The following is a 101,124-nucleotide window of genomic DNA, read 5'->3' on the forward strand; positions in this document are numbered from 1 at the left end:
TCCAGTCAATAGCTTACCTCAGATTTGGCTTACCATTGCAGGATTAGCCTTTTTCTTGGCAGCGATGGCTAAATCTGCACAATTTCCATTACATGTATGGCTTCCTGACGCCATGGAAGGTCCTACATCCGTATCCTCATTGATTCACGCCGCGACCATGGTTGCTGCAGGTGTATTCCTTTTGGCTACTGTATTTCCATTATTTAATGAATCTGCCTTATTATTTATTGCCATCATCGGTACAATAACCGCTGCTTTGGCCGCATACTTCGCGCTTGGCCAATACGACATCAAACGTATTCTTGCTTTTTCGACCATATCGCAGCTTGGTTTTATGATGGTTGGCATTGGCATTGGAACATGGGATGCTGCTTTATTTCATCTGACTACGCATGCCTTCTTTAAGTGTCTATTATTTCTTTCTGCCGGAGCTGTCATTCATGAAATGGCCCATCTCAAATCAAATAGCCAATTGGACTTTGATCCGCAGGATTTACGGAATATGGGTGGACTACGTCATTATATGCCAAAGACTTTCGTGCTGATGTGTATAGCTTCGCTAGCACTTGCAGGCTTCCCTTTGACTTCAGGTTATCTATCCAAAGACAGTATCGTCATCTCTTCCTTTGAATGGGCTCTTTCAAAAGGTAACTTATACCTTATCATCCCCGCGATTTTAATTCTAGTAAGTATTTTAACGGCTTTCTACATCGGTCGTCTGCTCTTTAAAGCCTTTTTTGGAGAGTTCAGACTGTTGAAACAGCTTCAGGGCAAACTACTGGATCATCCACTACATGAAGCCCCAAAGACCATGTTGATCCCCATGTTTGTTTTGGGACTATTCTGTCTATTCCCGGTATTCTCATTCAATCCGTTTTCTTATCATGATTCCTGGTTGATGGACGGCCTTTTATTGGATGAATATGCTTTTGCACCAAGCCATAGTGCACACCTTATTATCCCTGCAATACTGCTCCTTGGTTCGGTTATTGGCTGGATCATCGGCTGGAAATGGTATGTACAAAATAAATACCCGTTAAACCCCGCTAGCCAGGCATTAAAAGCCGCTTTCAACCAGGGTTATATCAACGAATTTTACCAAGCAGTCTTTGTGAATGGCATATTAAAATTAGCGCAGTTCTGTTATTGGTTTGATCGTCACATCGTTGACGCTTTCGTTTCTTTGATTCAGTTTATCGTCTTATCCCTTTCTCAGCTAAGTGTTTGGATAGACAAATATATTGTAGATGGTTTTGTTAATACGGTTGCTACTGTAGCCTATTGGACAGGCAATCAGGTTCGCCTGGTCCAAAATGGAAAGCTACAGACAACATTGTATTCCGTCTTTTTATTAGTTTTACTTGGTTTAATTTATCTTATATTCTTTTAGGAAATGCCTATTTTATCCTTATTGATATTTTTACCGCTATTGGCTACGGCGTTCATTCTCGCCCTACCAACACGCTATAAATCGAGTTACAAATATATTGCTTTAGCATTCACAGCAATACAATTTGTACTGGCCGGAATATGTTATGCACAATTTGATGCAAGCAAAACAGGAGTCCAAGATCTGGCGGGCTATCAATTTGTTGAGCAACTTTCCTGGATCCGATTAGATTTAGGATCAATAGGAAAACTAGAGATCGATTATCTTATTGGTATTGATGGGATCTCCATGCCCTTGTTATTGCTGAGTGCATTCGTTATGCTGATGGCTATAGGTGCCTCCTGGAATATTCAGAAAAGTCCTAAGGGATACTTTGCCTTGCTCATGGTACTTAATATGGCCGTTATGGGGATTTTCTGCGCATTGGATTTCTTCCTATTTTATTTGTTTTATGAAGTCATGTTACTGCCACTCTACTTCTTGATCGGTATCTGGGGTGGTGCAAGACGCGAATATGCAGCTATAAAATTCTTTTTATATACCCTATTCGGGTCTGTATTTATGTTGTTGATTATCGTCGGATTGTATTTTTCAGTAATCAACCCCTTGACTGGAGCACATACCTTCAACATGATCTATATGATGAATCCACAGAATTATCTTGAGGGTTCTATTTTCGGCTGGGAAGGTTATCAGGAGATTTTGGGCATTTCCGCTCGTCTGGTCGGTTTCATTGTGCTCTTTTTTGCCTTTGCTATTAAAGTACCCATTGTTCCGTTACATACTTGGCTACCGGATGCGCACGTTGAAGCGCCAACACCAGTATCTATTATTCTTGCCGGTATTCTCCTGAAAATTGGTGGTTACGGTATCATCCGTATCTGTTACAGCATCTTTCCCGATATGGCTGCCTTATCCAATTGGTGGTTGGGCTTAATTGGTGTTGTTTCCATTATTTATGGTGCTTTGAATGCCTTATCACAAAAAGACCTGAAACGAATGATTGCCTATTCATCGGTTTCACATATGGGCTTTGTGCTGCTTGGTGTTGCATCGCTGACTGCAGAAGGTATTTCTGGCGCCATGTTTCAGATGATTTCGCATGGATTCTTATCTGCGGCACTCTTTTTCCTAGTTGGTGTGGTCTATGACCGTGTACATGATAGAAATATCTATAGTTTCCGTGGCTTAGCTCAAATTATGCCCAAATACACAGGTTATGTCGCTGTGGCATTTTTTGCGTCCCTAGGCCTACCCGGCTTTTCAGCTTTTATTGGCGAAGCCTTTGTCATTATCGGTTCCTTCAATGCCGCGAGTATAGGAACTGGATTACCGCGCTGGATGGCACTAGCGGGATCCATAGGTATCCTATTAAGTGCAGCCTATTTACTTTGGACACTGCAACGCATGTTCTTTGGACAAATTCGCTTAAAAGGCGGAGACTCCTGGAGTAATGCTCTGACAGACTTAAATATACGCGAACAAGTGATCTTATTTCCTACCCTAGCGCTCGCGCTATTACTTGGAATTATGCCGGCATTGGTATTTAACAACCTAAACGCCAGTGTTCTGAATCTCGTGAGTTTTATCCAACAATTTATCTAATTCAGCATGCTCGCATTCAGTCCATATATCAGTTCTTTCATCGATCAGATTATCGTAAGCGTTCCTTATTTTAAGCCCGAACTGACATTGATCGTCACTTTTATTGGTACTATCCTCGCTAGTCTTTTTATTGACAGACACTGGAAGAATACCTCTTTTGTCATCACCCTCGTTGGCTTATTGCTAAGTGGTTGTTACCTTGTGGGCCAGGGACTCAGTAAGGTCGAGGCAACAGGCTTCTTTGATATGATCCATATTGATGCATTTGCTGTAGCTGCACGTTTGATTATGCTGTTGTCGACAATGCTCATCTGTATCTTCATCCAACAACGGCAGCAAGACCGTCCCTTAGGCGACCTATACGCCGTGCTATTGGCCGCAACCCTTGGCCTGAACCTGCTGACGATGACGAGTAACTGGCTGATGATCTTTATCGCTGTGGAGACTGTTTCGATCAGCTCCTATATTATGGTTGGCTATTTTTCTTCCACAAAGGTTCAATCGGAAGCTGCTTTAAAATATGTCCTGTTTGGATCCATTTGTGCCGCCGTTATGCTCTATGGCTTGTCTTTACTATACGGTTTCACGGGAAACCTGAATTTTGATGCACCAAGCCACATTGCCGGCTTGATGGAAGCACCTCAGATTATGATCAGCATTGCTTTATTATTTTTGCTGACAGGTATTGGATTCAAACTCAGTTTTTTTCCCTTTCATGTCTGGAGCCCGGATGTTTATCAAGGTGCCCCAACAGTGATTACCACCTATCTTGCTACTGTACCCAAAATTGCGGTCGTTGTTCTTTTGTCCAAGATATTCTCCGCATGGCTCAATGTCTCCTTTTATTTCAGCGATTTTCTGACTTATGTGATTATTGCGATCGCCATCGCAACCATGCTGATTGGTAATTTAGCCGCTTTGCGTCAACAGGATGCCAAAAGGATGATGGCCTACTCTTCCATTGGGCATACGGGTATACTCCTTATGGCTGTATTGGTTTATCAAAATAATGAATCAAATGTGCTGTTATTTTATCTATCCATATACGCTTTGATGAATATTGCGGTATTCATCTTTATTGATGCTTTGGAAGCTAGTTTAGAAAATACTTCAATTGAATCGTATCGCGGCTTAGGAAAGCAGTACCCACTGCTGTTCACCTCCTTTTCAATTGTTTTAATCGCTTTGGTCGGCCTACCTCCTACTGCGGGTTTTGTTGGGAAACTTTTGGTCTTTTCCAAAGTATTCGAGCAATACCAAAACTTCCAATCCTTTAGTTTGCTGGCATTACTCCTAGTGGGTGCATTGACATCTGTCATCTCCCTATTTTATTATTTTAAGATACCACTGAATGCGTTTCTAAGGGAAAATACGGGATCTCCAGCGGTTAAATTCAATGTGCTACTCTTGTGTATTGGAATCTTATGTACCGTGGCCGTGTTGATCTTAGGTATCTTTCCCGATTTATTACTTTCGGCATTCTAGAAAACAGGAAACTTCTTTCATTTTAATAAGTTTATCGTCCAATTCATTCCCTTAATGTCTGCGTTGAATAGTAAGAATAACTCCATAATATATTTTATATTTCCTCAATAAAAGTATTATCTACGGTTGAGGAGAGACCAATAAATTGTTTTTTATGTAAAGCGCAATTAAATTGCATATAAAAAGCAATTTATCTAAGTTTGTACCATGATTAGTGCAATAGCAAATCCAATTTTTCAGCGTGCTATCCAGGATTACCACGTATACGACCAGATTGATCATCCAATCCAAAATCCGTATGACAAACAATCCCTGGAACATCTCCTCTATTTAAAATGCTGGATTGACACGGTGCAATGGCATATGGAAGATGTGGTACGTAATCCCTCAATTGAACCCCAAGAAGGCTTATACTGGAAAAGACGTATTGATGAATCCAATCAGTACCGCACAGATACCGTAGAGTATATTGATAGTTATTTTCTACAAAAATTTCAAGATATAGAGGCGAGCCCTACAGCAACAATCAATACTGAAAGTCCGGCCTGGGCTATTGATAGACTTTCCATTCTGGCGTTAAAAATCTACCACATGGAGCAGGAAACATTGCGCACAGATGCTTCCGAAGCACATATCATTTCCTGCCAAGAAAAGCTGAACGTTTTATTGGAACAACGGAAAGATTTGTCCAAAAGTATTGATGAATTGATGACCGCAATCGCATCTGGCGACAAATACATGAAGGTTTATAAACAGATGAAAATGTATAACGACCCTTCATTGAACCCTGTCCTATATTCTTCAGGAAAATAAAACATGTCCTTACCGCAACGGATCATAGTAACGCGATTTTCAGCTATGGGTGATGTTGCCATGGTTGCCTCCGTATTGAAAGAATTCTGCATTCAGTACCCTGATGTAGAAATTATTATGGTCAGCAGGCAATTCTTTGCACCATTTTTTGATGGAATAAAAAACATACGGTTTCACGCCATTGAGCCCAAAACAATTCATAAAGGTTTTTTTGGTTTGGTCAGGCTAAAGAAAGAGCTAGCACAGTACGGCGCAGATGCTATTGTGGACTTACATTTCAATTTGCGTTCGCGTGTAATTGATCTATTATTTTCCTTATCGGGCGTAAAAGTAAAGCAGCTTGACAAAGGGCGGGAAGAAAAAAAAGCCTTAACCCGGGAAAACAACAAGATTAAAGTTCCACTGAAACTAACCGTAGAGCGCTATGCAGATGTATTTCGTGCATTAGGCTTCAAATTTGAGCTCAGTAACAACTTGGCGCCTAATTTGCAGGATGTACCCAAAGCTGCATTTAATATGTTCGCGAATTTCGATCGAAAGAAAATTGGCATTGCCCCATTTGCACAACATCATTATAAGATTTTCCCTCAAACCAAAATGGAAAATGTGATAGACGAACTCACGCACAATGGCTACGATGTTTTGTTGTTCGGCGGTGGCGAACAAGAGTTCCTAATTGCCCAAAACTGGACCGAGCGATTTCCCAACACCTATAATACCATAGGCAAATTCTCGCTGCGGGAGGAACTGGATTTGATTTCGAACCTAGATCTCATAATCAGTATGGACTCTTCCGGACTTCATATGGCATCGTTAATGGGCGTAAGGTGTCTTTCTTTGTGGGGAGCAACGCATCCTTGTGCTGGATTCACAGGTTATGGGCAGCAGCTAACAGATTGCATCCAAGTTGAGCACCCCAATAGACCGAGTTCGGTGTACGGCAATAAGCCGTGTAACTGTGATGGTATAGAGGCGATCGATTTAATTACATCAGAAATGGTGATTGAAAAAATAAGAGCAATAGAATGAAAATAGGATTCGATGCAAAACGCTATTTCTTAAACAAAACCGGTCTGGGAAATTATAGTCGCGACCTCATTCGTATACTCGAAAAGTATGCTCCCGAAAATGAGTATCTGAAATATACACCAAAAACTGGTGATCAATATATCAATCAACCAGCATCTCAAAAAAATATCCGGTTGCCACAGGGTTTTATCAACACTACTTGGCCTAATCTCTGGCGTAATCAACGTATTGTTCGGGATTTGAAAAAAGATAAAGTTGATATTTACCATGGACTGTCTGGTGAAATTCCATTAGGTTTAGCAAAGGCACATATTAAATCTATTGTTACCATTCATGATTTAATTTTTTTGAGACATCCTGAACTTTATCATCCAATTGATCGTTGGATTTATAAGAAGAAATTCAAGCATGCCTGCGAGGCATCTGATCGTATCGTTGCCATAAGCGAATGTACTAAAAACGATATTGTCGAACTCTTTCATATACCCGAAGAAAAAATTGATGTCGTTTATCAGGGATGTCATGAATCATTCAAAACTATCAAAACTGAAGAGCAGAAGACGGAACTTAGAAACAAGTTAAAATTACCAAAGGATTTTCTATTAAATGTTGGAACGATTGAACCGAGAAAGAATATCTTACCAACAGTGAAAGCGATTAAAGACATCGATATTCCCCTTGTTATTGTAGGAAAACCAACTCGCTATCACCGAGAGATCATGGATTATATCCGACATAACAACATGGAGAATAGGATCTTCTTTTTCCAAGGGTTAGCGATGGAAGAATTGGCCATTCTCTATGCATCGGCAACGATTTTCATTTATCCCTCAATTTATGAAGGCTTTGGCATTCCTATTATAGAGGCGCTTTACTCTGGTACACCTGTGATCACCAGTAAAATGGGCGTCTTCCCAGAAGCTGGGGGGCCGGCATCTTGCTATATTGACCCTACAAATATTGCAGAGATAAAGCATGCCATAGCGACGCTGCTTGTCGATTCATCCAAGCGCAATGAAATGATCGAAAAGGGACTGGACTTTGTGCAGAAGTTTAATGATGAACATGTTGCCAAACAAATGGCTAACATTTACGCCAGCTTATAAGTTGATCGATTGGCCCGTTGAAATAAAATACTTCTTCAATACATGAAGAGAAACAAACTTTTCTTGTGCCTGATTCAAAAATAATTTCACATAAGCGTTAGCCTGTCTTACTATTTTTTCGGCCGCCTCAGGATGATCGATGTAAAACTGTAGCTTTTCTTCCAAATCCGAATAATCACTTTTAATACAGATAAAATGATGGTCTGGCAGTAGAGTTCCCTCCATAAACCAGGTTTCATATGTCGGCATCGGCATGACAGCGATGGAATTTGACGACATGATCCATTTTAAGTTGGTTGCAACATCATTCCCTTCCAGGGCAAGAATAAATTTGTAAGACAAATGCCCTGTGATAGAAAGATAATCCGGATCAGATGACTTGAACGCTCTTTTTAAATCACATAATGGATGATTATGGTATTGTTGAAAAAATAGTTCCCGATGTGCCTGTGCAAACTCACTCCTCCCAACAAGTCTATTTTTCTTCTTCCGAAAAGCAATATGGTCGGTAATAAAGTTAAAGTGCCGGCTCTTATCCAGGTTCAACAATACCGAGTTGGCATTGTCACCTGCGATTGGCCTACTTTTCACTAAGGCAGGTTTATCCGGAATAGCAATAATATCACCTGGAAGGATCTGAAATTTCAGTTGCTGATTAAAATAATCAAGAAATTGTTTACTATCAAAATAATAAACACGAATATTCTCGGGCATCTTATAATCTTTGATCGGAATTGCATCGATTGACAAAGACCGCTGCGGAGCTAGTTTATTATAATAGTTTATCCGGAACCGAACCCATTCAGGCTGCTGGGTCAAATCTCTGTTCAGCAACACCGAGGCCTTTTTCCGTAGCAGAAACTTTGGTCTCAGCTGTCGTCCGAATACACTTAAATAATAAAAGAATTTAACATTCTTATTTTTTAAAAAGATCTTCTTGAAATTCAACTTCATAGCATATATAAGAAATAAGAGCTGTCGCTATCTAATCGTCCTTAGGTTTGACCACAGGTACACGAAGCTGCATTTTTTTCCAATGTAGTGAGCGATCGCCATAAATCAGAATCTTACTTAGTTTATACTTGAACTTCAAAAGTCCTTGATAATCGTCGGTAATACGACGATAGGCAACCTGAGGATCTTCTTCTAAAACCCGATTTATTGCTTCCGTATAGACCGTTGGTCCTGTCATCTGATGGACATCACGTGGATATCTATTTTCCTCGATATTTCGTACGATCAATTCAATCGTCTTTTTCAGGAATGGGTGTCCTTTATCGTAGATCAATGCCCATTGTGCATAAAGACTTCTATTCTTCTCATGCGTAATAACCGCCGTATCTTCTGGTTTAATCACTTCATCCAAAACGCCAATAATATCACTATCTAAATCTAAATAGATACCGCCATGAACATACAAAACCGCATATCTAAAAAAATCCGCTTTAGCGGCACCGATCTGCAACCGCGCGAAGGCCTCGTAAGTACGTTGATCAAAATTTTCTCTAATGAGCGTATCGATTTGTGCATCATCAAAAAACTGTCTAGTATAGCCTTTATTTCGTTTTAGAAATCGCCAAATATAAAACTTTGTCAACAAGGGTATCTTATTGGTCTTAAAAGTCTGATAGATAACTTTTGGAATCGCCACTTGGAATAAAAATTAAATTATGGTAATAAACAGCGTGTATAGTGATGTAAAAATAAATTCAAAACTATAAAACATGCAAAAATAACGATATATCCCTTACAAACACGTATTTTCTAATATTTAGTTAATCGTCTAGTGTTAATCAGAACAATACCTATTCACTTCACAAACATTTCATTTTTTTTATATTTTATTACAAAAAATATGTAATATATTTGTCACAAAGCAATAAAGCCCACCTCGGTGATCTACATTGTGAAAACATTAAATGTCATTTTTTCAACTAAATTGTAACGAATAAGTGAGCTTTCACGTTACAATAGCGTATGGTCCAATTTTTCAATTATATCGTATACCTTGAGTCAAAAAATAAGCGCTTTAATCATTACATACAATGAAGAGGATAATATAGTAGAAGTCCTCAAAAGCATGGAGTTTGCAGATGAGATCATCGTTTTGGATTCATTCAGTACTGATCGAACGGTTGAGCTATCCGGTCTGCACCCCAAAGTGAAAATTTATCAGAACAAATTTGAGGATTTCACCAAACAGCGCAATTTGGCCCTGACTTATGCGAATAACGATTGGGTGCTTTTTTTGGATGCCGATGAGCGTTTGACTTCAGCATGCCAAACGGAGATATTATCGACAATAAACGATCCGCAAGCAAAAGACGCGTATTACATGTATCGTTTATTTTTCTTTTGTGGCGAACGCATTAATTTTTCGGGAACACAAAATGATAAGAATTTCCGTCTGTTCAAAAAAAGTAAAGCAACATACGACACCAAAAAAAAGGTGCACGAGACATTACTGGTTAATGGCACGATTGGTAGCTTAAAAAACAAGATATGGCATTATTCCTTCGCAGACTACGCGAGTTACAAGGAAAAAATGGTCCATTATGGTCAGCTTAAAGGGAAAGAACTATACGCTAAAAATAAGCGGTACTCACTCTTAAGTCATCTGGCGAAAGTGTCCTTTAAATTTTTTAAGGCATACTTTTTGAAACTAGGAATATTAGATGGGCGACGAGGATACCAACTTTGCTACTTACAGAGTCTCAGTGTACATGAAACTTTTAAGTCATTGAAAAGAGAAGAAAAAAAATGAAGATTTGCATTATAAGCTTTGATTACTGGAATTACGACCACCACATTGTTAAGAAATTACAAGAGAAGGGTATTGATGCATCACATATCAATATGGGTGCCTATAAATACAAAAACTTCGGTGAGCGGGCTTCTAATGCAATCAGCAAAATTTTTCTGAATAAAAACATCAAACATGTAAAACGTCAGGAGTACGTAGTAAATACACTGAAAAAACTAGGTCCCCAAGATCAGATACTCGTTCTAAATCCCCATACATTAGATTATCAGACCATCAAAGAGATCAAATCATATACACCTTACTTAATTTCTTATCTCTATGACAACCTGGAGCGTTTTCCTGTAGAGGACCGTCTTAAGTTATTTGATAAGATCTACTCATTTGAGGACAAAGATGTAAAAAAATATGGCTTTGAAAAGATAACAAACTACAACTATCTTTCAGAACAACCCATTCAGGCCGAAGAAATCGAAAATGATTTATTCTACATTACTTCCTATGATAAACGACGTATTAAGCTCCTTCGCAAACTCACGGTTCGTCTATCTGCATTGGAAGTACGGAGTAAGATTATTGTAGTTGGAAAACAAGTATGGAAAGAGAAACTACGTAACTTTATATTAAGACCGGTTGGTTCAACGCTCATAGAATTCCGGAAAAAGCCAATAAATAATGAAAAAATACTAGAAGAGTATAAAAAATCCAAAGTTATCATCGATTTAATGCGCGAAGGACAGGCTGGATTAAGTTTTCGGATTTTTGAAGCGATGGCTCTCGGAAAAAAGATTATAACTGATAATCAATCTATTCAGACCTATGACTTTTATAAACCAGAAAACTTTTTGATTGTTAATGACGATCTTTCCAATATTGAAAATCAATTTTTCACCTTGTCATATCAGAGAATACCGACAAGCTTATATCAAAAATATTCCCTTAATCATTGGGTAGATCATATTTTTGGAATTTCTTCGACGTTTGAATCTAAAAATATGATCTCCAGCTATTAGGGAGTATACCAGATTAAAATACTGTTTTAATTCTCCAAAATCCGAAATATCCAATTATCAAAATTATATCTATCCACTATTTCTGGATGAATTTCAGCATAAGGAGCATTCAAAAATTCACCTAAAGTGCGCTCATCATTATCCAAAACATAGATATTATTCGGGTGATAAAAATCATAACTCTTAACTTCATTATTATTTGTTATCAGCTTTCTACTGTATCCAATTGCTTCGAATACACGAAAAGACAATCCACTATGAGCATCCACTAAAAAGTCGACAAGGATTTCATTCTGCAACGCTAAATGAATATTTTCTTCATAGGCCAAAGGAGAACTAATATATGTGATACCCGCTAACTGGTACTCGCCCGGCAAATCCCGCTCTCCAGTATATAAATAGAAATTAGGTGTACCATTGTTTTGCACAATAAGGTCAACAGCATCTTTAGTTTGCGACCACCTTACCTTCATAAAAGTTCCGACAAAAAAGAAAGAAGATTTTTTTGGTATTACTTCACGCCTATTGAAATGCCCAAAATAAAAATTGGTAGTTGGAATGAATCTATCATCCTCCCGATTGGCGTCTTTATGGTCAAATACAAAAAAGCGATCAAACTTTGAGACAAGTCGCTTTACTGCCGGATATCGATCAATGCCATCCCATTGATAAGCGATCAATTTATTTGTCTTCGACTTTATTTGATCAATAATTTCCTCGGGATAAATATCAGGTCGAATCAATAAGCAATAATCTGTCGGATGTTTCATCGTCTGCAAGCACCGCATCACATTTTCTCCCAATGCCTTAAACTTCAATCTATTTTTGTACCCTTTGTCTTTCAGGACTGTTTTCCGATACAGGTTAACAAGTCTATCCCAAAGATTTCGGTACTTGAAAACATCATCATCATAGCTAATATCAATCACCTCAAATCCGAGCTGGTCAAGCCTACTTATCAATACCTTATAAATACTGAACGTTCTTGGCATTCCAAGAATAATTCTTTTTTTTCGATCGCTCATCCTATTCTTTTTAGCTGATGGAATTCCAAAATTACCGTTTGAATCAAACAGAATAAAATAAAATCGTAACTTTGTCAACGTCTAGATATTTTATATAAGATGTTATCGTATTTTACCCATTCAAGTCCGTTTTCAAAGTTAAAAGAATGCAAGAACGAACAACATTAGTCTTTGGTGCTCCTGAGGATTTTGGTTTTTCAGATGCAATAAAGGATGAGCTTACCAAGATTGGATATCATGTGGTAGATCTCTCTAAAATAAATAATAATTTTAAATACCCTAATCTTTCAACTAGGATTGTGAACCTAGTACGTAAAACTTTTCTGAAGGATAAAAAATATAAATCGACAATTCGTTCCAAGGTAATATCAGAAAATTTAATCGAAGAACTCGATAAATATCCTAATTTAAATTATGCATTATTCATTCGTCCAGATCTGTTTCCGTTGGATTTCTTTAAAAAAGTCAAAAATAAATTCAATAAAATAGTCGGTTACCATTGGGATGGCATTGATCGTTATGCGGGTGTCACCGATTATATTCCTTATTTCACCGATTTTTATGTTTTCGACCCAATAGATCTAAAATCTAAACTTAATGTTTTTGGTTGTACAAATTTTTATCTTCCCCACACTGTTTCGTCTTTAAATTATATAGAAACAGTAAGCGCATACTCCATCAATTCTTATCAAAAAGATAAAATTATACCTCTAACTGAAATTAAAAACACATTGGAATCTGCTTTGTTTCCATTCAATTTTATTATTTATTCGAAAAACAAAAACGAAATAAAAGAGGCCTATAACTTAGGGTTTAAAACAACATCATCAATGACTAATTATCAAGAAAATCTGCGAAATGTTTTGGCCTCGTCATTATTAATCGATGTGCAAATACAAAGCCAATCTGGTTTATCGTTCCGTATCTTTGAATCCATTGGTTATGAAAAAAAGCTGATTACGACTAATAAAGATATAGAAAATTATGAATTTTATGACCCTAATAACATTCTCATTTGGAACAATCAATCTCCTCAAGAATTTTTAAAATTTTATCATACTCCCTACAAGAAATTACCAAAAAGGATTAAAGAAAAGTATGCATTAGATAATTGGATAAAATTTGTTTTAAAGTCCAAGGATTTCGATCCCATTTCATTGCCAAAAAAATAGTCTGGCATAACATACATATATCAATCAATAATTTTAATATACATATTAGCAAATGCTTTTTTTTTGACTATCCCGTACTATTGTTTCAACTTTTTAAAAAATTAAAGCAGCAGGTTAAAATACTAGATTCGTCTCAACAGGAAGGCTAGATTCAGTAGTAAAACGGGCTGCATAAGCTTAGAAAATCGATGTATAAAAGTTAAAAATTAACATATATACTAATCTACCTCTAAATGATTTTCATTATATATGTGGCAAAATCTGATTAAAAACGTTTACATTTATTACACAATGTCTTTTTATTTTTAGCATTTCTATATATTGATAGTTTTATCGTGTAGAAATACTACTTTTTTAGTTCTTAGCGAGCTTGTTAATTCATTTAAAAATTGTACAACATATAAATATTCATTAGTAAATACAAACTATGACATATTTATATGTTCATAAAACAAAAAAATCATACATGTCAGAGGCAAAAGGAATTAATATTCTTGGTTATATTCACAAACAATTTGGACTAGGTGAGGCCGTTCGGAGCAATATCCGTTCTATCAAAAGTGCCAATATCCCTTATGTTATCAATGATGTCAAATTTGAGATATCTCCTGATATCAAAGAAGAACGTAATAACTCTATTGAGATTATCGATGAAAATCCATATTCGGTCAATCTGATACAGATAAATTTTGACAATTTTTCAAAAGTAATTTCATCAAATAATAAATCCTATTTGAAGGGGAAATATAACATTGGTTTTTGGGCATGGGAGTTAGATTATTTCCCGACAGACTTTCAGGATTATATTGAAATCTTAGACGAAATCTGGGTACCAAGTAATTTCTGTCAAAATGCCATTGCCCAAGTTTCAAACAAGCCGGTACTTCGGTTTATGCACTCCATTAAAATCCCGACTACACAACTTTCTCGCGAAGAACTTAATCTTCCAAAAGAAAAATTCATTTTTCTTTCAATGTTCGATTATCACAGTATATTAGAGCGAAAAAATCCTTACTCCACTATTTCAGCCTTCGAAAAGGCCTTTGGTGAAAACAATACACAAGCTGTTTTAATCATAAAAACATCTGTTGGAGATAAGTTCAAGGAAATGAGAGAAAAATTAAAGAATCGGATAAGAACAAATCCGGCCATCATCTTAATCGAAGAAATTCTACCAAGAGAAAGCTTGGACGCGTTGATTAATAATTGTGATGTTTTCGTTTCTTTACATCGATCCGAAGGTTTTGGTTTGACTTTAGCCGAAGCAATGTCTCTAGGTAAGCCTGTTATTGCGACCGCCTATTCTGGTAATTTAGATTTTATGAATTTTGAAAATAGTTGTCTTGTCCCGTATCAACTAATATCAACTAAAAATAATTATGTCTATACTGAAAATGCCGAGACACATTGGGCAGATCCTGATGTTGAATATGCAAGTAAACTGATGTTAAAGTTGTTTAATGAAAAAGACTTTAGGACTTGCATAGGAGAAAGAGCCAAAAATGAAGTAAAAAACCGATTAGATCCGGAAAATATAGGACTAGCTATCAAAAACAGATTAGATTATATTTATCAATTTTGCGTACCCAAAATTAAGATGGATATAAACCAAACGGTTTTTAACCTTCAGCAAGAAAACACGATTCTTACAAGTAAATTAGATGCTTTAAAAAGAACAAAGGTTGTTAAATGGAAGTTAAGGCTTAAAAACTTTACAAATAAAGTCTTCGGTAAAAACAAGACCTATATCTGGGAGGAATAAAAATACCTGTTTCATAAAGCGGTTCAGTATTTTATGAAACAGATATTTAGCAATAAAATATTAAATTCTACTTGATATCTCTCAAATTAGACCCCTCTATATCTATATTTTCTTTTCCTAAAAAGCATTCATCGAGTATCCTGATTTCATTATTTGGGGCATAATAGCTTTCATAAAACTGCACCCCCCGGGTTTGTAATTGATTATAAAACTGAGAATCACTCAATAACTTGTTGATATAAAAAGCAAATTGATTAGGGTCATCCGCAATTAAACAACCATTTGAAACTTTGTTGACTAGGCCATCAACACCTCGTCTATTCGTCACAACGGGTAGACCGTAACCAAGCGATTCCAACACTTTTATTTTAATTCCTGTCCCAGATAGCATTGGACAAATAGTAATCTTGCTAGTATTATATATATCGGATAAATCATCTACCACACCCACTTTCTCGATTCGACTGTTATTCTCGATTTTATCACAAATCTTACCTACAACTGTCAATGAAAAACGTTCATTAACCAAAGGTAGAACTTCTTGAATAAACCACTCAATACTTCTTTGGTTATGGCCATTATCACTAGCAACATATAGAATTTCATGATCTATCCTATTTTCTACTTTCTCTTTTTTGCGAATACTTGATGAAACTGGAAGCAATCTCACTTTATTTGTGAGAAACTGCTCAAAGATATATTGTTCTTCAATTGAATAAGTCCATACCTCATCAGCACAATTAAGAATCTCAAGTTCTTCTTGGAAAACCTGCCCTATCGACTTTCTATCTCCACTCCGCGTTAAATATTGAGATGTAATTAAATCATGTGTATCTATTATGGTACGTTTAGATGGAACTGCCTCAACAAATCTCCCCCATTCAACGTAACTTATCAATGTAATATCAAAATTGCCGCTAAGGTGCTTTCTTATTTGTTTCAAATGGAAAGGCGTTACCTGATCTAATCCTTTTTTTAAGAATAATCTCGAAAGCTTATCCCGAAAGAAATATTTTAGATAATTTCCCTTATTTTCCCTATGCTGTATAAGTATTAAACGAATATTTGGAAATTTCTGCTCAAAAGACATTTTGTCCGCCTGCGCCCAATGATCAAATGAAACAAAAGCTGTTTCTACATAAGAGCTATTTCGTTCAAAATATTCTAGCAATTGTATACATCTCGTGATATTTCCTGCGCGATCATTCATCGGATTAACCGGCATAAAATATAGTACTCGTTTCCTTTTAGACATTGTCATATTTATTTATTACAGCATTAACCAACTCCAACCATCCCCTCGTCATTTTATCAAGATTAAAATCTTTTATAAAAATTTTCCCTTTTATCCCCATTTGTTCACGAAGAAGTGGATTATTTATTAATTGCTCAAGATGAAGCTCCATACCCTCTCGATCGTTCGCCAAAAACCCATTCTCACCGTGCTTTATTAATTCGTTCACACCAGAACATGTAGCAAAACCTATACTAGGTAAACCAACGGACATTGCTTCGGCCAAAGCAAGCCCAAACCCTTCATATTTGCTTGGAAAAATAAAGATATCTGCATCCTTCATCTTTGCGATGGGATCGTCAGTAAATCCGCGAAGGAAAATTCTTTTGGATAGGCCCAGTTCAATAATCTGTAATTTCAATCGCTCAAAGTCATTACCTATACCCCAAAATTCCAAATCCCATGTCGGGTATTTTTCTGCCAAATTAGAGAAAATATCTATAGCTATATGTTGCTGTTTACACGCAGTATCCAAGCGTCCAATATGAATTATCTTAAATCTCGATTTTTCATTACTATGTCGAACCAAATCGGTGTCGCTTACCTCGTCGATAGGATTCGTAATAACACGGCATTCGCCGGCAAAATTATCGGGCAAAAATTTTCTATAACTATCAAAAAGAATTTGGATGCCATCAAGCTTACTAAAACTTGACGTCAATAAATCAACCATATACGATTTCCTTCCGCCCAGAATATTGGAGTAATCATAATCTGGCCGACCGTTCACCGAATCTAAAATTGGTATTGTCAGCGTGTTTCCATAGGTAATTTCCAACAATGAACCAATAGACATTGTAATAATCAAATTTGGCTTAACTAGATCAATGTAACTTTTCCAAGCAGTCGCCCGGTTTCTCAAATTATACTGAAATAGTTTATCCTCCCCTTCCATACGCTTTATTAAACGGCGATTATACCATTTAGCATACTTCTTTTCTATCTTATATTTTATCCAAAGAAAAGCATTTCTGCCTTTATAATTATATAAGGGGATCTCCTCTTTTTGTTCCAGATTTACGTCATATATGTTTGTAACACGTACGCTTTTATCCAAAGTAAACACTGGCTTACCAACTACATTTTCATTAGTGGCTATTTCGACTTCATAACCATTGGCGGATAAAATGTTAGCCAATATCGAGCAGATTTTTTCTGTTCCTCCTATTCCATTTAAAAAATACAAATGTTGTATTAATAGAATCTTCATATATCAATATATTTATTTCTGATATTATTGCGAAGTTTCCTCCTTAATTTAGAAATTGGAATAAACTTAACCCAAAACAATGCATGTTTAAACTGCTGGGCTCTATTCGTTCGATAGCTTTTATAAAAATTATCAAAATTCACATGATTTTCCGTTGTCATGAAATACCTAAATGGAACCGATAATACTTCTATATCTGTTTTGGATAAATATGGCTCGACATATTGTCGCATAAAATTTTGCAATAATCTGAAAAGTACTTCTTTTTCATTCTCATCAAAAGGCATTTTTATGTAACGCAACTCAAACGGTTCATGTTCAATAAACAAAGCTAGTTTGAGTGCTCTCGAGGTAAAAATATCATGTTGATCGTAGAATATTTTTAAAAGTTCCAACCAATTAGGTATCTGGTTTAAGATGCGAGCTGTTTCTTTATTGATGCGTACATGATTTTGATTCTCGTGTTGTCTATAAAAATATTTTGCATTCGGATTGAATCCTATTTTATCAGTCATTAAAAAAAGGCAATGTGAAAACAAACCGTCCTCACAAGGTTGGATTCCCACGGGAAAGCGAATATCAGGATAGCTGTCCAATAATGACTTTTTTATAAACAATCCACAAGTAGGTACAGCAGTCAATCGTTTTGCTCTGTAACAATATATCTCTCCTACAACGACTAGATCAAGATCATCTTGTTTTGCTAATGTATAAGCTCCAGTCAAGAATTCGGAATCAATCGTATCATCAGAATCCAAAAAATAGACATACTCTCCTCGCGCATGACTCAGACCATTGTTTCTCGCAACGGAAACACCAGCATTGTCCTGATCAAAAAAGTAAATTCTCGGATCTAAGGATGCATATTTTTGGCATATTGCTGCAGAAGAATCTAGACTACCATCATTGACAAGAATAATTTCAAAATCCTGCAATTCTTGATTAAGCACACTTTGAATTGTCTCATCTAAATATTTTTCGACATTGTATACCGGAATCACTACCGACACAGCAACGCGAAAAGTCCCCTTCGTACTACCATTTTTTTCCATCATTGACATTCAATATACAAAAATAGCAAGACGAATTATATATCAAATACCGAAATCATTTTAAAGATTTTTCGATCCTATCTTTGTTTAACGTAAATTCCCGGTATCGGAATTCCCCTGATTTATTCCCGATCATTGCCCCCATTTTGATTAAAGATTCATTGCTGCCCATTGGAAAAATAGAACTTCGATAGGCATTATTTTTTAATAAGGGCTTCGGGAATACTTTGAAATTTAATCCATCTTTCGAATAAGCCACATATAATAACTCTGCCGTGTATCTTTTCACTTCACCAACAGCAATACATAAAAAGTAATAACCGTCAGCATATGTTGCCTGAATATGCCATGGGGAATTACCATTACCTTCCTTCAGCCAGGGTTTATTAAAGAAATTAACTATTTTGCTGTCGCGAAACCCTGTAAAATTAATCCCATCAGTCGACGTTCTACGAACAACATAAGAGGGGTCTTTACCTTTAAAATTCTTGGGATTAAGATTGAGTTCGATTTCATAACTCAAAAACTCACCCCCATCATGGATAAAAGAGGGAGACAATAAATGGTCATCCTTGGGGGTGAAAGGTGGATTGCTGGTAAAAGCGACGTTCAGATTCGACCACTTTATACCATCTGTAGATGTTTGTTGTACAATAGTGCGATGTGCATTTTGTTTCAGTCGATCAAAATTGGTATTACTTAACACACATTTGCCTTTCAAAGATTGAGCCGTGATAAAACTACCCCTATAATAAAGATAAAACTGATTATTTAAATAGATCCAATCGACATCAGACCAAAATCCCTGAATCGGGTCAACCTTGTTTTCTCCGAAACTTTCTGTCGGAAAGGGTGCATTGATAATTGGATTGTTCAAGCCCGGCGGATTTACCCAATCAAGGCCATCATTTGATACAACAACACTTGGATTTTCAAATTTCTTTGAATTCTGGTTAGTTCCAACTGCGCCAAAATAAGGTGTAAAAACCATCCAATATTTGTATCCGTTCAGTTTATTTGGAAAATAAAGAACATCTGGATGACAATAACTGGCATTTATTCCCGAAATATCTATAAAATCAGTGGCATTTTTTAGCCCCTTAAAATTAGCATCAGCAACAGTATGAATATTGACCAAACCTTCATCACTATCAAAAGTAACCGAATCAATGGGATCAACAGTCCAAATAGGAGACTCAACGTCCCCCGCAAAAAAATCCTCCGAACGACTGCAAGCCACTAGGAAAATACTTCCATAAAGAAGCATCAAAAAATTACGAATCATAAGTAAAAATCAAACGGTAGAAACAAAAAAACGCGACTTGGCTAACGATGTTTTTCAATAAATAAAATAAGCTTACGGCAAATAGCTATATAAAACAAGTTATTGTTTTTCGCTGCGAAATTAGCATAATTTTATCAAAGTAAAACAACGATTTTCGCTTTTTAATCAAGACTTTCGCTTTGCCATTCTAAGCATTAAAAAAACACAATGGTTTAGCTTTGACACGATAGTGAACGTATCACTTGAAGTAAAAAACTATTCATAGAGTATATACTTTTCAAAACTTCCTGTATTATTATTTGTATTCATACGCAAGCCTGCTCATTACCCAAACACAATGAACCGGTACAACAAACGTTATTATTTATATTGTATAAGAATCAAAAATTTTAATCATGGACAACAGTAAAAAACTTTATATCATCCGACATGCCAAAGCTGAAACTATTCCGGGCATAAACGATTTTGATCGCGCACTCACATCCGACGGTATACAACACGCCAAACAAGTAGCGGCTAAGCTATCGGCAAAATTGACTTTAGATGAAAACAGTATCGTGATCAGTTCGCCAGCCAATCGCGCACTCCAGACAACACGTATTTTTCTAGATGTCATGGGCTCTTCTTCTTTTGATATCCAAATTGAAGAAACAATTTATGAATGTACGTACAAGCATTTGCTATCCATTATAAATGCTATTCCGGATCATATCAATCATGTACTACTCTTTGGACACAATCCAACGCTGACTGATCTAGTGGAATACCTGACCCGAAAAGCGGCCTATTTACGCACCTCATCCTGCGCAGAGATCAAGCTCGATACCGGTTTCACCTTTCAGATGCTCAGCGGCAATTGTGCCGATCTTGTGCAAATAATTGATTAAAATCCGATCAAAGAACAAACTTATCTTCAGATAAGATCAGCTTATCACTTGCCCACATTTGATTTCAGTGCCCTATCAATCACCAAAGGCACTGAAATCAAATCCAAATCATGTGAATACACCACAAATTTCTCAACCCTGCAGGATCAAATTTTCCCTTAAATTCTTTCAGTCCCTTTGGTTCACGGAAGTAAGGATTACTTTCATAAAGAAAACTGATCAAACGTTCAATTAGCCCTTTCTTCTTGTCAAATCCTGAAAAAGGAGTCAGTCCCCTATTAAAAAAAGAATAACCTTCCTCTTTACAATACGCTAAAAAACGGATAATCAATACAACAGCTTCGTTAATAATTACTTTTTCACTACCTTCGTCCTATGGCGAATCAATTGCAATTTGAAAATTCACCCTACCTTAAACAGCACGCACACAATCCAGTAGATTGGATGCCCTGGGGGCCGGAAGCTTTAAAAAAAGCAAAAGACGAAAATAAACTGATCATCGTAAGCATTGGCTACTCGGCTTGCCATTGGTGCCATGTGATGGAGCGTGAAAGTTTTGAAAACTCAGCCATCGCCCAAACCATGAATACGTTTTTCGTATCGATCAAAATTGACCGCGAAGAACGCCCCGATATTGATCAAGTGTATATGCTTGCGGTGCAACTGATGACCAATGCCGGGGGCTGGCCATTGAATTGTATCTGCCTGCCCGATGGGAGACCTATTTACGGTGGTACCTATTTCAAACCGCACGACTGGCAGAATATCTTATTGCAAATTGCACAAATGTGGGCGGAGAAACCCGAAGTCGCGTTTGACTATGCCGAAAAGCTAAACAATGGCATTCAACGGGCCGAGAAACTCCCCATCCATCCCATCCCCGATCAATACACGATTGAAAATTTAAATGAAATTGTTGCCCCTTGGACCGAGATGTTCGATAAAAAAGAAGGTGGTTATCAAAGAGCGCCCAAATTTCCGCTACCAAACAATTGGTTATTCTTCCTAAAATATGGCGTACTTGCCGACGATCGGGAGATCTTAGATCATGTCCATTTTACATTAAAAAAGATAGCATCTGGTGGTATATATGACCAGATCGGAGGTGGCTTTGCCCGCTATTCGGTGGACCATTATTGGCATATTCCCCACTTCGAAAAAATGCTTTATGACAATGGCCAGCTACTGTCCCTGTATGCCGAAGCTTATCAACAAAGTCGGGATCCATTCTATAAACGGATTATCGAAGAAACGATTACTTGGGCCGAGCGTGAAATGCTTGCTCCAAACCATGGTTTCTATAGCGCTTTAGATGCCGATAGCGAGGGCATTGAAGGGAAATACTATTCCTTCTCCAAAGCTGAATTTGACGAGGTATTGGGCGATGATGCCCCCCTACTCGGGCAATATTTTAACATAACCGAAGTCGGCAACTGGGAGGAGCAGAAAACCAACATTCCTATTTGCGCCATTAATGCAGACCAGTTAGCAACAAAGGTCAATATGTCAGCTGACGAATGGGCAGATTTTCTAAAAATTTCAAAGAAAAAATTATACAACTATCGTGAACAACGGATCCGTCCGGGACTCGACCATAAGCAGCTGACCACCTGGAATGCTTTATTTCTAAAAGGACTAATAGATGCTTATCACAGTCTTGGGAACAGCCATTTTCTCGAACTCGCTTTAAACAATGCCCAGTTTATCTGTACACACCTTATTCAAGACGACCTCCAGTTATTGCACCAACCAAAAGATAACAACAGAGCGATCGCAGGCTTCCTGGATGACTATGCATTCACTATTGAAGCCTTTATAGCCTTATATGAAGCGACATTTGACCTCAATTGGCTCACAAAAGCAAGACAGCTTGCCGATGAGGCCATTGCATTGTTTTACGATGGATCACAAAAAACATTCTACTATACGTCGACAGCGGCGGAGGAACTTATCGCACGGAAAAGCGAAATTTTGGATAACGTAATCCCGTCCTCTTCCTCGACAATGGTTCGCCAATTGAAACGATTAGGTTTACTTTTTGACAATGAAAATTACATCGCCATTACAGACCAATTGCTAGCGAATGTATTCCCGCAAATCAAGACTTATGGTTCGGCCTATTCAAATTGGGCAATATTATTGCTAGAAGAAATATATGGAATCAATGAAATTGCATTGACGGGGGATAAAGCGATGGCTTTCAAAAATGAACTCGGCAAATATTATATTCCTAACAAAATTGTTCTTGGCGGTACGGAAGAAAATCTTCCATTGCTAGAACATAGAGTCGGAAAGGAGACAAAAGCATATCTTTGTAAAAACAAGACCTGCAGTCTACCACAGGATTCAATACAAGCGTTAATAAATTATATTTAATAAACGGTAGCCTCGGCTTCCAAAAATCAAAATCAGATGGCTATAAAAGCAAACGACGTCGTAGCATTGACGTACAGACTTCACACAGTAGAAAACGGTGAAAAAGTTTTCGTTGAAGAAACAACTGCAGAACAACCTTTAGATTTCTTATATGGTGTAGGTATGATGTTACCTAAATTTGAAGAAAACATCGCAGACTTAAACGTTGGTGATAAGATTTCATTTGAATTGGCACCGGATGATGCTTACGGTCAAAAAGACGACAGAGCATTCGCACAATTGCCAGTAGATATGTTCAAAGAAACAGGTTTACCTCCAGTAGGAGAAGTATTGCCTTTACAAGACAATCAAGGAAACCAATTCCGCGCTGTCGTAGCTGAGGTTACTCCAGAAGTAGTTGTTGCTGACTTAAACCACCCAATGGCTGGTAAAACATTAAATTTCGATATTGAAATCTTAACTGTACGTCCTGCTACTGAAGAAGAGTTGTCTCACGGACACTCGCATGGTGTAGACGGTACGCAAGGTCACTAATCCTGACTCAAGATACTAAAAAACAAAGCCGGATGTCAGATGACACCCGGCTTTGTTTTTTGCTTATTTAAAAACCGTATCTTGTTTTTAAACACACGAACGATGCTAACATTTGCGGAAAAAGTAGTTTTATTCAATAAACATCTTCATTATCAGGGAAGTCTTCCCCCAGCATTCAATGTAATTAACCCCTACCTTGACAACCCCGAAACATTGGTCGTGATGGAACAGTTCTACCATAAATATTATAATGATAATCTAACAAGAAAATTCATTATCGGTATCAATCCAAGCAGACACGGTGCAGGAGTAACGGGAGTTCCTTTTACGGATACCAAAAGATTAGCCAGTGCATGTGGCATAGAGATGCTTTCTGCGCATACGCATGAAATATCTTCAGTGTTTATGTACGATATGATTGAAGCCTATGGTGGCCCCGATATTTTCTATAAACAATTTTATATCAATTCACCCTTTCCCCTGGCGATTGTCCGAGAAACGAAACCCAACAATTGGATCAATGCAAACTACTATGATGATAAAACACTTTTCGACATGGTCAGCCCTTTTATGCTTGATTCATTGAAACAACACATCGCTATGGGCTTAGCGACGGAGGAGGTCTTTGTGCTCGGAAAGAAAAATGCAACCTTTCTCGCTAAGATCAACAAAGAAGAAAAGTTGTTTGGAAAAATGACCGTCCTAGACCACCCACGCTATATACAACAATATAAATCCAAAGACAAACTGCACTACATCGATAATTACATCAGCGTGCTGAGCACAGAATAGGTTATCGCACATGTAAACTCTAAACAAAAATTTAGAAAAGCATAAAATAATTTGTATCTATATTCCAAACAAATTGAATATTATAATATACATTTTGAAAATTAAAAGATATATATGCATATATTAACAGAACGAAGTCCGAGTTAATTAACCGATTTGACCATCCGTTTGAGTCACTTCGAATCAATTTCCGCCCTTATTCGTACCAGGAAGCAGATAGATGCATGCCCCGACCATACTGTTACCTCCTCATTTCCGGGTTTCACTCGGACTCACCACGGACTCATGGTGCTTGCAGTATGCTAGCAATCCGACGCTATGACGAATGTTTTCCAAAGAAGATTGGAATGAATTCCAAATCAAACATATCATTCCCTAGCGAATGAAATACGTTTTCATTATGAGTTTAATAATTGGCCTTTGACAACGATTGCCATAATTAAAATCAGAGGCAAAGCCCAATTTTAAATCTATTAAAAACAAACAACTATTTGTTTTTCAGTTATTTAAATACATATATTTACAATATGGCAACGATAGAAAATGGAACTCTGAAAGGCTTAGTTGGGAACGTGGTCTTTCGACAATCGAATGAAAAAACAATTGTCCAGACGAAAGTAGGACGGAAACCAAAACAAACCAAAGGGACAAAAGCCGCCTCCGTAAGCTTTGGAGTGAGCAGTGCGATTGGCGCTTACATACGACGGACGATGGCAGAAGTACACATGGGTTTTTATGATAGCAATATGCACAATCGCTTAGTAACTCAGTTGCAGCGAGTGAACGGCCCTAGCGGACATATATCCAAAGAAAAATCTATACGCAGCAATAAGATAAACCGTTTGGTCAATTTTCAATTCAATGAAAAATGCCATATGCAGGACTTTATGCATTTCGATCCACAGATCCAATTATTGGACAATAAGCAACTTACAATCCAGTTTCCAAAATTTGATAAACAAAAGGACATACGGCAGCCAAAAAATTGCGACCTGCTCATCTTTAACCTCTTTATTGTCATGCTCAACTTTGAGCAGCAACAATATATTCATATCCATAGCCCCCAGATCCCCATCAACCTGCATACGGGACCCAAAATGGTTGAATTAGAACAGCTATCATTTGATGTAAACTATAAAGATGCAAAAACCGTACTTGTTGGTATGAACATCGAATATTATGGATTTCATCGCCATAAACATCTGTTATTAAATAACAAAAGCTTTCATCCAGCTGCAATAGTCGGTGCGTTTATTAATTAAGATGTGCAACTCTCAAAAGCTGATGTTATCACAATGCCTAATAAAATCGATTGGATTTAACAGCATTACTCATGGACGAAAATAGATCGTTTTTTTTCGCAACAGGCCTTTTCTTACCACTAGGTAACAAAATTTCCCTTAGATTCGTACTCTTCCAATTCCCTAAATGTAAGCTTTTTAACCTGTGTAAGCTTTGTATCACTCTGCTTAGCAATGAATCTGTGGCATCGTCATGTAGTTATTTCTTTCGTCATGTATGTTGATCCGTATGATTAACTCTTTCCGATGCTATTATAAAAGAATCATCCGCTACAACTTTGTGGCACGAAGCATTTCTCGCTTCCCTGGTGCTCCGGGAGCCTTTTCTATCGAAAATCCCAATGCTTTCATACTGCGTTTGAGGTTCCCGGTAATCGCATAAGTCACAAAAACACCACCCGGTTTAAGAAACTGTGCAATATGCCCCAAGGCAGCATCATTCCACATCTCAGGCTGATGCACAGCAGCAAAGGCATCAAAATAAACGACGTCAAATAAGCGGTCCGATTGAAAATTCATCAACAAGGTATGATCAATATGAAGTTTTAATTGTTCGTTAATCTGCACGTTTCCCGTCAAAGCCAGCTCGTATGCATTCAAATAACTTGTCCAAACAGTTGGGTGTACCGTCGCATCATAGCCCGTTGCAGCAATAGTAGACAAAGGCAGGGGAAATCCTTCAATTCCGACGTATTCCACCTGAAAAGATTTATCCCTAAGAAAGTCGGCTGTTTGTAGAAAATTCAAACCGGTACCAAAGCCAACCTCCAAGATACCAACGTCGGCGGCTCCTGTCGTTTGTACATAGTGGTCAAGCCCCGTTTTTATAAAAACATGCCTACTTTCCTGTACCGCACCGTGTTTCGAATGATAACATTCTCCTATTTCAGCATTAAACAAAGTTTTCGAACCATCTCCTGTCGTTACAAATTCCATTTTTATACAAATACGTTAAGTTCTAATTTTTACACATGGAGTCCAAACAAAGAAACGACGCCAAAACGAATGGCCTACTCCCTGCCCATGATGCATATCATTGCTACTGTCCAAAGATAAAAAAGCCAATGCCCGTATCAAAATCCTCACGGTTTTAGCAAGCCCGACCATCTTTCAGCGTAGACTAAAGGTGATGTCAACCAATTGACCAGTACATCGACTTCCAAATGAAAAAGCATATCAATACCGAGCGTATAGTAGGCATGGGTACCGCTATAAAAAAAATGCTTTCAATAAAAAAAGTCCAGTCGACAAAAGCGGATTTTTTCAGCAAGGTAAAACAAAAATGAACAAACACGCATAAATTCAGCTCGTTTTAATAGACCTATTCGAGAAAAACAGTATTTTAGCAATCTAAATAAGAAACATTCACAAAACCTAATGAAATATCCAAACCTAACAAGCGCAAGCAATTCAACAGCATTGGATATTCTCCATGTGACCAAATACAAAGACAATATAAGCAGTTCTTCCATGTGAATGAACTCCTTTTGAAATAACTAATCATACACCTATGAAATACGCTACAAAAACTTTTGTGCAGAATTACGGCAGTATCTTACTTCTACTCCTTGGGATCAGTATTGGAAGTTTGATCGGCATCTTCTTTCCGCATATCGTCAACAATCTTAAACCGATCGGTGACATTTTCCTAAACCTCCTCTTTGTCAGCGTCATACCATTGGTGTTTTTTGCCATATCCTCATCTGTTGCGAATATCAATGGCGACAGTGTACTGGGAAGGATCATCGGCATGATGTCGTTCGTATTTGTACTGGGTATTGTCGTCGCCGGACTGTCAAGCATCTGCTTCCTTTACCTCTTTCCAGTAGATGCTCCACTGCCTATTGAACAAACAAACAAGATCATGGAAACAGTTGTTCATGATTCTTGGGGTGAAAAAATGGTCCGCTTTTTAACCGTTAGCGAATTTTCAAGTTTATTATCACGACAAAATATGCTGGCCTTTGTCATCTTTTCATTCCTCGTTGGCATTGCTACACGCAAGTCTGGAACATCTGCAGAGACTTTCCGCAAATTTATAAACGCAGGCAATGTAGTGATGGGAAATCTGCTCGTGATGGTCATGAACCTCGCTCCCATTGGTTTGGGAGCATATTTTGCCTATCAGGTTGGAACATTAGGCCCTCAGCTCTTCGGTTTTTATGCCAAACCTATCGGGCTATATTACTTTTTAGGAATCTTCTATTTTTTCACGGTTTTCAGTTTATTCGCTTTTTTAGCATTCGGGCTTAAGGGGGTCAAACGCTATTGGCAAAACAACATATTACCTTCCTTAACTGCATTGAGCAGCTGCAGCAGCCTTGCTACCATGCCGGCCAACTTACTTGCTGCCAAACAAATTGGAATCCCCGACAGCGTCGCTAGTGTCGTCATTCCCCTAGGCACGACATTGCACAAGCATGGTTCTGCAATCGCCTGTATCTTTAAAATTTATATTGCGCTTTTATTAAGTGGAAAGGAATTTTTTGATCCGTCGAACCTGATTATGGCGGTAGGAATTACCTTATTGGTCAGTATTGTGGCCGGTGGCATTCCTAATGGTGGCTATATCGGAGAAATGCTGATTATATCGGTTTATCAGATGCCAACCGAGGTGATCCCGTCCATTATGATTATCGCAACCCTGGTCGATCCCCTTGCAACAATGCTCAATGCTACTGGAGACACCGTAGCCGCTATGCTCACCAGCAGATTGATCGGGCAAAAACTGGCCGATCCTATTCCCGAAAATCCAGGCTAAAACAAGCTACAAGCGGCAAGCATTTCACAGGACAGGTGATCAACGGAGGCTCTACCAATGCGCAGCGGATCAATATAGATCACACCAATGACTCACGGATCAATATAGGCACACCTACGGCTGGCGGATCAATATGGATCACACCCATTGGCGCGCAGATCAAAAGCGGTACGCAAAAAACAGCTCGCCATATTGATGCCGGTGAAACACCGATTTGAGCTCTTTCGAATTGAAGATATAATTGATACCGTAATTGATCTTGTGGTTCGACCAATTGAAACCAATGCGATGACTAAGCATCCAAGGCTCAATAATGTATAGCTTACCCATGGGATCATTTTGATCTCTCCCGCCCTCTACGGTTGCGCTGTAAAAAATACGGGACATGCTTGGTTGATAGATAAAATACCATTCTTTATCATTGTCTGCTCTTCCTTGTGTCAAATGCCCATGTGTAAGGGTCGATGCCTGATAGGATTTCAGCTTCCCCAACCGAAACGGGGCCGCAATCCCCAGATTGGTATTATTTAGTCCAATAGTCCCTTCACCGATAATTCCCACATCAAATTGCTGGTTTTGACTGCGATATAGTCCTTTTTTATAGGTTGCACTTAAATCAATACCGAAGGAATTTCCAAGCTGCGTATCCCAACCTGTTGCCTCATACATACCAAATAGATGATGGATAAACTTCTGGGCTTCTTCACCGTAGGATTTAGGACCGATCTGCGCCAATTCGGTCTTGAACTCAATGACCTGATCCTGCGGTAAAAATCGCGTTACCCCAGCACTAAAATAAAGGTAACCTGCAAACGGTCTATCGTATTTTTTTTCCTGCCGTCTATAGTCAATAATACTGATACCGTTATAAATACGCTGGCCTATTTCAAAATCCAATAACGTATTTGAAGACTGTTTATCCAGTTTCCCCGGCAACGCAATCCTATAGTTTATATTGATACCGTTTGTATAATAGCGGTCTTGACCGGTCAGGAGATAGACGTCATTGTCATTTTGAACAGCAATTTCCTGATTACGGAATTTCACCTGTCCAAAAACAAAAAAACAGGGAACTATAACAGCCCAAAAGAGGCCTAAAAATCGCAAAGCAATACTCATATTAACAGGAAATTGTAAAATTCATGCGATATCATTAGAACCAAAACAGCAAATTTCACTTCAAATTATTCAAAAGCATTCGAATCTAGCTTATTTTTCCAATTAATTCAAACTATTTAGAATAGATATAAATAATATGGAAAAGTTGCATTATTCCTTTCTTAGCGAATCTATTTGTAATTTTGCATTCGATTAGGTGTCAAATGTAAACAATTTGGGATTTTAGCGCGCATAAAGTTGTCAGGTTTGGGTAATAATCTTTCGAAAAAAACAGAAAGATATCGGACAGATCGGAACAGCCATTAACTGGTAAAAAAACAAACCGAGTGAAACGAGCTCATTGATACGACGAGTTCAGACACTTATAAATAAGTAAATACAAATGAAAAAAAGTTCAATTATTCTAATCGCTATCATTGCTGTCGCAATTGCCATGATACTTGTTATCTATACTGATTCAAGTACGTATTCGACATTTACCGAAGCTAAAGAAAAGAAAACCGAACTATATGTGGTAGGTCAATTGAATAAAGACAAAGCACTTCACTATGATCCCAAAACTGACGCCAACAAATTTTCGTTTTTCATGCGTGACAACGATGGTACAGAATGTGAAGTGATTTTTAGAGGTGCCAAACCTCAAGATATTGAACGTTCAGAGCAGATTGTATTGACAGGAAAAATGGACGGGAATGTGTTTAGGGCAAGTAAGATATTGATGAAATGTCCGTCGAAATATAACGATAAATCGGTCGTCACCGAGATCAATGCTACTGCTTTCAATAATTAATTCGTAAAATCAATTTTCAATGGACGTTAATTACGTTGGTGAGCACCTGCTGCCAGGGCAGATCGGACAATTTTTCATTGTACTTTCTTTTGGTGCTGCACTTCTATCTTGTATCAGTTACTTTTTTGCAACAAAATACCCTGAAGAGCATTCATGGAAAAAAATTGCACGTATTGCCTTCTGGGTTAATTCAGCCTCCGTCGTAGCGATTGGTGCAACTTTATTTTATATTATATACAATCACCTTTTTGAATATAATTATGCCTGGGCGCACTCGTCAAAGACACTCCCTACCTACTACATCATTTCCAGTTTTTGGGAAGGTCAGGAGGGTAGTTTTTGGCTTTGGATGTTCTGGCAAACGGTATTAGGCGCTGTTTTGCTCTTTAAAGCAAAAAGCTGGGAATCGTCTGTTATGACTTTCGTCATGTTATGTCAAGCATTTTTAGCATCCATGATTATTGGTGTGGAAATCTTCGGTCTGCGGATCGGTAGCTCTCCGTTTATCCTATTGCGTGAAGCAATGGATATTCCAATCTTTAGAGAAGCAAATTATCTTTCACTAATCACCGACGGTAATGGTTTGAACCCTTTACTTCAAAATTACTGGATGGTGATTCACCCACCGACACTATTTCTTGGCTTTGCGTCGATGATTGTTCCTTTTGCGTATGCAACAGGTGCTCTTTGGACCAAACGTTACAAAGAATGGATCAATGCAGCACTTCCTTGGGCTTTATTTGCCGTGATGATTTTAGGCGCAGGTATTATCATGGGCTCATTCTGGGCTTACGAAGCACTTAACTTCGGTGGATTCTGGGCATGGGATCCGGTAGAAAATGCATCCATTATTCCTTGGTTTACCTTGATTGCTGCTGTTCACGTCATGATTGCTTACAAGAATTCAGGCCACTCCTACTTCACCGCTACTTTTTTGGCGATGATCAGCTTTGTGCTTGTGATCTACGCATCTTACCTGACACGTAGTGGCGTCCTCGGAGAGACTTCGGTACACTCCTTTACCGATCTGGGCATGAGCGGACAATTGATCTTATTCAATGTTGTCTTTTTGGTTATCATGGTGGTCTTTCTTACCGTCAAAAAGAAAGAGATGCCCATCACAGAAAAGGATGAGGATATCTATTCAAGAGAATTCTGGATGTTTATTGGCGCCTTGGTATTGACTGTTGCCTGTGCACAGATCATTGCTTCAACATCAATTCCAGTGTTCAACAAGATCTTTGGCACCAAGGTAGCTCCACCTTTGGATCCAATCCAACATTATAACAAATGGCAATCGGGTTTTGCCGTCATCGTGATGATCTTAACCGGATTTACGCAATTCTTAAAATACAAACGTACCGATAGCCGCAAGTTTTTGGCTTCCACTGTAGCATCCTTGGTTGTGTCTTTAATCCTAACGGCTGCTGTAGTCTATTTTACGAAGACGTATACCAACTTGATCTACATTTTGATCACCTTCGCAAGTATTTTCTGTATTCTGGCAAATATCCGCGTATTGGGTGACGCTGTCAAAGGTAAATGGAAACTGGCTGGTTCTTCGGTAGCCCATATCGGTTTTGGTTTATTACTTATCGGTGCCATGGTGGCCGCGGCAACCAACGAAGTCATCTCTGTCAACAACACGGGTTACATCGCTGTATCGGGATTCGACAAAGTAGAAAAGCCTGGCGACAACTTATTCCTGACCGAGGGTGAACCTGTACAAATGGGTGAATACAAAATTACCTATATCGGCGATAGCATTGTTGCTCCAAATACGTTCTATAAAATCAAATACGAGCGGATCGACGAAGAAACAGGCAAAGTGAAGGAGCATTTTGTGCTGCAACCTTTTGCACAAAACAACGCGAAAATGGGGGGGTTGATTGGTACTCCAGCCACCAAACATTATGTTACGCATGACGTATATACACTGATTACAGCGGCCGCAGCTGAAAGTCAAGCAACACACGCCAAAGTTCCTGCTGAAGATAAAACTGGTTTTGAGGACTACGAGGAGCCGGCAACATATCAGGTAAATATTGGCGATACCTTACGCTACCGCAATGGATATTACGTCATTGAAGGCTTAAACAAAGAGGCCCACCTAGAGAAAATTCCAAAGGGACCCAGTGATGTCATGGTTGGATTGAAAATAAAAGTATTTTCGGCCGACAACAAACAGTATGAGGTACAACCGATTTACTTAATTAAAGACGGTGGTGTTTACGACTTCAACAAGGATGTTACCGAGCAAGGACTTAAATTCAGATTTACGGGAATTAAACCTGACAAGGATAAACTGGAAATCATGGTTTATCAAAAGCCACTTCCAGAAAAGAAATGGGTGGTATTTAAAGCCATTAAATTCCCATACATCAACTTTTTCTGGTGTGGAACAATTGTCATGACCATCGGTTTTATCATGTCCATTGTGAGAAGAAATAAAGAGGAAAAACGAAAAGCACTTAAATAATGAACATTGTGATCTTAGGAAGCGGTAATGCCGCGACGCATTTTGGACAACAGTTTCAAAAAACAGGACAGCATATCGTTCAGATCTACAGTAAAACAAAAGCCAATGCAGACGCATTGGCTTTTGTGCTTCATTGCACAGCAACTGACCTACTGTCTGAACTCGACCTCCATGCCGATCTCTACCTTATTGCTGTTTCGGATCAAGCTATTTTACCGCTGGTAGAAGCGCTACCGAAGGATTTAACAGGTATTGTCGTCCACTGTTCAGGAGCAACCGATCTTGCTGCCCTGGCTGGATTTAAAAACACGGGCGTCATCTATCCACCACAATCGTTATCCAAAAATAAAGCAGTGGATTTCTCGACGGTTCCACTTTGCATTGAAGGTAACACAGATGAAAATAGTGCCGCGCTACTTCAGCTTGCACAGACATTTGCACCGCAGAGTATCTATTGTAACTCACCGCAACGCTTAGCCATTCACCTGGCCTCGGTCATGGTCAATAATTTCTCCAATATCCTCTATCAGATGGCTTATGAGTTACTGGAAGAAAACAACTTATCCTTTGATTTAATCAAACCAATTATCCTGGAGACGGCAGAAAAGGTGCAAAATCATATTCCAATAACAGTTCAGACAGGACCAGCGATCCGACAGGATGTATCGACAATGCAAAAACATTTGCAATTTATTAGCAATAAACCAGATTTACAGCAAATCTATCAACTTTTGTCGCAGGAGATTACTAAAAGAAAATAGTTTGTTAGAAACGGTTATAAACTTATCAAAACTTACTTCCAGGGGGTAAATATATCCATTTACTTCAGGAACTTTAGTACATTTGCTTCGTCCAAAAGCGCATTTTGGAATGCTAATTGAGTAATAAAATAGTCAGTTGGGCTAAACATTAAAATAGCGAATTAAAACTAAACAATCGTATTTTCTATGGAAGTTAGAAAACTCATTCTTTCAATAATGATTGTGATTAATTTAATCATTGTATCATTTGGATTTATATTTACATCAAGCTGGTTTTGGCTGCTTATTATCCCATTTCCGTTGCTATTGATCGCGTTATATCATAGTTTCCAGACCAAACATGCCATTCTGCGCAACTATCCTTTAGTTGGATATTTTCGTTATATCTTCGAATCTATTCGTCCCGAGTTGAGACAATATTTTTGGGAATCGGATATGGATGGACGTCCTTTCAACAGAAGACAACGTTCGATCGTATACCAACGTGCAAAAAATCAACGGGAAACTGTGGCATTTGGTATGCAGACAGATCCACAGGCTGTCGGGAATGAATGGGCTGCGCACTCTGTTTTCCCTTGCCATATCGAAAACCACGATCTGCGTACCACGGTAGGAAATGCAGCCTGTAAGAAACCTTATAGCTTAAGTGTGTTCAACATCTCGGCTATGAGTTATGGTGCGTTGAGTAAAACAGCGATAACGGCACTAAATAAAGGTGCTGCCCTTCAAAACTTTGCACACAATACCGGCGAAGGGGGGATCAGCGATTACCACAACAATGGAGGTGATTTAATCTGGCAGGTCGGTACAGGTTATTTTGGCTGCCGCAATAAGGAGGGAAAATTTGATCCCGAACTTTTCAGAGAAAAATCCAACCGTGAAAACGTGAAGATGGTCGAATTGAAGCTTTCGCAAGGCGCTAAACCTGGTCATGGCGGTATACTTCCGGCGGCAAAAAACACCCCTGAAGTCGCTGCTATCCGTCACGTCATTCCTGGAACAGATGTGATGTCGCCTCCAGCACATAGCGCTTTCTCCTCACCGACTGAAATGATGCACTTCATACAACAGCTGCGCGAGTTATCGGGTGGAAAGCCTATCGGCTTCAAAATTTGTATCGGCGATAAACATGAGTTTATCGACATCTGTCACGCCATGCAAAACACACAGATCTTCCCGGATTTTATCTCCGTAGATGGATCAGAAGGTGGTACGGGAGCTGCTCCACTGGAGTTTACAGATAACCTAGGGATGCCATTATACGATGCATTGGCATTTGTAACGAAAACTTTGATTGCTTTTGGTTTAAAAAAACATGTTAAAGTTATTGTATCAAGCCGTATTGTAACGGGTTTCGATATCTTGAAAGTCATTGCCTTAGGCGCAGATGCATGTTATAGTGCTCGTGGTATGATGTTCGCTTTAGGTTGTATTCAAGCACTTAAATGTAATGAAGACGTTTGTCCGGTTGGAGTTGCCACGCAACAGCCGCATTTATACAAAGGACTCGACGTAAATGATAAATATGTACGCGTAGCTCAGTTCCATCGTAATACATTACGTGCTACAGTCGAAATTATGGAAGCTTGTGGCTTCAAAACACTTGCGGATGTATCGGCAGATAAATTCTATCGTAAGGTAGATGCTATCCGGACATTAAGTTTTCAGGAAATCTATTTCGGAACTGAAGGTAAATTGGTCAATAGCCACACAGATTTCGAAAGCAAACTTTTCGAAGATTAACTGCTAGAAATTCATATAAAAAAGGTCCCCTATGTTGAATACATAGGGGACCTTTTTTATACGCTGATAGTTCCCTAATAAAATACCCCCTCACTAAGTATCTTTATTTCAGATTAAACAGTACGCGATGCAGAATGGTATTTGATAAGGCAATTTGATCGTCGGCCAAGCCCCCTAAGGCCTGTTCAATAGTATTTTTTGCCTGCTTCATTCCTTCATCCTTCATCTTTCGTCCTATTTTTGTTAAATAGATCAGATTGGACCGTCTGTCGTTTTTATCATTAACGCGGATAACCAAATTTACCCTTTCCAGGTTATTAATTAATCGAGTGACACTTGGTTTATCTCGAAATGTGCGAACAGCAAGCTCCTGCTGGGTGAGCCCCTCTTCTACCCACAGGTTATACATGATACTCCATTGTTCAGAAGTAATGTTTAACCCGGCCTCCTTGAGATTACGCTGTAATCTCCGCATAACTGCAATTGAGTATTTCCCTGTTAAGAAATTATAAAAATACTCTTGTGATACTAAATCTTGGTCTAACATATGAATAATGGTTATGGTTGTTTACGCAACTTATTTTAATAATAAAACGTCGTCTTTAATCCAATATGAGAAAAAGCTAAACGTATTTTGGCTAATAGTTAGCCTAAATTACGCTTTAATATAGCTGTCTCAAACAAAATTTTATCAACATGTCATAAGTAGATGTTGATAAATCATAACAATTTGATTTATACTAGACTGAATTTAATAAATAAAAAGGATACAAACAAAACCTTCACAACTTTGCAAACACCAACAGCAATTAAATCAAACTGAAGGTTCTTTCTGACCAATAAGATCAGGCACTCTCAGAAAAAATAAATGCTTGCAATTGTACCTAATTTAGAGGATGTTATCCGATTGAAAAAGAATCGGAATCTTTTAAGAAAGGAAATTTCTCGCGTGCTTCCAACAGGTCGTTCGGATTTAAGGTAAAGGTATACAAGTCCTCATCTTCCGGTTTATAATACACCACGTCACCAAGAGGGGATATACACATAGAGCCACCAGAATAGTAAATATCATTACCGTCGTGCCCAACACGGTTTACCCCAACAACATAAGCTTGGTTTTCTATTGCACGTGCCGGAATAAGAGCTCTCCAATGTGCTGAGCGCTTGTCTGGCCAGCTGGCGGTATACACTAAAATATCATATGCTCCGTTTTGATTTTTAGACCAGACTGGGAATCTCAGGTCATAACAGATCATCGGGCAGATTTTCCATCCTTTGATATCAACCAGGATACGTTCATTTCCTGGCTCAAAGTACTCGCTTTCTTTGGATAATCCGAAAAGATGACGTTTATCATATTTTACATATTTACCGTCTGGAAACATCCATACAAAGCGATTATAGTATTTCCCACCTTCTTCGATAATCAAAGAACCGGCAACAACACAGTTAAGTGAGCTTGCCATTTCAAATAGCCATCTTGTCGTAGGTCCATTTGCAGGTTCTGCACATTTCTCGACATTATTCGTGAAGCCTGTATTAAACATTTCGGGGAGAATAATAACATCCGTTTTCTCACGCAATGAGGAAAGTCTCAAGGCTAGATTATTTAGATTCTTCTCAATATTTTCCCAGAATAAATATGCTTGAAATACGGTGATTTTTAAAGGCTCCATGAACGTAATCTAAAAATTTATTTAATTATTTTCTTACAAAAAAAACATTTAATGGCAAGATACGAATTTTAATAGAATTTATACTTATTGCTGTCTTACCAAAAGGTTATTTGCTAACACTAATAACGCTTCTTTGCGATCATTTGGTACATTCAATGCTTCCATTTTTTCAAATGCCCGTTGCGTATAGCTATCTTTCAACTCGTCGGCCGCAGTTTTAATCGCATACTTGTCGTATAAGGCAAGCATATCCGCTACTTTTGATGGAGCAGTCTCTATAGTGGCATTTAATAGGGCTTGTAAAACCGTCTTATCATCATCCGAAATTACTGCCATCAACTTCACCAATAAAAAAGTTTTTTTATTGATCATGATATCACCACCAACAATCTTTCCAAAGGTATCTGGATCTCCATATGCATCCAAGATATCGTCCTGTAATTGAAATGCTAAGCCTACGTTCTCTCCAAAATCGTAGATCAGCTGCTGTTGCTGTTCATCTGCTCCCGACAGAATAGCCCCCAACTGTAATGCTCCGCCCAATAACACCGAAGTTTTAAGACGGATCATCTCAAGATACTCAGGCATTGTCAGCGAATCCCGGCTCTCATAATCCATATCTAATTGCTGGCCTTCACATACCTCCATAGCCACTTTACTCAAAATTTTCAAAGTTGCAGGCAAGTAAATAGGATTACACTTTGAAATTTCCTCATACGCTTTGACCAACAAGCCGTCTCCAGACAATATGGCAATATTAGCATCCCACTTTTCGTGAACTGTCGTTTTACCTCTTCTTAAAGGAGCCTTATCCATCAGATCATCGTGGATCAGTGAAAAGTTATGAAAAAACTCCACTGCTTTGGCAGCAGGGATAATTTCCTCCATCTCTTGCATGCCGAATAATTCGGCGGCCATCAATGTCAGCACAGGTCGAACCCTCTTTCCGCCCAAAGTCAATATATACCGTATCGGATCATATAAATTTGATGGTGTTTCAGGAAATTGACTTGTCTCTATCGCCTCTATCACGAGTTGTTGTAAATGTTGCATATATCTTTACGATCGAATCTTGCGAATATAGCAATAATCATATAGAAATGGCAATTTTGTCCCTTTAAAGGAAGTCACCTCAAAATTGTACATTTGTATAAGTCTTTTATTATGCGCATACTGATTATCCATACATTTTATCAAGATCCTGGTGGTGAAGACACTGTATTTCAGCAGGAATCTTCCCTCCTCGCGCAAGGACATGAGGTCCAAACGCTAACGTTTCAAAATAAAAAGGGGTTGCAGGGTGCACTACAGACAATAGGATCTTTTTGGAATATTTGCGCTGCTCAACGTGTCAAAAAAATAATTCGGGCGTTTAAACCAGACATCGTTCACGTTCACAACACGCATTATGCAGCAGGCCCGATTATCGTGCGTACCATTGCCAAACTCGGCGTCCCCCAGGTCATGACCCTGCACAATTTTCGTTTACTATGCCCTTCGGCGACACTGTACCATCACAACCGTCTCTTTCTGGACTCACTCCAAGAGGAGTTTCCGTGGACAGCCGTCCGACAAAAAGCATTTAACAACTCGATAGTAAAAACATTTCTTCTCGCACTGAATTACTGGTTTCACCGCAAAATTGGAACTTGGGCAAAAGTAAATCGCTACATCAATTTAAGCTCCTTTGCAAAGAACATATTCGTTGAATCGACCTTGCATCTTCCGCCTACTAAATTCGCGATCAAACCGAATTTTGTCTTTCCTACGACAATAGCACCAGAGGGTCCGCAGGCCCACTTTGTATATGTCGGTCGTCTTTCAGATGAAAAGGGGATATTACAGCTGATCGATGCTTTCATCGGCACAGATTTTCAACTAGCAATTATCGGCGGCGGTCCGCTCGAAAATGAGGTTTTGAGAAGCATTAAACACCAGGCGAATATTTCCTACCTCGGTTTTAAAAAGAGATCAGAAATACTTCCCTTGATAGCCAAAGCACAGGCTTTACTTGTACCATCGATTTGTTTTGAAGGGATGCCGATTACGATTCTTGAGGCTTATTCAGTCGGAACAGCTGTGCTTTGCTCCAATTTAGGCCCGCTCCCCGAACTGATTATCCCCGGCAAAACAGGACAAACGTTCGATCCCCACAACAAAAACGATATTATCCAATGCTTAACGGAGTGGAGCACAAAAACAACAAATGAAAAAGATGAGATAAGAAAGACCTGTATTGCTTACTATTTTAGTAATTTTACTCCTGAAATAAATGAAGCGAAATTATTAGCGATCTATCAGGACGCTATTCACGATAAAAAACGGAATAAATGAGTATCATTATATTAGATAAACTGGGTCTAGCGCCACAAATCCAAGCTGTACTGGAAACAATTTATGATCCTGAACTGAAACCCGCAAATATTGTGGATTTGGGGCTTGTATATGAAATCATTACGAAGGAAGAGGGTATTGCAAAGATTGTAATGACGCTGACTGCTCCTGGCTGCCCCGTGGCAGGCGAAATCATGAATGAAGTTCAGGAAAAAGTTGCTGCTGTAGCAGGTGTCAAAGAAGCATTGGTCGAATTGACATTTGATCCACCCTGGACAAAAGACATGATGTCTGAAGAAGCAAAACTGGAGCTGGGTTTTTTGTAAAATTCACCGACTAATCAAACAAAACAGGGCTATCCAAGAATATTGGAAAGCCCCGTTTTGTTTGTATATGCTATATGCCTCTCCTAAAACATCGTTTGAGCTGTACCCTATCCGCAGGTCTATCTGCCCTGATTGTTTTCCAAATCGCTCAACTTTTTCAAAGGCTTGGCACTATTGGCATCCGCACCGAAAAGTAATTTCCAAAGCTTACGTGACTCTTTGGTCAATAGTGGGGATACAATGGAAAGAATGAGCACATATACGACCACAAAGGATTGAATAACGGGTAATAAAGCCCCTGCTTTACCAATATTTGCCATGATAATGGAAAACTCCCCCCGTGCAGACAAGGTAAAACCAATATCAAAGGACGTTTTAGGTTTCATACCCGAAAATTTAGCTGCAAAATAGCCCGAAGCAAGATTCCCCATCACCGTCACCAGCGCTGCAATCGAAGCCCAAAAGACAGCTCCTCCAAGGGACATAATGTCAATAGACAATCCGAAACTAAAGAAAAACATGGCCCCAAAAAAGTCCTTATAGGGCAGCACCATCGATTCAATCTTTTTGATGTATTGCGAATCCGCCAACACTAAGCCGGCCATCAATGCCCCGATAGCCTCCGCAACATGGATGGTTTCGGAGAAACCTGCCACAATAAAAAGTAAGGCAAAGATGATCAATATAAATAATTCAGAAGTTTTTTCCTTCAATAAGCGATCGATCGCAGGCACCAGTTTTCTGCCCAAAATCAAAAAGGTCAATATAAATCCCAAGGCCAGTAAGGACGTTCCTGCTACCGTCCAAAACGAACTGCTTCCTGTCAGTATCAAGCCTGAAAGGAAAGAGATATGCATCGCTATAAACAGATCATCGAACATAATCATCCCCATAATGACCTCAGTCTCCGGGTTGGCCGTACGTTTGAGATCTGTAAGAACCTTTGCGACAATGGCCGTGGAAGAACTTGTCATGATACCGCATAAGACCATCATCTCCTTAAATGGCATATCCATTAGCCATCCGATCAACAAGCCTGAAGTAAAGTTCAATAAGACGTAAATTGTCCCGCCTGTCACAATTGCTTTACCGGATTTAATAAGGCGATTGACCGAAAACTCAAGTCCCAAGTAGAACAGCAGGAATAATACACCCAACCGTCCCATGAAATCTATAAAGGGTTTACTTTCTGTAAATGTTAAATCCACCAGACCAACCTGCGGAGCGTGCTGTCCCAAAACCATTCCTATAATAATGAAAAATGGAATAACAGAAAACTTAAGCTTATTGGCTATTAGGCCAACAATGGCAACAAGTCCTACAGCGATTCCAATTTCCAGTATTAAGGTATGTGATAGCATATATTACAATAAAATTTCCTTCAAAAGTTTAATATTATTCTTCTTTCCAGCAATGACAAGTGTGGTGCCTGGGCTAATCAAATAAGACGGTCCTGGATTGATAACCGTATCATCATCCCGTATCCCAGCAATAATCGATGCACCTGTACGTTGACGAACTTCCAGCTCTCCAATCGTCTTTCCGGCCCCCTCATTTTTGCCTTCTACTTTGTACCATTCAATGCGTAAATCGTCCAAAGCAACTTCAATTGTCTCCAAAGCTTTAGGCTTGTAGGACAAACCACCGATAATACCCGCAATCTGCCGAGATTCATCGTCATTGAGTGTCATGACGCAACGTGACTCATGTTCCTCGTCATCATAGCGATAAAGTTCCCGTCTGCCATCGTCATGGATAACAACAACCATATTGTCTCCCGCATCGGTTTCAATTTGAAATTTTTTTCCAATTCCAATCAGATCGGACTCTCTTACAATAGACATAATCTTCTATTTAAATAAATACTAATAATATAAGCTTCATAACGTTGTTTACAACAATTACGAAAACAAGCTAAAGGTTCTTTCTAACAAAAAAAAGACTTTTAGAAAAAACAGCATCAGCCCTTAGCTACTAAAACACAAATTTACCCAAAAAATCAATCTTAAACGAATCCGCTGGTATCTGACGGGATGGGCTACAAAGACCAAATTACCCCAAAATACTAAAAAAAGAGCAGAAAAACGACCCTTTTAACCGATATCATCCCTTTTTTCGACGTATGGCATCTTGATGACACAACTGAACAACACTAAAAACGCTCGACGTATACATGTTATTAACGATCGGAATTCCTAGCCGAACAAATCAGCTTCAATTAGCTCCAATTTTTCATTACAAAACCCCATTTCTATAACGTTTTCGTAGTTCGTGCAATCGTTTGTTCCAAGAAGCAATAGAATTGCCAACGCTTTATTTCTTTATAATTGCCGCATTAAACACTTACTGAATCTAAATTACACACCTATGGTCAAAAAGAGTCATCTCATCCTTCTGACACCATTATCAATCTTGTCATTAGCGGCACCTATTTACGGGGTAGCAAATCCACGTAATTTGGTTGCAATAACCAGTCGTTCACCCTTCCAGCAAGTCGTCTCCGGAAAGGTCGTTGATGAAACGGGGAAACCAATAAGCGGTGTTACTGTTTCTGAAAAAGGTAAAGCAGCAGCAACTACAACCAATCAAGACGGTATCTTCTCACTGAACGTCAGTTCAAAAAGTGCCATCCTAACATTTAACTCGATCGGATTTACGGCGAAAGAAGTTCCCGTATCACAAGCATCACAAATAACCTTGACAAAATCCGAGGATGTTTTGGATGAAGTTGTGGTCGTAGGTTATGGTAAACAGAAAAAGAGCGATTTGACAGGAAGTATCGCTACAGTGGAAGCAAAATCCCTGGAACGAATAAATTCACCGAATGTTGTCGATAAACTTCAAGGTAAGATTTCCGGTCTGGCGATCAATTCCGGTTCGGCAAAACCTGGCGAAACAGCTTCTATCAATATCCGCGGTGAGAACTCGATCTCGGCGTCCAATGCACCCCTAATTATCCTGGATGGAATTCCTTTTAGTGGTTCCCTGGGCGATATCTCTTCCAATACAATTGCCAGTATCTCGGTACTGAAAGATGCTTCATCCACCGCAATCTATGGTTCAAGAGCTGCAAATGGCGTTATCCTCATCACCTCAAAAAAGGGTGCCGCAGGGAAAGCACGCATCAATTATAACGGCTATTTTGGGGTTCAAAGTGTAGAACGCCGCCTTAAATTGATGAACGGTCCACAGTACATCCAATTTATGCGTGATTACCAGGCTTCGAAAGGAAAAACCGGCGATCAGCTCAACCCAGAAAATTATCTTTTTGCCAACGTATTGGAACAATACAAAAAAGGGGAAGAAGTCAATTGGCAGGACGAAGTATTCAATAGTGGCGCTCCCATTCAGGAACATCAACTCAGTTTTTCAGGTGGAACAGATAAATCCGATTATTATGCATCTGTAAGCTACCTAAATCAAGATGGTGTGGTAAAAAACACGCCCTACGAAAGATATAATGTCAATCTAAACCTCAACCAAAGTTTAAGCTCTTGGTTAAAGCTAGGAATGACCATGCAGGCTTCTCAAGGGAACCGTGACGGCGTACAGCCTAACCTTGAAAGTGTTGTAAAACTTTCCCCTTACAGTAAAAACCGTGATGCCGATGGCACTGCTGTAACGTACCCAATGTACGCACAAACCTTGTGGGCACACCCTTTCGCAGACGAAAAAGGCCAGTGGGATCAGACCAGAAGAACGGTCTATGCGAATACTTGGCTTGATGTGAAACTTCCTATTGAAGGATTAAGTTTCAAAACCACATTCGGAACCAACTACCGAAATATTAACGAAAACTCCTACTATGGCTCAAATACGGTCACAGGACGCGGCGTGAATGGTACCGGATCAATTTACAATGAGCATTTCTGGGACTGGACCTGGGAAAATCTCTTGACCTATGACCGTACCTTTGGTGACCATAAGATCAATGTCGTGGGCCTCTATTCTTCCCAGAAAACAAATTTGAAAACTTCAAGAATGAATGGAGACGATTTTGTATCAGATGCCGGATATAACAACATGGCTTCTGCCTCTAAAAATCTTAAGATCGAATCCAACCTTCAAAATACAGCGATGATTTCCTATATGGGAAGAATCAACTATGCCTTTAAGGATCGCTACCTATTAACTTTAACAGGTCGTTCGGACGGTTATAGCGCATTTTCTGTTAACAACCGATATGCATTTTTCCCATCCGTTGCAGGAGCCTGGGTAATTTCTAAAGAAGGGAATGTGCAGGAATATTTCGACTTGTTAAAACTTCGTGTTTCTTATGGTAAAAATGGAAATCAGGCCGTATCACCTTATCAAACTTATGACCGTCTGACCAACGTCGATTATATTTATGGTCTTGATCCAGTCAAAGGACTTGTGATGAATTTCAATGGACGTGGAAGCAATCTAACGTGGGAAACGACAGCTTCATTAAACCTTGGTTTGGATTTTGGGATTCTCAAAAATAGACTTTCAGGAACGATCGACTACTACTCCTCAAAAACATCGGATCTTTTATTAAGTGAACAGGTCCCTGTCATGAACGGCTATAACACCATTTTGACCAATATCGGTGAAACTTCCAACAAAGGGATAGAAGTTACCTTGAATGCCATACCTGTCAAAAATGACCATTTCCAATGGAATGTAAATACAACCTTTGCTTATAACAACAATAAAATCACCAAACTGCGCGCTGACGGAAAAGATGATTTGACCAATGCCTGGTTAATCGGAAAGCCTATCCGTATTTTCTACGATTATAAAGTCATTGGTGTATGGCAAGAGGGCGACGACATCGCAAACTCCTATCAACCTAAAGCGAAACCTGGCGATGCCAAGTTAGCAGACCTCAACAACGACGGTATAATCGATGCCAATGACCGTACCATGATGGGGAACAAAATATCACCTTATACACTTGGTATAGGCAATGATTTCACGTACAAAAATTTCTCCCTGTCGTTCTTTATGAATGGGGCATTTGGTGGAACGAAAATAGATGATTTCAAAAACATCGAACGTTTCTTACCTAACAACGGCGCCAATTATCTTGCTGACATGCCTTACTGGACACCGGAGCGTACAAACACAGACATCCCATCCCCTGGATACACGCCAGTAAACAACCATACGTATTATATCAATTCATCCTATTGGCGAATTAGGGACTTTAGCTTGGGCTATACCTTTGATGGCGATTTTCTAAAAAGATTGAATCTCTCTTCCATTAAAGCATTTATTAACGCCCGTAACCTCTATACATTCTCCAAAATCAAAGGTTACAACGTAGAGGCATTGAGCGTAAGTTCGACCACAGGTAATCCAACAACGACAAATATTGCCAGTCCTTATCCTGTTGCGAGAACATTCTCATTGGGAGTAAATGTCCAATTCTAAACACATCAAGATCATGAAGAAAAGAAATACAACTTTATATACAATGCTAGCTGGCCTAAGCTTACTTTTTACAGGCTGCAGCAAGAACTTCTTAAATGAAGACACCAGCAGCTTTCAGTCACCTGATAATACCTATATCAATACGAAAGGCTTCGAAACTGGACTAAATGGTTTATACTCTTATGCCCGCATGGAATTCCTGACCTGGAACGGTAGTATCTTTTCCCAAGGAGCAACTCCACAGGAGGCGTTACAGGTCGGAACAGATATCGTTGCTATCAAAACCACAGGTACAGACGCTACATTGGCTCCATTCAGCAATTATACGCTAAATCCTGCTTCGTCTTATGTCCGCAATTATTGGAAATATGCCTACGGATTTATTGGCAATACCAATACCATCCTTGAGGCTTTAAAAAAGGATGGTATTAGCTGGACAGACAAGGACAACGATCCAAAACGTGTGGAAGCAACGGCTCGTTTCTTCCGTGCCTACAGTTATCGCTACTTAGTCAACCTGTACGGCGATGTGCCTTGGGTGGACAAAGTATCCGAAACACCCCGTCGCGATTTCACACGTACACCGAAAGCTGAAATCTTGACGCACATGATTGAAGACCTTAAGTATGCAAGTGAAAACCTGCCCGACAATCCAGGAACAATTCAGGAAGGTAAATTGACGAAATGGGCTGCTTTACACTACCTGGCAGAAGCATATATCGAAGCTGGGCAGCCAGATTTAGCTGCAGAAGCTGCCAACAAAGTTATTCAAAGTGGTTACTTTAAATTGAACGATCAACGTTTTGGCGCCGAAAAAGATAAACCCGGGGATTATTTCCACGATATGTTTATCGAAAACAATCAAAATCGCGGTTCCGGCAATCAAGAAACGATCTGGGCCATCCAATTGGAATATAATACACAAGGGGGCGGCGACCGCTACACGGATTGGAGTAAACGTGCCTGGGTGCCTTTCTATTCACAACAAAAAGGATTTGCCTTGGCCGACTCACTTGGTGGAAGAGGTCTTGGGCACGTACGCCCTTATCAATGGTGGCTGGATAGTTATGAAAAACAAGATGTCAGAAATTCATCTTTCAATATCAAACGCGATTGGTATTACAACGATCCTTCCGTCCCTGAACTTTATGGCAAGAAGATCGAACTGACCGACGCCATCAAAGAATCAGGCAATGTATTCCCGACAACAACCAAATTTTTCTACGGAAAGACAGCTGTTGACCCTGCATTTGAAGGAAATATGAAGGACCGTGTGAAAGTACGTTTGGCAGAAACTTACCTGCTATTGGCTGAAGCATACTGGCGCGCCAATAAACCGGCACAAGCTAAAGACGCCATCAATGCTGTCCGCGCCCGTGCAAAGGCGTCATTAATCGATGCTACAGCAATCAATGCTGATTTGATTCTCGACGAACGCGCCCGGGAGCTTATTGGTGAGGAAATGCGCCGTATGACCCTTGCCCGTTTTGGTGACGACATCTTTTTACGTCGCGTGCAAACATTAAACACACAATCAAAAAATGTGGTGAAAAAAGAATTTATTCTTTGGCCTATTCCACAAGAAGTTATCGACAGTAACACTGGTGCAGCCTTCCCGCAAAATCCGGGATACTAAACCTTCCAAAAACCTCCATGTTCCCAAAAGGTCATGGAGGTTTTTCCTTTATGACTTTGCGTCAACTAGCTTATAGGTTCCATCTTCCCGGATCTGACTACGGCCAATGGTTATATTTTTAGAATGATAAAACAAAAAAATCCAGCCCGCTGGCGCGCCTTCTGCCCAATACTCCTGACGCAAGAATTTGGAGCGCCGACCATCGAAATCATATTTGGCGACATAATTATGGAAAATTTCTTCAGGCTCAGGTAATACATCTCCGCCAAAGAAATAGTGCTGATCATCCGTTTGAATATGAAATGCCTGATGATGTGCGGTATGTCCACCATTGAGCGCATAGCTGATTTCATCATTTATTTTTCCTTCACCTTCCACCAGTACCAAATTTCCACTGCGTTGAATCACATCAAAAATCTCGGTCCTGTATGAACTGGAGATGCCTGAATAGGCGTCTTCCCATTCGCCACGCTGAACAATATATTCGGCTTCAGGAAATGCGATACGTCCTGTTCCGTTTTCAAATGTCACCATCCCACCGGCATGATCCTTATGAAGATGGGACATCAGTACATATTTTACATCTTCGGGTCTAAAGCCAGCCTTACGGATATTATGATGCAGCTGTAGCACAGCACTGTCATCCGTATAGCCAAGGCCGGTATCACAGAGAACAAGCCCGGAATTAGTTTGGATCAAGAAGGGATGGACATGGATAAACATCGCCCCCGGTCGGTCCTTAGGGTCGTCTAGAAGTGGGTCAAAGGGAATAAATTTTCTACTCTTGTCTACAGAAAAAGAACCTTCATATAAAGAATAAGCCTGCACCATATTTAAAACATTGGGAATATGCACGTTAAGCAACAGCGGATCAATACCGGGTTTAGGAATTAGGTAAGTCCAGCCTTAAAACGTATATTTACACTTAAAATATTGTGCAAAGATATGCAAAAAAGGTGGGTACTAAAATCTAAAACTGATGTCAAAATAACCAACAAACTGCGCGAGGAATTAAACATCAACACTGTATTGGCAGAGTTGCTCGTGAGCAGGGGAATTGAGACTTTTGACGAATCAAAGCAGTTTTTTAGACCTCAATTATCGGATTTGCACGATCCATTTTTGATGCGGGACATGGAGAAAGCCATCACCCGTATTATCCAAGCCATCGGCAACAAAGAAAAAATTCTGATCTATGGAGACTATGACGTAGACGGTACCACAGCGGTAGCCGTTGTTTATAGTTTTTTCAGGGAATTTCATAGCCAGCTGGAGTTTTATATACCAGACCGCTATGCCGAAGGTTATGGCATCTCTACACAAGGCATCGACTATGCCGCAGCAAATGGTTTCAGCTTAATTATTGCATTGGACTGCGGCATCAAGGCAGTCGATAAAATAGATTACGCAAATAGCAAAGGAATTGATTTTATCATTGGCGATCACCACCTTCCCGGTGAAGAACTTCCCAAAGCTTATGCCGTATTAGACCCCAAGCGAGCAGACTGTGAATATCCCTACAAAGAACTTTCAGGTTGTGGAATCGGCTTTAAGATTATTCAGGCTTTTATATTGACCAATGGCATGGATATCAATGCCTGCTATCAGTTTCTAGATCTTGTGGCCGTGAGTATCGCTTCGGACATTGTTCCGATTACCGGTGAAAATAGAATACTCAGCCACTTTGGCCTTATTAAACTTAATACGAATCCCTGCGTCGGACTAAAGGCACTGATTGATTTATCAAATAATCGAACGAAGATCTTTACAGTTAACGACATCGTGTTCCAGATCGGCCCACGCATTAATGCTGCGGGCAGAATAGACCATGCCAAAGACGCCGTCAAGCTTTTGATTTCCAAATCGCTACAAGAAGCCAAAGACTTCAGTTCGAGCATAGACGATCAAAATAATGTCCGTAAAGATTTTGATCTCAAAATAACAGAAGAAGCGCTGGCACTCATTGAGGACAATGCCCTACTTAAAAGCCGCAAATCCACGGTATTGTATAAAGCCGACTGGCACAAAGGTGTCATTGGTATTGTAGCTTCCCGCCTGACCGAAAAATATTACCGTCCGACGATTATATTGACCGAAACAAATGGTCATATTGCAGGTTCCTGCCGTTCGGTACTGGGTTTTGACTTGTATGAAGCCTTAAGCGAATGCGCCGATCTATTGGAACAATTTGGCGGTCATAAATATGCTGCCGGATTAACGATGTCCTTAGATAATGTCACCCTATTCCAAGATCGTTTTGAGGAAGTGGTATCGCGACGTATCAGTCCTGAAATGCTGACCCAAGAAATTTTGATCGATGCTAAGCTAGCGTTGAAGGATATAGATGCTAAGTTCTTCCGTATTCTCCAGCAGTTTGAACCTTTCGGGCCCCAAAATGAATCTCCTATTTTCCTAAGTAAAAAGGTAAATGCAGTAGGACAAGCTTTTATTGTAGGCACCAATCACCTCAAGATGACCGTTGTTCAAGAAGACTCTCCTTCATTTGACTGTATCGGTTTTGGACTAGCAGAACATATCACACATATCAATTCCGGACAAAGTTTCGACATCTGTTACAGCATTGAAGAGAATGTGTGGCGCAACAAAAGAAACTTACAGCTAAACATCAAAGGGATTAAGTATTAGTATTGCAATAGTAAGAAGATATTAAATATATTTACACAAGATTTGGTCAGGCATAAAACCCTCATACTGGATTAGATACCAGGCATGAAAGAACGGTGAGGGTTCTTAAGTAGTCCTATTGAACAGATACATATAACACAAGACACTCCACGAAGATGATTTTAAAGGCAGAACATCTCATAAAAAAATATAAGCAGCGAACCGTTGTCAACAATGTTTCCTTCCATGTGGAACAAGGAGAGATTGTCGGGTTATTGGGCCCCAATGGGGCAGGAAAAACGACCTCATTCTATATGATTGTTGGTCTGATCAAGCCCAATGAAGGCAAAGTATTCCTCGACGATCAGGAGATTACGCAGGATGCGATGTACCAACGTGCCCAACGTGGGATAGGTTACCTCGCTCAGGAAGCATCCGTCTTTCGGAAGCTCTCCGTAGAAAACAACATCCTGGCTGTATTAGAAATCCACTATCCAAATAAAGAAGAACGCTTGGCAAAACTGGAAGAACTACTCACAGAATTCAGCCTACACCGTGTCCGCAAAAACAGGGGTGATTTGTTATCCGGTGGTGAGCGTCGACGTACCGAAATTGCGCGAGCATTAGCTGCAAATCCATCTTTTATACTTTTGGATGAACCTTTTGCAGGGGTTGACCCAATCGCCGTAGAAGAAATTCAGACGATCGTAGCCAAGCTCAAAACCCGTAATATCGGCATCTTAATTACCGACCACAACGTACAGGAAACCCTATCTATTACGGACAGGGCCTACCTCCTGACCGAAGGAAAGATTATGCTGACGGGTACACCTGAGGAAATTGCAGATAATGAGCTTGCCCGTAAATTTTATCTCGGTAGACATTTTGAATTAAGAAGGAAAAAATTTTAAAGATTAAAGAATCTCTCCCCCTATGGCCTTATTAAACTCCATTTTTACTTGGTTCATGAAAAAAAGAATTCACCAGATTGAACTTTTCATGAAATACCCACACGATGTACAAGAAGAATGGTTTCAGAGTTTAATTGCCACTGCTGAAGCTACGGAATGGGGAAAAAAATACGATTATACAAGTATATTAACGCCCGAAATCTTCAAAGAACGTGTCCCTATACAGGACTATGATGATATTAAGGGCTACGTTGATCGCATGATAAAAGGCGAACAGAATATCTTGTGGCCTTCTGATATCAAATGGTTTGCCAAGTCCTCAGGCACTACATCTGACCGTAGCAAATTTATTCCCGTTAGTGAGGAAGCACTCGAAGAGTGTCACTTCCAGGGCGGTAAAGATATGCTTACAATCTATTGTCATAATAGACCCGAAAACCGCGTATTTACGGGAAAATCTGTTGTTATTGGTGGTTCTTCACAAATCAACAATTTCAGTCCGGATTCCTACTACGGCGATCTTTCATCAATCCTCATCCGTAACCTTCCTTTCTGGGCAGAATTTAAGCGAACGCCCAATATGGAGGTTACTTTAAATCCAAACTTTGAAGAGAAAATTGAACAGATTGCTCAAATTACACTCAAAGAAAACGTAACGAGTCTAGCTGGCGTACCGACATGGAATATTGTTATGGCCAAACGTATTCTTGAGATTACAGGCAAAGACAACCTATTGGAGGTATGGCCAAATCTAGAGTTTTATGGGCATGGCGGAGTGAGCTTCAAACCTTATCGCGAGCAATTCCAAAAATTGATCCCTTCTGACAATATGTATTATCTAGAGAATTATAATGCCTCAGAAGGATATTTTGGTCTACAAGATCAATCGGATTCGGAAGATCTTCTGCTTATGCTAGATTATGGTATTTATTACGAATTCTTACCTACTGAGCGAATGCACGAAGAAAATCCGTCAACCTTACGTTTGGATCAGGTGGAGCTTGGCAAAAACTATGCATTGATCATTTCAACGAATGCTGGTTTGTGGCGTTATAAAATCGGAGATACCATCAAGTTTACATCATTATCCCCTTATCGTTTTCAGATCTCCGGACGTACCAAACAATACATTAACACCTTTGGCGAAGAGGTTATTGTTGACAACGCCGAACAGGCCCTGGCCGAAGCGAGCAAGTTGACACAGGCACGTATAAAAGATTATACCGCTGGACCTGTCTATTTTAAAGATGCCGAAGCCGGAGCACATGAATGGGTGATAGAATTTGAACAACAACCCAATGATTTTAGGCGTTTTTGTGAAATATTGGATGCTAAACTCCGTGAAATCAATTCGGATTATGACGCCAAACGTTTTAAGAATATGGCCCTACGACCACCTATTGTACACAATGCGCCCGAAGATACGTTCTATAAATGGATGAAATCAAGAGGTAAGCTAGGTGGACAAAATAAGGTTCCAAGATTGAGCAATAGTCGCGAATATCTCGACCCGCTGTTGAAAATACTAGCCGAATAATACGGCATACAGACTAAAATATTCCGCACATTGACCGAATAATAGGGGGTCTCCGGCTGGAGATTAGCCAAAATTTTTTGGATTCCCTTATTTTGGCTAATCTCGTATTGCTGAATTTTGTTGTTTTAAAGAACCGCTGTGCGTTCGTCTAATTGGTAAGCTCAAGAAAGCTTAGACTATAATGGAGGTTTGTTAAGGTTTAATTGCCGTTTTATATAAAAACACAAAAAAACCAAGGATAAAATTCATAGAAATACCTTTCTTCTGAACTTCAACTTCACCCTGTAACACTGAGCGATTGTCGCCTGATGTTACTTCACTACTTTTGTTAAGACTGTGAGTCAATTCCATACTAAGTTTATTTTTATGATAAGTGATTTTATAGCGTTACTGCGGACCAAAAAGCCCATCTATAGGACCGCATTCTTTATAGCCAAACTTTATGCCATAATATGAAATAACGGCGTTAATTAATAAATACTTAACACATTTAATTATTAATACAGTCTAGCCGAGAAATATGAAGTAAAATTCTTCCATTTCAAAAAAAGTGTAGTAAAATAGGGAACAACTGTCCGAAATAAAAGGCATATCGAAGCGGGTAAATTATCCGGGTACAGGTGCAACTTATATTTCATTTTTTTCCTAACTTAGCCTAAGTAATTAAAAAATAAGATGAACGCGACAGAGAACTATTCAATTCGCGTAGAGCCAACTCAAAATTCAAGACTCTCGCAAGTAGATTTCGACAATCTAAAATTCGGAAAGATTTTATCCGACCACATGCTGGTCGCAAACTATGATGACGGTGAATGGAAAGATGTCAGCATCGTCCCTTATGGAGATATCAGTATTAGTCCTTCGATGTCCGCTTTACATTATGGTCAAGCGATCTTTGAAGGAATCAAGGCTTATAAATTTGCAGATGGAACAGTGAGTATCTTCCGTCCGGACAGAAACTGGGAAAGATTCAACAAATCTGCCGCACGTCTTCAAATGCCGGAGGTACCTGAGGAGATTTTTATGGATGGCCTAAGCAAGCTATTGGACATCGACCGTAACTGGATCCCGGCAAAAGAAGGTTCATCATTGTACATCCGTCCTTTTATGTTCGCAACAGAAGCAGCATTAGGTGTACACCCTTCAAAGTCATACAAATTTATCATTATCACTGGCCCTGTAGGCGCATATTACAGCAAAGCAATCAGCTTAAAAGTTGAGACCTATTATACGCGTGCAGCAGAAGGTGGTGTTGGCTTTTCTAAAAATGCAGGTAACTATGCATTATCGCTTTACCCTACACAATTGGCCAATGATGAAGGTTATGACCAAATTATGTGGACAGATGCTTCTGAACATAAATATATTGAAGAAGCAGGTACGGCAAACCTTATTTTCCGCATTGGAGATACGATTATTACACCACATGGTGATACGATCTTACACGGTGTAACACGACGTACAATTATGGAATTGGCGGAGAAATGGGGTTATAAAGCCGAGCAGAGAAAGGTATCTATTCAAGAATTAATTGACGGTATTAAAGCCGGTACAGTAACTGAAGCTTTCGCAGCTGGTACTGCAGCCACAATTACGGATATCAGCCGTATCGGTTTTGAAGGACAAGATTACCACTTGCCACCAGTAGAGGGCCGCGAGTTTTCAAATCGTGTTTTGAATTACCTCAACGACTTGCGCTATGGCAAAGTAGAAGATCCATTCGGATGGAACTATTTAGTAAAGTAATTTCCAAAATGAAATAGAAAAGCCTTTGTTATTAATAACAAAGGCTTTTTTTATGGCATATATACGTTATCCATACCTTGAAACGCGGTCTATATACCTCGTCTGAACCTTCGAGGATAACATCTAGTTCACTGCTGCTAGATCCTTAGGAATGCTCTCCTGTCAGCTCCTTTTGAATAAAATCAATTATAGCAGCTGTCTCCTGGGACTGAAACCAATGCGTATTGCCATATTTTTTAAACCATGTAATCTGTCGCTTGGCATAACGTCTCGAATTTTGTTTGATTTTCTCGGTCGCTTCCGTCAAAGACTGCTTGCCATCGAGATAATCAAACAACTCAGCGTAGCCAACAGTGAGCAATGCAGGCTTCGTTCTGAAAGGAAGTAAAGCTTTCACTTCGTCCAGTAAGCCATTTTTCATCATCAAATCTACACGTAAATTGATCCTTTCATACAAGTTCGCCCGATCCATATTCAAGCCAATGGTAAGGATATCAAAAGGTCTTTTCTCGACATCTTTCTTATGGTAAAATGACATCGGTTTACCAGTCTCCTCAAAAACTTCAAGCGCCCGTACGACACGTTGCGGATTATCGATGTCTGCCGTTTCAAAATATGCAGGGTCAATACTTTTCAATCGATCTTTTAAGACCTCCAATCCCAATACTGCAAGTTCATGATTAAGTCGCTCGCGCACTTCATCCCCCGCCTTGGGCAGATCATCCAATCCTTCGCACAGGGCCCGTACAAACAGGCCCGATCCACCTACCATAATTACGACATCATGCAATTGAAATAGTTCTTCTAGTTTCAGTAAGGCCTCACGTTCAAAATCGCCTGCAGAATAATCCTGCGTGATGGAGTGTGAATCAATGAAATAATGAGGAGCAGCAGCAAGTTCCGCTGGATCTGGTTTAGCTGTACCAATAGACATTTCCCGATAGAACTGACGAGAATCAGCAGAAATTATCGCTGTTTTAAAATATTGCGCCAATGAAATAGCCATTGTAGTCTTACCAACAGCAGTTGGCCCCACAATGGCTATCAATGTTTTTTTATTTGCCATAATATAGCACTTCACAGGCTGAAAAAAACCTGTAAAGTCTTGTTAATTAATATTCGTCTTCGTAGCCGTTGGATTCTTCACGCTCTTCACCTTCTTCGCCCTCTTCCTCATCGTCACCATCACTGTCGAAGCCATCCAATTCGTCTTCATCATCGACGCCATATTGCGTATCATCTTCCTCCACATAATCGTCCTCTTCAACCGAATCTGACACGGGGAAATTAGCCGCAGTCATAGTTTTGGGAACCTGCCCCATAGACTTAAACAGCGCCGGATAGTCTTTTCCATCCTCTTCCTTCAAGATCTTGATCAATTCAACCTGGAAATCATAAGGACGATCAAAATTGTAAACGTAGTAAAATTTCTGATGTGGATCATCAATAAACTTACTTAAACGGATATTCTCCATCAACAATACCTCAGCATCTTTTTTACGTTGTGTAGGCTTGAATGCAATCTCCGTTCCCTTTTTCCACTGATCATTGCTCACATAGAACGAGGAAGATGCATCCGCAGCATAACCTGTTGATTTATGGATTTCCTCATGCAGGTCTATAAATGTACTTTTAGAAGGCATGTCGATCTCACGATATACATCTTCATAATCCTCAAAAGTAACTCTAAATCTATAAATTGCCATCTCTGCTATTTTCTTCTTTTAACCCTCTAAAATTAATACTATATTTTAAGAATTGGAAATTTCCAATGGTATTTCTTGTTTGATCGTCAGGTTCATTTCCCCTGCTTTTTTCACCAAGAATTGATAAGCTTCTACCCTGGAATTTGGAATATCGCCCTCTAGAATAGCCTCACGAATCAAATTTTTCAGCTGGCCTACAGTACGCCCTGGCGCTAAGCCAAATAGGACCATGATATCCTCTCCACTGATCGGCGGCTGCCAGTTTCGAACCTTGTCCCGCTCTTCGACGTCCTTCAATTTTTGTTTGACAAGTTCAAAATTCTGACGATATTTTTTCTTTTTAAACTCATTTTTTGTGGTCACATCCGCATGGCATAGCATCATAAGGGCTTCAATATCATCCCCCGCCTCAAACAAGAGACGACGGACAGCAGAATCCGTTACGATATCCTGCGCCAAGACAATAGGCCGAAGATGCAATTGTACCAGCTTTTGCACAAATTTCATTTTCTCATGGAGCGGCAGCTTCAATTCAGCAAAAAGCTTTGGTACCATACGTGCACCACGATCTTCGTGGCCATGAAACGTCCAGCCGAGCTTTTTATCGAAACGTTTTGTTGCCGGTTTGGCAATATCATGCATAATCGCTGCCCAACGTAACCAAAGGTCTTCAGACAATTCGCATACATTATCCAACACTTCCAACGTATGGTAGAAATTATCTTTATGGCCTTTGCCATCAATGACATCAACTCCGTGTAAATTATACATGGCCGGAAAGATCAATTCCAGGAGACCGGTATCAAAAAGATATTTAAAACCGACTGACGGCTTAGGTGAGAGAATAATCTTATTGATTTCATCGATAATACGTTCTTTCGAGATAATCTTTATTCGCTCTTTGGTATCGCTAATCGCTTTGATCGCATCAATCGTGATTTTAAAATTTAGCTGTGTCGCAAAACGGATAGCCCGCATCATACGCAGTGGATCATCGGAAAACGTTTCTATCGGATCCAGAGGCGTTCGAATAACGCGCTGTTCAAGATCTTGCACGCCGTCAAATGGATCCACTAAAGTACCATAATCCGCTTTATTCAATGAAAACGCCATCGCGTTGATCGTAAAATCACGTCGATTTTGATCATCGGATAAGGTACCGTCTTCCACAATAGGCTTACGTGAATTGGCACGATAAGATTCCCTTCGGGCACCGACAAACTCCACATTGAGTCCTTCATAAACCAGCATTGCTGTACCAAAATTCTTGTAGACAGCAACTTTAGTATGTAGCCTATCACCCAATAAAGTCGCAAATTCAATGCCGCTGCCGACGACAACAATATCCACATCATTCTTAAAAGGCCGCTTCATAATATAGTCGCGAACATACCCCCCAATGACATAACATTCTGTATTTGTTGTCTCGGCGAGTTCCTTAATGATTGAAAAGATTGGATGTTGTAAATTATCGTACATAGTCAAAACAGCAGGTAAAAAACCAAACAGTTTGCAAAAGTAACAATTTTTTTCCCTAATCCCTATCTTTGGACAACTTACGGAAAGCAAGTGGATTTTTAAGTAATTCGGCTTGTTCACGACGGCGTTTTACAATATGTAAAGCCGAGAAAATTGCCTCTACAAAAGAGCTTTCAGAAGCTAAGTTTTTTCCAGCAATATCATAGCCTGTACCATGATCTGGCGAAGTGCGTACGATAGGTAAACCGGCTGTAAAGTTTACACCGGCACCTTTGGCAATATGCTTAAAAGGGATTAACCCCTGGTCATGGTACATCGCGAGTACCGCATCGAATTTCTCATAAGCACCTTTTGCGAAGAATCCATCGGCAGGATATGGACCAAAGCAGAAGATCCCCTGTTCGTTTGCTTTTTCTACGGTAGGTCTAATGATCTGATCATCTTCGGTGCCAATAATCCCATGATCGCCAGCATGTGGATTTAGTCCCAAAACTGCGATCTTAGGCTTTTCAATCCAAAAATCTTTCTTCAACGAGTCATTCATCAGGGCTAGCTTTTTAAGAATAGCTTCTTCGGTAATATTAGCCGCAACCTCATGCAGTGGAATATGACCTGTTACCACACCAATACGCAATTCATCACAAACCATAAACATCAATACATCATCAGCCTCTACTTTGGCCTGCAGGTATTCGGTATGGCCCGGAAATTGAAATCCCTCCTGTTGAATATTATGCTTATTAATTGGGGCAGTCACTAAAGCATCAATTTTGCCAGCTTTCAGGTCCTCAACAGCTTTCTCCAACGAAAGGAAGGCATATTTACCGCCAATTTCGTTTTCTTCACCCAACGAAATCTTGACGTCTTCCTGCCAGCAATTGATCATATTTGCTCTTTTGGAATGCGCCTGCTCAGCATCATTGATTACGTTAAAACTAAAATCATTTACACCGATCGCTTTACGGTGAAAAGAAGCAACCTTTGTATTTCCGTAAACCACTGGCGTAAAGAAATCGCACATACGCTGATCTACCAAAGATTTAATGATGACTTCAAGTCCAATGCCGTTAATATCGCCTACGGTAATTCCGATTTTTAATTTATCGCTCATTCTATTTAAATGCTTTGATTCAAAAATAGGGATTTTTTTCTTAGAATGACTTTTCACTTATTTATTTTTTACTTTTGCAACATGAGCACAGTAAGAGCAAAAAAACATTTAGGACAGCATTTCTTGAACGATAAAAATACTGCACAAAAGATTGTGGAAGCATTGGATCCTAAATTGGGTTTTAGCCAAGTGCTTGAAGTAGGTCCAGGAATGGGTGTACTTTCTGATTTTCTCTTGCAAAAAGAGGAATATGAAACCTATTTGATCGATGTGGATGACGAATCCATTGCTTATTTGGACGATAAATATCCCCAATTGGGTAAGCGATTGATCCACGGTGATTTCCTAAACCTTGACTTTTCACAGTATTTTGGTGAGAAAATGGCTGTCATTGGCAATTTCCCTTACAACATCTCCTCCCAGATTCTCTTTAAAATTTTGGATGAACGCCAACGTGTCGTTCAAATGACGGGTATGTTCCAGAAAGAAGTAGCCGAACGTTGTACAGCTAAGGCGGGCAGCAAGGAATATGGTATCATGAGTGTCTTTTTACAAGCCTATTATAAAGTAGAATACCTTTTTACTGTAAAAGCAGGAGCTTTTAATCCACCGCCAAAAGTATTGTCGGGCGTTATCCGCATGACGCGCAATGACCGTGAACAATTGAATTGTGATGAAAAACTATTTTGGCGTGTTGTTAAAGCGGGCTTCAATCAACGTCGTAAAACCCTCCGTAACTCACTTTCGGGCGTTGTTCCCAAAGATAAAATGTCCGACAATCCACTGTACGAGCTACGCGCAGAACGATTGACGGTAGATGATTTTGTCGGTTTAACAAACGAAATAGCAAACAGTCTTTAATATGCATTCGACGGACAGCACATTTATTATCGTAGGCGGAGGTATCGCTGGATTATGTGCTGCAATAGGGCTTGCAAAAGTAGGTATTGAAGCACATGTCTATGAAAGCGCCATTGAACTCAAAGGCATAGGTGCTGGATTCGGGCTCGCAGCCAACGCCATGCAAGCTTTGGAACATCTCGGATTGAAGGATGAAATCGTTCCGATAGGGCATTACCTTGCATCTTATAATGTCTTGGATCAAAAGGGAAATATTCTTGTTGAACCAGACACCAGGTCAATCAGTCAAAAATATCAACAGGACAATTTCGCTATCCATCGGGCAGATCTGCATCAGTTTCTCTTATCCAAAATCCCCAATGGACAAGTTCATCTCGGCAAACGTGCCGTTTCCTTTGAACGGGAGGGAGAAGATATTCAAGTTTATTTCGCAGACGGAAGCCATGTACGCGGCCAAGCCCTTTTGATTGCCGATGGTGTACACTCAGCACTACGACAACAACTCATACCGGGTTCGGCACCTCGTTATTCAGGCTATACCTGTTGGCGGGCCACCATCGATAATAGCAGTATACAGCTCAGTAAGGGGACAGAAACCTGGGGCAGCAAAGGCCGCTTTGGGATGACCCCACTTGTCAATAACCGCATCTATTGGTACGCATGCATCAATACTGAGGCACAAAATCCGGTCTTAAAAAACTGGAAGACAAAGGAGCTCCTCGAAAATTTTAAAGATTATCATGCCCCTATTCCAACGATTCTTTCGGAAACAAAGGATAGCGAGCTAATTGCAAATGACATCATTGACATCGAACCACTTCAGCAACTCGCTTTTGACAATATCCTATTATTGGGTGACGCTGGACATGCAACGACTCCCAACTTGGGCCAGGGAGCCTGTCAGGCTATTGAAGATGTTGCTGTTCTCGTGGATGAACTCCAGACCGCAGCTTCCGTTAGTTTGGCTTTTCAAGGATTCGAAAAAAGAAGATTGGATCGGGTAAATTACATCTGTAATACTTCCTGGAGGATAGGAAAAATCGCACAATGGGAGAATCCATTCCTGATAAGAATGCGAAATTTTGGCATGAAAATAATGCCTAACCGCATGAAACAACAACAATTAAACAAATTATTATCTGTAGATTTTATGCAGATCAACCATAATCATGACGCTGGGATCTAAATCATCGTACTACACCACAACAGTATTCACTGATCAGTCCCACATAAAAAAATAACTGAATGAAAACTACCATTTTGATCGTCGACGACATTCATGAAATCATGCTTGAGAAATTTGAAGAAGCGGGTATTGCCTACCATTATCAACCGGATATCAGCCGAGAAGAAGCTGAAAAAATCATCTCCAATTACTCCGGTATGGTTATCCGTTCCAAATTTCAGGTAGATAAGGCTTTTTTTGACCTAGCACCAAACCTCCGCTTTATCGCCCGTGCTGGTGCAGGTATGGACAATATCGACGATACAGTTGCTGCGCAAAGAGATGTGCTGTTAATTCCGGCCAATGAAGGCAATCGGGATGCTGTAGGTGAACATATGATCGGTATGTTGCTCAGTCTAATGAACAATCTGAATCGGGGTGACCAACAAATACGATCTGGCCAGTGGTTGCGTGAAGCCAATCGTGGATACGAACTTAAGGGACGTACTGTAGGCTTGATCGGCTATGGGCACAATGGTATGGCCATGGCAAAAAAACTATCCGGTTTTGATGTACAGGTGCTTGCCTATGATAAATATCGAATCGACTACGCCGATCAATATGCATCAGCAGCAGACATGGAAAAGATCTGCAAAGAAGCCGATGTGATCAGTTTCCATATCCCCTTAACGGATGAAACAAAGGGGATGATTGATGTGGATTATCTGGCTAAATTTGAAAAACCTATTTTCTTTTTACTGGGGGCACGAGGCGGTATTGTACAAGTACCCGCAGTGCTTAGCGGCCTTGATTCAGGTTCCATTATCGGAGCAGCATTTGATGTGTTGCCCGTAGAAAAATTCCCAAAACTCGCTGAACAGAACTGGTATGCAGATCTTATCCGTAGAGACAATGTGATCTTATCTCCACATGTTGCCGGATGGACATTCGAAAGTTATTATAAATTATCGGAAGTGGCTGCCGATAAGATCATCGCCTTTCTGACATCTTAATTTTTACAAAGAGCTATTTGCCAAAATCTCCAATCAATCAATCAATCTAGCAATCTAGCAATCAATCTAGCAATCTCCTCCTATCCATACACGCTTAGGAGGTTAAAGTAACCTATTGCTCTTGAAACGTATAAAAAATCAGGTTCCGGCACTAAAGATACCGATAACAACAACAATCAGAAACTGAAGCACCAAGCTACCGTCAAGTAGATAAGCATAGTGATAATGATCTTTTGTTTTGAAAACAGCCAATTTTAGCAAAGCAAATATAAGCACGTTGGTCAGAATCAATCCAATTTTAATAGGTATCGAATAAGGTACCGTCAGGATCAAAACACAATGGAGGCCCAACAGCCCATAAGTTAGATTTTTAGCTTTTTGTTCGCCCAGCATATTGGGCAAAGTCCGCAGGTGATAATAGGAATCCTGTTGGATATCCCGAATATCAAAAGGCAGGGTACAGATAACCAAAAATATGAACTTCAATCCGCAGAGCGCAATAAAAACCCACTGATCTATTTTGACACCGACGTTGGCCAGTTCCACATAGGGAAGCACCACACTGCTGCAGACCCAGACCAGGGCAATATGAAAAATCTTGGCCCCGGGTATCTGTCGAAGGCCCACTTTGCGGTCACGGAAGGTAAACAGGGGCATTCCGTATAACAGACTCAGGATTCCAATAAATCCCAAAAACAAAAAAGAGTACACATGAATATACCACAAGCAATAACCGAGCACAAGCAAAGCGATACCATTGTTTAACCACATGACCCATTCATGATTAAAGATCCAGCGTGTCCGGGGGAATTTAGATTCTTTTGGGTTCTTCGGTTTGGACCACCACAGACTAAAATTATAAAGCAACAAAGTCGCTGTCCCTTCCACTAAGACGATATACCAATTGATAGACCGTTCAAATATGATATAAGTCAACGCGCATTGTGCCATGGCCGCCATGGCGATCAGCAGATGTGTATAGATTGTAATATAGAATAGCTTTCTTAGAAAAGACATCTTGGTAAATCTTGATGCAAGATAACAATCTTATAGATAAAAGTAGTTTAACATTATATTAAACATCAATTTTTTGATAAAATGGGCAAAAACCGCTAAATTGTACACCGAAATCGAAATATCAAAAACGATTTCGCAACGATAACAATATAAATTAAAATAATTCATAATAATCCTAATAACGATGAGCCTACAAATAAAATCATTTGAAGAATATCAAAGTGAATATAAGCGAAGTGTAGAACAACCTGAGGAGTTTTGGGCGAGCATTGCAGATCATTTTTTCTGGAAGAGAAAATGGAATAAAGTGCTGAGCTGGAACTTTGAGGAACCCAATGTCAAATGGTTTGAGGGTGCTAAATTAAATATTACAGAAAACTGTCTTGATCGCCATATTTATGCGAATGGTGATAAACCAGCCATCATCTGGGAACCTAACGATCCAAATGAAGCGCACCGCATTCTTTCCTATAAACAATTACTACAAAAGGTAGAGCAATTTGCCAACGTACTTAAAAATAATAACATCAAAAAAGGAGACCGGGTATGTATTTACTTACCGATGGTTCCTGAATTGGTTATCGCTGTATTAGCCTGTGCCCGCATTGGCGCTATCCACTCGGTGGTGTTTGGAGGCTTTTCAGCACGTTCTATCGCGGATCGTATCGTCGATGCAGAATGCAAACTGATCGTTACTTCAGATGGTAGTTACCGTGGCAATAAAACCATTGGTTTAAAAAACATTGTGGACGATGCTTTAATGCAATGTGACACTGTTGAAAAAGTAATTGTCTTAACACGTACACGTACACCGGTATCGATGATCAAAGGCCGTGATGTATGGTGGGAAGATGAGATCAAAAAAGTAGAAACACAAGGAAATCCGTCATGTCCAGCAGAAGAGATGGATGCGGAAGACAATTTATTCATTCTTTATACATCGGGATCCACAGGTAAGCCTAAAGGTGTAGTACACACCTGTGGTGGCTATATGGTGTATACAGGCTATACCTTTATGAATACGTTCCAGTATAAGCCAAACGATGTATTTTTCTGTACAGCAGATATTGGCTGGATTACAGGACACAGTTACATCGTCTATGGGCCGTTATCACAAGGAGCTACTTCTTTAATGTTTGAGGGTATTCCAACCTTCCCGGACGCGAGCCGTTATTGGGATATTGTAGATAAATTCAACGTCAATATTATCTATACTTCTCCCACAGCTATACGCTCATTAATGGCTTTTGGCGACGAATTTGTCGACAAAAACGATCTTTCCTCTTTGCGTGTTTTGGGGTCCGTAGGAGAACCAATCAACGAAGAAGCCTGGAACTGGTTTAACGAAAAAGTTGGTAAAAAGAACTGCCCTATTGTGGATACCTATTGGCAAACAGAGAATGGCGGTCACTTAATCACATCGCTTGCCGGCGTAACACCTGAAAAAGCAAGTTATGCGATGTTCCCGATGCCGGGCATTCAACCCGCTTTGATGGATGAGAATGGGAAAGAAATTGAAGGCAATGATGTCACAGGAAACCTATGTATCAAGTTCCCTTGGCCCGGTATGCTACGCACGACATGGGGGGATCATGACAGATGTCGTCAAACCTATTTCTCGACGTATAAGGATATGTATTTTACAGGCGACGGGTGTTTCCGTAGTCCGGAGGGTTATTATAAAATCACAGGCCGTGTAGATGATGTATTGAACGTTTCAGGTCACCGCATTGGTACAGCAGAAGTGGAAAATGCCATCAATATGCACGCTGACGTTGTTGAATCGGCCATTGTCGGATATCCGCACCCAGTAAAAGGCCAGGGTATCTATGCTTATGTCATTGCGAATCACCATACCGATGCAGAAGCCACCAGAAAGGATATCATGGAAACTGTTTCACGTATTATTGGTCCAATTGCTAAACCAGACATTATCCAATTTGTTGATGATTTACCAAAAACACGTTCAGGAAAGATCATGCGTCGTATCTTACGCAAGATTGCCGAAGACGATATCGCCAATGTAGGAGATACTTCAACACTTCAAGATCCTGCCGTTGTAGAAGGAATCATCAAAGGCGCTGCGGCCTTGAGAAAATAACGTATAAAGTATCTTAAAAAAATAACAGCCTTCCAATAGGAAGGCTGTTATTATATTCCCCTCAAGTTTAACCTTATCGGCAATGTATAGCCAACCCGCACAGGCTCACCACGCAGCATACCAGGTTTCCATTTTCTAAGCTTTTTGACGACTTGTATACCAGCAGCCCCTGTACCGAAACCCAAATCGTTCTTTATTTTCAAATCTTCTAATCGCCCTTGTTGATTTATAATGAACGCTATTTCTACAGTACCGCTTATACCATTCATCATGGCTTGTTTTGGATATTCGTAATTTCTTGCCACAAAATACATCATTTCTTTGATACCTCCAGGGTATTCTGGCTGTGTTCTATAGGTAGTAGAATCATATGAAATGACGACACCATTTTCTTTTGTTTTAGTTCCTGAGCGTAATTTATCCTCCTTATAATGCTCGACAAAAGAATCAGGTCCCCTCTTTCCTCGCCACTCCCCCTCGCGCAAATTATTGACCAGCTGACCTTCTTCAGTTTCGTCCTGTTCATCTATACTAAAACGAATAAAACCATTTCCATTTTCTAACTTTTTATTGTTTAAAGAATCATAATACACCACATAGATTGGCTTCTTTATCAGTAGTTTCTTTTTCTTCACTTCACTCGGATAGAATACAATCATCTTCAACTTATTATTCGGATAGAGATAAAAAGCAGAATCTATCAATTTACTCTCATCACTGAACCTCTCAAGACTCTTCAACGTACCATTTTCATAGAATTCATATTTTTTACCCAAAAATCTGAATGGCGGGTGTCCACTCTCACTGATCGCATTAAGCTTTAGCGAGTCATTCCGCAGATAATACTCCTCGATTTGATAAACTTTATCCTTTCCCAACGCATCAATATGAATTTCTCTTAAAAAATAAGCCGAGTCTTGCTTCTTAGTCTCCTCCCCATCTTTCCTATGGTAAGTGGTAAAAGTAACTTGAGCCGAAAGGCTCAATCCGCACAGGTTCAATAGAAAAAAACAAATAAGTTTCGTCGAAAAGTCTAAATAATACTTCATAATAATTGTTAATACAGGGGTAATAATAACAAATATCTAGGATAGTTAAAAAATTAATCGGTTAAATAATGTTTATTTCTATTATGGCCGGCACGGCTGCATACCATTAAGTTTTCCACAGGGTGTTAATAACACTGTTGATAACTTAGAAAACCTACTCACCTTCATCCTCTCGAAGTCTGACAATTTCTTCCAATGCCTGAACATCGATCTGATCCTTTGGTCTATTGATTGCCTTTTTATTAGCGATGAGCTGGTTTATATATAACCTTTCATATCCGTCAGAATGTCCAAGCGAAGCCCATTATTCAAGTGAAAATCTGTCCAGCCAGCTACGAAAGGAATAGTTTCCAGCTGTGGAATATCACCAAGGTCAGATAGCCTGAATGCTTCCCTTAACCGTTTTCTATTATCCAATGAGTCTTTTATCCAAATATCTAAATCACCAGTAAACCTTTGAAAACCGTGCAAATTAGTTGCATACCCCCCAATCATAATGTACGCTACATTTGATTGCTCTAAATTCTGCCAAAACTCTAAAATTTCCTGATCAAAAATATCCATACACTATTTCTGATAAAAGGGTTTATGAATAATTTTTGCCTTTTTAAGCGTTTGTTGAATTTTATAGAGACGGGTAGTCATTTCAAATCGCTCCTTATAAGTACGATTAAGTCCGGCCCTCAATAAAGCAATTTCAGATTCGCTAAGAGATTGTGAAGTATGTTCTTTGTGACCATCCATTTCGGTTATACTTAGTTAAACAGATCTACTAACAAAGATACAACAAAAAAAGCCACATCATCCCGACGTGGCTAAAATAAACATATGAATTTAATTAAACAGTTTCTATTTATACGAGTTTACGGAGCTTGCAACCTTCCAGGTTCCCGATTCATTGATCAATGTCACCAAATCTGTTTTCGTGAAATCCTCAAACTTCATGGTGACACGTGCTACCATATAGTTTTCAGACTCCTCGAGTACTTCGGTACTTGTACTGCAGTTCAATTTTTCACCTTTTTGCTTTTTTAGGAACGAAATGACTTCCGAACGGCTATTGGTGCGTGCAGCTTTTCCCTGAACTTTTTGATTGAATTCGGATGCGAACAATTTTTCTACGCCCTGAGATGCACCTTCTGTCATTACCGATACATAGCTATCGATGGCCAAATCGGCTGTGGAAAGGTTCAATGCTTTACCAGGGTCAGTTGCTGCCATTGCAAAAGTTGATAGTGTAATCAATGCTGCAGCTGCGAATGTCTTTACTAAAGTTTTCATAATACTTTATTTATATTGTTAGTTTTTTTATCTCTTTTCTTATTGTCGCAAGGAAGTTGATTTTGTTGCATCATTTCCTTTAAGATTCTGATTCAAAAGTAAGACAACGCAGCATCCCATTTTATTACATTTAGATCAACGGAATAAAAAAGTCGGTAAATGGAGGTAAAGGAGCGGTAAATGGATATCCGCTCCGGTAGGAAAAAATATACGTAAAGATTAAGATCACCTTTATAACTGGAAAGCAGCTAGAATAGTTGCTGGCGTACAATCAACTTCATTAAGCACATTGCACCGTCGGCCATTTTTATAAAGATATATGATCGTAAATCCAACCAGGATGGGTGTACCAACAAATTCGTTGCATGGAATGCTGATTGTCTTGGCCGGAATTGGATCCTGCCCATAGACGATATCGATTTCCCATTCTTCATCTTTTACCTCAGTGAACTCCCTTTCTTTGAAATTGAAAGAAAAGGCATGGAATTTAAAGGCGATAGCATTACAATCTTTGGGCAGCAGCAATGCTCGGTTAATGTCAAATATTGGAAATGATATTTCGATCTGATTCTCCTTGGTAAGGCTAACCGTTGGATCGATATTCAGCGCATCCTGCATATGGAAATTTTCGTTGAATTGGAAATTCACCAATCTGTCGAGCCTACAGTTGTTTAGGCAAAGTGTTCCCCTATCGTCATTGATATTTGTCTTCATTGCCCTATAAATCTGTCTATTCAAGCGATTGCCCATTTGTCCATCATGCAGTTCCTGATGCACTAACCCAAAAGCCTGCCTAATTGCGGCGCCCGCGCGACTTGCCTGTCCAAAATCTTTACCAGCTTTCTTCGTGTCGACGTTTTGTTTTACACGATGTGGTTTACCTTGAATGTAGTTCTTTGTTCCTACCTTCCTGCTTACCAGTGGGCCAACCAGTCCACGGATATAGCCATTATCATTTATTCCCATACAATAAATATACCACCAAAACGACCCTATGTCAAGTATCTTGTTCATTTTTAAGGATTTCGAAAGCTGCAGCAAACAGCAATTATAAATTTGAAAATTTAGTGATACCTTTTTGGGGATTAGTTATAACCAATTCCCAACCACCTTCTAATTGCAAGCAAGATGCAGACAGGATGTCTGTACAGTGAAAGCACCCTTAAAAGGTGGACTCAACGTGGACTCACTGTGCACACAAGGTGGTTACAGTACGGAGTTGATCGCAAGTTGGTATGGAGTTGCTGTCAGGAAAATATAATTATTTGCGCCGAGCGGCTGTATTGAACTTTGAGAATAGTGTAATCACAATAGAGCTTGATATAGCCCCTACGAACAAAGAATCGGGAATGGACGATTTCTCATCCAAGAAATAGTATACAGCAGCTGCTATTGAAAAGCAGACGATGAAGGACAATATTAAAACAAGTATAAATTTGGTTTTCATTAGTCAAGGGTTAATAGAGTACAATTTAATATACAAAAGAAATCTAATAAATAAATGTAAATTCATTTAATTTATACCATTAATCCATTTCAGCAACTAGGAACACTATTTAACTACTCTGGAGTGAGAACGTTTTCCACAATGTTATTAACAAACTATGGAAAACTTCGAACACATCAAATTTTACTCGGAAAATAGGACGATATGCTATGTTCTATCGAAAGTTTTTTACGATGTAAATAAGAGATACATATTATTGTTTATTCAGCAGCCGAATAAAGCTACCATTTGCATAATCGAGTTTCTGCGCATAGTAGTTTGTTTCAGGGCCTGCTACCAACACACCTCCTATGGCACCTAGCAACACGGAAGCTACAACAACATTGGTTGCAGATGCAGTTTCCATAACGGGACCCACAAAAATAAAATCATCATCTTCCTTGATTAAAGCATAAAACTGATCCTGACTTGAAATAAAAGGATTACCAGCATGCACTACTGCATAATAATCTTTCGGGTTTACCTTTTTAAGTTTCCCTTTTTCATTCTCTTTAAAGAAGCCTAAGTTTAAATCCCCCTCCCTTAATTGGGCCTGCCCACCTGACGGTGTTTGAAGGGCAAATTCTTCGTAGGTCAGATATAACCCATCTTTATATGTTTCCGTGTTATAAAGTGCCAATTGTTTCTTTTGAATATCGTCGTAATGTTCGATTTCACTGAGACTATAGCTTTTTGTGGTATCGCCGTTTTTGGTTAATGCATCAAAGATCAGGTTATTGACAACCTCGCTGGCGCGTGCCAAAGTCGCTTTGGTTACATCCATCCCTTTAACGACGATAGCTGTATCAGTTCGGGCTAGCTGTAAATATTCTCCATTAGCCTCTTTTGAGAATAAGATTGCTCTAAAATCCAAAAATCCCTTTTCAGAAAAAGCTCCCGTCAATTCCGCTATGCAGAACTTTTCCAACCGCATCAGCAATTCACCATTGCCTTTACGACCGGTTATTTGTTCCAATTGGCTCTGCAACTGTTTTTCCAATGATGGCTCCGCCACCAACAACCGGTTTGCGTTCATTATACCGACCTGTATGACGCCCAGATTATCTTTTATCTCTCTTGCGTCGTATAGATTTATTTTGCCATACTTAGCGTTCTCGACGATCTTATGTGGTTTCGTAAATAGAAACGTTCTGGTCTTTTGTTGCGCTTGCACAACAACAGCCTTTATAAGAATAATGAATAGGAGGAAAATAATCCGTTTCATGGTAAGTAAATTTCAAAAAATAGGTTATGCTAAGTTATCGCATTATTTGCTTTTCTGCAATGCCCATACTTCTTTATGGATCATGGGCTTTCCACCCGAAGCGCTATCTATATCATTTACAACAAGTTCAAGTAGTCCATTCACAAAAGCATAACGATAAGTTAACTTCTGTGAGACTGGTAATGGTTCCAATTGAAGAGTGATGGTATTGCCATCGACCTTATAGCTCGTTCTTATCCTATCGGCCGTTTTGCTTTCGCTATCAGGTTTGTCCGGGTCCTCATATAGGTGCCCATCATCGTTAGGCAGCGTGAATATCTCCGATGTTATCAATGCGGCACTATCAATAGCATAAAACAGCAGTCCTTTATAGGTCGATGGGTAATAGCCATTCTTTGCCAAAAATGTTTTCACGTCCGTTGTTTCCTCTTTTAGTCCAGCGACCGGGTCGCTATACTTTATATAGATAGTCTTGATTTCCCATTCTCCTAAGAAAGGATTACCATCGTCTTTTTCTTTCTTACATCCTAGAAAGAAAACAACAAAGGGAATAATAAACAATAATCTTTTCATCATTTTTCGGTCAAATACGTCATTATCTAATATAGAAGTTAGAGTTTGCAATTACAATCACAGCACCGTTAGAAAGTCAGATAATATAGCTTCATTTCAAAAAAAATAACTATCTTTAAGTATGCCAAATTTAAACCTATAATACAATAATCAGAATGATGAAAACATACTTAAACGGGAAATCCCCATTGTCATTAGTTTTGAACATTATTACTGCTCTATTCTTACTCAGCCAAATGCCTCAGCATATCCTAATACATCGAGATGCTGAAATACTGAAAATTATATCAGTAACATTAGTTGATATCTGTGCTATTGCAATTCTGATCTATTCTCTATATAGACTTATCTTTAATAGATTAAAATTCTAGCAATGAACACAATTTTATTAAAGATTTATCAATTTTTTACGACAACCACTATCGTCGAAATATCTATAGGTCGATGGCTTAAAATAATATTTGCTTTCCTTTTATTGGTTATAGGTATAAAGGATAAGCACCATTTAACCACTTGGATCGCACTCCTATTTATTGTGACAGAATTAAATGTCGGCATTTTCTCCAAAAGAAGCTCAAAAATTAGAAACGAGAAGTAAGTTAACTTTTATTCCAAACCGCGGGCTCTTACCTAGCTTTAAGTGTGAACCACTTAGATGTTAATAGGTCCTTTTTAGCAACGGATTTATATCTTCTTTTCACCTTTCTGACAGCCTATTAATAAAAAATAATCTTTTCATCATTTTTTTGGTTAAATAACATGCTTTCCTATGTTTTTCAGGATACCGCATCCTGTTATAACAACCTATATATTTAAAGATCTGAAATTATTTACCTTTCTTAGTTTTAATTTCCACAAATGTGAGTACCAGCGCACCGACTATTAAATACACACATGTTGCAACTAGTCTACCGACGGTAAATTCTGTCACTTCACCTCGAAAGTAAACGTCAATAAGTTGCTGACTGAGTATGATTACCAACATGATCTGGCAGTAGATAAAAAATAATTTGCGGTGTGTTTTCATAAAGATCTATAAGTGCTGACTATTACTCCTGTTTGCTAATAAAATAAATTATCCTTTTTTATCGTCCAATACCCCAAGCTAATTGCACATAGAAATTTCCAAGCCTATCCTTCGGCGCATTCGAAACAGCAGCATTCACTACTTTCCATTTATTTTTTGTAATAGAAGATTTATAACCTACTCTGCATTCAGGACGAAAGATATTACGTTCCGTATTGAAAGTTTTCAAGGTGACACTCAAGTCTACGATAGCAGCATCGTGCTCCATTTTCGTTTGGTTGGACTGTGTTATCAAAAAATCTTCAAATTCTCCATTCAGATTTTTCTTTTGAACGGTAAAAGTAGTAGACTGCGTACCTACTCCCAGCTGCGGGCTAAGGATCAATCTGCCTGTTCGTATCGCATTGGTAGATACATATAGCGTAAAATCTCCTGTGTTCATTGTATTGTCATTTTTGCCGCTTGTCGACAGGCTAAAATTCACGCCAATAAGGGTTTGTTTTATCCTGTATGCAAGTCCAGCACCAGCATTCCACCCAAATCCGGGTACCTTTCCGGAATCATAATCTTTCAAAACCCTATTCAGATTGCTTGCATTGTTAAATTGAATACCGGCAAAATAGATCGTCTCAAATGGCAGATGTTTAGTCCGAGTAACCAATTCGTATTGACGAAACTTTATTGAGGAAAAAGACTATTTCGCTTCGATAACATTGATATTGGGTGCAATTTGTTTTAATTTATCAATAAATTGGGTTGGATTTTCCGGATCAACGAATATATCATCAATTACATTATAATGCAGAATCATTCCCCTTCTATAGGGCCTTAAAACGGTGAACCTCATCGATCCAAACCAAAATACCTTATCAGCTTCAACTTTGCGAATGGAGTTGACATCAACAGAATCTGTTCCCCAGATACTTTTAATAAACAGTATATTGTCTTCAATCCAATAACGTTTATAGAAGAAAGTGAAATACCAGGTTAATGCAAATACCGCAAACAACAAAAGTGCCCCAGTGTAAAGTCCTTGCTCCAAGTCACCATATGATACCATGGCAATAAATATAATCATCCCAAAATATAATCATCCCAGCCCCCCATATATAACTACCGAAGGGTATGTGGGTATTAAATACTTCTTTCATAATCAATAGTTTGCTAGGTCAGTTACTTTTATTCCAAACGGTAAAATTTTGCTTAACTGAAAGCGGAAACAAATTATAGATTTCACGATATTGTTCGAAATCTTCTTTCGTATTAACCTGAATATGATAGATATGAGGAATGACCTCGCTGTCTATATTATCTTTCATAAAATTTATTTCCTCACGTAACAGTGCTGTTTTAACATTTGGCAACCAATCTTTTACTAAGAGCGCGTTTAATCGCTCTGAACCCTCGAATAATTTAAGATCATTGTAATGCACTGCTACTTGCTGAAGACTGTCTTTTAGATGTCGGTTTTCGGCCTTATATTGATCCAATAATGCTAAGTACTCATTGTAGACCTTATTGTTTTTTCCATCGGATACGACCGCCATTTTTATTGATTCGCCTCTATTCTTCGCTAACAATAGTTCTTCTAGTTCTGCTTGTTGATAGGTACTGTCCAGTAACAGTTTATAATTATCAGACTCGTTGGCATCCAGCCAAAATGTGGTTGACATATAATATTTTGGTGTACCGAGTTCAGGTTGACGGGCAAATCGTTCGATCTCCTGTGGCTTCACCACATCCCTCTCCCAGGAAAAAACGATTTGATAGATTCCTTTTGGAAGTTTATCAAGCTTTATCTTGAAGGTGTCGCTATATAGCGTGTCTGCGATAACTTTACTTCCACTTTCCATCTCATATAAATCAAAATAAAACGGCGACTTGACTTCCAGACTTCCGGTAAGATCCACCTTTTGATTCCTTTCACAAGCAAATAGACTTAGAAAGAAAAAATATATTATTCCGTGATATTTTAACATAATCCTATATTAGTAATCCTATACGCACTTCATGCGGATAATAGGATATTAGGTTCGATGCAGTATGTCGAACCTAATATTAAATCAAGATGTTATTAATTATTTTGTCCAGTAAAATAGAAATCAGGATGTTCAATGCTTTTAAATTGAGACATTACCTCAAATGTTTCAGGATTTACAAAATAATCTAATTCAAATGTATCGGTGTTGATTCTTTCTTGAAGTAAATAGCGTACATCATTATAAAGTGCACCTTCATTGCCGCCTGGCGTTCCACTAGGTGTAAATTTAAATTTGCCGTTTTCTACTGTATACGTATAATTGTACGTCAATGTCGTTCTGTTTTCGCCATATTTAATGTTAAATACAACAGCCATCTTGTTGTTCACAACTTGAAATTTAAAATCTGTCGTATTTAAAATAAGGGTCTGGCCACCAATATTCCATCGACCGATACCTGCCTTTGTTGACGCCTTCCTTGCGATAAAATCTGTACTCCACCCGTTAAAGGTTGTAACATCTGGAATAGTAATGATTGAAAAACTAGTCCCCAATGCTGTAATATAAGGAATAACAGAAGAAGAATTAATTTTCACAGGATATTCTTTACCTCCGCTGTCGATTCCAACAATCGAATTTTCATCCTTCCAAATAAAACGTTCTATTTTAGCATTACCTAATAGCGCTCCGCCAACAATCTCTAGTCCATCAATCGTACTACAAAAATCTGCAAACGAAGAAGAAAATGTACCATCTGAATTAGCAACAACCACAGACATCTTTTTCGTACTAAAACCAAATGCTATTTCTGCTTCTACCCCGTCAACGACAATGGAGGTCAATGGGTTCTTCTTAAAAAATGTCCTATTTTTTGTAATCGTATTCAGATAATCTTTCGCAATATATTTACTTGCTTCTGATTCGTTCGCCTTTACCAAAATTAAAGGCTTTTGAAACTTTCTTCCTTCAAAAAACAAAGTATCTCCGTGAGTTTTAACATAATCAAACTCAACATCACTTCCCATTCCTTTACCAGCCTGACCTCCATATGTTCCCGGATTTGGATCCTGTAGCATGGTGAGATAGTTATAGGTATCAAATGACAGGGTCGCCGCCATAATTTGACGGACCCTAAAAGTAGATTCTTTGAGTTCCGAAGAAGTTGCATCATTTAAATCGGCAACCATTTTTACGCGATCGTTATCGCCAAATTGCATGTAAAACCCATAGCCGCCAGAATACTCTGTCGTTAAACTTGCTTTCCATCCATATGGAGCACCAATTAATGTTTTCCTAACATACGAAAGGGTATCAGAGATGCGAGAGTCTGGATCAGACCCCAGCTCCAGTTCGACTTCTTTTGATTTTGTACAACTCATTGCGAGTAATACAAAACATATAAAATAAAATATCTTTTTCATCTATACATATTTTTTAATTTCCAATCCATAATACGGAATTTGTTATTCCAAATTCACCTTCTTTATTAAGTGGCATTTTAAAGAGGATTGGTAAATGATTAATATTTCTTAGTTGAGACCTTACCCGTGAGACTAAACTGAGGATTTGCTAAATCCTGAATACTTACAAATTTCAAATAATTAAGTGGCGTTTGTACACCGTTTATGCTCCAGGAGAATTTAAAACTTGTGCTCTCTAAATAATTTAATAAAGGTTTCACATCACTTATAATGTAAGAAAAATTACCGTATCCGTACCCGGCATCGGTCCCTTGTACAGTAGACAATTTTATCTTGTAACTCTCATTATCGATCTTAATAATATCCAAATCATATAAAGCATTCCAGGTATCAGTATTATTGCCAAATGGAATGGACAAGGTCATCTTGCTCGCACTAAGCATCTTTAACCGTACCCCTTTAACCTGATAACTTCCAAATCCATCTAGAATAGGCGTAAATAATTCAATCTGCTTAGGTGATAAGACATTTTCCTGTCCCCAGCTTGATCGAATATCCATATCGATGGTTTCAGTGATTGTTTTGTTCGTCACAGCCGTCAAAAAACTATAAGATTGACTCTTGTACTGCTCCTCCATTACCCTTTGAAATTCCATTTGTAATTGAGTAACATCAATATTAAAATACTTAATCATATAGTCCCGCACAATGGTCTCTTTTTGCTTTAACTTAACATAGGGAATTGAGTCAGATTGATAAGCAAATTGGTCATAATACAATTGCCCTCCAACAATTAGGTGCGACAACGTTTCGGCAAAATCCTCACCAATATTTTTACGGGCATATGGAGTGATAAATCCAAGTGCTCTCGCTGCTGCTGGTGTATTTTCTTGTGCAGTCCAATTGGAATAATAATCTCCAACACATACTTTTTCAAAATCGACTGGTATAAATCGTGTTTGATTTAATATATGGGTAAATTCATGATGGATCACTTGTAAATTTCCAACTACTGAATTAGGATTATTCTCATTCAGGCCATTTAATCCATAGAGTGTTATCCGGCGTCCACCATCAGCTGTTCCTCCTTTCACAGAACCATCTGGATCATAGTCTCCGGAGCCAAACAATGCGAATTGCTTGGGTGTATAGGTTTTAATAAAAGTTGCGCCACCAATTTTATTGTATACCTCCAAAAATCCCTTTTTCACAATATCCATTTGTGGAATCACTTTCGATTCATCTGCAGGAGATATATTTTTATTTATATCATGCATATTACGCTGATAGCGGTATACGACTTCGATATTATAGGGATCTGTCAGATTTTTAGTAATCCATTCATCAATCGCCCCCGGAACAAATGTATCGTAGTTCTGAAGTGTGTAATTTAGTTTATCTTCTTTATTACAGGCAAAGATTAATCCGATCAGACTAACTCCTGTAAATATTTTAACAATTGTTTTCATGATTTATCTTGGGTTTAGTTCGACACCTGCTAACTTCGCTTCTTGTGGAATTTGAAAGACTCTCCTCGGATCTTCAGGTTTAAGTTCTAGAATGGTTTCACGCTCATCATTGCCAATCATATTGTGCCTAACAGTTAATCCTTTACGTATAATATCAAACCAACGGAGACCCATCGACATAAAGCCAATTTGCTTAAACTGTAATGTTGTTTCAATCAAGGCTTCTTTATCATCAGCCACACCAAAAAAATCCTTGGATTTTGCAACTGTTACAGCATAGGTATTGGGATTATAATTATTAATCCTATTGCTGGCAAATAAATTAAGATCCGCCAAGGCACTATTGGTATTCCCCAATTCGGCATAAGCTTCTGCTCGATTCAATAATACCTCATCTGTAATCAATACGGGTACCATTAACATTGGATAGCCTGTATTTGCGGTTGGATTTGTCACGTACCAAAACTCTTTCCACAGATAGGTGGTGTAATGTGGAGATCCATAACTTACCCCAAAGTTATAAAGCTTAGCTCCAGCAGCCGTCATACCATTATAAATATTTTGAAACACATTTATCCCCATCGCATAACGATTGTTCCACCATCTTTGGTAACCGCTATAAGTTTCATTAATCAATAAGTTATAGGGCTGTTCGGCTTTGGCAAATTCTGTACGAACAGACTCAAACCCCAATGTCTTGAACGTGGAATTATAAGGAATTAATTTACCCGTAAAATTACCACCGAAAATCTTATTGGCATTATCCACTACCTTTTGCCATTCTCCTGTAAACAAGTAAAAACGTGTAGCAAAAGCATGAGCCGCTTCAGGTGTAAAGTGATATTTAGGGACATCCCAAAGTCCTTTTCCTTTGTCTAATAACGCTAATCCTTCTTCCAGATCCTGACGAATATTATCATAAGTCGATTTAACGGTTCCTCGATCATATTTTTTTATAAGTACCGTTTCAGGTTCTTTCACATAAGGTACACCTGGGGAATCATTACTAGCTCCCGATTTTGGGTCATATACTTTTGCAAAATAGTTGGCAAGCATAAAATGACAATAAGCACGAGCAACAAGTGCTTCGCCCTTATAAGGCAAAACATCAGCGCCAAAATCATTCTTCTCAATAGCATCCAGTGCATGATTAGCTGCTGCAATTGCCTCATAACATGAATTCCAATAAGCGGTTGGAGAATCCGTATCATCGCCGATAATATCTTTCCACTCATAAAGAGCAGGAACCGGTTGATACAAATCGCCAACACCTTTGTCTTCGACATTGTCCGAATACGTTTCAGCCATAGCCAAAGAATTTCGCCCAGGATAGGCTGACGCAACCAATCGTTTGACTTTATCTACAGTATTGATCTGAGCACGCATATCAGGCTCCTGATCAAGATATTTGCTACATCCGCTGAACAAAAAAGCAGAGGATAAAAGAATATATTTGATAGTATTTAATTTCATGATTTATATTTTTAGAATCCCAACTTCACAGATAACGTAATTTGTTTTGGCACAGGAAGAGCAACTCCACCATTACTATAAAACTCCGGATCGACTCCGTTTAACTTCTTATCTGAGTATAATAACCATAAATTATTCCCTACAAGATTAAACTGTGCTGTTCTGAATTTAATGCGTGAGACGAGTTCCTTAGGTACATTGTATCCAATAGAAATTTGTGACAAACGAATATAGTCGCCTTTCGCCACACGCTCGGATGAATAGTTGTAAGCATTGTACGTATAGTTTGCCGCATTTCTTTCTTCCAAAGCATTCTTAACATCGAATTCTGCCGACAACGGATCCAAAGTCGAGGGAATCACCGTTAGATACTCATCACCACGATATAAAAACCTATTGATCAAATCCTTCGAGACATTATACATATCCAAATAAGATGAGGAATAACTAGGTTGCAGACGAACCTTATTACCAAAAGCAAATTTCATTAAAAAGGACAAACTGAAATTTTTATACTCTAATCGGTTATAATATCCACCCGCTATTGTAGGGTCTACAGGGCCTTCATATTTTAAGAAATCAGTTTCATTGTCCTGCAGCCAAAAATACGTAGCACCTGGTGTCCCGTCAGTACCGATAAACATCGGGTACCCACCTCTTGCGTTAAGCTTATCGAAATCGATAGAATACAATCCACGATGTGGCTTTCCTAATTTGGCCCCACCTTCAGCAGAAACTAAATTCCAGATGTTACGTGTCACATCAAGTTTTGTAATTTCTGTTTTATTAAAGCCTAGGGTAAACTGGGTCCGCCAAGTAAAACCTTGCGGATCTTTAAAAGGATATCCGCCTAGTTGAATGTCAACACCATGCCCCTTCATATCCGCATAGTTACCCAGTTTTTCGAACTGACCTCCAATACCCGATGTTCGAATAGGCCCAATCAAATCGAAAATGTTTCTTCTATAGTAATCAAAGTTCAAATCAATTCGACGATTTAAAAAGCTTAGGTCAGTACCAATATTCAATTCGTACATCTTTTCCCAAGTCAATTCTGAATTTTCTAAACCGTCAATATTAATTTTACCTTCTTTCTCCGATTCGTAAGGTCGATATGCCACCGCATTATAAAATACAGCAGAGGAGTTTGACGCATTTCCCATATTTGCCACAAGACCATAAGTTGCTCTTAAGCGTGCTGAAGAGAGAATTTTATTTTCACGGTTGAAAAAATTTTCCTGGTCAATGTCCCATGCTCCCGATAAATTCCAGGTAGGCAGCCAGCGAGCTACATTAGAATGTCCCATTTTATTTGAGCCATCATACCGTGTCGTAAAGTTAAATGAATACTTATCCTTATAATTATAAGCACCTCGAAGTGCATAGGCCAATTTTCGATCATAATTATAGGCCATTGAAAAAGGAACGTTGCCACTTTCAATCGCATACTTGTAATAGCGATAGGTAGGCATTACTAAATTTCCATTGCCATATTCTATTCCTGGACCATTAAAATCATGATTTTGTTTGTCCGCATACTGAAGCTCGTAGGTTCCAAATAAATTTAATGTATGATCATTCCATTTTTGGTTGTATTCCAAATTGTGGCGCATATAATAACTGATCATATTATTATTGGCAACATTAAAGAATCCTCCATTGGGTAATATCACATATTTATCCGTATTGGGGAAATCTGGATCCGCGTACAAAAACCTATTTCCTGCATTTACTGTTTGATCCTGGTTTGCTCGATATGCTTTGGAAAGATTCGCATTTTCTGTGATCATATGCTGTCTTTCGGAATTGTAATAACGATACATCCCATTCGCAGAATAAGTCAGGGAAGGTAAAATTTTATACGTTATACCAGCTTGAACCTTAATATCCATCAATTTTAACTTGATATAATTATTATCGAGTTCATTAAGGATATTGAATGGTGCGTAGTCTCTATTAAAATACTCTAGTTTTCCATTTTCATCGTAAGCGGTTATAATACGACTCGTATTTAGCGAATAAGAGTATGGGTTAATATCAAAATCACGAGAATAGCTACCATACACAGCATCCGAAACTCTATTTAATGTTCCTGGAGTACGCTGATCCCTAATATTACTTTGGAAGATAAATTCGGTACTCAATTTATCATTGATTTTGTAATTATTACGGACATTCGCAGTAAAACGCTTCGCAGAGTTCCCCAACGTAAAACCAGAATCATTCATAAAACTAGTAGATGCATAGGTCTGGCTTTTAGCCGTCCCTGTAGACATACTTAGGGAGTGATCGTGAACAAGGGACTGCTTAAAAAGTAAGTCAAACCAATCTGTATTCGCATTGGTATAGCGCTGCAAAAATTGATACCGAGAGGGAGCATCATTGCGCAAAGCATACGAATCAGTAGAAGGATCATAATCGTACATCAGATTATACATCTTGTTAAAGACACCTCCAGTTGGGGAACGAGAAACCTGTGAATGATTTAAATAGCCTTTGTTTTCCATATCAATGATCAATTGCATCTGCTCCGCTGAGTTCATGATATCAAATTGGTTGTAATTAGGCTTGATATAGGTGGTGAAGTTTCCTGAATAATTAAAATTGACAACACCATCTGTATTGCGTCCCCTTTTCGTATTTACGACCACAACACCGTTCATTGCAGCAGCACCATACATGGCTGTGGCAGCAGCATCTTTCAATACAGTGATCGACTCAATATCATCTGGATTTAAACCTGCTACAGAAGAACCTAATAGCGTATTTGCATCCCCTGTTGACAATGCCTCATTGGAGATATTGACCGCCTCATCCAGGATGACACCGTCAATTACCCAAAGTGGTTTGTTATCTCCCGTAAGTGAGGTTGCACCACGAACCCGAATTTTGGGTGCCGCTCCAAATGTACCAGACACGTTCTGAACGGAAACCCCTGCTGCTTGTCCCTCCAACATACGAGAAATATCCGGAACCCCCGCACGTTCAGCCTCTTTCGCATCAATCTTCGAAGATGCGCCTGTGAATAATTTACGATCCAAATTTTGATAACCGGTGGCAACTACATTGACTTCATCCAATTTTTGATCATTAGCTGTAAGTACAACATTTATAGTTGACTTACCAGCCATGGAAATTTCCCTGGTTCCAAACCCGACATACCGAACGACCAAAACTGCAGAAGAAGAGGCATTAATCCTAAAGTGCCCTGAATCATCTGTTTGCGTCGAAATAGAAGTTCCTTTAACCGTTACAGTAGCGCCACTTAATCCCTTTCCATTTTTATCAGTGACTGTACCTGAAACGGATTGCTGAATAGCCAATGGGACTGTCATGCTGATATTCTTTGCATTACTGTTGACCGAAATGGTGTTAGCAATAATTTTGTATTCAATATTATTGCTTTTCAAGACAGCATTCAATGCTTCCTCAACGGACGCATCCTTAACGTTCACAGAGATCCGTGCTTTAGTATTCAGATTTTCACTATATAAAACACGTAGATGGGACTGCTTGGAGATGGCAGACAATGCTTCTTCAATACGTGCATTTTTCATATTCAACGTGACTTTTTGTGCCGTGCTCTTAGCGTGCACACCCGTCACAAATGCGAATAGAAGACATGTACTAATTTTCATAATACGTAATGGTTTGCAAAATCGTGGGTCTTGAGGGATCAAGCTCCACCTTTTGCTAAGTGGTAAGTTATTCATACATTTACACTTTGTGGTTAATTGGGATTTAATTGTTCATTTTTAGATTTAGGACCTGATGATCGCATCTTTTTCTGAACAGGGATGCTGCAACATTCCTGTTCTCTTTTTTAGGTCATTGCTTTTGATGTATTATTTTATCATAGGCGCGCTATTTTCTTTTTTATAAATTGTTAGTCCTTAACTTTTGGTAGCAATAATCAATTTATTGCCTTCTACTTCAAATCTTAGGTTACTGACATAGGATAACATCTCCAATACTTGAGACAGTTTTACATCACGCTCGATACTTCCGGTATACTCTTTGTCCAGCTGCACATCACCTCGGAAGGTAACATCTAGATCATACCAACGTGATAATTGATGTGCTATATTCGTTATCGTTTCCTTTTTGAAATAAAATTCATTGTTGTGCCAAGCAAGATCATGGGCTAGATCTGCCTTTCCTTTAATTAAATTGTCCTTAAAAGAAGAAGCATATTCACCGGGAAATAATTCCACCCGTTGATCATTTTGACGTACCTCGACTCTTCCCTCTGCTAAAGTTGTTCGAACATGATCCGAATAAGAATTAATATTAAAATGCGTTCCGAGCACTTTAATTTCATTGCCTCTAGATTCCACAATAAAAGGCTGGTCTGACTTGGGAGTAACTTCGAAATAGGCTTCTCCATCCAAAAAGACTCTACGTTCTTTCGGTGAAAACTGCGCAGGAAATTTCAATTGCGATAGCGCATTCACCCAAACTTTTGTTCCATCAGCCAAAGTCATCTTATAGAAACTTGCTTTTGGCACAATCAAAGAATTATACTGCAATGGGATCGCTTGATCTGTTTGCTTAACGATCAGCTCATTGCTATTCCCGATTAGATTATTGTTTTTAGTCAAGGTTTTAGTGGAATCACTATTCAAAGAGAGCCTGGAGCCATCAGCCAAGACTAATACTGCACCACTTGTTGCCGGAGCAATATCTTGCTTTTTTGAAACTATTACACTTTTATCACCCGAAAAGAATGAGGTAAAATCACCTTTCCATAATAGAAAACCACCTAACAAGAATACAATAGATGCTGCAATGCTTAAGGACCATTTCCGAAAAGATCTCGCGCTGTTAGATTCTTTACTTTTCAACCGCTCCCATGCTTGATTTACATCCAACTGCCGAATAACGGCTAAATCTTCTGCTATATTTTCCGCTTTTCGGAAGGACTCTAAAAGCTGCTTATTTTGTGAACTGGCATTGAGCCATTCATCAAGCTGCACTTGTTCCTCTGCTGTCAATTGACCACAAAGGAATTTCTGTATTAAATCAGTGATATGTCTTGTGTTTTCTTTCATCAATTACCATAAAGAAACTTAAGACGAAGAAAAGGGTGACAAGAATTTAAATATTTTTTAACAAAAATATAATAAGGGGTATAAACTCGGGATTCAAACGTTTGAGCAACATTTTCATGCCTCGTTGCTTTTGTGTTTTTACAGTATTGATACTAATTTGCAGCTCCCGTGTAATTTCAAGATTGGATAAACCTTCAAGATAACCAAGCCGAAAAACTTGTTGACAGGCGAAAGGCATTTCCTCAATAATTTTATATATTTCCTGAATGACCTCACTGTGAATCATATTCAATTCAAGCGCAGTATTATCTTCTTCGGTAAAACCTACAACATTCCAATATTTTTGACGGACCTTTTCATGACGGATATAATTATAACAAGCGAAACGCACAGAACTATAGAGATAGTTCTTTATTGCAATCTCATTATCACTGACATGATCAGTATTTTTGAAATAAGCAATAAAAGAGTCTTGTACCAGATCTTCTGCTAGAGAAAGGTCACCCACAATCTTCCAAGCAAAATGGCAAAGTCCATTATAGTGTGTCTTAAACAATACTTCTTCTTTCTGCATAGTTAGATCTCTTCCACACTCTGATTCTATTATTTTTATAGATGAGATTATTTAGGGTAAAAAACACATCCAATTGAGGATGTTTAATAATTGTATCGTAAAAATGCTCTTTTTTTTTGTCAATCCCAAATAATAATTCTAAACCCGAATTTATTCATCTCTAGATTGCTAAACTAGTTTTGTTTTTTTTCCGACAAACAAAACAAAATTCCTGCTTTTATCATTTATAGAGAGAGAAAACGGTCAAAAACTAGCATTTTTTCGCTTTTTTTTACTATATTGTAAACTTTCAAAAAACCTTCATCGCCATATAAGCATTGGCAACAATGAAATGTAGAAGGTTAAAAATTAAAACAAAGACTACATGCTATTTACTGTTCTGTCAGGACTAATAACATCGAGCCTTATTGTTCCATTTGGTCGATTCCTAAAAACCAAATGGGGTTTTATTCTCGCATTCTTACCGGTACTTCTATTTCTATACTTTACGCAATATATTGTACCTATTGGTCAAGGCTCCTATTTCGTACAATCAACATCGTGGGTGCCCTCCTTAGGCATCAATCTGGATTTTAAATTAGATGGACTGTCGCTACTTTTCGCCTTATTGATTACTGGGATCGGATCCTGTATATTCTTTTATGCGAATGCCTATCTCAAAGGTCATCGGTATATCGATCGATTCTTTGGCTACCTCTGCCTTTTTATGTCGGCTATGCTGGGGCTTGTCCTGTCGGACAACATGTTACTATTGTTTATCTTCTGGGAACTGACCTCGATCAGCTCATTTTTTCTCATTGGATTTAACAATGACAAAAATGATTCTCGCAAAAGCGCACTGACTGCACTATCCATTACTGGGTTGGGTGGTTTTTTTCTACTGGCAGGTTTTATTTTGCTGGGTAATATTGCCGGTACTTACCATATTACAGCACTCATCGGCAAAGTATCAATCATTCAGCAACATCCACTCTTTCCCCTGGTCTTTGGCCTCGTAGCACTTGGAGCGATTACGAAATCAGCACAATTCCCTTTCCATTTTTGGTTACCCGGTGCTATGAAGGCGCCAACACCTGTGTCAGCCTACTTACATTCGGCAACCATGGTAAAGGCCGGAATCTACCTTTTGGCCCGTTTTTCACCGATACTAGGGGGCAACCCGATCTGGATGTATTCCCTCATGGCCATTGGTGGCCTCACGATGCTTTATGCCGCATTCCATTCGCTTTTCAGAACAGACCTCAAGGGAGTACTCGCTTATTCAACCATATCCGCCCTCGGTATTTTGGTTTTCTTATTGGGACTCGGTACCAAGGATGCTATTATCGCTGCAAGTGTCTTTATACTCGTACATGCCCTATATAAAGCCGCATTATTCTTGATTACGGGGATTATAGACCATGAAACGGGAACGCGAGATCTTACAGTCTTGCGGGGGCTACGCAAGGTATTAATGCCTGTCGCTATCGCAGGTCTCCTAGCGGCACTTTCCAGTGCAGGTATTCCACTTACATTTGGATTTATTGGAAAGGATCTGATTTACGAGGCAACACTACATGCCACACCCGATTTATTTCTCTATTTGACCGTCGCTGCAGTAGCAACCAATATATTATTGGTCTCTGCCGGATTTATGGCCGGTATCAAACCTTTTATGGGTAAGCTGCCCGAGCAATTTAATACAATCCACCTGCCCTATAAAGCCATGTGGATCCCACCTTTACTTTTAGCTATATTAGGAGTTGTCTTTGGATGCATCCCAGGACTTGTCGGCGAATGGATTGCCGGACCTACCGCAACAAGTATACTCGCAAAACCCGAAACTTTTCACCTGAAAATCTGGCATGGCTTTAATTTGATCCTCCTATTAAGCGCTATTACAATTGCTGCTGGCACCTTACTTTATTTCGCAAACAGGCCCAGCGATAAAAAATTGGCTTGGATTGCAAATTTCAATAAGATTTCTCCTGAATATATCATCCAATTATGTGCGCAGGAAATTGTTTTGTTCTCTACTTTCTTCACCAACAAAATGCACAACGGCTATTTGCGTTCGTATCTGTTGAAAATTATCTTATTTGCCGAATTATTGATCGCCTACCAGTTATACCTGGGGGGACCGCTCCATATCAAATGGGAAACCTTATCTCCAGTGAGTTTCTACGAAGTCACCACAGTCTGCATTTTGATTGGCGCCATTGTACTCACCATCCGCACCTCATCCCGTTTAACAGCCGTAGTAGCCACCAGTGTTGTAGGCTATGCCATATGTCTTATTTTCGTGTTTTACAGTGCACCGGATCTAGCGATGACGCAATTCACCATCGACACCCTAACGGTGGTACTCTTTGTGTTGGTACTCTTTAAACTCCCTTCTTTTCTGAATTTGGCCAACCGACGCACCATCATTCGCGACGCCGTGGTCGCTATCGTTTTTGGAATTTTGCTATCCATGGTCGCACTCCGTGTACTCCATGAACCAACAACAACTAATATCAGTGATTTCTATGGCGATTATGCTTATGTGCTTGCTAAAGGAAAAAATGTCGTCAATGTATTGCTTGTCGATTTCAGAGGTTTTGACACCATGTTTGAAATCGTCGTATTGAGTATTGCTGCATTAGGGGTATATAGCTTATTAAAATTACGTTTAAAATCCTCTGATAAAGAATAATGATAGATAAAGGTTATGCACAAATGAGCTAATAACTCCTTGCTAAATAGTAACAAATGAACAGTACAATATTACAGACCGCTACGCGGTATTTATTACCGATACTCTTACTTTTCTCGGTGTTCCTTCTACTCAGGGGGCATTATTACCCCGGCGGAGGTTTCGTTGGCGGCTTGGTTGCTTCGATTGCCTTTGTGCTGCATAGTTTTGCCTTTGGCCCTCAAAATACCATGAAACTGATTCAGTACAAACCCTTGTCACTTATCCCCATAGGATTGGGGATTTCGGCCATAAGCATGTTCTTACCGGCATTTTTTGGCTACCCCGTCATGACCGGGCTTTGGCTGGAAGAGAAAATCCCCGTTATCGGGATGATAGGAACCGCCTTATTTTTTGACCTTGGTGTATACTTTGTTGTCATAGGTGTCGTCCTGACGATTTTATTTACAATTGCTTTAACTACTGAAGAAGAAGAATAATGGAACTGGTACTCGTACTATTGATCGGCATCCTTTATGCTGCCGGAATATACCTCATCTTGCGTCGAAGCATGGTGAAATTGTTGCTGGGGATTATGTTACTGGGCAATGGTACCAATATATTGATCTTCTTATTGGGAAACATTATTAAAGGTAAACCACCTATCATTGGACCCGATCTGAAGGTATTCACCGATATTTATGCGGACCCGATTCCGCAAGCACTTATTTTAACGGCCATCGTGATCAGCTTTGGCCTAACCTCCTTTGCCATCGTTTTACTCAAGCGTGTATATGCATTGCTGGGTACAGATGATCTGGATGATTTGAACACGCCTGAGGAAGAAGATATATGATAGACAACCACATTATTGCCACGATTATCGTGCATTTATTTATTGCTATTGTCCAACTGATGTTGTGGCGCAAATCCACTGCACAACGTTTTCTGAGCGTTGGCGGAAGCTTGCTCGCACTCATTCTTGCCTTTAAACTGTTCTTCAAAGTTTATGATGGCGGTATTTTGACCATGAATGCAGCCAATTGGAAAGCTCCTTTTGGGATCGTTTTTGTTGCCGATCTATTCAGCAGTACCCTTGTTCTCCTCACTTCTATCGCAGGTCTGGCGGTCTCTATCTTTTCCTGTGTCGGTGTGGGGCGCCAGCGCATACTCTATGGTTATTTCCCGATCTTTCACTTTTTGATGATGGGGCTCAATGGGGCTTTTCTAACCGGTGACATCTTCAATCTGTATGTATGGTTTGAAGTTATTATTATTTCCTCTTTTGTGCTGATGACTTTGGGGGGCAGAAAATCCCAGTTGGAAGGTGCCGTAAAATATATGGCCATGAATATCCTGGCCTCCACATTTTTCTTAACAGGAATAGGTATACTTTATGGTATTTCAGGCTCGTTAAACATGGCCGACCTGGCCCTCCGTATTCCTAAAATACAAAATCAGGCTTTAGTAGAAATTACAGCAACATTTTTCCTGATCGGTTTTGGGATTAAATCCGCTGTATTTCCACTCTATTTCTGGTTACCGTCCTCTTACCATACGCCACCTTCGGCCGTAGCAGCGACATTTGGGGGCTTATTGACCAAGGTTGGGATTTACGCCTTGTTCCGGGTATTTTCCTTACTATTTATTCCCAATCATTTTACCAAGGAACTCCTTATCGTAATAGCCATATTGACAATTCTGACGGGCGCTTTTGGTGCATTGATCAAAACCAATATCCGGAGGTTGTTTTCCTATTTGATCGTTTGTCATATTGGTTTTATGATTGGCGGATTGGGCCTGTATAGCAAATGGGCTTTATTGGGGGCAGTATTCTATCTGATCCATGATATCATGGTCAAAACGAATTTATTCCTCATAGCCGGTGTTATACGGCAACTCCGCGGCACCATGGATATGACTAAACTGGGTGGACTTTATGCCCAATACCCAAAGATTTCATTACTTTTTGCCATTGTTCTTTTTTCACTGGTGGGCATCCCGCCTCTCTCGGGCTTCTGGCCTAAAATCTATCTATTCAAAGATGCCTTCCACTTAGAGAAGTATGCTTTCGCGGGAGCCCTGATTATCGGCAGCTTTATCACCTTGTTTGTCATCGCCAAAATGTGGGCGCAGGTATTCTGGAAAGATGCACCTGATCCGGAAATCATTGAGGACAAATTTGCGGGTATGATCGGCTATAAAAGAACAATGCTCATACTCCCTGTTGTTATTTTGGCATCTGCATCCCTGTATATCGGACTCAACGCAGAAGCGATTATCCATGTCGCGGATCAGATCGCTACACAATTATTGGACACATCACCTTACATAAACGCTGTATTAGGAGGGCAGAAATGATATGATAAAACAGTTTTTAATGAACCTCATGCTATCCTTCATCTGGGTCGCTTTGACGGGATCGATGTATTACACCAACTTCCTTTTCGGCTTTATGTTGGGATTCGGTATCCTCTGGCTTATGAACAGGAATGAGGTGGACCAACGCTACTTTTATCGGGTCCCCAAAACATTGAGTTTTATTCTTTTTTTCCTGTGGGAAATGATTGTTGCCAATGTGCAGGTTGCCTACGACGTGATAACCCCCAAGTTTTTTATCAAACCTGCGATTGTCAAGTATCCCATGGATGCAAAAACCGATTTGGAAATTAACCTGCTTTCAACCTTTATCTCGTTGACACCCGGCACACTCATCCTCGACGTAAGTGAAGATAAAAAAACGCTCTTTATTCACGTCATGTACATGAAAAGCAAGGAACAGTTTGTTTCTACCCTTAAAAATAATGTTGAACGAAGACTTTTAGAACTCTTAAGATGACTTTAAATAGCTATTTTGATTATGTGATCCTTCCGATCTTGACTATCTCAGTCATACTGGCTTTTATTCGTCTGTATAAAGGTCCCCAGATATTTGATCGTGTTATTGCCCTAGATCTCATTATCACCATCGGAATTGGCATTATTACCGTTTATAGTATACGAACTTCGCAGGAAGTGTTTTTAGACATTGCCATGATCTTGGCGCTTATCGCATTTCTTGGTACGATCGCATTTTCATTTTATTTAGAAAAACAAAGCAAAGATGATTGATATTACTTTAGCCATTCTCAGTACCATCGGGGCCTTGGCCATACTATTTGCGTCTATTGGCATCTTGCGGATGCCCGATTTTTATTTGCGTCTTTCGGTTACGGTAAAGGCGGCAACGCTGGGTGTGGGACTTTTACTTATCTGTGCGGCAATGACCTTCCCGGATGTATCCGTAACGACCAAGGCTATAGCTATTGGATTTTTTCTGATCCTAACGGCTCCGGTTGCAGCACACATGATTGGAAGGGCTGCCTATATACAGCGGGTAAAAACATGGAAGGGAACCACCTTAAATGACCTTGAAAAGGAAGGTAAATTAGATTGCAGAAAAGAAGATTTTTAAGAAAAAACGCATACGGTTTTTCCTAAAAATCTTCTTTTCTTATTCGAACTTCTTTTCTGGATTAGAAGATAATGCAAACTGGCGCTGGCACAGCAATTTCTTTTCCAGTATCTGTCAACAAACCCGTTTTAGCATCCCGGCTAAACAAAACAATGTTGTTGGTATATTGATTGGCGACCAAAAGATATTTCCCATCCGGAGAAAGGTTGAAATTACGCGGACCTTTACCTTTTACTGAAAGATTCGCTATTTTCTTCAATTCCCCATCCTTCTCGACCGAAAAAGTAGCTATCGTATTGGCATCGCCACGGTTGGTCGCGTACAGGAATTTTCCATCAGCAGAGATCTTCATATCAGCACCGCCGTTACTTCCTTTAAAACCTTCAGGGTTGATATCAAAAGTACTTTGATACATCCATGCATCACCATCTTTCTTATACGATGCAATTTGACCGGTCATTTCCAATACGACATACAGGAATTTCTCTTTCTTATCAAACACGATATGACGTGGCCCCCCCCCTGCTGGTGTAAAGATATCTTCTGATTCATCTGCAAGACTATAGGCATTTCCCGTTTTATTCACCGGATAAATAGAAATCTCATCCAAACCAAGATCCTGGACGTACAACTTATCCCCTTTATTGGAGAAAAAAGTAGAATGTACGTGTGGTTTTTCTTGGCGAACGGGGTCCACTCCCTTACCCTCGTGTTGTATTAATCGTGCTCTTTTGCTCAAAACACCATTACTTTCTAAATCAAACAGCGCTGCAGAGCCGCCTGTATAATTTGCTACAGCGAGCAAGCTACCCTTAGGATGTACTTCAACAAAACAAGGCGACTCCCCTCCGGAAGGAAGTGAGTTTAGAAAAGTTAAATGACCGTCCTTAAAAGAATAGGCAGAAACAGTCCCCTCTTGATTTGGAACCTCATTAACGGCATAAATAAAGTTATTATTTCGCGCTAAAAAGGATGGATCTTTACTTTCTTGCGTGCTCGACAAGGTTGTTTCACCAGTTTTAACATCAAAATTATAAATATAGATGCCCTTGCTCGCGGTTTTGCTCGTATATGTGCCCACAAACATGGGAATCTGTTGCGCAAAACTAGCAAGAGGTAAAATTGTCATCAAATAAATAAATGCTTTTTTCATTGAAATTATTTTATAAATGTAGCTACTCATTTGTTGAATGAGACCGTTACATCAAGTTTGTTTCTAAATTATACGGGCCCCTACTTAAATTCACCCATTCATCCTCCGTGTGAGGATCTAAAAACCCCGCTATTTTATAGGCGTAAATATCGTCAATAGACTTGTTAAATTTGGTTAAAACCGTCCTTTCTAATAGGCAAATGCGTATTTTAGCACATCAATTTTAACAATTCTAAAATCGCCCATTTAAAATATTGGGAATACAAAAATATTGTTAAATAAAAGTACGAATAATTCATATAATCTGATAATTTTGTGCTGTTGTTCAAAAAAGTATATATTGAACACAATTACTACGTATACCGCCGAAGGCAGCGTGAATGCTTGTGACAAAAAAATAAATGATGAACAAATAACCGAGTGAAACGAATTCATTTATACAAATGAAGATCACTCATAAATATCATAAATAATTTATACGGATGAAAAAAAACATTTATATATTGTTTTTATTGCTGTTTGCATCAATTCAGGCCAGTCTTGCGCAACGTCAAGTTATTGATCGCGTTGTAGCAACGGTTGGATCGGGCATTATCTTACAGTCCGACGTGGATATGCAATATTCTCAATGGTTAGCGCAAGGGAATAAACCTAATGAAAATTTTAAATGCGGCGTACTTGAGCAGTTAATCATTCAGAAGCTGCTTTCCCAACAGGCAGTAATTGACTCTATAGATGTAACGGAAACCGAAGTTGACGATAACCTTAACTCCCGCCTACGTCATATGTCACAACAGGCAGGAGGGCAAGAACGTCTTGAAAAATTCCTCAACCGCTCTTTATTGCAATACAAAGAAGAAATGCGTTCAAGTGTTTTTGAGCAATTGAAAGCTAACAAAATGCAGCAAAACATTGTTCAAAAAGTAGACGTAACACCATTGGAAGTAAAGCGTTATTTTGAAGGCTTGAATAAAGACAGTCTGCCTTACTTCAATACCGAGGTAGAAATCGGTGAGATTGTGATGATGCCCAAATTGACAGATGCAGAAAAAAAAGAGCAGCGAGATAAGATTGAAGGTATCCGCAAGCAGATTGTAGATGGCTCAGACTTTGGTACAATGGCTCGTATATACTCGCAAGATCCCGGATCTGCCCCTTATGGTGGTGATTTAGGTTTCGGCACACGTGACAACTACGTAAAGGAATTCTCCGCGATGGCTTTTAAATTAAAACCGGGAGAAATTTCTCCAATTGTAGAATCCAAATTTGGCTTTCATATTATTCAGGTACTCGAACGACGGGGCGAAGAGGTGCATACACGCCATATCCTGATGAAGATCAATCCTGGTACTGCTGCGTTGGAAAGAACCAAAAATAAATTGGACAGTATCTATAAACTGGTTGTTGACAAAAAAATGGATTTCTATCACGCTGCTACAAATTATTCGGATGCAGAAGAAAGCAAATTCAATGGGGGTATGATCCTAAATCAAGAAGGCTCAAGCCGCACAACCGTAATTCCTATGGATGGCTTGGAAAAATCAGTATTTACAGCAATCGATCCCCTAAAGCCAGGAGAATACTCCAAACCAGAGCAATTTACAGACAAAATGGGCGATGTTGGCTACCGTTTCAATTACTTGAAAACACGTATTCCGCCGCACAAAGCAAATTTGGACGAGGATTTCACCAAAATCAAAGAGGCTGCCAGACAAGATAAAATCAATCGCAATCTAAGTAAATGGTTCGATGATAAATCGAAAACAACATTTATCAATATCAGTGACGAGTTTGGTTCATGCGATGAATTGAAAAAATGGAAAAAACAATAAGTCTACAACACTTATCCTATAAAAAAGGGCTTGAATAGTATATATTCAAGCCCTTTTTTTATTTGGCAATCGTCATGCTATTTCTCAAACATCATCTCGATCAGAATATTCCAGTTCGCTTTCTTCACATCATCCTTCGCCAATTCGCTCAGTTGCCAGATACGAATATAATTATACTTCACCACCTTATCCTTTTGTCGTACCGTTGCAGTTCCTTTTGTATAGGCAAAATCGCCACTATACGAACGTTTTACTTCTTCCGGGACTGTTTCTATCGTCATCCGCTGTTTTTTGAGATAAGCCATCATTGTGGCCTTTCCTTCCATCGGACTGGTCCAAGGGAACAAAAAGCGGACATCCTCGCTTAAAAACTCCTTATATGCGGTTGGGTTATCGGCCTTCAGAACTGTTGACATCAATTTGTCTGTTTCCAGGACAATATCTTCACGCTGATTTAATCGCACTTTAGAGCGATGCTTCAGATACCACGAATCGGTAGGTTCGATATATTCAAGATCAAATTCCCCATCCTTCCCGTTGTTTTCAACTTCGGCCCGAATATCGACCAGCCACTTACCCTTTTTGTTGCGTTTCCAGACAGTCAAGTATTCTCCATGACGCAATCTTGCACCTACTTTCTGAAAGTCCATAGACCCCGAAGTCACACCAAACTCCTGACTTTTAGCAATCAACGCAAACGTAGGTTGCCAATTTAAGACATCGGGAATATTTGGTCTATTATTAAGATAGTTATAAGCATTTACTGCCGATGGGACATAAAACGTAGATTCCTTATCAATGATCGAAAGAAACGCTTGATGCGGTGTAGAGGCTTTAGCCAGTGCAGCAGCATCCTTATCGGCCTGCAATAGGCTTCCAACTTTCTCAGGTATCTGCGCATAAAGTGTTGTACCAGCAACACTCATGAATGCGACGACGGATAGCCTATTCCAAAAATTCATATGCAAATTGATCTTTCTTTTAAAGGTTACATGGAATATCCATTGGTTTCCACGATAATGTGTTTTCCCAATAGGAATATTCCATTTTATTCCTCTTTTATAAATTCGATTTCTTATCTATCAAATCTTATTCCAAAGTGTTCCTTCTTTGCTATCTTTCAATTGAATTCCAATAGAATTAAGCTCATCACGAATACGGTCAGAGGTGACGAAGTCTTTATTTGCTTTGGCTTCATTACGTAGTTTAATGACCAGATTCATGACGTCATCGATATCATCGGATGCTGAAGTCTGATCGTTTCTAAGCCCTAGGATATCCTCAACAAATTCTTTCATGAATACTTGAAGACCTTCCAATCCCTCAGCTGTTACTTTCGCTTTACCATCATAAATCGAGTTGATGATACGTACTATTTCAAACAATTCGGCAATGAGTACAGGACTATTAAAATCGTCATCCATAGCTGCGTAACACTTGCGGCGGATTTCAGCTAAATTGAATGAATCAGCACCTTTCGACACCTTCAATTTGTCTAAAAGACTGATCGCAGTCATGAGTCTTTTATACCCCTTGTCGGCCGCATCCAAAGCCTCATTGGAGAAATCCAGCGTACTTCTATAATGTGCCTGCAACATAAAGAATCGTACGGCCATCGGCGAATAACCTCTATTCAATAAGGGATGATTTCCAGTAAATAGTTCGCCCGGTAAAAATCCATTTCCGGCAGATTTGGACATACGCGCACCATTTACAGTCAACATATTCGTGTGCATCCAATATTTGGCAGGGCTCGTATGGTTACATGCTTCTGATTGTGCAATTTCATTGGTATGATGTGTCGCTGCCAAATCCATTCCACCGCCATGAATATCAAACTGATCACCTAAGTACTTTCTGCTCATGGCCGAACATTCAATATGCCAACCTGGGAAGCCAACACTCCAAGGTGCAGGCCAACGCATAATCGTTTCAGGTTTTGCTTTGATCCATAAGGCAAAATCCAAACGCCCCTTTTTCTCATCCTGACCGCTCAATTCACGGGTATTATTGAGCATATCCTCCAATTTACGATTGGTCAATATTGTATAATCGTATGTTTCAACGTATTTTTCAACATCAAAATAGACTGTACCGTTCCGCTCATAGGCATAGCCATTCTCCATAATCTGTTCGATCATTTCAATCTGCTCGGAAATATGTCCTGTCGCAGTAGGCTCAATACTGGGCGGCAATGTATTGAAAAGACGCAATACGTCATGAAAACCTATCGTATACTTTTGAACAATTTCCATCGGTTCCAATTGTTCCAATTTTGCTTTTTTTGCAAATTTGTCATCCCCTTCATCACGATCGCCTTCCAAGTGTCCCGCATCGGTAATATTGCGCACATAACGCACTTTATAACCAAGGTGACGCAAGTATCTAAAAATCAAATCAAAAGACACAAACGTCCGACAGTTTCCCAAATGCACATCACTGTACACTGTGGGCCCACATACATACATACCAACAAGGTTGGGATGAATAGGTTCGAATTTTTCTTTTGTTCGCGAAAGCGTATTGTATAAATAGAGATTATGGTCCATGTTTAATCGCTGCTTGGAAATCTATTTTTGTCTGAAATATATTTGAATTGGCACACCTGTAAAGTCAAAGTTCTCACGCAATTTGTTTTCAATAAAACGTTTGTACGGATCTTTGATGTATTGTGGCAGATTACAGAAGAATGCAAACATCGGTGTCCGTCCTGGCAACTGTGTTGCATATTTAATTTTGATATATTTACCCTTTAAGGATGGCGGTGGATAATTCTCGATAATATCCAACATCACTTCATTCAATTTGGAAGTAGGGATCTTTTTGGTTTTGTTGGCATATACCTTGTCGGCAACTTCCAACACCTTAAGAACACGTTGTTTTTCGGTTACGGAAGTAAAGATAATAGGCACATCTGTAAATGGTGCTATTTTCTCTTTGATGCGATCTTCAAAAGCCTTCATTGTTTTGTTGTCCTTTTCGATCAAATCCCACTTATTGACAACAATTACGATACCTTTACGGTTCTTCTCTGCCAGGTTGAAAATATTAACATCCTGCGCTTCTAATCCATCCTGTGCATCCAACATTAAAATCGTCACATCAGAATCTTCCAAGGCTTTGATGGTGCGCATCACCGAATAAAACTCAATGTCTTCATTTACTTTGGACTTACGACGAAGACCTGCAGTATCGATCAATAAAAAGTTATGTCCATATTGATTGTAATGTATACGGATTGAATCACGTGTTGTCCCTGCCATTGGCGTTACAATGTTGCGATCTTTACCGATCAAAGCATTTGTCAAAGAAGATTTACCTACATTCGGGCGGCCTACGATGGTATATTTAGGTAAGGATTCTTCTTCTTCCTCCTCCACTTCGAAATGAGAAACCACAGCATCCAACAGTTCACCTGTACCCGATCCTGTAGCCGACGAGATATTGAAGACCTCTCCTAAACCAAAGGCATAAAACTCTGCCGACTCATGATGCAATTTCGCGTGATCGACTTTATTGGCCACTACATACACAGGTTTGGAGCTTCTTCTCAGAATATCAGCGATTTCGTCATCCAAGTCGGTAATACCAGTTGTGACATCCACCATGAATATAACGACTGAAGCTTCTTCAATAGCGATATAAACCTGATCGCGAATAGCCTCTTCAAAGACATCATCCGAACCATGTACAAAACCACCTGTATCAATTACTGTAAATTTCTTTCCGATCCACTCGGCTGTTTCATAATGACGGTCGCGCGTCACCCCGCTAAAGTCATCAACAATCGCTTTTCTACTTTCTGTAAGACGATTGAATAAGGTAGATTTACCAACATTTGGACGACCAACAATTGCAACAATATTTGCCATATTTATTTTATTTGATCCACCCACTATCACAGCAGGCGGCACTTTTATGCTAAAAATATACTTAAGGGAACAAAGATACGGATTCGAAAGGGATTATCGCGACACAAAAACAAAAATGGCTTTACCGTGAAGTAAAGCCATTTATAGGGTTTAAATTATCAATATTCGCCTAGTTAGACGTTGGATTCTGAGTCAATTTGCCCGGATATGAATTGATCGCATCCTGAGGAATAAAATAAGTTACTCTAAAATCTGTTGGTAGAATATCTTCAAATTGTTTCTGTGGCCCCGGATATGTACGGTTTAACGGGTCTCCGTTACGGAACACATCGTAGCTGCGTTCAGCCTGATAGGCCAATTCCAACTGACGCTCTTTGTCAATCAGTTTGGTTGCACTGGCCGCATCAATTGAAGTATATCCACCATTGACAATAGATCGATTTCTGATGGTATTTAAATCATTTAGCGCTGCACCATAATTACCTAATTTTGCATTAGCCTCTGCGCGGTTTAAATAAATTTCACCCAAGCGGCTGATTACAGGGGAGTGCAGTTGAGACTCCTCACCTTCACGTGAGCATTTCACAATATAAAATTGTGGATAAGCCCGGTTCAAGGAAATATAGTAATCAATCATACCTGTATACGTTTTACCATCTGCATAGGCAATTTTATAGGTTTGTTGCGCAGCATTGACAGCAGTTAATGTATAGACATTATCACCATCTTTACAAGTCACGGTATTCCCGTTTATGGTAGCAGGAGCCTGTACATAGCTTAGCGTAACCGGATCGCCTGCATTTTTGGGTACATCTTGTTTAATAAACCGAAAAACAGTTGTGTATTTTCCCGCATCATCTTTTGAATAAGTAGGTTCAATAAATGCTGCACGTGCGTCGACAATCGTATAATGATCAGGTCTCCAGTCATTACGACCAGTTTCATTCAATAAATCAATGTACTTGGCACTGGAATACATCTCACCCCAGCCCATACCACCAATATTGGAATACATACCACCAATGCCATAATAGTGGTCATCGCCCGAAAATTCAGAAGCCACACGTTTCACCGCAAAGATGGTCTCCTTGTTATCTTCAGGTCTAAACGTATTGTATTTCATGAATTGCTCACGGCCCAACAGGACATATTTACCTGAGTTAATCACCTTATCCGCATATTCTACAGAAAGACGCGCATATTCCGCATTTGGATTTTTATACGTACCACTCATATACAGATATATACGGGAAAGCATCGCTTGCGCTGCACCCTTAGACGCATATGCGGCCCCTTTATCAAGGGTCATTAAAGCTTCTGCTTTTTTCAGATCACTGATCGCTTGCGCGTAAGTATCTTTTACAGACGCACGGTCCGGTAAGTTCAAATCATTGAAAACATCTTCAGGTGTACCATTGACAATCGGAACGCCTAAGTTTGTTTCTGGACTTTGGTAGTAAGGCTTCCCGAATGCGCGACAAAGGTAAAAATACATCATTCCACGGATGTAATAACATTCACCTATTTTATTGTCCATTTCTGGACTCTGACCTTCAGCAAACATCTTGATCAGGTTCGACGATTGGGCAATCGCTTTATAACCGCTATCCCAAAAGTTTTGCAAACGGTAATTATTGGGTGTTCTTGCATAGGAAATAAATTCGTAAAATGCATCTGTCGATGATCCGCGGATCATCATATTATCACCAGCGTATTCACCAAGACGGTGCATCGGATCAGACCAAGCTTTTAACTGCGCATAAGTACCTGTTACCATTGCATCAGGATTACTTGCAATATTTTCTTCATCCATTGAAGTATAAGGAAGACGATCTATATCGCAGGAGGATACTGCCGTTGCGATCAAAAGTCCTATTAATATCTTTTTCATTGTTGATTTTCTAAACGTTAAAATTAAAATGTTACGCTTGCGCCGAACATGTATTTGCGAACCATAGGATAGACAGAAACTCCGGTAGATCGAATCATTTGACCGCCGCCGCCTTTGCCATCTGGCTCAGTCAATGGAAGCTCCGGATCAACACCCGAATAGTTTGTAATCGTAAACAAATTCTCCCCAGCTAAGAATACACGTAAATTTTTGATGTTATATTTCTTTAAATCAAAGTTGTACCCTAAGGTCAGCGATCTCATTTTCAAGAAATTGTTACTTTCTAAAAAGCGTGTTGAAGGTGAATTACCTTTATCTTGGTTGTCGTATCTTGCAATCGGGTGAGTGGCAACATCGCCAGGTTTTTCCCAACGGCTCCAACCATCCTGTAACTTCATCTGGTTACGATCCGTATAGGTTCCATCCGAATCAAATTCCTGACGCGAGTAATTATATAATTTACCCCCCAAGGAGAAACCGAACACGGCATTCAGGTCAAACTGCTTATAACTTAAAGCCGTACTGAAACCGCCAAAAAGATCCGGATTTCCTTTTCCTACATTACGGAAGGTTGCATTGGAATAGTTCGACGTCGTTGTCCTTGTTTCATTGCCATTGGCATCTGTCTCGTATCGATACCACATTGGCAAACCATTATCTACGTTAACACCTGCCCACTCTTTTAAGTAATAGGTATCTACCGGAAAACCAGGTTGAAGCAGACGTTGCGCTGATCCAGCGATACCCGATCCGTCACCTGCGATAATTGGTTTTGAAACAAGGTTACCATTGGCATCTTTTGTCGCAAATAGCTCGGTCAATTTATTCACATTGTGACTCAAATTAACATCCAAGCTCCAATGTACATTGTCATTTCGAACGATGTCGCCACCGATGGTCAATTCAATCCCCCGGTTTTGCATCTTACCAATATTTTTCCAGATAGAAGTGACACCGGTCAGACCGCTGATTGGCACTTGATAAAGTACATTATCGGTCTTCTTGTCATAATAATCAACATTGAATCGCAATCTATTCTTAAACAAGGCTGCATCAACCCCAAAACCAGTTGTATAGGTTTTTTCCCAAGTCAGATCTTTATTACCGATTTGGCTAATTAATGCCCCTGGTATACCATTGTAACTTGATGATGCAGACACCGAGTAAAGACTATATTGCGGATATAATGAACTTGGTCTATTACCTACCGATCCATAAGCTGCTCTCAGTTTTAAATTATCTACCCAATCAGCCTTGAACCACTCTTCCTTATTGATATTCCAACCACCACTAACTGAAAAGAAGTTTCCATATTTTGCATTGGTACCAAAATTGGATGCGCCATCACGACGGAAAGATACCTGTGCCAAATATTTATTATCGTATGCATAGTTTGCATTAGACAAAAATGACTGTACTGCCCATTCGGAAATTCCACCTCTGGTTCGCTCTGGTTTTGCAACAACATCCAATACCTCGAAACCATTTACAATACCTGTTCCATAAGCATCTAAGGTTTTTGTCCAATAGTCGTTAAATTCGTATGCAGCCAATCCATTCAGGCTATGTTTATCCCAAGTCTTGTTGAAACGTAAAATCTGGTTGGTATACCGACGGGCAAATTCCATGCGATAATCTGTCACACGACCAATTACACTTTCGCCGCTGTTTGATCGTGGATCTTGATATCCGCTATCGGAATAACTATTGTAACGATAATTGTTGACAGAAGAGAAAGTCAACCAATCTGTTAATTTGATGTCGAAATCTAAGTTACCCATAAATTCATAATTGGTATTGGCACTATGATTCCATTGGAGGTCGTACAAGTAGTTTGTACTTGCATTGTTGACCCAGCCGCTGTAACGATGTGGCACTAAATTTCCATTTGCATCGTAAGGACTGTCCCAAGGCAGGTTTCCATACATGGCATTGACATCATATTGACGATCATCTACAGCACGTCTTGATCCCGCAATAGATGGCTTAATGGTCAGCCAATCGAAAGGCTTATAGTTGGTACGTAATCTAAAATTATAACGATCGTAATCATATCCTTTTACAGCACCGGCTTCGTTGTAGTAACCTAAAGACAAATAAGACTGTAATTTATCATTTCCACCCTGAATAGACAAATTGTGGTTTTGGACAAACCCGGTTTTTGTCGCCAGTTTCCACCAGTCAAAATTACTGTTGCGTAATTCAGGGTTCCAGCGTGGAAATTTAATTTTATCTTGATTGGAGAATGACGCAAAGTAGTCATAGAGTTCAGCACCATCCATCATTTCCATGTGTCCATTGGAAAGTTGGTTGATACCCATTTTTGTAGAAAAGCTAATGCTTGTTTTGGATGCAGTAGGGTTTTTGGTTGTCACAACGACAACACCATTCGCGCCTTGAGAACCATAAATCGAGGTTGAAGCAGCATCTTTTAGGATGGTTAATGATTCAATGTCGTCCGGATTGATATCACCTGGGCTTGAGCCAACAATAACACCGTCAATGACCCACAATGGGCTTGTCGTACCACTTAATGTTGCCTGACCACGAATCACAACACCGCCATTTGACCCTGGTTTACCGGCTCCTGGGGCAACATATACCCCGGCAGCTTTACCATTCAGCATGTTTTCAACCGATGGCGTAGTGACATCACGTAATTTGTTTCCTTTAACCGCCTGAAGAGCGCCAGTCAAACTTTCTTTTTTCTGTTGTGTTCCATAACCAACAATGACAACTTCCTGGAGTGCTTCACTATTGGACTCCATATTGATGTTAACAACCGGTCCTGTCACGGTCACTTCTTGTGCTTTATAACCAACACTTGTAACGACCAGTACATCACCATTTTTAGCATCTATTGTAAAACGTCCATCTGCTCCTGCGGATGTTGATTTACCGCTCCCCTTAACGCTAATGGTTGCTCCAGCCAATGGGCCGTCTGTAGACTGCACTTTTCCATTCACTTTTTGTTGATAAACCGCGTCATTCAACAAAATATTGTTGTTTGGAAACGTAAGACCATTAGCATTAGCCGAGCTGTGTGTACTTGCAATGAGTAAAGCTAATGATAACAGACTCAACTTGTGATTGTCGAGAATCTTTGAAATCATAATATTTAATAGTTAGTTTAAAAATTGATTAGCGTACTAATCAAAATTTAGGTACATGAATGCTAAATCTAAAGCAAGATGATAGTATATCAAAATTTAGCAACAACGAAATCGATTGCGCCAATTAAACAAACGATTGCATAAACACACATTTTACAGCGTAATCCATTATCAAAAAATTAGAACGATTAAATAACAGCAAAAGACCGTTTTTCAACAACCTCACGACAATCGATAAAAAGAAATTTACAAGAGTAGGAAAAAAGATGATCCTGAAAAACAGGCGGTATTATAGCGTAAATTAGGACACAAAAAAAGCCAAGATATTCACCTCGGCTTTTTTCTTTTAGTAGCGGGGACCA

83 protein-coding genes (1 of these 83 cut by a window edge) are annotated in these 101,124 nt (G+C 39.3%); 40 read left to right on the top strand and 43 right to left on the bottom strand.

From position 1 onward, the window contains the following. From B3297_RS12885 to B3297_RS12910, 6 genes are all read left to right on the top strand, one after another. Positions 1–1,390, top strand: partial view of an NADH-quinone oxidoreductase subunit L gene (locus B3297_RS12885; protein ID WP_286778991.1) — the 3' portion only. 665 nt of this gene lie to the left of the window's left edge; the window shows 1,390 of its 2,055 coding nt (coding positions 666–2,055); its start codon lies off the left edge, out of view; the stop codon is at positions 1,388–1,390. Positions 1,391–1,393: 3 nt separating this feature from the next. Then, positions 1,394–2,995, top strand: coding sequence for a complex I subunit 4 family protein (locus B3297_RS12890; RefSeq protein ID WP_286778992.1), 1,602 nt, complete (start codon positions 1,394–1,396; stop codon positions 2,993–2,995). Between the two features lie 6 nt (positions 2,996–3,001). Then, entirely contained in the window at positions 3,002–4,480 is a 1,479-nt protein-coding gene (locus B3297_RS12895; RefSeq protein WP_286778993.1) for an NADH-quinone oxidoreductase subunit N, read from the top strand. Between the two features lie 207 nt (positions 4,481–4,687). Continuing rightward, positions 4,688–5,293, top strand: a complete 606-nt coding sequence (locus B3297_RS12900) for a DUF4254 domain-containing protein (protein ID WP_286709668.1) — start codon at positions 4,688–4,690, stop codon at positions 5,291–5,293. Positions 5,294–5,296: 3 nt separating this feature from the next. Beyond that, positions 5,297–6,322: a glycosyltransferase family 9 protein gene (locus tag B3297_RS12905; RefSeq protein ID WP_286778994.1), complete on the top strand. Its 1,026-nt coding sequence runs from the start codon at positions 5,297–5,299 to the stop codon at positions 6,320–6,322. After that, entirely contained in the window at positions 6,319–7,428 is a 1,110-nt protein-coding gene (locus B3297_RS12910; RefSeq protein WP_286727823.1) for a glycosyltransferase family 4 protein, read from the top strand. The genes B3297_RS12905 and B3297_RS12910 overlap by 4 nt, the downstream gene beginning before the upstream one ends. Here B3297_RS12910 and B3297_RS12915 read toward each other — a convergent pair. Both B3297_RS12915 and B3297_RS12920 read right to left on the bottom strand, forming a co-directional pair. After that, positions 7,423–8,382, bottom strand: a complete 960-nt coding sequence (locus B3297_RS12915; protein ID WP_286727824.1) for a glycosyl transferase family 90 — start codon at positions 8,380–8,382, stop codon at positions 7,423–7,425. The genes B3297_RS12910 and B3297_RS12915 overlap by 6 nt on opposite strands. A 31-nt stretch (positions 8,383–8,413) precedes the next feature. After that, positions 8,414–9,079 (bottom strand): glycosyltransferase family 32 protein, encoded by a 666-nt coding sequence (locus B3297_RS12920; RefSeq protein ID WP_286727825.1) that lies wholly within the window; start codon positions 9,077–9,079, stop codon positions 8,414–8,416. Between the two features lie 357 nt (positions 9,080–9,436). Between B3297_RS12920 and B3297_RS12925 the strand changes: the two genes are divergently transcribed. After that, on the top strand, positions 9,437–10,192 hold the full coding sequence (locus B3297_RS12925) for a glycosyltransferase family 2 protein (protein WP_286727826.1): 756 nt from the start codon (positions 9,437–9,439) through the stop codon (positions 10,190–10,192). Beyond that, positions 10,189–11,202 (top strand): glycosyltransferase family protein, encoded by a 1,014-nt coding sequence (locus B3297_RS12930; protein ID WP_286727827.1) that lies wholly within the window; start codon positions 10,189–10,191, stop codon positions 11,200–11,202. Before B3297_RS12925 ends, B3297_RS12930 begins: the two co-directional genes overlap by 4 nt. Before the next feature lie 26 nt (positions 11,203–11,228). Here B3297_RS12930 and B3297_RS12935 read toward each other — a convergent pair whose 3' ends face one another. Next, positions 11,229–12,227 carry a hypothetical protein gene (locus B3297_RS12935; protein ID WP_286727828.1) on the bottom strand — a complete coding sequence of 333 codons (999 nt, stop codon included), beginning with the start codon at positions 12,225–12,227 and terminating at the stop codon, positions 11,229–11,231. A 146-nt stretch (positions 12,228–12,373) separates the two neighbouring features. Here B3297_RS12935 and B3297_RS12940 point away from each other — a divergent pair, with 146 nt between their 5' ends. Beyond that, entirely contained in the window at positions 12,374–13,399 is a 1,026-nt protein-coding gene (locus tag B3297_RS12940) for a hypothetical protein (protein ID WP_286727829.1), read from the top strand. A gap of 427 nt (positions 13,400–13,826) precedes the next feature. Further along, the gene (locus B3297_RS12945; protein ID WP_286778995.1) at positions 13,827–15,161 is read left to right on the top strand and encodes a glycosyltransferase; all 1,335 of its coding nucleotides are present in this window, start codon (positions 13,827–13,829) and stop codon (positions 15,159–15,161) included. Between the two features lie 67 nt (positions 15,162–15,228). On the opposite strand, the gene B3297_RS12950 is transcribed toward B3297_RS12945, so the two are convergent. The 4 genes from B3297_RS12950 to B3297_RS12965 are packed head-to-tail and all read right to left on the bottom strand — an operon-like array spanning position 15,229 to position 20,002. Next, positions 15,229–16,416: a glycosyltransferase gene (locus B3297_RS12950; protein ID WP_286727831.1), complete on the bottom strand. Its 1,188-nt coding sequence runs from the start codon at positions 16,414–16,416 to the stop codon at positions 15,229–15,231. Then, the gene (locus B3297_RS12955) at positions 16,409–17,665 is read right to left on the bottom strand and encodes a glycosyltransferase (protein WP_286727832.1); all 1,257 of its coding nucleotides are present in this window, start codon (positions 17,663–17,665) and stop codon (positions 16,409–16,411) included. The genes B3297_RS12950 and B3297_RS12955 overlap by 8 nt, the downstream gene beginning before the upstream one ends. After that, a complete protein-coding gene (locus B3297_RS12960) occupies positions 17,662–18,720 on the bottom strand; it encodes a glycosyltransferase family 2 protein (RefSeq protein ID WP_286778996.1) in 1,059 nt (352 codons plus the stop codon). The genes B3297_RS12955 and B3297_RS12960 overlap by 4 nt, the downstream gene beginning before the upstream one ends. Positions 18,721–18,772: 52 nt before the next feature. Continuing rightward, on the bottom strand, positions 18,773–20,002 hold the full coding sequence (locus B3297_RS12965; protein WP_286727834.1) for a hypothetical protein: 1,230 nt from the start codon (positions 20,000–20,002) through the stop codon (positions 18,773–18,775). Between the two features lie 395 nt (positions 20,003–20,397). Between B3297_RS12965 and B3297_RS12970 the strand changes: the two genes are divergently transcribed. After that, on the top strand, positions 20,398–20,889 hold the full coding sequence (locus tag B3297_RS12970; RefSeq protein ID WP_286727835.1) for a SixA phosphatase family protein: 492 nt from the start codon (positions 20,398–20,400) through the stop codon (positions 20,887–20,889). Between the two features lie 97 nt (positions 20,890–20,986). Here B3297_RS12970 and B3297_RS24880 read toward each other — a convergent pair whose 3' ends face one another. Next, positions 20,987–21,220, bottom strand: a complete 234-nt coding sequence (locus B3297_RS24880; RefSeq protein WP_369012069.1) for a phosphatidylglycerol lysyltransferase domain-containing protein — start codon at positions 21,218–21,220, stop codon at positions 20,987–20,989. Positions 21,221–21,264: 44 nt separating this feature from the next. Between B3297_RS24880 and B3297_RS12975 the strand changes: the two genes are divergently transcribed. From B3297_RS12975 to B3297_RS12990, 4 genes are all read left to right on the top strand, one after another. Then, positions 21,265–23,265, top strand: coding sequence for a thioredoxin domain-containing protein (locus B3297_RS12975; RefSeq protein WP_159333432.1), 2,001 nt, complete (start codon positions 21,265–21,267; stop codon positions 23,263–23,265). Between the two features lie 36 nt (positions 23,266–23,301). Continuing rightward, on the top strand, positions 23,302–23,799 hold the full coding sequence (locus B3297_RS12980; RefSeq protein ID WP_046672788.1) for an FKBP-type peptidyl-prolyl cis-trans isomerase: 498 nt from the start codon (positions 23,302–23,304) through the stop codon (positions 23,797–23,799). 102 nt (positions 23,800–23,901) lie between these two features. Continuing rightward, on the top strand, positions 23,902–24,591 hold the full coding sequence (locus B3297_RS12985; RefSeq protein ID WP_070560718.1) for an SMUG2 DNA glycosylase family protein: 690 nt from the start codon (positions 23,902–23,904) through the stop codon (positions 24,589–24,591). Between the two features lie 527 nt (positions 24,592–25,118). Continuing rightward, the gene (locus B3297_RS12990; RefSeq protein WP_070560720.1) at positions 25,119–25,853 is read left to right on the top strand and encodes a hypothetical protein; all 735 of its coding nucleotides are present in this window, start codon (positions 25,119–25,121) and stop codon (positions 25,851–25,853) included. Between the two features lie 309 nt (positions 25,854–26,162). On the opposite strand, the gene mnmD is transcribed toward B3297_RS12990, so the two are convergent. Beyond that, entirely contained in the window at positions 26,163–26,828 is a 666-nt protein-coding gene (gene mnmD, locus B3297_RS12995) for a tRNA (5-methylaminomethyl-2-thiouridine)(34)-methyltransferase MnmD (RefSeq protein WP_070560722.1), read from the bottom strand. 574 nt (positions 26,829–27,402) lie between these two features. On the opposite strand from mnmD, the gene B3297_RS13000 reads away from it, so the two are divergent. After that, positions 27,403–28,653, top strand: coding sequence for a dicarboxylate/amino acid:cation symporter (locus B3297_RS13000; RefSeq protein ID WP_286727837.1), 1,251 nt, complete (start codon positions 27,403–27,405; stop codon positions 28,651–28,653). Positions 28,654–28,812: 159 nt separating this feature from the next. Here B3297_RS13000 and B3297_RS13005 read toward each other — a convergent pair whose 3' ends face one another. Further along, a complete protein-coding gene (locus B3297_RS13005) occupies positions 28,813–29,772 on the bottom strand; it encodes a lipid A deacylase LpxR family protein (protein ID WP_286727838.1) in 960 nt (319 codons plus the stop codon). 382 nt (positions 29,773–30,154) lie between these two features. Here B3297_RS13005 and B3297_RS13010 point away from each other — a divergent pair, with 382 nt between their 5' ends. From B3297_RS13010 to B3297_RS13025, 4 genes are all read left to right on the top strand, one after another. Then, positions 30,155–30,562 carry a cytochrome c maturation protein CcmE gene (locus B3297_RS13010; protein ID WP_046672794.1) on the top strand — a complete coding sequence of 136 codons (408 nt, stop codon included), beginning with the start codon at positions 30,155–30,157 and terminating at the stop codon, positions 30,560–30,562. A gap of 19 nt (positions 30,563–30,581) precedes the next feature. Further along, positions 30,582–33,041, top strand: a complete 2,460-nt coding sequence (locus tag B3297_RS13015; protein WP_286727839.1) for a heme lyase CcmF/NrfE family subunit — start codon at positions 30,582–30,584, stop codon at positions 33,039–33,041. Beyond that, positions 33,041–33,802 carry a Rossmann-like and DUF2520 domain-containing protein gene (locus B3297_RS13020; RefSeq protein ID WP_286727840.1) on the top strand — a complete coding sequence of 254 codons (762 nt, stop codon included), beginning with the start codon at positions 33,041–33,043 and terminating at the stop codon, positions 33,800–33,802. The genes B3297_RS13015 and B3297_RS13020 overlap by 1 nt, the downstream gene beginning before the upstream one ends. Positions 33,803–33,988: 186 nt before the next feature. Continuing rightward, a complete protein-coding gene (locus B3297_RS13025; protein WP_070560733.1) occupies positions 33,989–35,545 on the top strand; it encodes an FMN-binding glutamate synthase family protein in 1,557 nt (518 codons plus the stop codon). 103 nt (positions 35,546–35,648) lie between these two features. Here the strand turns inward: B3297_RS13025 and B3297_RS13030 are convergent, their stop codons facing one another. From B3297_RS13030 to B3297_RS13040, 3 genes are all read right to left on the bottom strand, one after another. Then, complete coding sequence (locus B3297_RS13030; protein ID WP_070560735.1) at positions 35,649–36,092, bottom strand: MarR family winged helix-turn-helix transcriptional regulator; 444 nt, start codon at positions 36,090–36,092, stop codon at positions 35,649–35,651. A 352-nt stretch (positions 36,093–36,444) separates the two neighbouring features. Next, positions 36,445–37,221, bottom strand: coding sequence for an amidohydrolase (locus tag B3297_RS13035; RefSeq protein WP_070560737.1), 777 nt, complete (start codon positions 37,219–37,221; stop codon positions 36,445–36,447). A gap of 84 nt (positions 37,222–37,305) precedes the next feature. After that, the gene (locus B3297_RS13040) at positions 37,306–38,274 is read right to left on the bottom strand and encodes a polyprenyl synthetase family protein (protein ID WP_112374896.1); all 969 of its coding nucleotides are present in this window, start codon (positions 38,272–38,274) and stop codon (positions 37,306–37,308) included. A 111-nt stretch (positions 38,275–38,385) separates the two neighbouring features. On the opposite strand from B3297_RS13040, the gene B3297_RS13045 reads away from it, so the two are divergent. Both B3297_RS13045 and B3297_RS13050 read left to right on the top strand, forming a co-directional pair. Continuing rightward, a complete protein-coding gene (locus tag B3297_RS13045) occupies positions 38,386–39,555 on the top strand; it encodes a glycosyltransferase family 4 protein (RefSeq protein ID WP_070560742.1) in 1,170 nt (389 codons plus the stop codon). Next, positions 39,552–39,881, top strand: coding sequence for a metal-sulfur cluster assembly factor (locus B3297_RS13050; protein WP_070560743.1), 330 nt, complete (start codon positions 39,552–39,554; stop codon positions 39,879–39,881). The genes B3297_RS13045 and B3297_RS13050 overlap by 4 nt, the downstream gene beginning before the upstream one ends. Positions 39,882–40,000: 119 nt before the next feature. On the opposite strand, the gene B3297_RS13055 is transcribed toward B3297_RS13050, so the two are convergent. Both B3297_RS13055 and B3297_RS13060 read right to left on the bottom strand, forming a co-directional pair. Then, positions 40,001–41,242: a cation:proton antiporter gene (locus tag B3297_RS13055; protein ID WP_286778997.1), complete on the bottom strand. Its 1,242-nt coding sequence runs from the start codon at positions 41,240–41,242 to the stop codon at positions 40,001–40,003. 3 nt (positions 41,243–41,245) lie between these two features. Continuing rightward, positions 41,246–41,725, bottom strand: coding sequence for a cation:proton antiporter regulatory subunit (locus tag B3297_RS13060; protein WP_046672804.1), 480 nt, complete (start codon positions 41,723–41,725; stop codon positions 41,246–41,248). A 523-nt stretch (positions 41,726–42,248) separates the two neighbouring features. Here B3297_RS13060 and B3297_RS13065 point away from each other — a divergent pair. Both B3297_RS13065 and B3297_RS13070 read left to right on the top strand, forming a co-directional pair. Beyond that, positions 42,249–45,278, top strand: coding sequence for a SusC/RagA family TonB-linked outer membrane protein (locus B3297_RS13065; protein ID WP_286778998.1), 3,030 nt, complete (start codon positions 42,249–42,251; stop codon positions 45,276–45,278). 13 nt (positions 45,279–45,291) lie between these two features. Continuing rightward, entirely contained in the window at positions 45,292–46,914 is a 1,623-nt protein-coding gene (locus B3297_RS13070) for a RagB/SusD family nutrient uptake outer membrane protein (RefSeq protein ID WP_286778999.1), read from the top strand. Between the two features lie 48 nt (positions 46,915–46,962). Here B3297_RS13070 and B3297_RS13075 read toward each other — a convergent pair whose 3' ends face one another. Beyond that, complete coding sequence (locus tag B3297_RS13075) at positions 46,963–47,745, bottom strand: MBL fold metallo-hydrolase (RefSeq protein WP_286734623.1); 783 nt, start codon at positions 47,743–47,745, stop codon at positions 46,963–46,965. Between the two features lie 114 nt (positions 47,746–47,859). On the opposite strand from B3297_RS13075, the gene recJ reads away from it, so the two are divergent. From recJ to B3297_RS13090, 3 genes are all read left to right on the top strand, one after another. Beyond that, positions 47,860–49,560: a single-stranded-DNA-specific exonuclease RecJ gene (gene recJ, locus B3297_RS13080; protein WP_070560747.1), complete on the top strand. Its 1,701-nt coding sequence runs from the start codon at positions 47,860–47,862 to the stop codon at positions 49,558–49,560. 155 nt (positions 49,561–49,715) lie between these two features. After that, positions 49,716–50,450: an LPS export ABC transporter ATP-binding protein gene (lptB, locus tag B3297_RS13085; RefSeq protein ID WP_028072074.1), complete on the top strand. Its 735-nt coding sequence runs from the start codon at positions 49,716–49,718 to the stop codon at positions 50,448–50,450. Between the two features lie 22 nt (positions 50,451–50,472). Next, entirely contained in the window at positions 50,473–51,987 is a 1,515-nt protein-coding gene (locus B3297_RS13090) for a GH3 auxin-responsive promoter family protein (RefSeq protein ID WP_070560751.1), read from the top strand. A 192-nt stretch (positions 51,988–52,179) separates the two neighbouring features. On the opposite strand, the gene B3297_RS13095 is transcribed toward B3297_RS13090, so the two are convergent. Then, a complete protein-coding gene (locus tag B3297_RS13095) occupies positions 52,180–52,338 on the bottom strand; it encodes a hypothetical protein (protein WP_157698580.1) in 159 nt (52 codons plus the stop codon). A gap of 324 nt (positions 52,339–52,662) precedes the next feature. Here B3297_RS13095 and B3297_RS13100 point away from each other — a divergent pair, with 324 nt between their 5' ends. After that, positions 52,663–53,733, top strand: a complete 1,071-nt coding sequence (locus B3297_RS13100; RefSeq protein WP_046672808.1) for a branched-chain amino acid aminotransferase — start codon at positions 52,663–52,665, stop codon at positions 53,731–53,733. Between the two features lie 145 nt (positions 53,734–53,878). Here B3297_RS13100 and miaA read toward each other — a convergent pair whose 3' ends face one another. From miaA to pdxA, 4 genes are read right to left on the bottom strand one after another with little or no spacing between them, the layout of a single operon-like run. Further along, positions 53,879–54,799 (bottom strand): tRNA (adenosine(37)-N6)-dimethylallyltransferase MiaA, encoded by a 921-nt coding sequence (gene miaA, locus B3297_RS13105; protein ID WP_088163026.1) that lies wholly within the window; start codon positions 54,797–54,799, stop codon positions 53,879–53,881. 46 nt (positions 54,800–54,845) lie between these two features. Next, positions 54,846–55,439: an IS1096 element passenger TnpR family protein gene (locus tag B3297_RS13110; RefSeq protein WP_070560757.1), complete on the bottom strand. Its 594-nt coding sequence runs from the start codon at positions 55,437–55,439 to the stop codon at positions 54,846–54,848. Positions 55,440–55,484: 45 nt separating this feature from the next. Beyond that, positions 55,485–56,918 (bottom strand): CCA tRNA nucleotidyltransferase, encoded by a 1,434-nt coding sequence (locus tag B3297_RS13115; RefSeq protein WP_070560759.1) that lies wholly within the window; start codon positions 56,916–56,918, stop codon positions 55,485–55,487. Between the two features lie 55 nt (positions 56,919–56,973). Next, the gene (pdxA, locus tag B3297_RS13120; protein ID WP_070560760.1) at positions 56,974–58,029 is read right to left on the bottom strand and encodes a 4-hydroxythreonine-4-phosphate dehydrogenase PdxA; all 1,056 of its coding nucleotides are present in this window, start codon (positions 58,027–58,029) and stop codon (positions 56,974–56,976) included. Between the two features lie 81 nt (positions 58,030–58,110). Here pdxA and rsmA point away from each other — a divergent pair, with 81 nt between their 5' ends. The 3 genes from rsmA to B3297_RS13135 are packed head-to-tail and all read left to right on the top strand — an operon-like array spanning position 58,111 to position 61,068. Then, a complete protein-coding gene (gene rsmA, locus B3297_RS13125; RefSeq protein ID WP_286779000.1) occupies positions 58,111–58,890 on the top strand; it encodes a 16S rRNA (adenine(1518)-N(6)/adenine(1519)-N(6))-dimethyltransferase RsmA in 780 nt (259 codons plus the stop codon). 1 nt (position 58,891) lies between these two features. Then, positions 58,892–60,076: an FAD-dependent monooxygenase gene (locus tag B3297_RS13130; protein WP_070560763.1), complete on the top strand. Its 1,185-nt coding sequence runs from the start codon at positions 58,892–58,894 to the stop codon at positions 60,074–60,076. Between the two features lie 59 nt (positions 60,077–60,135). Then, positions 60,136–61,068, top strand: a complete 933-nt coding sequence (locus B3297_RS13135; protein ID WP_070560765.1) for an NAD(P)-dependent oxidoreductase — start codon at positions 60,136–60,138, stop codon at positions 61,066–61,068. A gap of 138 nt (positions 61,069–61,206) precedes the next feature. On the opposite strand, the gene B3297_RS13140 is transcribed toward B3297_RS13135, so the two are convergent. Continuing rightward, complete coding sequence (locus B3297_RS13140; RefSeq protein ID WP_286779001.1) at positions 61,207–62,085, bottom strand: hypothetical protein; 879 nt, start codon at positions 62,083–62,085, stop codon at positions 61,207–61,209. Positions 62,086–62,269: 184 nt separating this feature from the next. Between B3297_RS13140 and acs the strand changes: the two genes are divergently transcribed. Continuing rightward, positions 62,270–64,186 carry an acetate--CoA ligase gene (gene acs, locus B3297_RS13145; RefSeq protein WP_070560769.1) on the top strand — a complete coding sequence of 639 codons (1,917 nt, stop codon included), beginning with the start codon at positions 62,270–62,272 and terminating at the stop codon, positions 64,184–64,186. A 50-nt stretch (positions 64,187–64,236) separates the two neighbouring features. Here acs and B3297_RS13150 read toward each other — a convergent pair whose 3' ends face one another. The 15 genes from B3297_RS13150 to B3297_RS13220 all read right to left on the bottom strand — a co-directional run bounded on the left by B3297_RS13150 (position 64,237) and on the right by B3297_RS13220 (position 82,794). Then, on the bottom strand, positions 64,237–65,235 hold the full coding sequence (locus tag B3297_RS13150) for an energy transducer TonB (protein WP_286779002.1): 999 nt from the start codon (positions 65,233–65,235) through the stop codon (positions 64,237–64,239). A gap of 258 nt (positions 65,236–65,493) precedes the next feature. Beyond that, positions 65,494–65,799 (bottom strand): hypothetical protein, encoded by a 306-nt coding sequence (locus B3297_RS13155; protein WP_286779003.1) that lies wholly within the window; start codon positions 65,797–65,799, stop codon positions 65,494–65,496. 285 nt (positions 65,800–66,084) lie between these two features. Further along, a complete protein-coding gene (locus B3297_RS13160) occupies positions 66,085–66,516 on the bottom strand; it encodes a nuclear transport factor 2 family protein (RefSeq protein ID WP_088163034.1) in 432 nt (143 codons plus the stop codon). A gap of 231 nt (positions 66,517–66,747) precedes the next feature. After that, on the bottom strand, positions 66,748–67,530 hold the full coding sequence (locus tag B3297_RS13165) for a hypothetical protein (RefSeq protein WP_201640091.1): 783 nt from the start codon (positions 67,528–67,530) through the stop codon (positions 66,748–66,750). Between the two features lie 686 nt (positions 67,531–68,216). Continuing rightward, positions 68,217–69,227: a hypothetical protein gene (locus tag B3297_RS13170; protein ID WP_286779004.1), complete on the bottom strand. Its 1,011-nt coding sequence runs from the start codon at positions 69,225–69,227 to the stop codon at positions 68,217–68,219. A gap of 42 nt (positions 69,228–69,269) precedes the next feature. After that, the gene (locus tag B3297_RS13175; protein WP_286767779.1) at positions 69,270–69,803 is read right to left on the bottom strand and encodes a hypothetical protein; all 534 of its coding nucleotides are present in this window, start codon (positions 69,801–69,803) and stop codon (positions 69,270–69,272) included. Positions 69,804–70,885: 1,082 nt separating this feature from the next. Continuing rightward, entirely contained in the window at positions 70,886–71,488 is a 603-nt protein-coding gene (locus tag B3297_RS13180; RefSeq protein ID WP_286779005.1) for a hypothetical protein, read from the bottom strand. 33 nt (positions 71,489–71,521) lie between these two features. Further along, positions 71,522–71,905, bottom strand: coding sequence for a PH domain-containing protein (locus tag B3297_RS13185; RefSeq protein ID WP_286767778.1), 384 nt, complete (start codon positions 71,903–71,905; stop codon positions 71,522–71,524). A gap of 91 nt (positions 71,906–71,996) precedes the next feature. Next, complete coding sequence (locus B3297_RS13190) at positions 71,997–72,806, bottom strand: hypothetical protein (RefSeq protein WP_139145078.1); 810 nt, start codon at positions 72,804–72,806, stop codon at positions 71,997–71,999. A gap of 95 nt (positions 72,807–72,901) precedes the next feature. Then, entirely contained in the window at positions 72,902–74,227 is a 1,326-nt protein-coding gene (locus B3297_RS13195; protein WP_083296084.1) for a DUF4302 domain-containing protein, read from the bottom strand. Between the two features lie 98 nt (positions 74,228–74,325). Next, on the bottom strand, positions 74,326–75,696 hold the full coding sequence (locus tag B3297_RS13200) for a substrate import-associated zinc metallohydrolase lipoprotein (protein ID WP_088163043.1): 1,371 nt from the start codon (positions 75,694–75,696) through the stop codon (positions 74,326–74,328). 3 nt (positions 75,697–75,699) lie between these two features. Next, on the bottom strand, positions 75,700–77,169 hold the full coding sequence (locus B3297_RS13205; RefSeq protein WP_088163044.1) for a RagB/SusD family nutrient uptake outer membrane protein: 1,470 nt from the start codon (positions 77,167–77,169) through the stop codon (positions 75,700–75,702). 11 nt (positions 77,170–77,180) lie between these two features. Next, complete coding sequence (locus B3297_RS13210; RefSeq protein ID WP_286779006.1) at positions 77,181–80,807, bottom strand: SusC/RagA family TonB-linked outer membrane protein; 3,627 nt, start codon at positions 80,805–80,807, stop codon at positions 77,181–77,183. A 255-nt stretch (positions 80,808–81,062) separates the two neighbouring features. Continuing rightward, complete coding sequence (locus B3297_RS13215) at positions 81,063–82,220, bottom strand: FecR family protein (protein ID WP_286779007.1); 1,158 nt, start codon at positions 82,218–82,220, stop codon at positions 81,063–81,065. A 46-nt stretch (positions 82,221–82,266) separates the two neighbouring features. Further along, positions 82,267–82,794, bottom strand: coding sequence for an RNA polymerase sigma-70 factor (locus B3297_RS13220; protein ID WP_286779008.1), 528 nt, complete (start codon positions 82,792–82,794; stop codon positions 82,267–82,269). Between the two features lie 364 nt (positions 82,795–83,158). Between B3297_RS13220 and B3297_RS13225 the strand changes: the two genes are divergently transcribed. The 7 genes from B3297_RS13225 to mnhG are packed head-to-tail and all read left to right on the top strand — an operon-like array spanning position 83,159 to position 88,901. Continuing rightward, positions 83,159–85,468, top strand: a complete 2,310-nt coding sequence (locus B3297_RS13225; RefSeq protein WP_286779009.1) for a putative monovalent cation/H+ antiporter subunit A — start codon at positions 83,159–83,161, stop codon at positions 85,466–85,468. Positions 85,469–85,524: 56 nt separating this feature from the next. After that, entirely contained in the window at positions 85,525–85,947 is a 423-nt protein-coding gene (locus tag B3297_RS13230; RefSeq protein WP_046671608.1) for a Na+/H+ antiporter subunit B, read from the top strand. Continuing rightward, positions 85,947–86,303, top strand: coding sequence for a Na+/H+ antiporter subunit C (locus B3297_RS13235; RefSeq protein ID WP_028072046.1), 357 nt, complete (start codon positions 85,947–85,949; stop codon positions 86,301–86,303). Before B3297_RS13230 ends, B3297_RS13235 begins: the two co-directional genes overlap by 1 nt. Further along, entirely contained in the window at positions 86,300–87,808 is a 1,509-nt protein-coding gene (locus B3297_RS13240; RefSeq protein WP_145329859.1) for a proton-conducting transporter membrane subunit, read from the top strand. Before B3297_RS13235 ends, B3297_RS13240 begins: the two co-directional genes overlap by 4 nt. Before the next feature lie 19 nt (positions 87,809–87,827). After that, positions 87,828–88,286, top strand: coding sequence for a Na+/H+ antiporter subunit E (locus B3297_RS13245; RefSeq protein WP_227550155.1), 459 nt, complete (start codon positions 87,828–87,830; stop codon positions 88,284–88,286). After that, positions 88,283–88,558: a monovalent cation/H+ antiporter complex subunit F gene (locus B3297_RS13250; protein ID WP_046671612.1), complete on the top strand. Its 276-nt coding sequence runs from the start codon at positions 88,283–88,285 to the stop codon at positions 88,556–88,558. The genes B3297_RS13245 and B3297_RS13250 overlap by 4 nt, the downstream gene beginning before the upstream one ends. Then, positions 88,551–88,901: a monovalent cation/H(+) antiporter subunit G gene (mnhG, locus tag B3297_RS13255; protein ID WP_046671613.1), complete on the top strand. Its 351-nt coding sequence runs from the start codon at positions 88,551–88,553 to the stop codon at positions 88,899–88,901. Before B3297_RS13250 ends, mnhG begins: the two co-directional genes overlap by 8 nt. A 61-nt stretch (positions 88,902–88,962) precedes the next feature. Here the strand turns inward: mnhG and B3297_RS13260 are convergent, their stop codons facing one another. Continuing rightward, positions 88,963–90,054, bottom strand: coding sequence for a lactonase family protein (locus B3297_RS13260; protein ID WP_075994296.1), 1,092 nt, complete (start codon positions 90,052–90,054; stop codon positions 88,963–88,965). Positions 90,055–90,536: 482 nt separating this feature from the next. Here B3297_RS13260 and B3297_RS13265 point away from each other — a divergent pair, with 482 nt between their 5' ends. Continuing rightward, positions 90,537–91,886 (top strand): peptidylprolyl isomerase, encoded by a 1,350-nt coding sequence (locus tag B3297_RS13265; protein ID WP_075994297.1) that lies wholly within the window; start codon positions 90,537–90,539, stop codon positions 91,884–91,886. A gap of 77 nt (positions 91,887–91,963) precedes the next feature. Here the strand turns inward: B3297_RS13265 and B3297_RS13270 are convergent, their stop codons facing one another. The 5 genes from B3297_RS13270 to B3297_RS13290 form a co-directional block, all read right to left on the bottom strand. Continuing rightward, the gene (locus B3297_RS13270) at positions 91,964–92,848 is read right to left on the bottom strand and encodes a DUF4440 domain-containing protein (protein WP_070569123.1); all 885 of its coding nucleotides are present in this window, start codon (positions 92,846–92,848) and stop codon (positions 91,964–91,966) included. Between the two features lie 120 nt (positions 92,849–92,968). Continuing rightward, a complete protein-coding gene (gene cysS / locus B3297_RS13275; RefSeq protein ID WP_075994298.1) occupies positions 92,969–94,435 on the bottom strand; it encodes a cysteine--tRNA ligase in 1,467 nt (488 codons plus the stop codon). 21 nt (positions 94,436–94,456) lie between these two features. Continuing rightward, a complete protein-coding gene (gene der / locus B3297_RS13280; protein ID WP_070569188.1) occupies positions 94,457–95,758 on the bottom strand; it encodes a ribosome biogenesis GTPase Der in 1,302 nt (433 codons plus the stop codon). Between the two features lie 169 nt (positions 95,759–95,927). Further along, the gene (locus tag B3297_RS13285; RefSeq protein ID WP_286779010.1) at positions 95,928–97,649 is read right to left on the bottom strand and encodes a RagB/SusD family nutrient uptake outer membrane protein; all 1,722 of its coding nucleotides are present in this window, start codon (positions 97,647–97,649) and stop codon (positions 95,928–95,930) included. A 23-nt stretch (positions 97,650–97,672) separates the two neighbouring features. Continuing rightward, positions 97,673–100,762 carry a SusC/RagA family TonB-linked outer membrane protein gene (locus tag B3297_RS13290; RefSeq protein ID WP_083296082.1) on the bottom strand — a complete coding sequence of 1,030 codons (3,090 nt, stop codon included), beginning with the start codon at positions 100,760–100,762 and terminating at the stop codon, positions 97,673–97,675. Positions 100,763–101,124: the final 362 nt, after the last annotated feature.

Source organism: Sphingobacterium sp. UBA3519 (assembly GCF_002377215.1).
Classification (GTDB): Bacteria; Bacteroidota; Bacteroidia; order Sphingobacteriales; family Sphingobacteriaceae; genus Sphingobacterium; species Sphingobacterium multivorum.

Bases quoted from the DNA above. Each gene is read 5' to 3' on its own strand.
- B3297_RS13090 (WP_070560751.1), top strand. From the start codon at position 50,473: ATGGCCTTATTAAACTCCATTTTTACTTGGTTCATGAAAAAAAGAATT.
- pdxA (WP_070560760.1), bottom strand. From the start codon at position 58,029: ATGAGCGATAAATTAAAAATCGGAATTACCGTAGGCGATATTAACGGC.
- B3297_RS13175 (WP_286767779.1), bottom strand. From the start codon at position 69,803: ATGATGAAAAGATTATTGTTTATTATTCCCTTTGTTGTTTTCTTTCTA.
- B3297_RS13150 (WP_286779002.1), bottom strand. From the start codon at position 65,235: ATGAAGTATTATTTAGACTTTTCGACGAAACTTATTTGTTTTTTTCTA.
- B3297_RS13285 (WP_286779010.1), bottom strand. From the start codon at position 97,649: ATGAAAAAGATATTAATAGGACTTTTGATCGCAACGGCAGTATCCTCC.
- B3297_RS13010 (WP_046672794.1), top strand. From the start codon at position 30,155: ATGAAAAAAAGTTCAATTATTCTAATCGCTATCATTGCTGTCGCAATT.
- B3297_RS13210 (WP_286779006.1), bottom strand. From the start codon at position 80,807: ATGAAAATTAGTACATGTCTTCTATTCGCATTTGTGACGGGTGTGCAC.
- B3297_RS13170 (WP_286779004.1), bottom strand. From the start codon at position 69,227: ATGAAACGGATTATTTTCCTCCTATTCATTATTCTTATAAAGGCTGTT.
- B3297_RS13200 (WP_088163043.1), bottom strand. From the start codon at position 75,696: ATGAAAACAATTGTTAAAATATTTACAGGAGTTAGTCTGATCGGATTA.
- B3297_RS13045 (WP_070560742.1), top strand. From the start codon at position 38,386: ATGCGCATACTGATTATCCATACATTTTATCAAGATCCTGGTGGTGAA.
- B3297_RS13050 (WP_070560743.1), top strand. From the start codon at position 39,552: ATGAGTATCATTATATTAGATAAACTGGGTCTAGCGCCACAAATCCAA.
- B3297_RS13265 (WP_075994297.1), top strand. From the start codon at position 90,537: ATGAAAAAAAACATTTATATATTGTTTTTATTGCTGTTTGCATCAATT.
- B3297_RS13230 (WP_046671608.1), top strand. From the start codon at position 85,525: ATGAACAGTACAATATTACAGACCGCTACGCGGTATTTATTACCGATA.
- recJ (WP_070560747.1), top strand. From the start codon at position 47,860: ATGCAAAAAAGGTGGGTACTAAAATCTAAAACTGATGTCAAAATAACC.
- B3297_RS13140 (WP_286779001.1), bottom strand. From the start codon at position 62,085: ATGTCTTTTCTAAGAAAGCTATTCTATATTACAATCTATACACATCTG.
- B3297_RS13245 (WP_227550155.1), top strand. From the start codon at position 87,828: ATGAACCTCATGCTATCCTTCATCTGGGTCGCTTTGACGGGATCGATG.
- B3297_RS13000 (WP_286727837.1), top strand. From the start codon at position 27,403: ATGAAATACGCTACAAAAACTTTTGTGCAGAATTACGGCAGTATCTTA.
- B3297_RS13215 (WP_286779007.1), bottom strand. From the start codon at position 82,220: ATGAAAGAAAACACAAGACATATCACTGATTTAATACAGAAATTCCTT.
- B3297_RS13035 (WP_070560737.1), bottom strand. From the start codon at position 37,221: ATGGAGCCTTTAAAAATCACCGTATTTCAAGCATATTTATTCTGGGAA.
- B3297_RS13185 (WP_286767778.1), bottom strand. From the start codon at position 71,905: ATGATTATATTTATTGCCATGGTATCATATGGTGACTTGGAGCAAGGA.
- B3297_RS12895 (WP_286778993.1), top strand. From the start codon at position 3,002: ATGCTCGCATTCAGTCCATATATCAGTTCTTTCATCGATCAGATTATC.
- B3297_RS12900 (WP_286709668.1), top strand. From the start codon at position 4,688: ATGATTAGTGCAATAGCAAATCCAATTTTTCAGCGTGCTATCCAGGAT.
- B3297_RS13020 (WP_286727840.1), top strand. From the start codon at position 33,041: ATGAACATTGTGATCTTAGGAAGCGGTAATGCCGCGACGCATTTTGGA.
- B3297_RS13250 (WP_046671612.1), top strand. From the start codon at position 88,283: ATGACTTTAAATAGCTATTTTGATTATGTGATCCTTCCGATCTTGACT.
- B3297_RS13190 (WP_139145078.1), bottom strand. From the start codon at position 72,806: ATGTTAAAATATCACGGAATAATATATTTTTTCTTTCTAAGTCTATTT.
- rsmA (WP_286779000.1), top strand. From the start codon at position 58,111: ATGAGCACAGTAAGAGCAAAAAAACATTTAGGACAGCATTTCTTGAAC.
- B3297_RS13220 (WP_286779008.1), bottom strand. From the start codon at position 82,794: ATGCAGAAAGAAGAAGTATTGTTTAAGACACACTATAATGGACTTTGC.
- B3297_RS13135 (WP_070560765.1), top strand. From the start codon at position 60,136: ATGAAAACTACCATTTTGATCGTCGACGACATTCATGAAATCATGCTT.
- B3297_RS13040 (WP_112374896.1), bottom strand. From the start codon at position 38,274: ATGCAACATTTACAACAACTCGTGATAGAGGCGATAGAGACAAGTCAA.
- B3297_RS13225 (WP_286779009.1), top strand. From the start codon at position 83,159: ATGCTATTTACTGTTCTGTCAGGACTAATAACATCGAGCCTTATTGTT.
- B3297_RS13270 (WP_070569123.1), bottom strand. From the start codon at position 92,848: ATGAATTTTTGGAATAGGCTATCCGTCGTCGCATTCATGAGTGTTGCT.
- mnhG (WP_046671613.1), top strand. From the start codon at position 88,551: ATGATTGATATTACTTTAGCCATTCTCAGTACCATCGGGGCCTTGGCC.
- B3297_RS13290 (WP_083296082.1), bottom strand. From the start codon at position 100,762: ATGATTTCAAAGATTCTCGACAATCACAAGTTGAGTCTGTTATCATTA.
- B3297_RS13055 (WP_286778997.1), bottom strand. From the start codon at position 41,242: ATGCTATCACATACCTTAATACTGGAAATTGGAATCGCTGTAGGACTT.
- B3297_RS12930 (WP_286727827.1), top strand. From the start codon at position 10,189: ATGAAGATTTGCATTATAAGCTTTGATTACTGGAATTACGACCACCAC.
- B3297_RS13070 (WP_286778999.1), top strand. From the start codon at position 45,292: ATGAAGAAAAGAAATACAACTTTATATACAATGCTAGCTGGCCTAAGC.
- B3297_RS13030 (WP_070560735.1), bottom strand. From the start codon at position 36,092: ATGTTAGACCAAGATTTAGTATCACAAGAGTATTTTTATAATTTCTTA.
- B3297_RS13005 (WP_286727838.1), bottom strand. From the start codon at position 29,772: ATGAGTATTGCTTTGCGATTTTTAGGCCTCTTTTGGGCTGTTATAGTT.
- B3297_RS12965 (WP_286727834.1), bottom strand. From the start codon at position 20,002: ATGATTCGTAATTTTTTGATGCTTCTTTATGGAAGTATTTTCCTAGTG.
- B3297_RS12955 (WP_286727832.1), bottom strand. From the start codon at position 17,665: ATGAAGATTCTATTAATACAACATTTGTATTTTTTAAATGGAATAGGA.
- B3297_RS13240 (WP_145329859.1), top strand. From the start codon at position 86,300: ATGATAGACAACCACATTATTGCCACGATTATCGTGCATTTATTTATT.
- B3297_RS13160 (WP_088163034.1), bottom strand. From the start codon at position 66,516: ATGAAAACTTTAGTAAAGACATTCGCAGCTGCAGCATTGATTACACTA.
- B3297_RS13015 (WP_286727839.1), top strand. From the start codon at position 30,582: ATGGACGTTAATTACGTTGGTGAGCACCTGCTGCCAGGGCAGATCGGA.
- B3297_RS12960 (WP_286778996.1), bottom strand. From the start codon at position 18,720: ATGATGGAAAAAAATGGTAGTACGAAGGGGACTTTTCGCGTTGCTGTG.
- B3297_RS12950 (WP_286727831.1), bottom strand. From the start codon at position 16,416: ATGTCTAAAAGGAAACGAGTACTATATTTTATGCCGGTTAATCCGATG.
- B3297_RS13155 (WP_286779003.1), bottom strand. From the start codon at position 65,799: ATGGATATTTTTGATCAGGAAATTTTAGAGTTTTGGCAGAATTTAGAG.
- B3297_RS13095 (WP_157698580.1), bottom strand. From the start codon at position 52,338: ATGGAATTGACTCACAGTCTTAACAAAAGTAGTGAAGTAACATCAGGC.
- B3297_RS12890 (WP_286778992.1), top strand. From the start codon at position 1,394: ATGCCTATTTTATCCTTATTGATATTTTTACCGCTATTGGCTACGGCG.
- miaA (WP_088163026.1), bottom strand. From the start codon at position 54,799: ATGGCAAATAAAAAAACATTGATAGCCATTGTGGGGCCAACTGCTGTT.
- B3297_RS13260 (WP_075994296.1), bottom strand. From the start codon at position 90,054: ATGAAAAAAGCATTTATTTATTTGATGACAATTTTACCTCTTGCTAGT.
- B3297_RS12990 (WP_070560720.1), top strand. From the start codon at position 25,119: ATGGCAACGATAGAAAATGGAACTCTGAAAGGCTTAGTTGGGAACGTG.
- B3297_RS12905 (WP_286778994.1), top strand. From the start codon at position 5,297: ATGTCCTTACCGCAACGGATCATAGTAACGCGATTTTCAGCTATGGGT.
- B3297_RS13235 (WP_028072046.1), top strand. From the start codon at position 85,947: ATGGAACTGGTACTCGTACTATTGATCGGCATCCTTTATGCTGCCGGA.
- B3297_RS12945 (WP_286778995.1), top strand. From the start codon at position 13,827: ATGACATATTTATATGTTCATAAAACAAAAAAATCATACATGTCAGAG.
- B3297_RS12980 (WP_046672788.1), top strand. From the start codon at position 23,302: ATGGCTATAAAAGCAAACGACGTCGTAGCATTGACGTACAGACTTCAC.
- B3297_RS13100 (WP_046672808.1), top strand. From the start codon at position 52,663: ATGAACGCGACAGAGAACTATTCAATTCGCGTAGAGCCAACTCAAAAT.
- B3297_RS13115 (WP_070560759.1), bottom strand. From the start codon at position 56,918: ATGTACGATAATTTACAACATCCAATCTTTTCAATCATTAAGGAACTC.
- cysS (WP_075994298.1), bottom strand. From the start codon at position 94,435: ATGGACCATAATCTCTATTTATACAATACGCTTTCGCGAACAAAAGAA.
- B3297_RS13060 (WP_046672804.1), bottom strand. From the start codon at position 41,725: ATGTCTATTGTAAGAGAGTCCGATCTGATTGGAATTGGAAAAAAATTT.
- B3297_RS13165 (WP_201640091.1), bottom strand. From the start codon at position 67,530: ATGAACAAGATACTTGACATAGGGTCGTTTTGGTGGTATATTTATTGT.
- B3297_RS13065 (WP_286778998.1), top strand. From the start codon at position 42,249: ATGGTCAAAAAGAGTCATCTCATCCTTCTGACACCATTATCAATCTTG.
- B3297_RS12975 (WP_159333432.1), top strand. From the start codon at position 21,265: ATGGCGAATCAATTGCAATTTGAAAATTCACCCTACCTTAAACAGCAC.
- B3297_RS12915 (WP_286727824.1), bottom strand. From the start codon at position 8,382: ATGAAGTTGAATTTCAAGAAGATCTTTTTAAAAAATAAGAATGTTAAA.
- B3297_RS12935 (WP_286727828.1), bottom strand. From the start codon at position 12,227: ATGAGCGATCGAAAAAAAAGAATTATTCTTGGAATGCCAAGAACGTTC.
- B3297_RS12910 (WP_286727823.1), top strand. From the start codon at position 6,319: ATGAAAATAGGATTCGATGCAAAACGCTATTTCTTAAACAAAACCGGT.
- B3297_RS13025 (WP_070560733.1), top strand. From the start codon at position 33,989: ATGGAAGTTAGAAAACTCATTCTTTCAATAATGATTGTGATTAATTTA.
- B3297_RS13110 (WP_070560757.1), bottom strand. From the start codon at position 55,439: ATGGCAATTTATAGATTTAGAGTTACTTTTGAGGATTATGAAGATGTA.
- der (WP_070569188.1), bottom strand. From the start codon at position 95,758: ATGGCAAATATTGTTGCAATTGTTGGTCGTCCAAATGTTGGTAAATCT.
- B3297_RS13205 (WP_088163044.1), bottom strand. From the start codon at position 77,169: ATGAAATTAAATACTATCAAATATATTCTTTTATCCTCTGCTTTTTTG.
- B3297_RS12970 (WP_286727835.1), top strand. From the start codon at position 20,398: ATGGACAACAGTAAAAAACTTTATATCATCCGACATGCCAAAGCTGAA.
- B3297_RS12985 (WP_070560718.1), top strand. From the start codon at position 23,902: ATGCTAACATTTGCGGAAAAAGTAGTTTTATTCAATAAACATCTTCAT.
- B3297_RS13075 (WP_286734623.1), bottom strand. From the start codon at position 47,745: ATGGTGCAGGCTTATTCTTTATATGAAGGTTCTTTTTCTGTAGACAAG.
- B3297_RS13195 (WP_083296084.1), bottom strand. From the start codon at position 74,227: ATGAAAAAGATATTTTATTTTATATGTTTTGTATTACTCGCAATGAGT.
- acs (WP_070560769.1), top strand. From the start codon at position 62,270: ATGAGCCTACAAATAAAATCATTTGAAGAATATCAAAGTGAATATAAG.
- B3297_RS12940 (WP_286727829.1), top strand. From the start codon at position 12,374: ATGCAAGAACGAACAACATTAGTCTTTGGTGCTCCTGAGGATTTTGGT.
- lptB (WP_028072074.1), top strand. From the start codon at position 49,716: ATGATTTTAAAGGCAGAACATCTCATAAAAAAATATAAGCAGCGAACC.
- mnmD (WP_070560722.1), bottom strand. From the start codon at position 26,828: ATGGAATTTGTAACGACAGGAGATGGTTCGAAAACTTTGTTTAATGCT.
- B3297_RS13130 (WP_070560763.1), top strand. From the start codon at position 58,892: ATGCATTCGACGGACAGCACATTTATTATCGTAGGCGGAGGTATCGCT.